At 42.5% G+C, this 90,083-nt stretch carries 78 protein-coding genes, 1 tRNA gene and 2 pseudogenes; 45 read left to right on the top strand and 36 right to left on the bottom strand.

The annotated features are described in order from the left end of the window. Positions 1–211: SH3 domain-containing protein (locus HXY43_RS15750; protein WP_290884401.1), on the top strand; the 211-nt coding region annotated here is incomplete at its 5' end. On the opposite strand, the gene HXY43_RS15745 is transcribed toward HXY43_RS15750, so the two are convergent. Next, positions 188–721: an SH3 domain-containing protein gene (locus HXY43_RS15745; protein WP_026731223.1), complete on the bottom strand. Its 534-nt coding sequence runs from the start codon at positions 719–721 to the stop codon at positions 188–190. The two genes, HXY43_RS15750 and HXY43_RS15745, sit on opposite strands and share 24 nt — an antisense overlap. A gap of 31 nt (positions 722–752) precedes the next feature. Here HXY43_RS15745 and HXY43_RS15740 point away from each other — a divergent pair, with 31 nt between their 5' ends. Beyond that, positions 753–1,199 (top strand): SDR family NAD(P)-dependent oxidoreductase, encoded by a 447-nt coding sequence (locus HXY43_RS15740; RefSeq protein WP_290884398.1) that lies wholly within the window; start codon positions 753–755, stop codon positions 1,197–1,199. A 43-nt stretch (positions 1,200–1,242) separates the two neighbouring features. Here HXY43_RS15740 and HXY43_RS15735 read toward each other — a convergent pair whose 3' ends face one another. Further along, positions 1,243–2,952 carry an RluA family pseudouridine synthase gene (locus tag HXY43_RS15735; protein WP_290884396.1) on the bottom strand — a complete coding sequence of 570 codons (1,710 nt, stop codon included), beginning with the start codon at positions 2,950–2,952 and terminating at the stop codon, positions 1,243–1,245. Positions 2,953–3,062: 110 nt separating this feature from the next. Between HXY43_RS15735 and HXY43_RS15730 the strand changes: the two genes are divergently transcribed. The 5 genes from HXY43_RS15730 (at position 3,063) to HXY43_RS15710 (ending at position 9,638) form a co-directional block, all read left to right on the top strand. Further along, on the top strand, positions 3,063–4,505 hold the full coding sequence (locus HXY43_RS15730; protein WP_290884394.1) for a TldD/PmbA family protein: 1,443 nt from the start codon (positions 3,063–3,065) through the stop codon (positions 4,503–4,505). A 94-nt stretch (positions 4,506–4,599) separates the two neighbouring features. Further along, entirely contained in the window at positions 4,600–5,946 is a 1,347-nt protein-coding gene (locus HXY43_RS15725; protein WP_290884392.1) for a TldD/PmbA family protein, read from the top strand. A 347-nt stretch (positions 5,947–6,293) separates the two neighbouring features. Next, on the top strand, positions 6,294–6,851 hold the full coding sequence (locus tag HXY43_RS15720) for a COP23 domain-containing protein (RefSeq protein ID WP_290884390.1): 558 nt from the start codon (positions 6,294–6,296) through the stop codon (positions 6,849–6,851). 49 nt (positions 6,852–6,900) lie between these two features. Beyond that, positions 6,901–8,310 carry a tetratricopeptide repeat-containing serine protease family protein gene (locus HXY43_RS15715; protein ID WP_290884389.1) on the top strand — a complete coding sequence of 470 codons (1,410 nt, stop codon included), beginning with the start codon at positions 6,901–6,903 and terminating at the stop codon, positions 8,308–8,310. A gap of 47 nt (positions 8,311–8,357) precedes the next feature. Further along, complete coding sequence (locus HXY43_RS15710; RefSeq protein ID WP_290884386.1) at positions 8,358–9,638, top strand: tetratricopeptide repeat-containing serine protease family protein; 1,281 nt, start codon at positions 8,358–8,360, stop codon at positions 9,636–9,638. Between the two features lie 374 nt (positions 9,639–10,012). Here HXY43_RS15710 and hisB read toward each other — a convergent pair whose 3' ends face one another. Then, on the bottom strand, positions 10,013–10,657 hold the full coding sequence (hisB, locus tag HXY43_RS15705) for an imidazoleglycerol-phosphate dehydratase HisB (RefSeq protein ID WP_290884384.1): 645 nt from the start codon (positions 10,655–10,657) through the stop codon (positions 10,013–10,015). Between the two features lie 127 nt (positions 10,658–10,784). Then, the gene (fabI, locus tag HXY43_RS15700; protein WP_290884383.1) at positions 10,785–11,561 is read right to left on the bottom strand and encodes an enoyl-ACP reductase FabI; all 777 of its coding nucleotides are present in this window, start codon (positions 11,559–11,561) and stop codon (positions 10,785–10,787) included. Positions 11,562–12,209: 648 nt separating this feature from the next. On the opposite strand from fabI, the gene ntcA reads away from it, so the two are divergent. The 3 genes from ntcA (at position 12,210) to HXY43_RS15685 (ending at position 15,227) form a co-directional block, all read left to right on the top strand. Continuing rightward, on the top strand, positions 12,210–12,881 hold the full coding sequence (gene ntcA, locus HXY43_RS15695; protein WP_026731232.1) for a global nitrogen regulator NtcA: 672 nt from the start codon (positions 12,210–12,212) through the stop codon (positions 12,879–12,881). A 259-nt stretch (positions 12,882–13,140) separates the two neighbouring features. Further along, positions 13,141–14,634 (top strand): DUF3084 domain-containing protein, encoded by a 1,494-nt coding sequence (locus HXY43_RS15690; protein WP_290884380.1) that lies wholly within the window; start codon positions 13,141–13,143, stop codon positions 14,632–14,634. A gap of 149 nt (positions 14,635–14,783) precedes the next feature. Next, positions 14,784–15,227, top strand: coding sequence for a pre-16S rRNA-processing nuclease YqgF (locus tag HXY43_RS15685; RefSeq protein ID WP_290884378.1), 444 nt, complete (start codon positions 14,784–14,786; stop codon positions 15,225–15,227). Between the two features lie 64 nt (positions 15,228–15,291). Here the strand turns inward: HXY43_RS15685 and HXY43_RS15680 are convergent, their stop codons facing one another. Both HXY43_RS15680 and HXY43_RS15675 read right to left on the bottom strand, forming a co-directional pair. Beyond that, positions 15,292–15,555, bottom strand: coding sequence for a DUF3146 family protein (locus HXY43_RS15680; protein WP_026731235.1), 264 nt, complete (start codon positions 15,553–15,555; stop codon positions 15,292–15,294). A gap of 290 nt (positions 15,556–15,845) precedes the next feature. Then, positions 15,846–16,022, bottom strand: coding sequence for a hypothetical protein (locus HXY43_RS15675; RefSeq protein ID WP_197035995.1), 177 nt, complete (start codon positions 16,020–16,022; stop codon positions 15,846–15,848). A gap of 174 nt (positions 16,023–16,196) precedes the next feature. On the opposite strand from HXY43_RS15675, the gene HXY43_RS15670 reads away from it, so the two are divergent. From HXY43_RS15670 to HXY43_RS15650, 5 genes are all read left to right on the top strand, one after another. Then, positions 16,197–16,538, top strand: a complete 342-nt coding sequence (locus HXY43_RS15670) for a DUF1269 domain-containing protein (RefSeq protein WP_290884375.1) — start codon at positions 16,197–16,199, stop codon at positions 16,536–16,538. Positions 16,539–16,633: 95 nt separating this feature from the next. Beyond that, a tRNA-Gly gene (locus HXY43_RS15665) sits at positions 16,634–16,705 on the top strand. Then, positions 16,676–16,846, top strand: coding sequence for a hypothetical protein (locus tag HXY43_RS15660; protein ID WP_290884373.1), 171 nt, complete (start codon positions 16,676–16,678; stop codon positions 16,844–16,846). The genes HXY43_RS15665 and HXY43_RS15660 overlap by 30 nt, the downstream gene beginning before the upstream one ends. Before the next feature lie 269 nt (positions 16,847–17,115). Beyond that, on the top strand, positions 17,116–17,523 hold the full coding sequence (locus tag HXY43_RS15655) for a hypothetical protein (RefSeq protein WP_026731237.1): 408 nt from the start codon (positions 17,116–17,118) through the stop codon (positions 17,521–17,523). 4 nt (positions 17,524–17,527) lie between these two features. Then, positions 17,528–18,793 carry a glutamate-5-semialdehyde dehydrogenase gene (locus HXY43_RS15650; RefSeq protein WP_290884371.1) on the top strand — a complete coding sequence of 422 codons (1,266 nt, stop codon included), beginning with the start codon at positions 17,528–17,530 and terminating at the stop codon, positions 18,791–18,793. 57 nt (positions 18,794–18,850) lie between these two features. On the opposite strand, the gene HXY43_RS15645 is transcribed toward HXY43_RS15650, so the two are convergent. Next, on the bottom strand, positions 18,851–19,669 hold the full coding sequence (locus HXY43_RS15645; protein WP_290884369.1) for an acyl-CoA desaturase: 819 nt from the start codon (positions 19,667–19,669) through the stop codon (positions 18,851–18,853). Between the two features lie 85 nt (positions 19,670–19,754). Between HXY43_RS15645 and HXY43_RS15640 the strand changes: the two genes are divergently transcribed. Together HXY43_RS15640 and HXY43_RS15635 are read left to right on the top strand one after the other, a co-directional pair. Next, positions 19,755–20,984 carry a methionine gamma-lyase family protein gene (locus HXY43_RS15640; RefSeq protein ID WP_290884367.1) on the top strand — a complete coding sequence of 410 codons (1,230 nt, stop codon included), beginning with the start codon at positions 19,755–19,757 and terminating at the stop codon, positions 20,982–20,984. A gap of 377 nt (positions 20,985–21,361) precedes the next feature. Further along, positions 21,362–21,610: a hypothetical protein gene (locus HXY43_RS15635; RefSeq protein ID WP_026731241.1), complete on the top strand. Its 249-nt coding sequence runs from the start codon at positions 21,362–21,364 to the stop codon at positions 21,608–21,610. Between the two features lie 80 nt (positions 21,611–21,690). On the opposite strand, the gene HXY43_RS15630 is transcribed toward HXY43_RS15635, so the two are convergent. From HXY43_RS15630 to xth, 3 genes are all read right to left on the bottom strand, one after another. Continuing rightward, a complete protein-coding gene (locus tag HXY43_RS15630; RefSeq protein ID WP_290884365.1) occupies positions 21,691–23,187 on the bottom strand; it encodes an HlyD family efflux transporter periplasmic adaptor subunit in 1,497 nt (498 codons plus the stop codon). 108 nt (positions 23,188–23,295) lie between these two features. Further along, complete coding sequence (locus HXY43_RS15625; RefSeq protein ID WP_026731243.1) at positions 23,296–24,171, bottom strand: SDR family oxidoreductase; 876 nt, start codon at positions 24,169–24,171, stop codon at positions 23,296–23,298. 761 nt (positions 24,172–24,932) lie between these two features. Continuing rightward, on the bottom strand, positions 24,933–25,721 hold the full coding sequence (xth, locus tag HXY43_RS15620) for an exodeoxyribonuclease III (RefSeq protein ID WP_290884362.1): 789 nt from the start codon (positions 25,719–25,721) through the stop codon (positions 24,933–24,935). A 425-nt stretch (positions 25,722–26,146) separates the two neighbouring features. On the opposite strand from xth, the gene HXY43_RS15615 reads away from it, so the two are divergent. From HXY43_RS15615 to HXY43_RS15600, 4 genes are all read left to right on the top strand, one after another. Further along, positions 26,147–27,214 (top strand): glycosyltransferase family 4 protein, encoded by a 1,068-nt coding sequence (locus tag HXY43_RS15615; protein WP_026731245.1) that lies wholly within the window; start codon positions 26,147–26,149, stop codon positions 27,212–27,214. Positions 27,215–27,273: 59 nt separating this feature from the next. Beyond that, complete coding sequence (locus HXY43_RS15610) at positions 27,274–27,462, top strand: hypothetical protein (protein ID WP_290884359.1); 189 nt, start codon at positions 27,274–27,276, stop codon at positions 27,460–27,462. A gap of 853 nt (positions 27,463–28,315) precedes the next feature. After that, positions 28,316–28,843, top strand: coding sequence for a hypothetical protein (locus tag HXY43_RS15605; RefSeq protein WP_290884357.1), 528 nt, complete (start codon positions 28,316–28,318; stop codon positions 28,841–28,843). A 479-nt stretch (positions 28,844–29,322) separates the two neighbouring features. Continuing rightward, positions 29,323–32,451: a plasmid replication protein, CyRepA1 family gene (locus HXY43_RS15600; RefSeq protein ID WP_290884355.1), complete on the top strand. Its 3,129-nt coding sequence runs from the start codon at positions 29,323–29,325 to the stop codon at positions 32,449–32,451. Positions 32,452–32,642: 191 nt separating this feature from the next. Here the strand turns inward: HXY43_RS15600 and HXY43_RS15595 are convergent, their stop codons facing one another. The 5 genes from HXY43_RS15595 to HXY43_RS15575 form a co-directional block, all read right to left on the bottom strand. Continuing rightward, a complete protein-coding gene (locus HXY43_RS15595; protein ID WP_026731248.1) occupies positions 32,643–34,832 on the bottom strand; it encodes a tetratricopeptide repeat protein in 2,190 nt (729 codons plus the stop codon). Between the two features lie 261 nt (positions 34,833–35,093). Then, positions 35,094–35,273, bottom strand: coding sequence for a ssl1498 family light-harvesting-like protein (locus tag HXY43_RS15590; RefSeq protein WP_026731249.1), 180 nt, complete (start codon positions 35,271–35,273; stop codon positions 35,094–35,096). A 162-nt stretch (positions 35,274–35,435) separates the two neighbouring features. Beyond that, positions 35,436–37,457, bottom strand: coding sequence for a glycine oxidase ThiO (gene thiO / locus HXY43_RS15585; RefSeq protein WP_290884351.1), 2,022 nt, complete (start codon positions 37,455–37,457; stop codon positions 35,436–35,438). 229 nt (positions 37,458–37,686) lie between these two features. After that, positions 37,687–38,076, bottom strand: coding sequence for a hypothetical protein (locus tag HXY43_RS15580; protein WP_290884349.1), 390 nt, complete (start codon positions 38,074–38,076; stop codon positions 37,687–37,689). Between the two features lie 15 nt (positions 38,077–38,091). Then, complete coding sequence (locus HXY43_RS15575) at positions 38,092–38,430, bottom strand: 2Fe-2S iron-sulfur cluster-binding protein (protein ID WP_026731252.1); 339 nt, start codon at positions 38,428–38,430, stop codon at positions 38,092–38,094. Positions 38,431–38,901: 471 nt separating this feature from the next. On the opposite strand from HXY43_RS15575, the gene cimA reads away from it, so the two are divergent. Next, positions 38,902–40,518, top strand: a complete 1,617-nt coding sequence (gene cimA / locus HXY43_RS15570) for a citramalate synthase (RefSeq protein WP_290884347.1) — start codon at positions 38,902–38,904, stop codon at positions 40,516–40,518. 529 nt (positions 40,519–41,047) lie between these two features. Here the strand turns inward: cimA and HXY43_RS15565 are convergent. Next, positions 41,048–41,281, bottom strand: coding sequence for a hypothetical protein (locus tag HXY43_RS15565; RefSeq protein ID WP_026731254.1), 234 nt, complete (start codon positions 41,279–41,281; stop codon positions 41,048–41,050). A 157-nt stretch (positions 41,282–41,438) separates the two neighbouring features. Here HXY43_RS15565 and HXY43_RS15560 point away from each other — a divergent pair, with 157 nt between their 5' ends. Further along, complete coding sequence (locus tag HXY43_RS15560) at positions 41,439–43,565, top strand: flavin-dependent dehydrogenase (protein WP_290884344.1); 2,127 nt, start codon at positions 41,439–41,441, stop codon at positions 43,563–43,565. Between the two features lie 51 nt (positions 43,566–43,616). On the opposite strand, the gene HXY43_RS15555 is transcribed toward HXY43_RS15560, so the two are convergent. The 10 genes from HXY43_RS15555 to HXY43_RS15510 form a co-directional block, all read right to left on the bottom strand. Next, positions 43,617–45,224 (bottom strand): hypothetical protein, encoded by a 1,608-nt coding sequence (locus HXY43_RS15555; RefSeq protein WP_290884342.1) that lies wholly within the window; start codon positions 45,222–45,224, stop codon positions 43,617–43,619. A gap of 255 nt (positions 45,225–45,479) precedes the next feature. Next, positions 45,480–47,033 (bottom strand): hypothetical protein, encoded by a 1,554-nt coding sequence (locus HXY43_RS15550; RefSeq protein WP_290884340.1) that lies wholly within the window; start codon positions 47,031–47,033, stop codon positions 45,480–45,482. A gap of 69 nt (positions 47,034–47,102) precedes the next feature. Then, entirely contained in the window at positions 47,103–47,876 is a 774-nt protein-coding gene (locus tag HXY43_RS15545) for a TIGR03943 family protein (protein ID WP_290884411.1), read from the bottom strand. Between the two features lie 83 nt (positions 47,877–47,959). Further along, entirely contained in the window at positions 47,960–49,012 is a 1,053-nt protein-coding gene (locus tag HXY43_RS15540) for a permease (protein ID WP_290884338.1), read from the bottom strand. A 674-nt stretch (positions 49,013–49,686) separates the two neighbouring features. After that, positions 49,687–50,385, bottom strand: a complete 699-nt coding sequence (locus HXY43_RS15535) for a Uma2 family endonuclease (protein WP_290884336.1) — start codon at positions 50,383–50,385, stop codon at positions 49,687–49,689. 197 nt (positions 50,386–50,582) lie between these two features. Further along, on the bottom strand, positions 50,583–50,945 hold the full coding sequence (locus HXY43_RS15530) for a hypothetical protein (RefSeq protein WP_290884334.1): 363 nt from the start codon (positions 50,943–50,945) through the stop codon (positions 50,583–50,585). 184 nt (positions 50,946–51,129) lie between these two features. Further along, positions 51,130–52,710, bottom strand: coding sequence for an NAD(P)H-quinone oxidoreductase subunit 4 (locus tag HXY43_RS15525; RefSeq protein ID WP_290884332.1), 1,581 nt, complete (start codon positions 52,708–52,710; stop codon positions 51,130–51,132). A 234-nt stretch (positions 52,711–52,944) separates the two neighbouring features. Further along, complete coding sequence (locus tag HXY43_RS15520) at positions 52,945–55,044, bottom strand: NAD(P)H-quinone oxidoreductase subunit 5 (protein ID WP_290884330.1); 2,100 nt, start codon at positions 55,042–55,044, stop codon at positions 52,945–52,947. 266 nt (positions 55,045–55,310) lie between these two features. Beyond that, positions 55,311–55,697 (bottom strand): thioredoxin domain-containing protein, encoded by a 387-nt coding sequence (locus HXY43_RS15515; protein ID WP_026731264.1) that lies wholly within the window; start codon positions 55,695–55,697, stop codon positions 55,311–55,313. Between the two features lie 421 nt (positions 55,698–56,118). Further along, positions 56,119–56,835 carry an NnrU family protein gene (locus tag HXY43_RS15510; RefSeq protein ID WP_290884407.1) on the bottom strand — a complete coding sequence of 239 codons (717 nt, stop codon included), beginning with the start codon at positions 56,833–56,835 and terminating at the stop codon, positions 56,119–56,121. 212 nt (positions 56,836–57,047) lie between these two features. Between HXY43_RS15510 and HXY43_RS15505 the strand changes: the two genes are divergently transcribed. The 5 genes from HXY43_RS15505 to HXY43_RS15485 all read left to right on the top strand — a co-directional run bounded on the left by HXY43_RS15505 (position 57,048) and on the right by HXY43_RS15485 (position 63,629). Next, positions 57,048–58,067: a LysR family transcriptional regulator gene (locus HXY43_RS15505; RefSeq protein ID WP_026731266.1), complete on the top strand. Its 1,020-nt coding sequence runs from the start codon at positions 57,048–57,050 to the stop codon at positions 58,065–58,067. A gap of 104 nt (positions 58,068–58,171) precedes the next feature. Beyond that, complete coding sequence (locus HXY43_RS15500) at positions 58,172–59,614, top strand: protein kinase (RefSeq protein WP_290884327.1); 1,443 nt, start codon at positions 58,172–58,174, stop codon at positions 59,612–59,614. A 132-nt stretch (positions 59,615–59,746) separates the two neighbouring features. Next, the gene (locus tag HXY43_RS15495; RefSeq protein WP_290884325.1) at positions 59,747–61,162 is read left to right on the top strand and encodes an ABC transporter substrate-binding protein; all 1,416 of its coding nucleotides are present in this window, start codon (positions 59,747–59,749) and stop codon (positions 61,160–61,162) included. 196 nt (positions 61,163–61,358) lie between these two features. Beyond that, complete coding sequence (locus HXY43_RS15490; RefSeq protein ID WP_290884323.1) at positions 61,359–62,396, top strand: PstS family phosphate ABC transporter substrate-binding protein; 1,038 nt, start codon at positions 61,359–61,361, stop codon at positions 62,394–62,396. Between the two features lie 180 nt (positions 62,397–62,576). Further along, positions 62,577–63,629 (top strand): PstS family phosphate ABC transporter substrate-binding protein, encoded by a 1,053-nt coding sequence (locus tag HXY43_RS15485; protein WP_290884321.1) that lies wholly within the window; start codon positions 62,577–62,579, stop codon positions 63,627–63,629. A gap of 167 nt (positions 63,630–63,796) precedes the next feature. On the opposite strand, the pseudogene HXY43_RS15480 reads toward HXY43_RS15485, so the two are convergent. Next, positions 63,797–64,556, bottom strand: a pseudogene (locus tag HXY43_RS15480) (Crp/Fnr family transcriptional regulator). 265 nt (positions 64,557–64,821) lie between these two features. Between HXY43_RS15480 and HXY43_RS15475 the strand changes: the two are divergent. Next, positions 64,822–65,691, top strand: coding sequence for a DALR anticodon-binding domain-containing protein (locus tag HXY43_RS15475; protein ID WP_290884318.1), 870 nt, complete (start codon positions 64,822–64,824; stop codon positions 65,689–65,691). Between the two features lie 301 nt (positions 65,692–65,992). Here the strand turns inward: HXY43_RS15475 and HXY43_RS15470 are convergent, their stop codons facing one another. Next, entirely contained in the window at positions 65,993–66,829 is an 837-nt protein-coding gene (locus HXY43_RS15470; RefSeq protein WP_290884316.1) for a Cof-type HAD-IIB family hydrolase, read from the bottom strand. A gap of 268 nt (positions 66,830–67,097) precedes the next feature. On the opposite strand from HXY43_RS15470, the gene polA reads away from it, so the two are divergent. Further along, a complete protein-coding gene (gene polA, locus HXY43_RS15465; protein ID WP_290884314.1) occupies positions 67,098–70,067 on the top strand; it encodes a DNA polymerase I in 2,970 nt (989 codons plus the stop codon). Positions 70,068–70,085: 18 nt separating this feature from the next. After that, positions 70,086–70,686: pseudogene (locus HXY43_RS15460) on the top strand (DUF4351 domain-containing protein). A gap of 58 nt (positions 70,687–70,744) precedes the next feature. On the opposite strand, the gene HXY43_RS15455 reads toward HXY43_RS15460, so the two are convergent. Beyond that, a complete protein-coding gene (locus HXY43_RS15455; RefSeq protein WP_290884312.1) occupies positions 70,745–71,023 on the bottom strand; it encodes a LapA family protein in 279 nt (92 codons plus the stop codon). A 526-nt stretch (positions 71,024–71,549) separates the two neighbouring features. Here HXY43_RS15455 and HXY43_RS15450 point away from each other — a divergent pair. The 3 genes from HXY43_RS15450 (at position 71,550) to HXY43_RS15440 (ending at position 73,321) form a co-directional block, all read left to right on the top strand. Beyond that, complete coding sequence (locus HXY43_RS15450; protein WP_290884310.1) at positions 71,550–72,386, top strand: PD-(D/E)XK nuclease family protein; 837 nt, start codon at positions 71,550–71,552, stop codon at positions 72,384–72,386. Between the two features lie 345 nt (positions 72,387–72,731). After that, entirely contained in the window at positions 72,732–72,878 is a 147-nt protein-coding gene (locus HXY43_RS15445) for a hypothetical protein (RefSeq protein ID WP_290884308.1), read from the top strand. A gap of 32 nt (positions 72,879–72,910) precedes the next feature. Further along, positions 72,911–73,321, top strand: coding sequence for a hypothetical protein (locus tag HXY43_RS15440; RefSeq protein ID WP_290884306.1), 411 nt, complete (start codon positions 72,911–72,913; stop codon positions 73,319–73,321). A gap of 71 nt (positions 73,322–73,392) precedes the next feature. Here the strand turns inward: HXY43_RS15440 and HXY43_RS15435 are convergent, their stop codons facing one another. Beyond that, a complete protein-coding gene (locus HXY43_RS15435) occupies positions 73,393–74,187 on the bottom strand; it encodes a DUF2993 domain-containing protein (RefSeq protein ID WP_290884304.1) in 795 nt (264 codons plus the stop codon). 92 nt (positions 74,188–74,279) lie between these two features. Between HXY43_RS15435 and HXY43_RS15430 the strand changes: the two genes are divergently transcribed. Together HXY43_RS15430 and HXY43_RS15425 are read left to right on the top strand one after the other, a co-directional pair. After that, entirely contained in the window at positions 74,280–74,585 is a 306-nt protein-coding gene (locus HXY43_RS15430; RefSeq protein WP_290884302.1) for a hypothetical protein, read from the top strand. 24 nt (positions 74,586–74,609) lie between these two features. Then, positions 74,610–74,762, top strand: coding sequence for a hypothetical protein (locus HXY43_RS15425; protein WP_290884300.1), 153 nt, complete (start codon positions 74,610–74,612; stop codon positions 74,760–74,762). Between the two features lie 49 nt (positions 74,763–74,811). Here the strand turns inward: HXY43_RS15425 and HXY43_RS15420 are convergent, their stop codons facing one another. Further along, entirely contained in the window at positions 74,812–76,110 is a 1,299-nt protein-coding gene (locus tag HXY43_RS15420) for a diguanylate cyclase (RefSeq protein ID WP_290884298.1), read from the bottom strand. Positions 76,111–76,601: 491 nt separating this feature from the next. Further along, positions 76,602–76,970 (bottom strand): dihydroneopterin aldolase, encoded by a 369-nt coding sequence (gene folB / locus HXY43_RS15415; RefSeq protein WP_026734204.1) that lies wholly within the window; start codon positions 76,968–76,970, stop codon positions 76,602–76,604. A 240-nt stretch (positions 76,971–77,210) separates the two neighbouring features. On the opposite strand from folB, the gene menD reads away from it, so the two are divergent. Continuing rightward, complete coding sequence (gene menD, locus HXY43_RS15410; protein ID WP_290884295.1) at positions 77,211–79,040, top strand: 2-succinyl-5-enolpyruvyl-6-hydroxy-3-cyclohexene-1-carboxylic-acid synthase; 1,830 nt, start codon at positions 77,211–77,213, stop codon at positions 79,038–79,040. Between the two features lie 850 nt (positions 79,041–79,890). Here menD and HXY43_RS15405 read toward each other — a convergent pair. Next, positions 79,891–80,016, bottom strand: a complete 126-nt coding sequence (locus HXY43_RS15405; protein ID WP_290884293.1) for a hypothetical protein — start codon at positions 80,014–80,016, stop codon at positions 79,891–79,893. A 5-nt stretch (positions 80,017–80,021) separates the two neighbouring features. Then, a complete protein-coding gene (locus HXY43_RS15400; RefSeq protein WP_290884291.1) occupies positions 80,022–80,534 on the bottom strand; it encodes a transposase family protein in 513 nt (170 codons plus the stop codon). Between the two features lie 232 nt (positions 80,535–80,766). Between HXY43_RS15400 and menB the strand changes: the two genes are divergently transcribed. Next, entirely contained in the window at positions 80,767–81,600 is an 834-nt protein-coding gene (gene menB, locus HXY43_RS15395; protein ID WP_290884289.1) for a 1,4-dihydroxy-2-naphthoyl-CoA synthase, read from the top strand. 436 nt (positions 81,601–82,036) lie between these two features. Here the strand turns inward: menB and HXY43_RS15390 are convergent, their stop codons facing one another. Then, the gene (locus tag HXY43_RS15390) at positions 82,037–82,336 is read right to left on the bottom strand and encodes a hypothetical protein (protein ID WP_290884287.1); all 300 of its coding nucleotides are present in this window, start codon (positions 82,334–82,336) and stop codon (positions 82,037–82,039) included. Between the two features lie 639 nt (positions 82,337–82,975). Further along, positions 82,976–83,533 carry a DUF721 domain-containing protein gene (locus tag HXY43_RS15385; RefSeq protein WP_290884405.1) on the bottom strand — a complete coding sequence of 186 codons (558 nt, stop codon included), beginning with the start codon at positions 83,531–83,533 and terminating at the stop codon, positions 82,976–82,978. Positions 83,534–83,718: 185 nt separating this feature from the next. Here HXY43_RS15385 and HXY43_RS15380 point away from each other — a divergent pair, with 185 nt between their 5' ends. From HXY43_RS15380 to HXY43_RS15350, 7 genes are all read left to right on the top strand, one after another. Beyond that, positions 83,719–84,996: a hypothetical protein gene (locus HXY43_RS15380; RefSeq protein WP_290884285.1), complete on the top strand. Its 1,278-nt coding sequence runs from the start codon at positions 83,719–83,721 to the stop codon at positions 84,994–84,996. Between the two features lie 84 nt (positions 84,997–85,080). After that, a complete protein-coding gene (locus HXY43_RS15375; protein ID WP_026734213.1) occupies positions 85,081–85,785 on the top strand; it encodes a PspA/IM30 family protein in 705 nt (234 codons plus the stop codon). 245 nt (positions 85,786–86,030) lie between these two features. After that, a complete protein-coding gene (locus tag HXY43_RS15370; RefSeq protein ID WP_290884282.1) occupies positions 86,031–86,807 on the top strand; it encodes a PspA/IM30 family protein in 777 nt (258 codons plus the stop codon). Positions 86,808–87,009: 202 nt separating this feature from the next. Beyond that, entirely contained in the window at positions 87,010–87,339 is a 330-nt protein-coding gene (locus tag HXY43_RS15365; protein WP_026734215.1) for a co-chaperone YbbN, read from the top strand. Positions 87,340–87,429: 90 nt separating this feature from the next. Then, positions 87,430–88,629: an LL-diaminopimelate aminotransferase gene (locus HXY43_RS15360; protein WP_290884403.1), complete on the top strand. Its 1,200-nt coding sequence runs from the start codon at positions 87,430–87,432 to the stop codon at positions 88,627–88,629. Positions 88,630–88,781: 152 nt separating this feature from the next. Beyond that, the gene (locus tag HXY43_RS15355; RefSeq protein ID WP_231510401.1) at positions 88,782–88,976 is read left to right on the top strand and encodes a hypothetical protein; all 195 of its coding nucleotides are present in this window, start codon (positions 88,782–88,784) and stop codon (positions 88,974–88,976) included. Positions 88,977–89,147: 171 nt separating this feature from the next. Then, the gene (locus HXY43_RS15350; protein WP_290884278.1) at positions 89,148–89,576 is read left to right on the top strand and encodes a hypothetical protein; all 429 of its coding nucleotides are present in this window, start codon (positions 89,148–89,150) and stop codon (positions 89,574–89,576) included. Positions 89,577–90,083 lie beyond the last annotated feature (507 nt).

Genomic DNA, 90,083 nt, shown 5'->3' with positions numbered 1-90,083 from the left:
TGAGTATCGCTCGACTTACGTTCTCAGACAGGGCGATCGCGTCGAAATCATCGAACGCAAGGGTGAGTGGTCAAAAATAGTTGGTGAACGCGGTGGTGAAGGTTGGGTATATGCTCGCTTGTTGATGTTGGCATTATTTCAACAGCAAAGGCAATGGGTAATAGGAAAGAAAAATGCCAATTACCAATCACCAATTACCAATCACCAGTAGATCCTTGTGTAAAAGGTAGTTATCATCCCTGATATCTGAGGAAGAAGGAGAACCTGGAGTGGGAGGAGAAGAGGTGTCAAGGTCTTTAATATCTTGGCTTGAAACCCAACCGATAGATCCTGATTTGTTAAACCGTACTCGATACCATGTGTATCTATCAGCACCATAAACCCGATCAATAATTTGGGCTTGCTCTCCAGATGAAGTTGTACCTATTTGTCGTGAGTTTGGTTCAGGAGACGCGTAATAAGGGATCTTAGTATTGGAACTACTAACCTTTGAATTACCATGATCACCTAGAGCGGTTTGAGAAGAAACTGTAGAATTTTTCGGTGAGGTTTCATTCTCCTGAGGAGAAGTTTGCGGAATAATTGGGGTGTTATTTGTTGCTGGAATGGGCTGTATAGGAAGTTCAGCTTGATTATTGTTGTTATGATTACAACCTAGAATTAATCCACAACTGAGGCTAATTAACAATGCATTGATCGAAGTTTTTGTTATCCATCTCATGGTTGATGCACTCTCTAAAGCATTGACTCCAATGAAAACTGGAATTGTGCAATGTTCACCCACATATCAAAGAATACAAAATCTTGAACCTATATATTTCTCCGTCATGGTAAATTTCAATAACAAAGTAGTTTGGATCACAGGAGCATCCTCTGGTATTGGTGAAGCACTGGCATATGCTTTTGCCAAACAAGGCAGTAAACTTGTGCTTTCTGCCAGACGTGAGGAGGAACTGCAAAGAGTCAAAAAAGCGACAAAATTACCTGTTCAACAGGTGTTCATATTACCAATGGATATGACAAAGTCCGAAGAATTTCCAGAAAAAGTAGCAACTGCGATCAATTATTTCGGACAGATTGATATTGTTGTTCACAATGCCGGAATTAGTCAGCGATCGCTAGTGAAAGATACGCCACTACTGGTTGACAGAATGTTGATGGAAGTGAATTTTTTTGGTGTAGTAGCGCTGACAAGATAGTTTGGATTTTTTCTCGCCAACTTGCTTACTTCCAGACTAATAATCAAAAAGGCGTCTTTGCCTTTAGATGAAAGCTTTCTCCTAACTGTGGATGCTCAAAGTAAAGTTCTCTCGCATGTAGATGTAATCGACTTGTGACTGCACGACATCCGTAAAGTTTATCTCCCAAAATGGGTATACCAAGTCCTCTCGCATCAGCAGCATGAACTCTCAATTGATGTGTGCGTCCTGTTAGTGGCATAAACTCTATACGAGTAGAGTCTTCTTCTCTTGCCAGCACTTGGAAGCGAGTTACACTTGGTTTTCCGTACTGCCAATTAACTTCCTGATAGGGACGATTCTGAGGATCTCCCCACAATGGCAGTTCAATTACACCTTGATTAATAGTCACACAACCACAAAGTAAAGCTTCATAAACTTTGCGAACTTGCCGTTGTTGAAACTGCCAACTAAGTTGGCGATAAGTTTGTCGATCGCGAGCTAGTAAGAGAATACCAGATGTTTCTTGATCTAACCGATGAACCGCTGCAAGCGCCATGCCATCAGGTAAAAGCTGACGTAAACGACTGAGGACACTATCTTGGCGATCGCGATCACGACCTGGAACCGATAATAAGCTTGGGGGTTTGTTCGCGACAATCAGCCATTCGTCTTCATAAAGAAGATCGAATCCCAGCGATCGCACATCATCACCTCCCCTCCCCTTACCTAGGGGAGGGGTTGGGGGTGGGGTGTCTATCTCTGCTGTCGGATTGCTTTGAGACAATCCTGACAGGAGAAATCCCATCAATGGTTGACAACGCTCCGCACAAGCTCCATAGAATTCTCCTTGGATTTTGTCTTGATTAGCAGAGGATGATCCCCACCAAAACTCTGCCATTGCCAATGGTTTGAAACCATGTGTTGCTGCATAATGAAGTAACTTTGGAGCACAACATTCTCCTGTGCCAGTAGGCAAACCTTGTGGCATCAATTGCTGTAGCGATCGCGATTTTCCGAAAAAATTCGTGAGGGAATAAACAGCGTGCATCTGCGCTTGCAGTTGGCGGGACAGTTCTTTACGGCGTTGTTTCAGTTCCCGCTTTTGTGCATCTGCTGCTGCAATCAACTGCTTGAGCGGTTGTAATGCCTCATCTCGTTGGCGTTTGAATTGCCGTCGTTCAATTCCATCCCGACGACTTTCGGCATCGAGTTGTTCAACAGCAGCAGCGAGTGCTTCCCCAGTCAGCGTTTCGCAAAGTATCTGACGTTGTTCGTGTCGTTGCTGTTTGCGATCTCGATGGCGATCGCTCATTTCTTGCAGACGTAGTTCAAACTCGCGAGACAGGATTTCGTATTGCTGCCGTTCGCTCAGTTGCTTCAGGTTAATTAACTCCTGCTTGATAGCGCCCAATTCCGCCAATGTCCGAGCTTCTTCTAACGTTACTTCGTCTCGTCCGGGGATCGGCGGCACCCAACCCTCAACCACACTACAACCATTGAGTAATCCAGAGAACGCTTTCAGTACCCATTGTTTACCATCAGGCAGTTCAACGAGTAATATTCCATACATCTTGCCTTCACAGGAATAACAGTCATCAGTGGCGAGGTATCGCATTAAACCATAGGCGATTTCCTCTGCCAAAGCAGTGCGGGGAAGTCTGAGTACTTCGCCAGTTTGCGGACAACGTCCTTCATAGTAATAGCTAACAGATGAGTTGGCGCTCCAAGAGTTACAGTTAATGAAATCTGAAAGCGGATGTAGGAATACCATAAAAGGTATGATTTTAAATCTGCTTGATTTGAGCAGGCTTGATTTCTTTCTAACACGTTAAGGTAAACATAATATATTTACACTTCTGCTCACTCCAGTGTCACGACAATATGTGGTCTGAACTCACAAAAGCGATCGCTAACATCAACATCCCCGCTGATTGGCTCGGGATCAGAGTAGTAAAAGAAACTTCTTCTCATCGTTATATTCGCGATGGTTTACCCCAAAGTAACGGTAAATCTTCCACCACCGGAGCGATGCTGGAAGTTATGGTTAATGGCTGTATAGGCTATGCTGCTACTAATTCTCTAGAACTTGTGAGCTTGCAAGACGCCGCTGAACAAGCATATAAACAAGCACTAGCAGCTAGTCAGTGGTGGATACATCCGTTCCAAGCCTCAAGTGAGCGTCCCAAAGTTCTTGGTCAATATGTTTCCCCTTTTCTCGAACCATTGGATGCTCTCAGTGCTGGGGAAATCAACGATTTACTAGTCCGCATCTGCCAAACCTTGAAAGTCTCCGATCAAATTGTCCGAACCACAGCCAGTGCTAACGCCAGGGAAAGAGAAACATGGTTTGTCAGCAGCAACGGCTCAGAAGTGTATCAAAAATTCATGTTTTTCAGCAGCAATTACGGAGCGATCGCCCAAGATGGAGCGATCGTCCAACAGCGCACTAATAATGGTTGGGAAGCAAACTATTACCAAGGTGGAATAGAACTATTCAAACAAGAAGACATATGGCAGCAGGTACAGCAAATTGGCGAACAGGCAGTAGAACTATTGACAGCAGACGAATGCCCAACCACACATACTAATCTGGTCTTGGCACCAGACCAAATGATGCTGCAAATTCATGAAAGTGTTGGACATCCCCTAGAAATTGACAGAATTTTGGGAGATGAGCGCAACTACGCCGGGGGTAGCTTTGTTAACAAAAGTGATTTTGGGGTTCTAGTATATGGTTCTCCCTTGATGAACATTACCTTTGACCCTACTGTACCTGGTGAATTAGCCAGCTATGGTTACGATGACACTGGTGCTGTAGCAACACGAGAATATCTAATCAAAGAGGGTGTGCTGCTGCGCGGTTTGGGCAGTTTGGAAAGTCAAAAAAGAGCTGGTGTAGCGGGAGTAGCTTGTGCGCGTGCTTGCTCTTGGAATCGACCCGCCATCGACCGGATGGCTAACTTAAATTTAGAACCAGGGAAAGGCTCCTTTGCAGAAATTATTGCCGACATAGAACACGGCGTCTATATGGAATCTAATCGTTCCTGGTCAATAGACGATCGCCGTTATAAATTTCAATTTGGTTGCGAGTACGCTAAATTGATTGAGAACGGTCAGTTAACCAAAACCCTCCGTAATCCCAACTATCGAGCCACTACCCCAGAATTTTGGCACAGCCTAATCAAAGTCGGAAACTCCTCTACTTGGGAAATGTACGGCACTCCTTACTGTGGCAAAGGAGAACCAAATCAAGCTATTTGGGTAGGGCATGGTTCACCCGTTTGTGTATTTGCCAACGTCGAAGTATTCGGTGGCGGCACGTAAATAATGATGAATGATGAATTATGAATTATGAAATAGAAATTCTCTTATTTTCATAATTCATAATTTATAATTCATAATTCACAAAGGAATTTAGATGAAACACGAGGAATTATCTACTTTAGAAGTCAGCTTTAACCAACTGATTGAAACTCTCTTGCTTAAAAAACAAGCAAGCGAGCAATTTACTGTGAAATTAAACAGCGAACGCAGTCAATTTACTCGTTTTAATCATGCCAAAGTCAGACAAACTGGTATTGTTGCTGATGGCTGGATTGAACTGACTTTAATGCAAAATCAGCGCAGCAATTTTCGACAGATTCCTTTTACTGGTAATTGGGAAATAGATTGGCAAGTAACATACAAAGCCTTGCAAGAATTACGCGAAGAAATTTCCTTGCTACCTTTAGATCCTTATTTGGTGTTGCCATCAGGAACTAACACCAGTCGAGAAGTACATACTGGTAATTTATTACCTGAAGAAGCAGTAGCACCGACAATTTTGGAATCAGTAAAAGAATTAGATTTTACAGGCTTCTACGCTGGAGGAGTTGTAATTAACGCTTATGCTGATTCCAGTGGTCAAAAACACTGGTTTACTACTGATTCTTTTACTTTGGATTACTCTATATTTAACCCTGAAGGACAAGCTGTTAAAGGTATTTTTGCAGGTAGTGATTGGCATCAACCAGCCTACACAGCCAAAATAAAAGAAGCTAAAAAACAACTAGAATTACTTTCTCGCTCGGTTAAAAAATTACCACCAGGACAGTATAAAACTTATTTTGCACCAGCAGCAGTAGCTGATTTATTGACCATGCTTTCTTGGGGAGGTGTAAGTGAAGCTGATTTACAACAAGGAAACAGTGCTTTAGCTCCTCTATCGCGTCAAGAAAAACAGCTTGCTTCTATATTTAACCTCAAAGAAAACTTTCAGCGGGGATCGGTACCGCGTTTTAATGAGTGGGGAGAAATGGCAGCACCAGAATTACCAATTATTACACAAGGCACACTAGTAAATACCCTGATTAATTCTCGCACCGCTAAAGAATATCAAAAAACTGCCAACGGCGCTAACGGTTCCGAATCCTTACGTGCGCCAGAAGTGAATCCGGGAAACTTAGCATTTGAAAATATCTTACCCAGATTGAATACAGGATTGTATGTATCAAACTTGCATTACCTAAATTGGAGCGATCGCCCCACGGGTAGAATCACAGGTATGACTCGTTATGCCTGTTTTTGGGTAGAAGGTGGCGAAATCGTCGCACCCATAGAGAATTTGCGCTTTGATGATAGCCTCTATCGCTTCTGGGGAGAAAATCTCCTAGATTTAACCAATTTTCAAGAATTTATCCCCGAAGTCGGAACCTACGAAAGTCGCCAACTTGGAGGAATTATGGTTCCTGGCATGTTGGTAAAAGACTTTACGTATACGCTGTAGTATTGCGATCGCCACGTAAAATTTCTAGTTTTGCCTATAATCAAGGCTATTTAGGGAGCGGTTACTCTGCCTAGCTCCCACCGAAAATTTTTGCTCTCAAAGCAGAGGAAGTTTTGCGTTATTAAAAAGTAAAATAATTAACCAATTGCCTTGATTTTCATTCAGAATTTTTACTTAAAAAACACTGTTTTAAGGTGATTGAACTTAATAATTCTTTTCAGAGAATTTCCTACTGATACTGGTATATATCAAAGTAAGTTGGAAAACACTGCGGCACAGTTTGGGAATTAGTATACATATTTCGCAACTACTCTGAGTTAACTTTTTAGACTAAATACACTTGTGTTATGAAACAAGGCTTATTCAGTCCACTTTTGGCAGAGTTAACAGGATTGTTTGGCATCATCATACTAGTTACATCTACTGTAACTGCATTGGTAAATCAGCCTACCTACGCTGTAGATACAATCTTTTTTTGCGGTAAAAGCAAACATCAAGGCAAAACCGTACCTGCAACTTATGTACGCACGCAAAGTGGCAGACAGATAATGATGCTACGTTGGGTTTCTGAAAATAGCTTTCCACCACCGTGGACACCACAAATACGCTGTAATGAGGTATCTCGCAGATTTCAGCGCAGCTACGATCATGGCACCCTCAGATATATTATTACTGGAATTATCAACAAACAATCAGTAGTGTGTGCTGTTGCACAACAGGGCGATGCGTGTACAAATAATAACGTGTTATTTACACTCAAACCCGGGACTAAGCCTAGTGCTGTATTAACTAGTTTGTTAGACACTCGTGGTTTGGCTGCTGGTAGAGTTTTAGATGAAGCTGGGGGCGACGATCTGGTAATTGATGTTGATGCTTATATACAAGGGATAGCATCACAAAAGTGAAACATTGTTTATCTTATGAATCAAAGCTGAAAGATATCTTTTTTAATACGTGACAAACACCGTTGTTGAGCAAGCGAAAAGCATTTTCGAGGTGTTTATGAAGTTTGATTATGTAATTTCATCGGCATTAATAGGTGTATCAATGGCGCTGGTGCAGGTACAAGAAGTATTGGCGTTATCTCCACAAGCAGTGAATGAAATTGCCAAACAAGTCACTGTCCGGATGGAAATTCCAGGGACTCCAGGTTCGGGTGTGCTAGTCAAACAGGAGGGGAATACTTACATTGTTCTAACTGCGGCTCACGTAGTCAAGAACCCCAAAGAGGTCTTAAAAAACCCTGATAAATATGAAATTATTACACCAGATGGACAACGTCATGCCGTTACTGAAGTAAAACCACTACCCAATAATCTTGATTTAGCAGTAGTAAAGTTTATAAGTAATCGCAAGTATAAATGCGTTAAGGTAGGGGATGCAAACGAAAGCTCCATCGGTGCTGCGGTTTATGTATACGGTTTTCCAAAGGTTCAAGATACAACCAAAAGCCGAACTGGAAAATTTACTCAAGGAAGAATTACTGGTAGCGCCGCCAAAGCAATTGAGCGAGGCTATGCAATAGCGTATGATAATTCGACGTTACAAGGTATGAGTGGTGGTGCAGTTCTCAACAGCAAAGGGGAGTTGATAGGCATTCACGGAAAAGGAGATAATTCTGGAGATAGTTCTGGAGAAGCAGCTAATAGCGGTCGTTCCCTCAAAAATCCACGCAATTTTGCTATACCCATCAATACTTTTGTACAGCATTCAGCAAGTGTTGGGATAAATTTGGGTATTTCTTTACCTGCACCAGTCGCCACAGCACCTAAAGGTGATGATTTCTATATCCGAGGCTTGAATAAGAGTGAGCAAGGTGATTTGCAAGGGGCAATTAATGACTTCAGTGAAGCGATTCGATTGAATCCTAAATATGCTTTTGCTTATCAACTACGAGGACATGCGCGACAACAACTCAAGGATTATCGGGCTGCAATTAGCGATTACAGTGAAGCGATTCGCCTTAGCCCCAATACGTATATATTCTATTTATCGCGGGGAATTGCTCGTGCCCAACTACGTGAAGACTTGCCGGGAGCAGTAGCTGATTTAACTAAGGTAATTGAGCTAGTCAATGAGAACGAGGATGAAGGTGACACTCTGTTTCACGCCTATTTGAGTAGGGGTATAGCTCATTTTTTCCAAAACGAACATCAGGATGCAGTAGCTGACTTAACTCAAGCGCTAAAAATTAATCCCAACTATAGCGAAGCGTATTACCTACGAGGTGCTGCCCGCTTGGGATTAGGAGACAGAAAAGGAGCTAAAGCTGATTTGCAAAAAGCTGCTGAGTTATTCCAACAAGCAGGTAGAAAAAATGAGTATTTGGAAACGCTGGCTTTGATTAAACAGTATCAACTGTAGCCGATTGAATTACGCAATCGATATCTGATGGGTGAGGTGAAAATTCCATGAAATTACGATTATGGCTTTACGGATTGACGACAACTGCAATTATATTCAGTGCAGTTGTGGATATTGATCGGTTTTTCCCAATACCTACACCAGTAAAGACACAAAAAGCGATCGCTGCTCTCGACCCTCGTATCATCAGTAATAACGCTAGCTCTATCACAGTACAAATTAATAGTGAAAACAGTCATGGTTGTGGTGTAATTATCAAACAGGAAGGAAATACATACACTGTCTTGACTGCTGCTAATGTTGTAGGAGAAAAATCAGGCAAATATAAAATTACTACTTCTGATGGAAAATCTTATGAAGCAAAGGATATTAAGCGACTTCCGGATAATATAGATTTAGCAGTAGCTAAATTTGTGAGCAATAAAACTTATAGAGTAGCCAAGCTAGGAAACTCCGATACCATCAAAAGTAACGATAAAGTTTACGTTTTTGGGTTTTCCAAAACAACAAGTACAACCAAAAAAAGCGTAGAACATTTTGCACCAGGAAAAACAACTGCTAATGCTTCCAATGCCTCAAAATCATTGCAGAATGGTTATGCGTTAATGTACGACAATCAAACATTAGCAGGAATGAATGGTAGTCCAGTATTGAACGAAAACGGTGACTTAATCGCCATTCACGCTGATAGTGACACAGCAGAGGAAGCCTCAGAAAATCCCAATGTTGCCGTACTCAAAACCACCCGAAATTTTGCTGTACCGATTAATACTTTTGTGCAACAGTCAAAAACTGTTGGAATTGACCTGCGTATTTCTTTACCTGCAACCGTTGCTACATCACCTAAAGGTGATGAGTATTATATTCAGGGTGGGCAAAAGGAGATTAAAGGTGATTTAAAAGGAGCGATCGCAGATTATAGTAAAGCAATTGAGGTTAATCCACAATATGCTGAAGCTTACAATGATAGAGGTATAGCTCGCTTTAAATTGGGTGACAAACAAGGAAGTATCGAGGATTTCAGTCAAGCACTGCGGATTATTTCCATCGGGACTAACGCCCGCTATAATCGCGCTTATGCTTACTTCCAATTGCAAAATTATCAATCGGCAATTGCTGATTTTAACGAAGTATTACGAATTAATCCCAACAATGCTGATTCCTATATTTACCGGGGTATTGCCCGTTTGGAATTAAAAGATAAGCAAGGAGGAAAAGCAGACTTGCAAAAAGCTGCGGAGTTATTTAAACAACAAGGAAGGATGGAAGCATATCAAAAAACACTTGTGATGATGCGCGAACTACAAAAATATCGATTGATAGACTAAGATAACAATCTTATAGGAGAAACCCAAGGAATTGATAGCACTCCAGAAGCAGTTAACGAACCTTATAAAAAAGCAGGAGAGGCAATAAGTCCTTTGCAACAATAAAGAATATTTGAGGCTTTAATATCCCATTGCGTACACATACAAAATCTGGATACGAAATTGTATGTAACAAAGTTGCATTACCTAAATTGAAGCGATCGCCCCTTTACGTATACACTATAGAGTGACGATGCACACCAGTGTACAACTTCACCAAGCGCAACATTACACAAGCTCCTAGCGAAACTCTCAGTTCAAAACTCTGCGAGCCTCTGCGCTTACCTCTGCGAGCCTTTGCGTTTCAACTCCCCCCTCTTTTACGCAAATTTTTTCTACAACACCCCCTTAGAACTGGGGATCGTCCCTGCACGCCGGGGATCGATCTCCACCGCCATTCGCATTGCCCTTGCAAACGCCTTAAACGTCGCCTCAATGATGTGATGGGAATTGATGCCATCTAACTGGCGAATGTGCAGCGTCATTTGGCTATTATTCGCTAGCGCTACAAAAAATTCGCGTACTAGTTGCGTATCATAGCTTCCCACCCGCTGGGTGGGAATTTGCAAGCCGTAGCTGAGATGGGGACGTCCAGAAAAGTCCAACGCCACTTGAATTAATGCCTCATCCAGAGGTGCGAGGAAATTACCAAAGCGGACAATACCTTTGCGATCGCCCAGTGCTTGGCTAATAACTTGTCCGAGGGTAATACCTACATCTTCGTTAGTGTGGTGGTCATCAATATGTAAGTCTCCCGTAGCTTGGATATCCAAGTCAATTAACCCATGAGATGCTATTTGATGCAGCATGTGATCTAAAAACGGAATGCCAGTAGCTGCATTGCAAACCCCTGTACCATCGAGATTAATCGTGACTTGTACATCCGTTTCCCCCGTAGTGCGGCGTAAAGAGGCAATACGCGGGGTTTTGGTGGACTGATTGTTGGATGAAGAAAGAGTTTGGCGATCGCTTATTTGCATAGGTATTAGGGATTAGGTATTGGGGATTGGGTATTGGGTATTGGGGTTTAGGGATGGAGTATTGGGTAGTGGGTATTGAAAATAATTTCCTAGTCCCTAGTCCCCAGTCCCTAATCCCCAGTCCCCCTTACATTCCCATGATTTCATATCCTGAGTCTACATACAGGACTTGCCCTGTAATTCCGCTTGCCAAGTCGCTACACAAGAAAGCTGCTGCGTTACCCACCTCTGTTTGAGTCACAGTACGTCGCAAAGGAGCTACTTTCTCCACATGATGAATCATATCTAGAATACCTCCAACGGCACTTGAAGCTAAAGTGCGGATCGGCCCTGCGGAAATGGCATTCACCCGGATATTTGAGGGGCCTAGTTCCGCAGCCAGGTAACGTACGCTAGCCTCCAGCCCAGCTTTGGCAACTCCCATGACGTTATAGTTGGGAATTGCTCTGACAGCACCCAAATAAGTGAGAGTGACTATGCTTGCTCCTTGTGTCATCAAAGGTTTAGCTGCACCCGCCAGCTGCGCCAAGGAGTAAGTGCTGACTTCTAAAGCTGTATGGAAACCCTCACGGGAGGTTTGGCTAAAGTCCCCACTCAGATCGTCTTTGTTGGCAAAAGCAAGGCAATGGATGAGGATGTCTAACTTGCCCCACTTATCGCGGATTGTCTCAAAAGCAGACTTAACCTGCTCGTCATTTTGGACGTTACAGGGCAGAAACAGGCTAGGGTTGAGGGGTTCTACCAGTTCTGCGACCTTTTTCTCCATTTTGCCTTTTTCATCTGGTAAATAGGTAATGCCGAGGTTAGCACCGGCTTTGTGCAGTTGTTGGGCAATACCCCAGGCAATCGAGCGGTTATTAGCAATGCCAGTAACCAAGGCATTTTTTCCAGTTAAATCCAGCATATAAATTGTTAGTGCGATGTTTCATTAGGAGCATACTAGAATCTGAGTCTAGTTTGTCTTTGTTTTGGACACGATTTACAAATTTGACACTTTCAACTTGAGAAGAGGTGAGGTTATAAAAGATTAAGACCTTTACTGGTTATGGTAAACAACCTCAAGATACTCGGCAAAACCCATTGTGCTTACTTTTCTTACCTATATTCCAGCAACTGTTGCAATGAGAGTTTTATAAAAATCTGTCACAAGTTTGGTATAAACTACATTTAATTATTTTTTTAAAAAATATATTAGGATGCACAAATTCACCTAAGCCTGCTTTGTGCTTCTTGGTTGATATGCTCACATGATGTTTTATGATTATTGACAAGGCTGTTTGCTGCCACAAAATCTGCACTAAAACTTTAAGAGAATCTCAATGAATCTTTCTTTTTTCTTAAAAAACTTATTGTCTACAATTTTGAAAGTACCTAATACAAAGTACTAGATCCCAGTAGGATAAATTTTGTATCATGTTGGACAAACATTTAAGAGGCAAAGAGGTTAAGTATAGGAAAGAACAGAAAGGTTAACAATGTTTTCTTGATTTTTCGGGTGTATTCTTAGGTAATCTATATTTAGTTTTTTCCGGCATTGGGTAGGGGAAGGGAGATGATCGTGACACAAGATAAAGCCCTAGCAAATGTTTTTCGTCAGATGGCGACTGGAGCGTTTCCGCCAGTTGTGGAAACGTTTGAACGCAACAAAACGATCTTTTTCCCCGGCGATCCTGCAGAACGAGTTTATTTTCTTTTAAAAGGTGCAGTGAAACTATCCAGGGTGTACGAGGCAGGAGAAGAAATTACCGTAGCGCTACTGCGGGAAAATAGCGTTTTTGGGGTTTTGTCCCTACTAACGGGAAACAAGTCCGATCGCTTTTATCATGCAGTTGCTTTTACACCTGTAGAATTGTTATCAGCTCCAATTGAACAGGTGGAACAAGCACTCAAAGACAACCCAGAATTGTCGATGTTAATGTTGCGAGGCTTGTCTTCGCGGATTCTCCAGACAGAGATGATGATTGAAACACTTGCTCACCGTGATATGGGTTCGAGGTTGATCAGTTTTCTATTAATTCTCTGTCGGGATTTTGGTGTTCCTTGTGCAGATGGAATCACAATTGACCTCAAGCTATCTCATCAGGCGATCGCTGAAGCAATTGGTTCTACTCGCGTCACCGTCACCAGGTTACTAGGCGATTTGCGCGAAAAGAAGTTGATTTCCATACACAAGAAAAAAATCACTGTTCATAAGCCTGTTACCTTAAGTCGGCAATTCACTTAAAAGCACTTGGGGATTGGGGATTAGGGACTAGGGACTAGGGATTGGGCATTGGGAATAGGTGAAAATGATGAATGCTGAATGCTGAAAATTTCATAATTCATAATTCATAATTCATAATTTTTATGCCCCTTGCCCCTTGCCCCTTGCCCTGATAAATTAACTTTTTCCCGACTTCTGCAAGAAGTCTTCCGATCCCCCACACAAAACGCCTGAAAGTAGTAGGCTGTATCTGGAAGGATTTCTTCGGTAAATATTAAAGATGGCCACCGGGTACATCCTCATCATTGCAATTTTAATTTTAGGAGGCGTTATTGCCACCGTGGGCGATCGCATAGGCACGCGGGTTGGCAAGAAACGGCTCTCACTATTTAACCTACGACCAAAAAACACGGCTGTATTAGTAACGATTTTGACAGGATTGGGCATTTCAGCATCAACCCTGGGAATTTTATTTTTAGCCGATGAAGGCTTGCGTAAAGGCGTATTTGAACTAGAGGACATTCAAAAAGACCTTAGGCGTAAGCGCGTACAGTTAGAGAATACAACTCAACAACTTGATACAACAAAACAAGAGTTAGACCAAGCCAGAAAAGAACAAACAAAAGCTCAACAAGACTTGCAGGAAATTAATAAATCCTTACAAGCCGCTAATGCCAAGCAACAGCAAACACAAACCCAACTCAACCGCACTATTGACCAAAAAGCGCGAACCCAAGCCCAACTCCAACGTACCCAAAAACAGCTAGATCAAGTAGCAACTCAGTACCAGCAAGCTATGGCTCAGTTGCAAAACGTTTATCAAGAGAGAAACAAGCAACTAGCCGAAATTAAAGGACTCCGGGCAGAACGCCAAAGACTTTACGAAGAAGCTAAACAAGCAATTGCCGAAGCCCAAGCGGCCATTGACAAACGCGATCGCGAACTTGCCAAGCGCCAGGAAGCTATTGAACAGCGCGATTTCAAAATCGCCGACCTGGATCGCCTGATGCAACAGCGCAATGTTGAAATCGCAGCGCGAGAGCAAATAATTGCCCAACGAGAAACTCGCCTGAAAGAATTAGAAAAACAACAGAATTATCTCGAACAGGAAGTCGCAAGGCTGGAGAAATATTACCAATCTTTTCGTGACTTACGCCTGGGGAAACTAGCATTAGCCCGCGGTCAAGTTCTTGCTGGTGGTGTAGTTCGCGTCCAACAGCCTTCTGCTGCTCGTCAGGCAGTTATCCAGTTATTGCAAGAAGCCAACAAAAGTGCCAGCATCGAATTAACCGAGCCTGGGATCAATCCTCCCCCAAATGTGCAGGTACTGCGTGTTACCGAGGAACAAATTGAGCAATTAAGCAAGCAAATTAAAGACGGTCGAGAATATGTAGTGCGAATTTTCTGTGCAGGCAATTATGTGAGAGGGGAAAAGCCGATAGAATTTTTCGCCGATGCATCACTAAATCAAGTCGTTTTTTCGGGAGGTGAAGTGCTGGCTGCAACTACGGCCGATCCCAAAAACATGACATCTTATCAACTGCGACAGCGGTTAGAATTGTTAATTTCTGCCTCGCAATTTCGTGCGCGCAATGCTGGAATTTTAGAAGATATTCAAATAGATGGTACCTTTATCCGCTTTATTGCTCAGTTACGGCAATCAGACCAACGACTAGATATCAAAGCAATTGCAGCACAAGACACTTATACTGCTGGGCCATTAAAAGTTAGATTGCTAGCAATTCAAAATGGACAAGTGATTTTTAGTACTTAAAATAGTGAAGATATTGTTAGTAGTTAGTAGTTAATAGTTAGTAGTTGATTACTACCTACTATCCACTAACCACTATCTACTATCCACTAACCACTAACCACTAACCACTAACAATTCCTAATATTAGAAACGTTTAATATTACTTTGATATGAATACTAGTGAATTTACACCAACTCAACCAGTGATTTTGGGCTTCGATCCGGGTAAAGATAAGTGTGGTCTAGCGGTCATGGGACTAGACCGAAAACTGCATTACCACGAGGTTGTACCATCAGGTGAAGCGATCGCCACTATTAAAACACTGCGGCAAAAATTTCCTATCTCCTTGATGGTCATGGGGGATCAAACCACAGCCAAGCGCTGGAAACAGCAATTGCAACAAGAACTATCAGATCAGTTGAATATCATGTTGGTCGATGAACGCTACACCAGCTTAGAAGCACGCGATCGCTATTGGCAAATGTACCCCCCCAAAGGAATCATGAAACTTTTACCACAAGGTATGCGAACACCTCCACGACCAATAGATGACATTGTTGCTATTCTTCTGATTGAAAGATATCTCAATCGCCTTACAGAATCAGCAAAATGAATGATGAATTATGAATTATGAATTATGAAATTTTTTTATCATTCATAATTCATAATTCATAATTTTATAGTTCCGCGCGAATTGTAAAAGCATAGTCTCCTCCTGGCTCGAGCTGGTAATCTCGTTGCTCCAAAAAGCGACCAAGGGGTTCTTTAATTAAGGCACGACCTTGAGATGGTTTCACAGACAACTCTCCCCGGCGAAAGTGCCATTGGAATTGCCACTCAAAATCTCCTGCTCTTACTTCACCTTCAAGTAAGCCGTATTGCCAGGATTGACGGATAATCCGGACATGGGCAGTAGTTTGTGGTAAACGTTTAGCACTCACGTTGCTTGATGTCAAAATGGATAAAAGCTAACCAGTTATAGCTTTACATTTACCCAAAATACATCAAATACACCTATGGAAGTAATTGAAATTTCTAACTTAATTGGGTTGAAAATCAATTTCTCTACAGAAGCGCCTAATAGCAATAAATATGGCTCATTCGAGTGCAATTAATTTGATCCTGCTTGCACATCAGATGAGCCGAACCTTTGTCTTGGTTATATTTGATTTCAACTGAAAATAGCCTTGGCAAGCGAACTAGAGCTTGCTTGTTGGCAAACCATAACATCTTACCAAGAGTTACTGCCAGCCGATTCTCCCTCGAAAGGTTGAACTCCTATATTGGGATACTCATCGTCATTTGGACCAAAAATTCTGATTGCAGCTTCGGCAACATAACGGATAATCTTAAGCGGCAAAGTCACAAGATAATAGACAAAATTTCGTGCTTGCTTGAGCGTAAACATAGTTTTTTCTCCAATTTTCCTGCTAAAAAGTTTTATTTTTCAGGCTGTTGCTTCTCATGTCATTATGAGTATTAAGATGACTACATGAGGTGTTTAACTAAGACCAATATCGAACTCATACTAATGATTAGCCTCGTCTCTATTTTCAAGTTATGAAAACAATGTGAGGAATTTGTGAGGAAAGACGAGTCTGCAATTTTATTCGGTCTAATATTTTTCAATCCATTACTGGGTTGGGCAGTAGGTACTGCTGCTGGTGCGATTTCAGGATTGGTAGCAGATATCGGGATTGATGACAATTTCATTAAAGAAATTGGCAATTCCCTAGAACCTGGAACTTCGGCTCTGTTCGTCTTGGTTCGGAAGGTCACTCCAGACAAAGTCCTGGAAGACCTCAGCCGCTTTGGAGGTAAAGTTCTGCGAACTTCGTTATCGAAAGAGGATGAGGCAAAGTTGCAAGAGGCTTTGAATCAAGGATCAAAAATTGCAAGCGTCGAAAATAATCCCACAGTTTGAACTTAAAGTTTGGGAAAGGGGTAGCAACAAATAATTTCTAGTTACCCCTTGACAAACACTGATACATCTGACATATTTGTATGTATGCGAGATTTGCGGGTATAGCTCAGTGGTAGAGCGTCACCTTGCCAAGGTGAATGTCGCGCGTTCGAATCGCGTTACCCGCTTCTGGATTTAATCCCCTTCGCTTAGGAGAAAGTCCCCGCCGTGTACGTGACGATTTACGGAGCGGTTTGTGGAGTACTATACGGAAGCATTACAGGGAGTGTAATGGTGAGGTGATTGCAGCGATCGCCGTAGACATCTGAAGAATTTAAACATTCCCAAGTCTAGCAAACAAGATTTGTGTAGGATGAACTACACTTGATTAAGAGAGACTTGTGTAAATGGCTTGATTGTCAGGTGCAAACCTTTTTTACCACTGAATGGAACCAAAATACATTCAGTGTGCAAGAAAAACACAAACTGGCTGAATTGTTATAAAAAAGCTTAAAGGAGAGTATCTAGCCTCAAGAACCTTGATCAGGAAATGATATTCTCTTGCTGTTGAACACACGCTCAAGTTACAAGACCGCTTGTGCAATCCCAAAAACCAGAAAAACTTGACTTCAATAGCGAATATCCCTGTCCCTGCCGTCGTCGGGGCCGGTTAATTCCGATTACCTTAACAGAAGCGTTTGGATGCGATCGCTGTCAGCAAATATTTGTGGCCGAAGAAAATGGTTATGTGCTAGAGCAGCTTTCCACTACTTATCCTTACAAACGTGCTTGGCGCTGGACAGGTTCTAGCTGGCAAGTTGTCCATCCACGCTTAGGAGAAAGCTATCTACCAGTAGCACTTGGCATTATTTTCGTGCTAGTGATTATATGGTTGCCATTAGCGCTACGCTTAGCAAGTGGTTCGAGCATAATTGCTTGGGCAATGGTAGCGGTGCTACTGGCGATTCTACCCGCACTGATGGTCTGGCTTACCTACAGACGTTAAGTAAATGACAGTGGATGCTTTTGATGATATCCCCGGAGCAATTGCTAGCGCCAAACGCGCCTATGGTGCTTCCTTAAAATTGGGAATGACCAAGGGTGCAGATCGCAGCCGTGCCGTTTTGGCAATGGCAGAAGCGCTACAACGCTCTTTTGACGACATTTTAGAAGCTAATACTTTAGATCTAGAAGCTAGTCGGGAAATGGCAGTACCAGATTTGATTCTGGACTGGCTGAAGCTGACACCAAAACGACTAGAAGCGACTTTAGAAATTTTGCAACGCTTAGGGGAATTATCAGATCCGCTGCGGCGCGTGCGTAGTGCTGACTACCAACTAGAAGATTCTCAGACTTATACGCAGTTAATGCCTTTGGGTGTAATTGCGTTTATCTACGAAGCGTTTCCTGAATTAGCTGCGATCGCCGCAGGTTTATGTATTAAAACAGGCAACACTCTGATTCTCAAAGGTGGTACAGAAGCTAGCCATTCTAACGCAGCGATCGCTGATGCATTGCAAAATGGTATTGCTGATGCTGGTCTACCACTTGGCTGTATAGAATTGATCCAAACAGAACATGGTGCTTCTATTCGCGATTTAGTCAGCCAAGACCAATATCTGAACTTAGTCATTCCCTACGGACGTTCTAGCTTGGTACAGCAGGTAGTGCGGCAGTCTACAGCGCCCGTATTAAGATCAGCGATGGGGAATTGTTATCTTTACTGGTCTTTGAATGGCAGTTTGGAAATGGTGCGGTGGATGATTGTAGATAGCCATTGCAGCGAACCCGATCCAGTAAATGCGATCGAAAAAGTTTTGATTCATCGGCAAGCCATGCCATCTTCCTTGATTACCTTGTGGAACAGCTTGCAGGAAAAAGGCTTTGAAATTAAAGGAGATGCGGAACTAGTAGAGGCCTTTCCGCAATTGCATCTAGCTAAAGAAGGAGAATGGGGAAGCGCTTATTTAACCAAGACAGTAGCTTTTAAACTAGTGGATAGCTTAGAGGCTGCGATCGCCTGGATTAACCAATACAGCAGCGGTCATGCCGACTGCATCGTTACAGAATCCTACCAGGAAAGTCGGCAATTTGCCCTAGGAGTCAATAGCGCCTCCGGTTACATTAACGCCTCCCCACGTTTCAGCCGTAATCCGGCACGGGGAGATAATGTATTTCTGGGTATGTCGAACCAGAGAGGTCATCGACGCGGATTAATTAGCTTAGAAAGCCTGACTACCGTCAAGCATATTGTGCAGGGAAACGGCAGATTTTAGTCAAGAGTCAAGAGTCAAGAGTCAAAAAGTTTGAACTATTGACTCTTGACTCTTGACTTATTGTTTCTTGTCTGCCAATTTTACATTCGTAGCCAGACCTAACGCTTGCAGCAACTGAATAGTCATCCAAGTCATGTCAATTTCCCACCATTTCAGCCCGTGACGAGCTGAGTACTGAAAGGCATGGTGGTTATTATGCCAACCTTCACCGTATGTAACCAAAGCCACCCACCAACAGTTTGTGGAGTTATCACCTGCATCATAGGTACGATAACCGAATTTGTGGGTAGCACTGTTGACAAACCAGGTGCAATGCCAGACGAGGATAAGACGAACAAAAACCCCCCAAACAACAAACGGCATACCACCCAGCGCTAACAATAGTAAACCCAAGGCAACTTGGAGCCAAACTAAATTGTTTTGAAAAAACTGATAAACTGGGTCATCGCCAATATCTTTCGTAAAGCGAGGGACTTCTGGCTGAAGTGGTGATTGATACATCATCCAACCCATGTGGCTCCACCAGAAGCCTTTATTGGAATCATGGGGGTCTAACTCCTTATCCGAATACAAATGGTGCATTCGATGCATACCTACCCATTCGATTGGCCCTCCTTGGCAGGCGAGAGTTCCGCACAAAACCAAGAAGTACTCCAGCCACTTAGGAGTTTGAAAACTACGGTGGGTGACTAGGCGGTGATAACCCAGAGTAATACCTAAGCCACCTGTTACCCAATGGAGAAACAAGCACACACCGACTGCTTTCCAGCTAAAGAAACTGGGAACTAGAGCAAGTAGAGCTCCAGCGTGCAAAATAGTCAAGAATGTGACGTGTACCAAATGGGTTCGGGATTTTGTTGATGTAGCAATTGTCATGCAGTAACCTGAATAGGAATTGTTCAGCCTAGTCTGCGCGATCCGTAAATCCGCATATTATGATTTTTTTGTGAAAGAGGGACTAATGAACAGCTTGGAACAGCTGCGGCAAGCAGAACAGGCACTGTTACAGATTTTTTCTGGAATTGACGCTCAGGTCAAGGGAAATCTTCATCGAGTTTTAAATGCCTTTCGCCATCATAGAGTCGGCGCACACCATTTTGCAGGTGTCACAGGATACGGTCACGATGATTTAGGCCGAGAAACTTTAGACAAAGTCTTTGCGGAACTTATGGGTGCTGAGGCAGCTGCTGTACGAGTGCAGTTCGTTTCTGGAACCCACGCGATCGCCTGTGCCTTATTTGGTGTCCTCCGTCCTGGTGACGAGATGCTCGCGGTGGCTGGTGCTCCCTATGACACATTAGAAGAAGTAATAGGTTTACGGGGTCATGATCAAGGCTCCCTTATAGAGTTTGGCATTCGCTATCGCCAATTGAATCTTACTCCAGAAGGAACAGTAGATTGGCAAGCTTTAAGCCGAGCGGTGGAGGATAACACTAGTTTAGTCTTAATTCAGCGCTCTTGTGGCTATTCCTGGCGTCCTAGTCTATCAATTGCCGATATAGAAAAAATTATTCACTTAGTCAAGCAGCAAAATCCTAACACGATTTGTTTTGTTGATAATTGCTACGGCGAATTTATCGAAACCCGTGAACCTACCCACGTCGGAGCCGATCTCATGGCGGGTTCCTTGATTAAAAACCCAGGCGGTACTATCGTTACCGCTGGCGGTTATGTCGCCGGTCGCGCTGATTTGGTAGAGGCGGCTGCGTGTCGGCTTACTGCGCCTGGTATCGGTAGTTACGGTGGTGCTACTTTTGACCAAAATCGCCTCCTCTTCCAAGGCTTATTTCTCGCACCTCAGATGGTAGGAGAAGCCATGAAAGGCACTCACCTAACTGGTTATGTTTTTGACAAGCTTGGTTATCCAGTTAATCCCGCACCCTTTGCTCCCCGGCGTGATGTGATCCAGGCAATTAAACTCGGTTCCGCTGAGAAGCTAATAGCTTTTTGTAAGGCGATACAACAAAATTCACCCATCGGTTCTTATCTTGACCCTATTCCTGATGAAATGCCAGGTTACGAAAGTAAAGTCGTTATGGCTGGCGGGACATTTATTGAGGGTAGCACATTAGAGTTCTCTGCTGACGGCCCGTTGCGAGAACCTTATGTGGTTTATTGCCAAGGCGGGACTCATTGGACTCATGTGGCGATCGCCCTAGAAGCCGCAATAGAAGTGGTGGGGCCAGCCTGAAGAAGATGGAGAGTGAAGGCAATTTTAGATCTTTAGATTGTTAACTGTGGTGGGGTAGGCATCTTGCCTGCCTTTATTGTTTATTAATGATTTCAGAAAACTACAAGCATAATCTACCTGCTAATGAAGAGGACACGGGGACACGGTAGACTTCTTGCAGAAGTCGGGTAGGGGCAAGGTGAAAACGAAAGATTTAGGCAAATTTATCTATTCAATCAACTTTAGTTAGAGGAAATCTATCTATTTCGTTGAGATGGAATGAGAGACGTTTTTCAGATGTCGATCTCTTATGAAATTTCTACGATCAAGTACACAAGTACAAGTAAATTCTGCTCAACTACTATTCAAAAATTTAATGTTTTTAAGGAGTTTGATATATGCACGGACAAATGTGTTGGCTTCCTAGGCTTGGCGGTAATGGAGAGAAAATTTTGCACTTGAGAACTGCACCTAATCAGCCCTGGCAACCATACAGAACTTTTCCAGAAGTTGTACCAGATTATGCAATACCTGGAGGTTCCAAAGGATGGGCAACCTATCAAAAATTGCTGCTAGCAGGCTGGACTTTAGTTTCTACTGCACAAGCGCAAGCCTCTTTAATTGTGCAGGAAAAGAAGACCGCCTAAAGCTATTAGGTGGGTGCATCTTGGGGGGGACGACCTCCAACTTAATACTGGTACTGCGTCATGGATTGCTAGCGACTCACCTACCTGACAGAAAATGCTTCGCTGAATCTGCGAGTCACTGGTTCTAAGATAAAAGTCAAAACCGACTTCTTACGGGTGACAATTTCACCATTAGCAGCCATACCAGGAGTAAATCCTACTTCTTTACCCCGAACTGCGATGGAGTGTTTGTTCAGTTTAATTCTGGTGGGAAATACTAAACCTAATTCCTTATCAACGATCGCGTTTGGACTGACTTGCACGACTTCACCATCAACAATGCCAAATTCCTGGAACGGGAAAGTCGCCATTTTTACCTTTGCTTTCATACCTTCACGAATAAAGCCGATATCACGGTTGAGGACTTTCACTTCTAAGAGTAGTTCTTCTCCATCCGGCAAAATCGACAGTAATTCTTCACCCGATTGCACTGGGCCTTTTGTGGCTTTGACTCTGTAAATTGTTCCAGACACAGGAGCTTGGATAGTTTCTAATTGTCGCTGCTTTTGGGCTTGGTCGAGTTGACCTTGAACGTTAGTTAATTCTTCTTTACGCTTGTTTGTTTGAGTTAATATTTCACTGAGACGTTCTGACTCTAAACGCTGTGCTTGATTTTTAGCCGCTTGATATGATGCTTGTGCTTGCAGAATTTCTTGCTTTTGGGCATCAATATCTTTTTCTAAAGATGTGACTTTATCTTGCGCTTCAGTAACTTTATTTTGGGCGTTTGTAATTTCATCGTTAGCCCTAGTGATTTCAGCATTGGCACGATTGAGTCTGTCTTGTGCTTCCAGGTAATCTATTCTTGGTATCGCACCAGAATTATTAAGCGTACGCAGGCCTTGCTCTCTTTTTTGAGCAATCTCTAGGTTGCTGGTAACTTTTTCCTGAATCTTTTCGGCGTTGACTAGGTTTGTTTTGGCGTTGGCAAGGCTGCTTTTAGCATTGATGAGGTTATCTTGCAACCGAGTCAGGCGGACTTTAGCTTGCTCGATTAGCGCCGCCTGACGATTTGCTTCTGCTTCCGCCGCAGCTTGACGCGCTTTGTAGTCTTTCAAGCGTGAGGTTAAAAGTTCATCTTGCAGTTGCGTACCTGTATTTTTAGCTCCCGTGCGTTCCGCATCCAAACGCCGCAAGTCTTCTTGAATCAGTCTGGCAGATTTAGCCAAGCGGATCACATCAGATTGCTGTAAATCTGGATCGCGTTCTATCAACGGCTGACCTTTAGTGACGCGATCGCCTTCTTTAACTCTCACCGCTAAAATCGAGCCATTCCCCAACGATGTTACCGGTCGTACTTGGGTAGAAGCGATTAACTCCCCCGATGCAGTCGCCACTTCATCTACTTGGGAAAAATGCGCCCAAGCGATCGCTCCTAAAACTACTACACTAATTGTTCCTGCTAATAATCTTGTGTATAAAGGCGGCAATTCCTGTACCGCCTTACCCAATTCATAAGAAAGTTGTTCGGTTGGTTTAGCAAATGCCTGTTTTGTTTGACGTGCTTGAGCAGCATTTGCAGCCAGGGAATATCTCATAGAATTTTCGATAGGGGATAGGGGATAGGGGATAGGGGATAGGGGATAGGGGATAAGGACTAAATATAAATTCTTCCCGATCCCCGATCCTTGATCCCCACTCCCTAATTAAACTGCTAAATAACGCCGCAAAAAATGTTCCAGTGTTTCCAACTTAAAACCGAAAATCGCTTCTAAGTTGTTAATCTCTTCAGTTGTACAGAAAAATTCATTTGCTAGCAATGTGCGGAAGGTTCCCAAATTTTTTTGTCCTTGGGGATTAATAAAACCCAAGGCACCACGTAACCCGTCAATCACAAACAGTGGCGGATTAATTATTATTGGCTCTTTGTTAAAGATGCGACCGAAAATTTTGGGAATATCCTCTCGCAATAAAATCTCCGGGCCACCGACTGATAAAATTTGATTGCGAGCGGCTGCAACTGTCACTGAATCGACTATCATCCTTGCCAAATCATCTGTACTTACAATCGAAGTCCGGTTTTTGGGGTCGCCAATCAGCAAATATATCCCCGTTTCCCGAAATCGTTCTGCCAATGGCAGCAAGTTAGATGCTAATCCAGCTGGACGTAAAATTGTGTAATTTAGACCACTGCTTTCCAGATATCTCTCAACTGCTCGTTTCGCCTTGAACACCGGAGCATCTTCATATCCCCGATCTGCTCCTAATACGGAAATGAAAACAAAGTGCTGTACGCCGTTGGCTTTTGCCTGGTCAATCAGTTCGATATTGGCACGGTAGTCTAAAGCTAATGGATCGCCATCGGAACCGTGGGTACTGATAATATACTGTACGCCTTGACAAGCTTTCTGAATATCTTTTTCTTGTCGTAAATCACCGATAAAGATGTCAGCACTTCGGTGTTCTAACTCACCATAGCGTGAGGTGAGGCGGACAAATGCCCGAACTGACATTTCCCGTTCGCGCAGGAGTCGCACGACACGACGACCAATTCCTCCCGATGCTCCAGTGACTAGAAACATAGCGATAGTGGATAGTGGTTAGTGGATAGTGGTTAGTGGTTAGTGGTTAGTGGTTAGTGGTAAAAAATCAACTACTAACTACTAACTACTAACTACTAACTCTTCCCTAGTATATGTAGGGTGTGTGGTGGGGCTGCGTTGATACTGCAAGTAAACAATCAATCAAAATGCCGCCACGCACCATCTGTTTTTGGTGCGTTACGCTTCGCTTTCACACACACTACTAATTTAATAATTATTTTATAAATGCTCTGTTATCCCTGGCGATTAGAAATCGCAGCTATATAAATGAAATCCACCTCCGCGGACTGATGGAAAATCAAAGGTTTTGAACGCACCGCTGATTAAGTTTGGTGCTGGAATGCAAAGTTATTATGCTTGGTGATTGTGAAGAGAGGCGATCGCCACAACTCGTCACTTCATCGAAACAATAAATAAAGTCAATTTCAATAAGCAAAAAGGCAGATTGCTTGCTCCTAAAGCCAAAATGCTTACTCAAAATGCCCGATCGCTTTCTCCTAAACGGTAGATTCAGCAAGCAAAAAGGCATATTACTTATTCAAAATGCTTGATCGCTTTCTCATTTCAGTAGATCGCGTATTCATTTTGGTGTTTTCCGCAAGCAAACAGCGGTTTACTTTCTCAAAATGCTTGAATGCTTTCTCATTTCAGTAATTCACGCACTCATAACAGCGATCGCTGTCTAGCAAAAGCCATTGGAGATTTGCTAGAACATCGATAAAAAGTTTTCCCAATCCCTCTCATATCTCAAGTTCCACAATTACTGGCACATGATCGCTAGGCTGAAGTAATTTTCTGGGAGCTATATCAATAGTGCAGCTTTTCGCACGCTCATATAAGCTTGGTGTGAGATAGTGATGATCAATTCGCCAACCCAAATTACGGGCAAAAGATGCGGCGCGATAGTCCCACCAAGTGTAGTGTTCGCCTTCGGATGTAAATTTGCGAAAAGCATCCGCAAATCCTAATGCGAGAACATCTCGTAAGGCTTGGCGCTCTGGCTCGGATGCCATAATATGATTTTCAGTCTTTACCTTTTCGTTGATATCTTTGCTTTCCAAGGCAATGTTGAAGTCGCCACACACACAAATGTCAGGTGTAAAGACTTGTAGAGTTTGCAAATATTCTCCCAACACAGCCAACCAACGCAGTTTGTATTCGTATTTCTCGCTACCCACCGCTGCACCGTTGGGTACGTAAAGATTTACGATGCGGATATCATCAATTACACCAGTTATGACCCGCTTTTGCTCATCCCATTCTGGCGGTAATTTCGTCAAAATAGGTGTAAAACCAGTGGTTACAGCTTGTAGGGGTTGCAAGCTCAGAATTGCAACTCCATTGTAAGATTTTTGACCTGAAAAATAGAGGTGATAGCCTAATTGCTCAAAAGGCGATCGCGGAAAATTTTCATCCACGACTTTGGTTTCTTGCATGCACAGCACATCAACCGGATTTTGAGTCAACCAATCAACAACGTGCTGCAAGCGAGTGCGAATCGAGTTGACGTTCCAAGTAGCAATTTTCATTAGTCAATAGTCAATAGTCATTAGTCATTAGTCATTGGTTAGTGGTTAGTAGTTAGTGGTTATTCTCCTACTCTCCCTATCTCCCCATCTCCCACTCTCCCACTCCCCCACTCCTTTCCACATTGATCCCATTGCAGAATTTAGTATTTTTGGCTACAAAATCTTTCATTATCTATGATCCCCAAGATAGATGCAAGCACAACACTATAGACCTTAAATTAAGGAGTGCAGTAGCTTGATGAGTCATGCTGATTGTCTGGTCTGATAGCTAAGTAGTTATCGCAAAGTTCGGTTAACCAGAATTGCACTCTCAGGAGTCAGTTAGGTTAATCTAAAATTCAGATGACTAAGTACAAATGCTCTATGATATTTGTATGTAAGTCCACTTTTAGAGGACAGTATCACCTGCTGAACCAAAACAACTTATGAAAATCGCTCAAGTAGCCCCCTTATGGGAACGAGTTCCGCCTCCAACATACGGAGGAATTGAACTAGTAGTGAGTCGCTTGACCGATGAACTAGTTCGTCGTGGTCACGAGGTCACTTTGTTCGCCTCTGGAGACTCTCAAACTTTGGCTAAGCTAGAAGCAGTGTATCCACGTGCGCTGCGCTTGGACTCTCAGGTCGAAGAGTACACAGTGTACGAAATGCTGGAACTCAGCCAAGTTTACCAACAGGCTGCGGAATTCGACTTAATTCATTCCCATGTAGGGATTTCGGCTTTACCTCTAGCGAGTTTGGTGCCAACACCCACAGTGCATACTCTGCACGGCAGGTTTACAACGGATACCCGTCATGTATACAGCCACCACCACCAGCAACCATACGTCAGCATAAGTAACGCGCAGAGACTGATAAACCTTAATTACGTTGACACGGTTTACAACGGGATTGATCCAGAAGATTATCCTTTTGTAGCTCAACCCCAAGATCCTCCATATTTGGCATTCCTAGGACGTTTCTCACCAGAAAAAGGCCCGCAACATGCGATCGCTATTGCTAAGCAAACAGGGTGGCGGTTGAAAATGGCTGGAAAAGTGGATGTAGTGGATTCTGAATTTTTTGAAAAAGAAATTGCCCCCCAAATCGATGGTCAGCAAATTCAATACCTTGGAGAAGTAAATCACGCGCAGAAAGCAGAACTTTTGGGTAATGCGGCAATTACACTCTTCCCGATTACCTGGCAAGAACCTTTTGGCTTGGTGATGATTGAATCGATGGCAACTGGTACACCAGTAATTGCCACTAATTTGGGTTCCGTACCGGAGGTGATTGCCCAAGGGGTGACAGGCTTTGTATGTCAAAGTTATGATGAAATGGCGGCAATGATTCCTAAAGCTTTGGAGTTAAACCGTCATACCTGCCGAGAATACGTAGAAAACAAATTTAGCGTTACCCAGATGGTCAATGGGTACGAAGCGGTTTATGAACAACTCATCAAAAACCGTATTAGTTTAAATGGGCGCATCCATTCTGCGAAAATCCTTTTTTAAACAACAGTTTTTTGAGTGCATCTAAAAAATCAACAATTTTTTACAAGGAGGACATTAATATGAACATGGGAAGCAACACTTGTCCCTGTTGCGGTGGTTCCCTCCTGCGCCATGTCCGTCAAAGTGAAGTTTATTGGTTTTGTCAGACCTGCCGGCAAGAAGTACCCTTATTGACTGTTAGTCGTCTTTCGAGTGTGGTTGAAGGGAGAAATACAGCAGTAGTTTCACAGTCAACGAGAAATTCCTAGAATTTCATAATTCAAGACTGATGTAGTTCTAACTAAGTTCCCAAAAAGTCTATTAATTAGGAAACTTGCTCTAGAGACTACAGTTTGGGGTCTATAGTCTATAAATTATGAGCTGAGTTAGTAGTGAGTGTGTCCATCGCTTACTAGGAATAGAATTCCCTCTATTCATTCAATAGACTTTTTGCAAAAATTGATTTTTTTGACACAACTATAGATGCACGCAGATAAATTATCTGCGTGCATCTGTGTTTATCTGTTCTTATTTCAGAGTTAAGTAGCCGTCATGAATTGCGTACACCAGAACCCATAAAAATTATTTTACTCTTTGTGTCTTAGTGTCTTGGTGTTTCAAGATTTTTTTAACCACCAAGGCACAAAGGCACAAAGTATTTTCAAATATAGTTATTTTACTGCGATCGCACAATTAAGCTTTTTCAAGAGATGTTTTGTCTTTCAGCTTGAGCGAACAGTTAGGTATTCTAACTCATGTGCTAACTGTATTACTAAAGTTTTAGTCAATTTATCTTATCTACCTTGGATATTCAGTTTGTACTGAAGCTTGTATTTTTCCAGCAATTACAGCAGGTAATTGTAACCATTCATACCAAATATATTTAATATCTTAGTTTGTTATATTGCCGCTAATTAATTACAGGTAATTATCAATCAAATATTCGCATTATCTATTCTCATTCTCCAAAAAAAATGAGTATTTATACTATTTTGAACTCCAATATCTATATTATCAAGACATCATAATATTAATATTCATCGCGCTTAAAAATAAAAACTATAATTAAATTTAATTCCAAATAAAAATACTTCCTCTAGACATTTTTTAGGAGAGTAAGTAATGACTCAAGATTATTCCACAAAGTGGTGGGCTGCTTTTTCATGCCTTGCTTTCATGGAAGGCATTTTACTAGTGATGTTATTTTCTGGACGTGGTTCTGTATTAATCATAGCAGCATTGATTTTCATTGCTATCTTAATGGTTTTTATCCCACGGGCAGAGGATGTTGTTGCGCTGACATTCGACCGGGATAAAATAGACAATAAAATTAATTCTCTCAACAAAAAACTAACTACCACAAAGAATAGAGTTGATAAGTTATTTGTTTTATCAATACCAGAATCAATGTATAAAACCTTGCAAAAAATTAACTCTGGTAACTATGGTAATTATGATCTAACAGCCAAATTAGAAAGAGAACTCTACTTCTTAAGGGATGTAGGTTATATTGAAGATATGGAAGAAATTCGTGATATCCCTTACAAGGGAAGTAACCTGTCTAATTACGTAAAAATTACAGGAACAGGTAAGCAGTTTATTGAACTGCGGAAAAGTATTGAGGAAGAAAATAATAAGGGGAAAAATTAGTTAAAGATCAATCATCTTGAATTACGTCTAAAAATATATCTAGAATTTGTCTTCCAGAATTTTTAAAGAGCGATCGCTTCTATTCGATACCTCAAGCAAATTATTGCATGAGTGTACCCCTGCTAATTTTTAGGTAGGGGTATGAATTTCGGATCTTAAGTAATACAAATGTATATGAAAATCTTGCTTAGTCTATTGTCTGGACTCGAAAGCATAACTTCTCATAGTTAAAACAGATCGACAATGTTGCAGAACTGATAAATATACGTAAAAATAAAATATATAGCTCAAAAAATATTACAATACAATTTTATTACTCTTGCAGTAAAAAAGGCTCCATAACTCGCCCAAGATTTTACCGTTGTATCTCCCGTAACATAGTTAAAAAAAGCAGCTGAAAATAGTTAAAATTACTTCTATCAAAATAAGCAGGGGCATGGTAAGTTTTAAATCCATTGTCCCCCATTCCGCTCCAGCCAATGCATTTGCACTATCTACACCCTCAACATCTTGAAGAGTTAGTCAAGAATAGTTGCATAGATTTACACTTGGCAGACTTAAATTTTAGGTCTGTTCAAGACAAAACTGCTTATGATTACCTGTTAATTTCAGAACGTGTACCTCGCACAAACACTGGAATGGTTAAGAGTAGCTGGCTACAACGCTACGATCATGTTAGTTCTGGTGGTTGGTGGTGTTCTGGACTCGATCCATTGAATAATTGGCAAGCGATGGAGTGGGGGTGTTTTAAGCCAAACCAGCCCCGACAGAATGAAAAAGGCAAGTGCATTAAGTACGAACATCCTCCCTGTACACCGACGCGAGTATTCTGTCTGCGCGTTAACTTGTGCGTTTGGCAGCAAATTGCCCAACGTTACAATCAAGCCATGCCCGAAAATGTTAGCCTCACGGACAAGGGAGAAGCAGTAGGCTTTTGGCAATGGATCGTGGAACGGAACATACCCGTAATTATCTGTGAGGGTGTAAAGAAAGCGGCGGCACTTTTAACACAAGGATATGCAGCCATAGGTATTCCCGGAATTACAAGTGGTTATCGCGTTACCAAAGATGAATTTGGCAAAGTCATAAGTCGCCAGTTAATATCCGACTTAGCGGCGATCGCTATGACGAGGCGCACCTTCTACATTTGCTTTGATTTTGAAACTGAACCTAAAAAAATCGCAGCGGTAAATAATGCTATCTCCCAACTTGGTTTTTTATTCCAAGCTAAAAATTGCCCTGTACAAGTCATTCAACTGCCAGGGATAGAAAAAGGGGTTGATGAGTTTATCGTCGCCAAAGGTGCGAATGCATTCGAGAAAATTTATCGCCAAAGTGTTGATTTAGAAGTTTACCTTGCCCAAACTAAACCTCACACTGAATTAACAATTTCTGCTGCACTCACGCTTAACAATCGCTATTTAGAGGAAATACCTTTTCCTACTTCTGGATTAGTAGGAGTGAAGTCAGCAAAAGGAACAGGTAAAACTACAGCACTACAAACCGTAGTTAAAAAAGCTCAAAGCAGAAATCAACCTGTTTTATTAATTACTCACAGAATTCAACTCGGTCGATTTTTATGTGAAAAAGTTGGCATAAATTGGGGAATAGGGTTAGGGGAATGGGGAATGGAAGAACAAAAACAATTCCTAGTTCCCAATAAGTATCTTGGTTTATGTGTTGATTCTATTTGGAAACTGAATCCAGAAGATTGGCAAGGAGCAATAATAATTTTAGATGAAGTTGAACAATCTTTGTGGCATCTTCTCAACAGTAATACTTGTAAAGAAAAGCGCGTTAAGATTTTAAATATATTTCAGCAATTAATTTCTAAAGTATTGACTACAGGTGGATTAGTTATTGCTCAAGATGCCGATTTATCAGATGTTTCTTTAGAATATTTACAGGCATTATCAGGAATTAACTTAACGCCTTGGGTGGTAGTTAATCAGTGGAAACCCCAGCGGGGTTGGGATGTAACTTACTATGATTCACCGAATCCAACACCGTTAATTCATCAACTTGAATTGGATTTACTGGCTGGGCGTAAATGCTACGTTACCACAGATAGTCGCTCTGGACGTTACAGTTGTGAAACAATAGCAGGTTACTTAAAAGAACGTTTGCAAAGATTGCTAACACAATTTCCTAAAACCTTGGTAGTTAGCAGTCTCACAACAAATACACCTGGTCATGAAGCAGCAGACTTTATTGCAACTATTAATCAAAAAGTAACTGAATATGATACTGTTTTCGTTACTCCTAGCTTAGGAACAGGAATTAGCATTGATGTACAACATTTTGACTGTGTTTACGGTATTTTTCAAGGAGTAATTCCTGATTCGGAAGCACGACAAGCATTAGCAAGAGTACGCGATGATGTACCGCGAATAGTTTGGTGTGCAAAGCGAGGCATTGGTTTAATTGGCAGTGGCAGTACAAATTATCGCTTGCTATCTTCTTGGTATCAGGAAAATCAAAAAGAAAACTTAGCTTTACTCAGTCCATTGCATAAAGTGGATGTAGATTTGCCATTAGTTTATGATCCTATTCACTTGCGAACTTGGTCTAAATTAGCTGCAAGGGTGAATGCTTCTATCAGCATCTATCGTCAATCGCTGAAAGATGGCTTGATCGGCGATGGTCATCAAATTCAGATGCGGAGTAATGCTGTTCAAAATAATATTATTCGCGATTTACGCCTTGCCTTTTTAGCAACTGATCCAAATGATTTGCCAACTCGCAGAAGATTGATTCTAGAAATTGTTAAAGTCCAAAAAGATTGGTCACAAAGACGCCAAAGAGCGAAAGAAATTAAACGTAAAATTAGAGAAATTAAGCAACAAAATCAATTAGCAGCAGCAAATGCTGTAGCTAATGCTAGAGATATTGATTACGTAGAATATGAGCAGTTCTTAGGCAAACATTCACTGACTGATGAAGAACGTAATCAAATCAAGAAATATATTCTTAGACAAAGATATGGTATACAAATTACTCCCCAACTAAAATTACGGGACGATCAAGGTTATTATTGGCAATTGTTAATTCACTATTATCTCACTCATGAAAGCGAGTATTTTCGGCTTAGAGATAAGCAAGAATGGCATCAACAATTATCGTGGGGAGAAGGTAAGGTTTTTCTACCAGATTTAAAAATATACACCCTTAAAGTTGAGGTAATGAGGGCATTAGGAATGCTTCAATTCCTTGAACCAGAACGAGTTTTTACCGAAAATGATGCTGATTTACTTTTACTGAAAAATACTGCTGTTCAATGTAGTAAACACATTAAAAGAACACTTGGTATTAATTTGGTGAGGGGAAAAGAGGACGTTTCGCCAATTAAAATACTCAGCCGATTGTTAAATTTGTTGGGTTTGAAGTTACAGCGCATCAATGAAGTTTATCAAATAGAATCAAAGACGCTCAATGATGGTAGGGATAAAATATTTGCAGTTTGGCATCAAAGAGATGAGTTGATGTTAGCTAATAGTAAGAACATTGGATGTGATATTGCTAGTTATTCTTCTGATTTTATAGATGCAGCAGGACATATATCTACAGGGACTAAACAAACAAAACATACCTATGCAGCCTACAAATAAGCTTTGAAACATTTAATTTACTCGTAGAAGCAGATAGGGAAGTAGGGAGAGGGTGGGGCTGTGCTAAGTATAGCTTTGTGTAAAAGAGTAGCGATTTTAAACGCAGAGGGGCGCGGAGGTAAACGCAAAGGATCGCAGAGCTTTGGTGCAAAAAGTTCGCTATGAATTTATGCAATTTTTTACTAAGTTGTTCACAACCTCGGTAGAATTTCTGGTAACAAATGACCGGGAACTTTGGATAATGCCAGATTTTGTCCCTGTATTCCTAATTCATCGTGGAAAGCACGAATTGTTTTGACCACATAATTGAATGTAGCTTGATATACCTCTGATTTTTGATTCAATCCATTTAAAGCTTGCAAATGGTTTTCTAATGCTGCTTCTAAATGTTGAGAACGAGAGGTTTTATCGCTACTAAAATGCTGGTCTGTTGCTAGCTGAAAATGGGCTAATCCTAAGTTATTGTGAGTAGCAAACACATCAAAGCTTAAAGTACCAACACCAAGGGAGTGAGCCAGGGTTAGAGATTCTTCATAGGCATTAACGCACTGTTCTAAGAACTTATGCCGTTCTTCTTTTGTAGTTTGTGATTGATTTGCTAGGTGCCAGTAGGCAGTACCAAGATTATTTTGTGTGGCAGCGCAGGCGGAGGGAACATGTCCTGGAGTGCGATATTTTAAAGCTTCTCTGTACGCATCAATTGCAAGCCGCAGATTTTCTGCCGTATTTTCGTACTGTGCTAAATTCCAATGAGCAGTACCGATGTTATTTTGAATCATGCCATATTTGAGCGATTCCTGTTCGGGACTATAGTGAACGAGAGCAAGGTTGTAAGCGGCGATCGCCTTCTTTAAATTCTCCGTCTGTTGATTGTGTTGGGCCAGATGCCAGTAAGCAGTACCCAAGTTATTCTGAGTCGCAGCATACTTTAACGGTTCCATCTCGGCGGTACGAAAATGGAGTGCTTCTTGATAAGCTGTAACAGCTTGCTGCCAGTTTTCTGCTGGGTTTGTAAAACGCGCTAAATCACCGTAAGCTGTCCCCAGATTGTTTTGCACGCGTGCGTAAGTTTCTGGATGTGTATCAGGTGCAATCAGTTTTAAAGCTAACTGATAAAATTCAATACCCTGTTGTATGTAAGATTGGCCTTCTTCAGAGTTAGCTGGTGTGCGGTACAGCATCCAGTAAAGTGTTCCCAAGTCATTCAAAATATCTGGTACTTGCGGCGAGGTTTCATCGTGGGTAATTGCCTCCTGATATGACAGAATTGCCACCATCAAGTTTTCTAAGGTAGTCTGTCCTTGTTCAATCCGCAGGCGATACAAGTTCCCCAAGCGATGGTATGCTACTGCCAGTAGCTCCCCAGAGGCTTGTTTTGAATGTAAATCCTCTATTTCCTCCAAAAGTTCTTGCACTTGCTTGCTTTCATCGCGATCGCTACCGACAGCAGTATTAATCGTTGCCAGTACTAATTCTGTTAACTCTTTGCTAATGTGCGACACACGCATCTGCAATGGAGTTTCATAGGCGGTGACTTGATCGCTAGCCTCTTCCTCCGTAGTAGCTCCTGGTATAAATAATTCCGACTTAATCGGCGAAGGTTCTTGGGGATTATGTCCGCGATTAACACTCGTCTGGAGCTGAAAATCAAAATCTTCTACGGCAAAATCATCATCAGAGACAGATTCTTCAAAAATCGCTTGCTCAAGATTTCCTAAATCCAAACCTCTGGAGCCAGAAAAGCGTTCTGGCGGGGCTTTTGCATGAGTTGCAGGTGTTGGTTCTCCAGCGAACATAAATACACCAGTACGACAACGCCAAAATTGCGGGGCCGACTGTTGAATAGCATACAACCAAGGACGCGGTGTCCATAATAGCAGGCTAGATTCTAAGAAATGGCTGGATTCTGGGCTTGAGAGATGCTGTTCAGTTAGACGCAGGTAGTGCAAAAATAAACGCTGTACTGCCACTGCTTGCTTAGTTAGCTGCTCAACGCCCACAATTTGAAATGCAGGTATTGGCAGTGGCCGTCCTGGAGAATCTTGTGATGCCCCAACGATGGGTGGTGGATAATTTACCAGCCATTGATTGATTTGTGATATGGGGTTAGGGTCGCTTAAATTTAACCGTAAGGTAACTAATCGTGGATAAGCTGGTGTGCTGGCTTCGTGTGTATCTGATGGTTGATATAGCACTTGCCCAACCGGATAAGCCAAAGTTGAATGCAAACGTGCTGCCACCTGATTTCTCAGGTTTAAATCATCACACACAGCTATATAGATTTGTCGCCGCAAACCTAGACTGAGGGCAAGTTTTAGGCGGTGGTATACTTGCCGATTCCACGCAAATTTATCCGAATGTGCAGTATCATTCACGCTCATGGCGGCTAAGGAGCCAAAACGCAGTGTACATCCCTTTTAAGGGCATATTCAAGCAGCCTGTAAATCTGACTTTGACTACGATTTTCAAGTACTTGTTACTCTGCTCAGGATAAATCAAAGTTTTAGGCTTTGAACAGACAAAATGTGTACTATTATACCTTAAATTAGGTGCGATTTTCACAAACAAAAAAACCAGGTTCCCATTAAGGTAGGAACCTGAAGAGGCATAAAAGTCAATTGATTTGTGAAGAAAATTCTTAATCAACTCAGATTGGAAACAGAGAAGGCAACAAAAATCAAACCGCTAACCAAAATTATCCCGGCAATTCCCAAGAAAACATAGTTGCGCTTTTGTTGTGGCGTGGGGGGTTCTGCTTGATATACTTTCGGTTCACGGGCAAAATTATTGAGACGACCGCCTTCTTCTGTAGTGTAGGGCATGAATCAATTCCTTAACTCTGCTTTTTTGTATTATGTTACATAAATGCAACATAACACTCTTACCATCATAAACAATTCGTTATAAAAGTTAGTAGTTAGTGGTTAGTAGTTAGTAGTTGGTTATTGACCACTAACCACTATCTGCTAACCAGCAACCAATTCCTAATTCGTAATCGTTCCAGTCAGCGGTGAAGAGGCATTGGCGTAGTTTTTGATCGGCATTCTGCCAGCCAGATATGCCAGACGCCCAGCTACTGCTGCCATGTTCATTGCACGTGCCATCAATGGTGGGTTTTGTGCTAGGGCGATCGCGCTATTAATCAACAAAGCATCTGCGCCCATTTCCATTGCTTGCGCCGCCTCGGATGGCGATCCAATGCCAGCATCTACGACCACAGGAACAGTGGCATTTTCAATGATGATTTGAATGTTAGCGATCGTTTTTAGCCCCTGGCCGGAACCAATGGGTGAAGCTAAAGGCATTACCGTTGCACAGCCTACTTCTTCCAAATGTTTGGCTAGCATGGGGTCAGCGTTGATATAGGGTAAAACAGCAAAGCCTTCTTTCACTAGCTGTTCGGCTGCTTGCAGAGTGCCAATGGGGTCTGGAAGTAAATATTTGGGGTCGGGAATTACTTCTAACTTGACGAAATTATTATCTTCCTGTCCTAGGAGTTTCGCCATTTCCCGTCCTAAACGTGCGACGCGAATAGCTTCTTCAGCTGTTTTGCATCCAGCAGTGTTGGGCAGCATCCAGATTTTTGTCCAGTCCAGCGCCTCAGCTAAACCTTCGTGTCCGGGGGCGTTGGTTTGCACTCGCCGCACTGCAACAGTAACAATTTGACAACCACTTTCCACCACACTTTGCTGCATTTCTTCAATGTTGCGATATTTGCCAGTTCCCGTCATCAAACGAGAAGTGAAAGTTTTACCAGCAATGACGAGTGGTGAATCTGGGATGGAGAGTTGGGAAATAGCAGAGAGAGTGTGTGGAGGGGGAGTAAGAGTAGCCGAGAAATTAGCAGGGTGAGTGAGCATTTGGTTAGGGGTAGATGACTTGGCCTGGAAGCGCGAGTAATGAAAATGAGAAAGTAGAGAATCAGATTTTTGCTCGCACATTAAATCAGCAATTAATTCTGCTGTTACGGGCGCGAGCAGAATACCATTACGGTAATGACCGACAGCAAAGGTTAAGTTTTTACAAGGACTAGTTCCTAGTATTGGTAATTCATCGGGCGTAGCAGGACGAAATCCCCACCATAATTCCTCAATGGGGTAATGCTGGATTTGGGGATATAGGCGAATAGCATGTTGGAGTAGAGTTTGAATGCCTGCGGGTGTGTTTTGCCCAGTAAAGCCAACATCCTCGCTAGTTGCACCAATAATAATTCGTCGGTCACGCCTCGGTACGATGTAAATATCCTGTCCAAACAAAATCCGTGCTAAGGGCAATTCTGCAACAAATTCCGGCACGCGCACGCTCAACATCTGCCCTTTGATTGGACGCACGGGTAGAGGAAACAATTGATTTGACCAAGCACCCGTGGCTAAAACATAGTGTTCGGCATGCAAGATACCAGCATTGGTTTGCACACCTACAACTTGTCCCTGTTGCTGTATAATGCCTTCTGTTGCAATTCCTTCTTTGAGTTCCACACCCAAAGATTGCACTGCACCCAACAGGGCTTTTGCTAGTGCCTGATTGTCTACTTGAGCGTCTTCAGGATACCACCAACCACCAACTACTTCTCCCAATCCTGGCTGATATTGATGAATGGCTTCTCTATCTAACCAGTAGGCAGATGGGGAAGAGTGGGGGAGTGGAGGAGTGAGAGAATAGTTGTGATAATTTCCCCCTTCTCCCTTTCTCCCTCTCTCCCCCTCTTCTTCAGAGAAGACTGGTGCTAAAATACCGCAGGGCCAGTAACCAGTATTCAAACCGGTGAGTTGTTCTAACTTTTGCGTCCAGTCAGCGTAAATAGAACGCGATCGCCAACACAATTCCTGCATAGCCTGGTTGGGGATGTTTTCAGCATCTGGTGCTAACATCCCAGCAGCAGCATGTGTAGCAGCAGCGTGGAAGTCACGACTCAACACAGTGACTTTTGTGCCGCGCAGTTTGAGTTCGATGGCGATCGCCAACCCAATAACGCCGCCACCAATAATTAAAACGTCGTTAGTCATTAGTCAGTTAGTCAGTTAGTCAACAGTCAAGAGCAAAACACTTGCCTGTTAGAAGTCTCCTTCACCTTGGCAAAGTGTTCCTTCAAAAATTTTGGTCAATAGCCAAGAGTCTATAGTCAATCGTCAAAAGCAATGACGATTGACTACAGACTGTTAACTACTAACTACTAACTACTAACTACTAACCCATAACTGGAACTCATAACTAGTAATCACTGACTCACAGGCACTACCACAAAGCTCGAATTGGTTCGTCGTTCTGACTTGGATTTGTATCATCATTTACTTGAGTGTCATCAGTAGTGCTGGTATCTGAGTTACTCTGAGCGGTTGTTGTCTCAGTTGTTTCGTCAATACTTGTATCAGTTGTTGTGTCATCAGCAGTGTTATTCTGGGCAACATTACTTTTGTTACTATCTGTGTTGCTCTCTGCGGGAGTTGTACTAGTCGCTGTACTATTGACATTGATATTAGCAGGAAGAACTCGCGATGTTTTACCTCCTCCGGGAGCCTGAGCGGTATTTTGTCCGCCGCCCATTGGAAAGCTGATACCCAGCAATGTACCCAATAAAATCGCCAAGCCTCCAGCCATCAAAATAAGTGGTGTCCATCTACCCATGTTTTTTTCTCCTTTTTAACCTTCTGGTGTCCAGACTACTTGAGAACCTTCTCCCCAAAATCCATCAAATTTTGTGACTTTTACATCTCCTAAAACCTGAATTTGACAAGCTAAACGCAGGTTTTTTGTCGGAGAATGAGGAGGTAGGGAGCGCCGCCCTCGATCGCGCCAATTTGCCTTTGAGACATCACCTTCTACTTGAACTGCACAAGTACCACAACTGCCAATTCCCCGACAGTTAATTACCTTAGCACCGCCATTGTAGAGGTCAATACCATTTTGCAGCAAAATCTTCCGCAGATTGGTTCCGCACACACACTCAATTGTCTTACCTTGAGCTTGTACCTTGGGCATCGCAGATTACTAAAGAGGATTTAGGTTGTATTGTAACAATTTATTTCTGATACCGAAAAACTCATAAATACTATATTGTAAAAGCCAGGTAAAAGAGAAATTTTGGCTCTCGACTTTGTTGAAAGTCTTCACAAGAAATTCACGAATCACTGAAAATTACTATATAATTAAGGTTTATAGAGCAACAAAAATTCATTAACAGATTAGGGATTTGTAACAGTTCGATTCAAAAGCCTTGAAAAATCCTTGGAAACGGTAAAATCTGTTGAGGATTTGAGAGATATCTAAATTTTACAAAATTTATAGAGTTATGAGAGCCTTTTAGCTTTAGTTTTGGAAGGGATGGCTCCTGTTGATACCTATATTTTTATTTACTTGAGTGATGGTCTAAAATTCACCAACAATAACTGAAGAAAATCTCAGTGGATCATCGCGCATTGCCTTGCAAATTGTCTGAACAGTCCCCATCTTATGACCGCTAATTCCTTACCCCAACTTTGGATCTATGACACCACACTTCGAGATGGAACTCAGCGCGAAGGATTATCGGTGTCTATAGAAGATAAGTTACGCATTGCTAGGAGACTCGACCAATTGGGTATTCCGTTTATTGAAGGCGGATGGCCAGGGGCAAATCCCAAAGACGTACAATTTTTCTGGCAGTTGCAAGAAGAACCACTCAAACAAGCTGAAATAGTTACTTTTTGTTCGACTCGACGCCCTCATACAACTGCGGCTTCTGAGCCGATGTTACAAGCGATTCTCGCTGCTGGCACCCGTTGGGTAACTATATTTGGCAAGTCTTGGGATTTACATGTCACAGAAGGACTCAAGACCACTTTAGCGGAAAATTTGGCGATGATCCGTGACACCATTGAATACCTAAGCGCTCAAGGACGTCGCGTTATTTACGATGCAGAACATTGGTTTGATGGCTACAAACACAATCCAGATTATGCTTTACAGACATTAGAGACGGCGATCGCTGCTGGTGCTGAATGGCTAGTATTATGTGATACTAATGGTGGTACTTTACCCCATGAAATTACTCAAAATATTACTGATATAGTTAAAGCTATTCCTAGCGCAACCCAGTTAGGTATTCACACGCACAACGATTGCGATACGGCAGTTGCCAACGCTCTTGCCGCAGTCGTGGGGGGTGCAAAAATGGTACAAGGTACAATTAACGGTTACGGCGAACGCTGCGGTAATGCCAATCTTTGTTCGTTAATCCCTAATTTGCAAATAAAGCTTGGTTTTAAATGTATAGAAGACAGCCAGCTTGAGCAACTCACGGAAACCAGTCGCTTTGTCAGCGAGGTAGTAAATCTTGCTCCTGACGAACACGCGCCATTTGTTGGCAGATCGGCTTTTGCTCACAAAGGCGGCATCCATGTATCGGCAGTGGAACGCAATCCCCTGACTTACGAACACATTCAACCAGAAAAAATCGGAAACCGTCGCCGGATTGTCATTTCCGAACAGTCTGGAGTCAGTAATGTTTTAGCAAAAGCCCGCTCATTTGGTATTGAATTAAACAAGCATGACTCTACAACGCGGCAAATTCTCGAAAGGCTTAAAGATTTGGAGAGTGAAGGATATCAATTTGAAGCAGCAGAAGCAAGTTTTGAATTGTTAATGCGCCAAGCATTGGGAAGTCGCCAAAAGTTTTTTGAAATTAAAGGTTTTCAAGTCCACTGCGACTTGGTACAGGGAGAAAAAACTACTAGCGCCCTTGCCACAGTGAAAGTAGTTGTGAATGGTAACGATATTTTGGAAGCAGCAGAAGGAAACGGGCCGGTTGCAGCTTTGGATGCGGCGTTACGCAAAGCCTTAGTGAATTTTTATCCCCACATTGCTGCTTTTGAACTGACAGACTACAAAGTACGGATTCTCAACGGACATACAGGTACAGCAGCCAAAACCCGCGTAATGGTAGAGTCAGGAAGTGGCCACCAGCGCTGGACAACCGTTGGGGTTTCTACAAATATTTTGGAGGCTTCTTATCAAGCGGTAGTAGAGGGATTGGAATATGGTTTGTTGCTGCACTCACAAGCTGAAGCAGCTGTGAGGACTTCGAGTTGAAGAGGACAAAGAAGAATTTCTCCCTTGCTTCCCCCTATCAAGGTGTGAGTCTTGGAAATGGATTTTTCTTGGTGTCTTTGTGTCTTTGTGGTGAAAAAAGAATTCTTGAAACACCAAGACACTAAGACACAAAGAGGAAACCTGGTCTTACCGCACCAAGAATTGATGAATACTGAATCAATACTCTAGGCATTTCTGTAGGCTTATGCAAGGAGTGGTGCGTAAGTCCTAAGACAGTTTAGAATCCTTGAGTCTGATGATGTAAACTTTTGAAAATCTTGAAGCGCAATCTTGAATTCCTCTACATCAAAATCTCGATAATTTCAGTAACTTGAGTATTGATTGTTCTAGTGCCAGAACTCTAGCTTAAATTTTCTCATTTCTGCGCTGTTTACGCTATTAACCCGCAAATTGCCAATCTTAGACCACACATTGATACTCTCACACCACACAAGGTGATTGGCAATTTGTTAGCTGCTTGTTAGTTGACCACTAACTACTAACCACTAACAATAAACCACTCAACAGTCTAAGAAAATTTTTCCCAAGCTTGGGCAACCACTTGGCTAAGCCAGCGTCGCTGCTGTTTATCTAGTAGGGTATCTTCAGCTAGCAATTGAGCGGTTAATTCTTCTAAGGATTGACCTTGAGCGCGGACAATTTTTATGACACCTGCGATCGCAGCAGCAACTAGTTCTTCATCAACTGGCTTTTGCCGCAAGGCTACGATTTCTTGAGGGTTGTCTGGAATGGGATAATTCATGGCGTGAGTTTACCGAAACAAAAATGAACAAAAAATTTGACAAACTTTTAAAATTTCTTTATCGAATTTTTAATCAAGCGATAGGGCGGATTTTACTGCAAATAACCCTTATTCTGAATCTGTCTTAGTGCATATATTTATTGGAGATTGGAAAAAAATGAGAGAGATACTTTACTTAGAAATTCCCACACCGGATACATCAGCAGTACGCAAATGGTTACAAGCTGATTTTGAACCAGGAATCGGTGAAAAAGTGCCGACAAAAGACGGCTTTCGCCTGAGAATGATTGAAAATACACCAAATAAACAAATTATTCCGGAAAATTTACCCACTGAACTTTCTGTTTTTGTTTGGTCACTACAGCGAACAACTTATTTGAAAGTGTTTCGTTGGTCAGAGCAACCGTTTCCGCGAGAAGGGCAAATTCTCAAAACACTCACTACTGGTATTAGAAGCCGCTTTCCCAATCAATATCCCGAACCACCAGCGATTGACTTATCCAAGCAATCGATTTTTGAAGCACTAGCTCCCTACTATCCCCTCACCGTCAAGTATTTTCAGAAAATGCCCAACGGAGAGTATGACCTCAAGCGGGTGTACTGGTGGGAGCAACGCTGGCGTCAAGGCGTGCGGAATCCCCAGAAGCCGCGTCAGGTGGTATTTTCTCACAAGGGAGATGGGGAGATAAGGGAAAATAGTCTCCCCACCACCCCACCACCTCACCACCCTACCTACGACTTAATCTATGTGGGCGGTGCACTTGGTGTCATTCACGCGGCTGTGATGGCAAAGCTGGGCTATAAAGTGCTGCTTGTGGAACGATTACCTTTTGGGCACATGAACCGGGAGTGGAATATTTCCCGCGATGAAATTCAATGCTTAATTAACCTTGGTTTGCTGACACCCGCAGAGGTAGAATCAATTATTGCACGCGAGTACAAAGACGGATTTAATAAATTTTTTGATGCTTATATTCCACAAAAGCTAAGAGCGCCTATTTTGCATACTCCAACAGTGCTAAATTTGGGGTTGGATTCTGAAAAATTGCTGCAACTATGCGGGCAAAAGCTACGAGCAGCAGGTGGTGAAATCTGGGATGAAACTGAGTTTATCAGAGCAGATATTTATACATCAGAAGTTGTCGTTACAGTTAAAGACTTAAGCAATCAAACTGACAAGCAAGCGAGTGGACGATTGCTGGTGGATGCGATGGGAACGGCCTCACCAATCGCATGGCAATTGAATGGTGGTCGTGCTTTTGACAGTGTCTGTCCGACAGTAGGAGCGGTGATTGAGCGTGGATTTGAGCCGGGAGTGTGGGATGCTCAGTATGGGGATGTTCTCAACAGTCACGGCGATATTTCTCGGGGACGGCAGTTAATTTGGGAATTGTTTCCTGGTGCGGATGAAGAACTGACAATTTATTTGTTTCATTACCACGAAGTTAATCCCCACAATCCTGGTTCATTGTTGGAAATGTACGAGGACTTTTTCACGATTTTGCCAGAGTATCGGCGCTGCAACATGGACAAGCTAGTCTGGAAAAAGCCGACATTTGGATATATACCTGGACATTTTAGCGTGGGAAGTAGCGATCGCACAGTAGCATTCGATCGATTAATTGCCATTGGTGATGCTGCATCACTCCAGTCTCCTCTGGTTTTCACGGGATTTGGTTCTCTAGTTCGCAACTTAGAACGCCTTACCACTCTTTTAGATATTGCTCTCAAACATGACTTGCTAACTTTGCGCCACTTAAACCGAATTCGTGCCTTCCAAAATAATATTGCCGTGACTTGGATGTTTTCCAAAGGCATGATGGTTCCCACTGGCAAATTTCTACCACCAGAACGCATCAACACTATGTTGAATAACTTCTTCGGGTTGTTGGTAGACGAACCCCCACAAGTAGCAGATGACTTTATTAAAGATAGATTCGATTTGGCGACTTTTAATCGGTTAGCACTGAAAGCAGCCAAGAAAAATCCAGCATTACTACTATGGATTTGGGAACTCGCTGGTGGTAAGGATTTGCTGCGTTGGTTAGGTAACTATTTTGACTTTATTCGCCATAGTACAGTCAGTGCTTTACTGAGTAGATGGTTGCCAAAATTTCTCCATCGGAATGGTCAGTGGTTGGAAAACCGCTATCCGGCATTGTACTTGCAGTTATTAGCAATTAACTACGCCTTGACCACCGGCAAAGGACGCTCAGAAATAAAAAAAGTCCACACTCAAGAGTCAAAAGTCCATAGTCAAAAGTCCATAGTCAAAAGTCCATAGTCAAAAGTTGCTTTTACTAATGACTAATGACCAATGACTATTGACCATTGACTATTGACTATTTGGGCGAAAATTCGGCAGTTCTACAGATGCCAAAGTTTTTCGCCTTTTGGGTGGACGTTCAGGATAGAGCAGTGGTGAAGGAGAGTTAGGTTTGGTAATGTTGTCATTTGATGAATTCTGAGGCGAAGCAGTCCCTGGTAATTGCTGGGGTGACAATGGTGAGGCTTCTAACCAGTAATCCCCATCTTCCTTAGAATCTGTGTCACGGCTGGGTAAAATGGCAGTTACTGGTTTCTCCTCATCGTTTTCAAGGGAGGTTGCAACAGTTTCCAAGACAGGCGCAACATTTTCATCGTCATCCTCTACATCTTCCAAGGAGGTTGCGACAGTTTCTAAGACAGGCATAACAGTTTCATCGTCATCTTCTACATCCTCTACATCCTCCACACCTTCTGTATCTTTTTCAGCAGGAGGTGGTGATGCAGATCTCGCTTGAGCAGCAAAAAACAATTGAATCAAGCCATCTACTTGTTCATCCAAGCTAGACGACTCTGAAAATGAAACTTTTTGTGATGTAATTGAGTCATCAATTTCTGACTTAGCAGGTGGTTGCTTTAAATTTGGTGTACTTTCTTGGGCTGAGAGATTAGCAGGAGATGATTGAGTCGGGGTGGGGTATTCTTGTCTAAAAATATTTGCATTATTCTCAAAGGATTCTTGTTCTACACACCAAGGTCGAATTGGTTGTGGATTAGGAAACACAGAACTTGTTCGGTTGGAATTTCTCAGTAGTCTGCTACCTGTGTCATTTGAATTAGCAGTATTATCTAGGGAATCATAGCTGGGTACTGGTGTTTCCAGACACTTTTCCAAAGCTGCTTTAAATTGCAAAGTCTGACGTTGTTGCCGCATTAGCCGAGTACGTAATTCTCGACAGGCATTTTCTGATTGCAATAGCTGATGGGACTGTTCGTTGTACTTGGTTTGAATTAAAGCACATTCCCGCTCTAACAAGGCAAGACGCTGTTGGTTAATTTCTAGCTGTGATTTATAGTTTTCAATAACAGTTTCCTGAGTTTGAACTGTAGAGAGTGCTGTTTCCAACTGCTGGAATAGTGATTTGATTTGCTCTTGAGCGGCAGTAAGTTCCTGAGCTTGTTGGTTGAGCATTGCTTCTGCGACAGTAGAGCGCTTTTTCTGCCACTGCAAAGCTCCTTCTGACTCACAGAGGGCAGCTCTTAACTCTTCTACTTGTTCATATAAATTATTGTTGGCAGAACGTAATTCTTCATTTAATGTCAGTAGTTTTTTAAATTCAGAGTCAATCAGTGCTTCTTTTTCGCTCTCAGGCTCAGCAACCCAATCTAATCCAGGTTTTGACTCATCTAGTTGCTGTTCATTTAACTCTAGTAAGCTTTCAGAGTTACTTGTTATCTCTGTTTCTCGATTAGTTTCGACCACTGAGTCTTGGTAAGATACATCCTCCTGACACTGCTTATCTGCTGCTGGTGCCAACAACGGTAATTGAGAAATTGCTCTGTTTTGCATAGGCACAACAGAATAAAAGGGACAACTTGTCTGTTGTGGTTGTGGCATATCAGCAGAATTTAGGGTTTCAATAAAAGGCCCGATATTTGGGGTGTCTGCTTCATTCATCACTTTTCACCCACCAGCTTAAACTTATTGATTGGAAACTGCGTTAGCATTACGTATCAATGCTGTCTTATCAAAATCTACTCTATAAGGCAAGTTTGTAACTTCCCCAACAAGAGTCATTGATGATTAATTAGTTATAACTTTTCACTACTAAAAAGTGGGAGAGTGGGGGAGTGAAAGAGTGGGGCAGTCGGGGATTGGGGGAGTTGTTTTAACATTTCCCCCCTCTCCCACTCCTATTTCTCCCACTCCTAGTTAAGGCAACCAACGGGGATGAAATCCAATTAAGGGAAGTTGCTCTGGCTTGAGATCTGCACTAACTTCAGGATCTGCAATTGGCAATAAAGGCATTAACCATAAGCTACTGGTTGCGATCGCTTCTCCATCATCAGTTGTCAAAATTTGTGTATTTGATGATGTAACTGGAGCAGCTTGTGTTTGTATCTGGTCAAATAACAACCCCAAGCCGTCAGGCGATAAACTCATTTGCACATTCCGCTGTTCAGGGGGTAGTACTAGCAATGGCTTCTGTTGCTTGGTTTTCAGGTCAATTGCGATTAGATATGGCTGTTCCTGATAATATTCCCCTGGTAATAGCTGTGTCAGTAAGCAGTAGAGAGTGGGAGAAGCGCTATCAAACTGACAATTAATAATCGAACCTGTGGTACTTAGCAGTTTTTTCTGAACGCCTTGGTTGGTGACTAAAAATAAGTCGCGCGTGTAATCTGTATTGAATTTGACCATTGCTGCTTGCGCTCCATCCTCAGAGAAAGCTTGTACCAAGCCAAACTGGGGGAAAAAATCCAAGGGTTTCGTGCCATCTGATTGCAGGGGCAAAATCGCAGTTCCCTGTCCTTGGGCAACTGCTACAGCTTTACTATCCGGTGTAATCATAAAATCCCCCCCTGGTTGACTTTGCAGGCGCACAGGGGTAGATTTTTGTTCAGAATTGTCGCTACTGATTGGGATAAACCATAATCCAAAGTCGTTGGGATTAGCTTTATTTCCCCGTTGCACAACAATGGTTTGCCCATCGGGCGATAAATCAAATTTTAAATTTTGATAGTCTTTATTATCTAAAATCAAATCAACTTTACCTGCTGCTTCAGCTTTTTGGCGATGAGGAGCAGTAAAACCAGTCGTGACTGTATATAACTGAGCCGAAAGTAAGTCTTGATTAGTTGTAGGGCGAGCAGAAAATAAAATTTTCTGACCATCAGGAAACGGCTGGAAGTCCGTGACAATCAGGTCTTTGGGAGTAAGTATTTTTTTTTGCTCCTGAGTCAAGTTGTAGAGAACTAACCGTCCTTGGTCTTCATTATTAGCTCCGATATAGAGAATAACGCGATCGCGTGTGCTAAAAGCAGTTTTGAAGGGCTGGATCGTCTTGTTATTTCTTTGTTTAGTAGCGAATTTATCCTTTCCTCCTTGTAACTCTACTTTATAAGTTGTGCCGTAGGGCGCTGGTGTCAAAAAGGTATAACCCATGCGTCTTCCTGCCCAACTAAAGGTACCTGCTAAAGGAGGGTCAATTTTCAAATTCTCCTCTATACTTTTTGTGTCCATAGGACGACTAAAGGTGAGGATGAATGTTCTGTATTCTGCGCCGATTTTTTGCTTTTGGGAGGTGAAATCAGTCAAAGATATATCTTTTTGTTCTAATTGTACGTGTTTCCACGTAAATTCTCTGACTCTAGCCCTGACTGCATCACCTTGGGATACGATCAGCCCTATCACCAAAATTAGCAGTAGCATCAGTGCGATCGCGATCCGATCTAGTGGTTGGAAGAATGCTTTTTTAGTAATCATTTGTAATTTGTTGGTCGTTGGTTGTTGGTTGTTGGTTGTTAAAAACAACAAACAACAAACAACAAACAACTAATAACTATAGGGATTTTTTGGTTGAGGAATTTTTTTCAAGGAGTTGGCAGCGATAGTAAGTTGGCGCTTACCTGTGATTGTTTCTGTAACCATTTGTCCTTCCACTTCCAGCCAGGTATCAGGTGGATACTGTTCGCGGCTTTCTTTTAATTTGACGGGTAATCCGACGGGATAGGCATCTGCGGCGCAGCAAGTGAGAACAAATCGCGCTAGAAATATATACTCTTTTCCTAGTTCCGGTGGGTGAATGACAAATCCCTGTACCTTAACTTTATTACCTTGATATCTATCTGGTTCTGGATAGACATTGAGCATACGTACCCAGTCTACGAGCGATCGCTCCTCAGGAACGACGGAAGCACGAAACGCTTGTGGTTTGACGCGCGTTGAACCCAATAACTCACTAAAATCACGTTGCAGTGCTTTATCACTCGCAAAAACTTGTGGTGTAAAAATGAATCCAAAAATTGCTGCCACTAAAAGCAAAGCACTACCCCATCCAGGAGGGAATAAACTTATATGTTGGATGTTTGCAGTCATATCGTAGCGACGCCGCTGCAAAAGTTCTTTGATTTTGAAGATACTGATAACTAGCAAGCCGAATGCAGCCACAATTACTAATCCAAAATAATTCGGATGAATTAACAAATTTAGCTCGTTAGTTAACCAGTATTTCAATAGCAAAATTCCCCAAGCTGTGATTGCCAAAATATCCAGCCAGGGAAGTAACAACTTTGAAATTTTCGATTTACGATTTGAAATTGTGGTCATTGTCAAGAGTCATTAGTCATTAGTCATTGGTCATTAGTCATTGGTCAAAAATCAAGAACAAAAGACAAATGACTAATCAAAAGTTAGAGAAAGTACAAGTTAACTATAAGGGTGAACAAGAAAGTCAATAACGCCGCTAAAGCAAATAAGTAAAATATAGCCCTGGGTTTAAATATTGTTAACATTAAACCAACACCTTTGAGGTCAATCATTGGTCCAAATATCAAAAATGCTAATAAAGAACCACTGGTAAAAGTTGAGGCAAAAGACAGAGCAAAAAAAGAATCAACAGTAGAACAAATTGACACCACTGCTGCTAATACCAACATGGCGGTGATGGAACTAATCGGGCCTGCACCTAAACTGAGAATCAACTCGCGGGGAGCTACAACTTGAATAGTCGCTGCGATCGCACTGCCAATTACCAGTATTGCCCCTAATTCTCGTAGTTCTTGCACAGTATTTTCGAGTGCTAACCGTAATTTAGCTCCTAAGGGTTTACTGGAACTGGGTATTGTAGTGTCGATATTAGTAGATTCCAAGCGCATGGTTTGTCCGGCTTGTCCTACTCCCAGTAAATAGGTTCCTGACTGCAATAAAGCAGGCATACCTGATTCCTGTTGGATTTGGGAACGTTTCGGGCGGCGTTTTGGTTGTAGCTCTGAGGGTGGGTTAAATTTCAAATAACGAGCGATCGTTGGGTGAACTACAGGAGTTAAATCTTTTTGAAAACTAAAGACAAAGCCAATAATAGTCGCGATTAAGAGGGAAAATACTACTCTTAATACTACTATTTCTGGCTGATCGCGAAATGCTATCCAAGTCGCCCAAATGACGATGGGATTAACTGTTGGTGCTGCTAGCAAAAAGCCAATTGCTACCGATGTAGGTACTTTTTGCATCAACAATCGCCGTGCAACTGGCACGTTACCACACTCGCACACAGGAAACAAAAATCCCACCATACTGCCTACTAAAGCACCCAGTAACGGGTTTTTAGGCATTTTTTCTACCAATTTGCGCTCATCTACAAAAAACAGCAGCAAACTGGAGAACAATACCCCCAGCAGCACAAAAGGCATCGCCTCGACCAGCAGACTCAAAAATAGAGTAAAACCATTGTTAAGTTTATTCATGGGCGTCGCTGTCAAAAGCGGTTTCGGGTTTTATAGTTATGCCAGGTCATTTTATCGAAATGTGTATCGCAAACAGGTAGAGACTGTTAAGCGTTAATCAAACGTTTAGTGAACAATTGGTTTGTATGATTGCTTTTGAAAGGTTTCAAACCATTACCGGTCATAGATAATTATTTCGATGTGCGTTTGTCTACTGGTGATAAATCTTATCTCTAGATAGCTGAGCTTCAAAAATAGTTCCGATCTTAGAATTTCATTACTTACTTACACAATTTTTGATTACATTTTTTTATAATTACACTAAGTTTGCTCGACATGATGCTATATTCTACGCTTTTTCATCAAGTGTTCATAGTTTTTTTACACTACCGGGATTACCTTTAGTGACCGCTCATCTGGGCAAGAGGATGTTTGTGTCAACTTATGATTTGAGTTTTTACTATAAAAATTTTAAAACCGCAAGACCATAAAGGAACAAATTAAATTAAGTCAGCATAAATAAACATATTTCTCGTAGTGGCTGCTAGGGTCGGCTTTAACTAGATTCTCAGTATTTTAGAGCCACGAATATCATGTCTAAACTCGCCAGTACAGTTGTTTGTGGTAACTACAACCAACAAACAAACAAATGCACCTGCTGAAAAAGCTTCTGCAACCAAAAGTGTTAGCAAATCTTAAGTTAGACTTTCTGGATCTATACCCAACGCCCTTAGCCGTTCCGCCAGCATTTGCGCCCGTTGTTCTGCTTCCAAACGGCGCTGTTCTGCCTCCTTGATACGTTCTTCTGGCGTAAGCAATCTTTGCCCTTTCTCGTCATACCAGTACAACCACTCTCGCGTAATGCCTTGATAAGTTCCCCGTTCTCTGCCTATTCCTAAGCCAATTTCGCTTAGCCAAACTGGGTTTCCTGGCTGCAAAATATATTCACCATTTACTAACCGATACACTTCCAGAGGTGGTTTCTTGCGACGACGAGGATTGTATATCACGTAGTATAAAATCTCTAATTCTGCGTAGAGTTCTTTTTTAGTGTTGTATTCTCCACGATGCTTCTGGGAAAGAACTTCCAGCACTAAAATTGGTGCTTTTTTCTCTTCCCACAGCACGTAACTCAAGCGCAAATCTTCATCTATAAAGCGCTGAACTCCCAAGCTAAGAAATCCATCAGGGACAATAGCAGGTTGATTGGGGTCGTAATAAATCCCCATGTCAACACCAAAGAACCAATCCCAACGATCTGACCACAGCAAAGCCAGTATTGCCTTTAATAAGCTAGGAATTAAATCTTGTAGTTCGTTATCCACAGGTGTGTCGTCAGAGTCGGGTAATTCCTCAGAAGACGGTAAGCAGTGCTGGAGGTTGTAGTCTAGCATGGGAGATTTGCAGAATTTAGATTCTACTATAGATTGTAGAGAAAGATTCCAGATGATTTGATATAAGTAGCGATCGCACAGTCGTCAAAAAAATACCCACCCTGGATAAGGTGGGGCTATACTACGTACACTTGCTAGAAAGATTGTTGTAAGAGTCACCTTTAGCGATCGGCGAATGCAGGCGGGTTACAACATAGTCAAAATGTCCATTCGTGTTTTGGATCGTTTAATGCGGCACGAACAGATGCTAAACTAGCAAGCTCTTTGAATGGGCTTGATTTAGCTATTTCTGTGATTGAATTCAAAGCAAGGGCTAGTTGCTCATTATTGCCGGATGCGATCGCGCTATCAACGACAGCAAACAAAGCGCGAAAGTTTTCTGCACGTTCATCAAACGAGCGATCAAGATATGCCATCAGCAACTCTCGCTGGACATTAATCTTAGTGATTATCTCTTTTTCCCAAACTTCGATTTCGCGTCGTTTTGTCTGTTCTTGTTCTGCAATCTTTAGGTAATCGGTGTAAGCTGTAACCATTTGTTGGAATAAGCAATGGTTCATCCTGAAACTCTGCGTTCCTCTGCGCTACCTTTGCGAGCCTCTGCGTTTCTAAATCCCTACTTTTTACGCTAAGCTATACTACTCCAAATCGTTTTTATTCGTGAGTTAGGAGACAAAAAAGGGCAGGTATAAAACCCACCCCTTGAACGATCGCTAAAGATAAAAGTCATCAATCTTTTTACTTTTACCTTGCTCCTTCACCAATTTCAGGCGCACTCAACGACACCGCAGGCATTTTTTGCTGTGCTAGTGTCGGCACTGCATCACGCAACCTTTCTGTTAGCTGTACAGTTGTCGCATCGTAAACTTGCGTCAAAACCTTGGGATACAAACCAATCCCAATCACCGGCACTAACAAACAAGCAATGATGAATATTTCGCGGGGTTCAGCATCAATGAGTTTTTGTTGAGAAACCAATTCTTTGTTTTCTTCACCGTAGAAAATTTCACGCAGCATTGACAGCAGATAAATCGGAGTTAAGATCACACCAACTGCCATCAATACCACCACAATAATTTTGAAGGTGGAGCTATAGGCATCACTGGTGGCAAAGCCAATAAATACCATTAACTCTGCCACAAAACCACTCATCCCTGGTAACGCCAAAGACGCCAAGGAACAAGTTGTCCACATGGCGAAAATCTTACCCATTTTCTTGCCAACACCACTCATTTCATCCAGCATGAGGGTGTGCGTGCGGTCATAAGTTGCCCCTACTAGGAAGAACAAACTCGCCCCAATCAACCCGTGGGACACCATTTGCAGCATTGCCCCATTCAAGCCCAAATCGGTGAAGGAAGCAATACCAATGGTGACAAAGCCCATGTGGGAAATTGAAGAGTAGGCGATTTTTCGCTTCAGGTTGCGCTGGGCAAAGGATGTGAGGGCAGCGTAGATGATATTAACTACCCCTAATATCACCAACACCGGCGCAAAATAAGCATGGGCGTCGGGAAGCATGCCGGCATTCATGCGAATTAAGGCGTAACCGCCCATTTTCAAGAGAATACCAGCCAGCAACATATGCACGGGGGCTGTAGCTTCACCGTGGGCATCTGGTAGCCAGGTGTGGAGTGGGAAGATCGGCAATTTGACGGCGTAAGCGATGAGGAAAGCGCCGTAAAGCCACAGTTGCAGATTGAGGGCATAGTTTTTGGCAGCGAGCGATCGCATGTCAAATGTAACCGTATCGCCATAAAATGCCATTGCCAAGCCAGCTACCAAAATAAACAGGGAACCGCCCGCAGTATACAAAATAAATTTAGTCGCTGCGTATTGCCGTTTCTTGCCTCCCCAAATTGCTAGCAGCAGGTAAACCGGAATTAATTCCAGTTCCCATACCAGGAAAAACAACAGCATATCCTGGACTGCGAACACAGCTACTTGTCCGCCGTACATCGCCAGCATCAAAAAGTAAAATAGTTTCGGTTTCAGCGTTACAGGCCAAGCCGCTAAAATTGCCAGCGTGGTAATGAATCCAGTCAAAATTATTAGGGGCATGGACAAACCATCTGCCCCTAACGACCAATTCAAATCTAGCTGTGGAACCCAGGGATAACTCTCAAACAATTGCAAATTGGGATTGGAGAAATCATACCCAGTATAAAAAGCAGTAACAATCAATGCAAAATCTATCAACCCAACAATCAGGGCATACCAACGTACAGTTTTGCCGTCTTTATCCGGCAGGATGGGAATTAGCAGTGATGCTGCTATGGGTAACAGGATTATTGTTGTCAGCCACGGAAAATTAGCTGTATTCATTGAACTCGCTCTAAAGGTTCGGCTATCTGCTACTAGCTATTAACTAGCAGTTTTTTCGCGATCTAGTTGTTATTTGTTAGGTTGATTTAACAAAAATCAAAAAATATGAAGGCAGGTAAATCGCTTGCCCTGCCTTCATCTACATAACACACACTTTTTGACGAATAACTCAGTCCTGAGATAGCAAAGTGATTACTCGCGTCTAATGAACAGACATAATATGTTACGTCTGAATTAGGTTACACCAAAGAAAATCACTAAGCCCAGTACAGCGGCAAACACAATCAAGGCGTAGAATTGAGCGCGGCCGTTTTCCAGGTATTTCAAACCTTCGCCGCTAATCAGGGTAAAAAAGCCTGTGAGGTTAACAGCACCATCGACAACGCGGTAGTCAACTTCCATGACTTGTCTAGCTAAACGACGTGAGCCGAGGACAAACACTTGATGGTAAATGTCATCAAAGTACCACTTGTTGAGAGATAGTTCGTAAAGCGGTTTGATTTTGGCTGCGATCGCCACCGGATTGATCTTACCCCACAAATACATCAAGCAAGCCACGGTAATCCCAATCAAGGAAATTCCTACCGAACCACCCGCCATGATGTAAAACTCATGCAGATCAACTTCAGCAGCTTTTGCTACCACTTCTTCGAGGGTTTCGTTGGGAGAGTAGATAAACTCCTCAAAGTAGTTAGCAAAGGGAGTCCCCACCAAACCAATCAACATTGAAGGAATTGCCAACAGTGCCAAAGGCAGGGTCATTGTCCAGGGCGACTCGTGGGGATATTCACTGTGACCGTGACCGTGGTCGTGGTCGTCGTGGTGATGTTCTGCGTGGGCTTCTAGTTCTCCCTTGGTCATCGCACCAGGCCCAAAAGCTGGAGTTCTTTCAAAACCCCCGACAATAGCCATCCCAATTGGAGACTTGAGTTTATCCCATAACTGCCTTTGATTGCCCCGGAATTTACCTTCAAAGGTGGTGAAATACATCCGGAACATGTAGAAGGCGGTAATCCCAGCTGTTAGCCAGCCAATACCCCACAGTAGTGGATTTGATGCAAATGCGGCACTGAGAATTTCATCCTTTGACCAGAAACCAGCAAAGGGCGGGATACCAGCAATTGCCACACAACCGATCAAGAAGGTAATCGCCGTAATTGGCATAAACTTCCGCAGTCCGCCCATCAAGCGCATATCCTGCGCCAAGTCTGGGTCGTGACCGACGACTGCTTCCATGCCGTGAATCACCGAACCAGAACCCAAAAATAGCATCGCCTTAAAGTAGGCGTGGGTCATTAGGTGGAAAAGTCCTGCACTGTATGCGCCTACTCCCATCGCCATCACCATGTAACCGAGTTGGGAAACGGTGGAGTAAGCTAAACCCTTTTTGATGTCGTTTTGGGTAATGGCAATTGTTGCACCCAAAAAAGCTGTGAATGCCCCAGTGTAGGCAATTGTGTTCATTGCCGCTGGGACGTCTTCAAACACTGGGTACATCCGGGCAACCAGGAAAACACCTGCTGCTACCATCGTTGCCGCGTGGATTAAGGCAGAGATGGGCGTAGGGCCTTCCATCGCGTCTGGTAGCCAAACATGGAGGGGAAATTGGGCAGATTTAGCTACCGGGCCTAAGAAAACTAAAATCGCAAACAGGGCTGCCAGAATATTGCTGAGAGAACCTGTATGAACCAATTCGGAAAGGCGATCGCCCATCACCTGGAAATCAAAGCTTCCCGTTGCCCAAAAAAGTCCCAGAATGCCTAACAAAAGACCAAAGTCGCCAACGCGGTTGACCACAAACGCTTTTTGGGCTGCATCTGCTGCTGACTTGCGATCGTACCAGAAACCGACCAGCAAGTAGGAACACATCCCTACTAGTTCCCAGAAGATATAAATCTGCACCAAGTTGGGGCTGACTACCAGACCTAGCATTGACGAGCCAAACAAGCTGAGATAGGCATAGAATCTGACATAGCCAGGGTCGTGTGCCATGTAGCCATCAGTGTAAACCATGACCAGGAAGGCTACCGTCGTTACAATCACCAGCATTAAGGCTGTCAAATGGTCAATAGTGTAGCCCATGCTCAGGTGAAAGGAGCCAGCTGCTGCCCATTCTAGGGTGCGAGTATAAGGGGCGTGTCCTTGCAGTTGGCTCCATAATATGGCAAACGACAGCCCCATCGCCGCTCCCATCAAGGAAATAATAAATGCGGCATTAAGCTGTCGTAGGCGGTTCGTCACCTGATTCATCGAGATTAATCCCAGCCCTACCAGCATTGCCCCCACAAGGGGTAATACCGGGATTAGCCAGGCATATTGATAGATTACTTCCATCACTGACGCCTACTTTTTTAGAATCTTGACTAACTTGTCGGATCTGTTAATAATTGTGACACACACCCTTTAGGATAAAATACCCCACCCGATACTGATTGGGTGGGGTAATTAAGCATGGTTTTAGATTTTGTCATTTGTCATTTGTCATTTGTCCTTTGTCATCTGTCATTTGTTGGTTGTTCATCACTAACCATTAACCACTAACTACTAACCACTAACCAATAACTAATGACCAATGACCAATGACCAATGACTAATGACTATTATGCTGAGCGGCACTCCAAATCTACTGTTTTAGAGTTATTGTAGACATTGGGAGATTTGCCATAGCTAAGTTTAATTTCTTCCAAAGCCTGTAACAAATCTTCGCGACTGCGAAATCCTTCTAGCCGCCGCCTAACAACACCATTTTCAATCAACAGCAAAGTTGGTAGTGACTTTAGTCGATATGTGTTAGACAATTTGAAATTGTCATCAGCATTTACATCCACTAATTTAATTTGTTCGCCACATTGAACTTTAAAATGCAATAGCAAAGGGTGTATGATGCGGCATAAACCACACCAAGGAGCTTCAAAATTTACTAAAACAGGAATTGGAGATTCTAAAACTTCTTGAGTAAATGTCCGCTCACTTACCGACAACACCATGATGCCTCTATAGTTATAAGGTTTTGATATCAAAATAGCTATCAGCAGGAAGGTAGGAAAAACCAGTAACTGCCGATAGATGCTTTCCAGGCATAACACAAGCTATGCAAAAGTTTCATCGTTGATTTGATTTTGGCGCTGACAAAAAAAGCCAACGCGGCTTTTACAGTGGCACTTTGGGGTTTTTAACTCCTATTTGCCGCTGCTGGAAAGGGAAATTGGATGTTCGGTGCCATTTACTCCCAAGGATGACAATTGACCAGCAACTACTAAGGTAAAATCTCAAATTGACTAAACCAAACCTCCACCGCTAACAGCTACTTCAATTCATCCTACATTGGTTTGGTAGTAGCAACCGATGAGCCGAAAAGGTCGTCTAGTTTTAGACGTACGCTGTTTCTAAATGGGGTTTTAGTCCAGATTACCATTGTACCCTACTAGTTGCCACCAACAATAGCGGATGAGACCACCACAGCAGCAGCACAAATACAGCCACCCCAATATAAGCAGGGCGAAGAAATTCGCGCCATTGGAGAGATTGCCGCCCATCAATAATTGCTGCAAAGGGAATAATACTCGTACGCTGCTTAACTGCTGCAAAGGCTTCGCCATAGCGCCAACCAAGACGGCGATCGCCATGCCAAACTCCAAACAAGTGGTGCAAAATCAATCCTAAAGAAGTGACAAGAGTAAATGTAGTACCCAGCCAGAGAGTGTGGGCAATGCACCAAACGACCTGTCCGACCATTTGCGGATGACGGGTAATGCGAATAATTCCTGTTTCGTAGAGGTGGACTTGGGGCTTTTGAATGGCAGCAATTTCTAGTAGATTGAAAGTAGCAGGATACAAGAATAAAAAAGATATAGCCGACAGCACCCAAACAAAAGACTTTACCCAGGGTACACTTTGGACTTGCCAAAGTTGTAAACCATCGTAGCGGTGGTTAAAAAAGTAAATAATCAATACTATAGCCAAAGGCAGGCTAACCAACGCAAAGATCACACGATAAAGTCGTGGTCCAATATATTTTTCAGCCCAGGGTCGCAGCGCTGCTCCGCCGCTGTGAGCGATTGCAAAACCGAATTGTAGTCCCAACATTATAAAATGACTGGGGGTCAACCAAGGTGGCAGCATCATATACATAGGTGAAGTAATTTAAAGAAAGCTTAATTCAGTACAATCAATACCACAAAGTATTCAAAGGGGGACTTTAGTCAAGATGTTGTGTTACTGTCTTTTTCGGATAAAGCCTCCGAGTCTTATATGCAATAAATTACGCATAGCCAGAACACTATGAATCGCTGGTTTATTGCCAATGCTGCTCCTTTCTTGTTTGTGGGTTGAGCCTTATGTCTGACCTTCCATTTACATTAGATCAGTTACGTATTCTCAAAGCGATCGCCGCAGAAGGGAGCTTCAAGCGTGCCGCTGATAGCCTCTACGTTTCCCAACCTGCCGTGAGCTTGCAAGTACAAAACCTAGAACGGCAATTAGATGTTCCCTTATTCGACCGTGGAGGACGTCGCGCCCAATTAACCGAAGCAGGACATTTACTGCTGAGCTACGGTGAAAAAATCCTTAGCTTGTGTCAGGAAACCTGCCGCGCCATTGAGGATCTACAAAATCTCCAAGGCGGTACGTTAATTGTCGGCGCTTCTCAAACTACCGGTACTTATCTTTTGCCCCGGATGATCGGGTTGTTCCGACAAAAATACCCAGATGTGGCGGTGCAATTGCACGTCCACTCTACCCGCCGTACCGCCTGGAGTGTCGTGAATGGGCAAGTGGATCTGGCTATCATCGGCGGTGAAATCCCTGCTGAGTTGGCAGAATCATTGGAAATTATTCCTTATTCAGATGATGAATTAGCACTGATTTTACCTGTACTCCATCCCTTTACCAAACTTGACACAATCCAAAAAGAAGACCTATATAAATTACAATTCATTGCCCTCGATTCCCAATCGACAATCCGCAAAGTTATTGACCAGGTATTAGCACGCCATGATATCGATACACGGCGTTTGAAAGTGGAAATGGAACTTAATTCTATAGAAGCTATTAAAAATGCTGTGCAATCCGGCTTGGGGGCAGCCTTTGTTTCCACCTCGGCGATCGCTAAAGAATTGCAAATGGGAGTACTGCACTGCACTCCCATTGAAGGTGTTATTGTCAAGCGGACGCTGTGGCTGATTTTTAATCCCAACCGTTATAGATCCAAGGCAGCCGAAGCTTTTAGCCGGGAAATCTTACCCCAATTTGCTGCCCCTGGATGGAATATGGATGTGTTAAAATCGTCACAATATCATAGGAGTTTAGCGATTAATACAACTGTGGAGACAGACGCATCCCACTCTGATGAAAGTTAAGATTTAGTCAAGAGTCAAAAGTCAAGAGTCAAGAGTCAAGAGTCAATTGTGAAGGGCTTTTGACTTTTGACATTGGACTAATGACTATTGACTAGTGATAAATCATGGAAATTTACTGCACTCGTCCTGGCTGTCCCCGCCCACTCAATCATTTTTCGGATTTAGACGACCATTCCACACTCAGAACAGTCCAGCAAAAATACTGCACTGCCTGTGGAATGCCGTTGATTTTGGTTGGGCGTTATTTGCCAATCAAGCTGCTGGGACGAGGTGGTTTTGGAGCAGCATTTTTAGCACGCGATCGCTATACTCCTGGAATGCGTCGGTGCGTGGTTAAACAATTCCAGCCTGCGGGCAATTTAACCACCACTCAACTGCAACTGGCGCAGGACTTGTTTGAGAGAGAAGCTGTAGTTTTAGAAGAGATAGGTAGTCAACACGAGCAAATTCCCGATCTATTTGCTTTCTTCCCGGTGATAGTTCCTAGCTTCTTGCATCGGGGACAGCAAGACCAATTTTTTTATCTCGTCCAAGAATATATTGATGGACAAAACCTAGAAGAGGAATTAGACCAAAAAGGCAAATTCTCAGAACAAGAAGTATTAGAAGTTCTGCGAGCAATTCTGCCGGTATTGCAGTTTGTCCACAACAAAAACATTATTCACAGAGATATCAAACCCTCCAACATCATGCGCCATCGGAACGGCAAACTTTACTTGCTGGATTTTGGCGCAGTTAAGCAAGTTGCTAATGCACCCTCTGGGGTAGGTAGTTCTTCTACTGGCATTTATTCTTTGGGATTCGCACCACCTGAGCAAATGTCCGGGGGACGAGTATTTCCACCCACAGACTTATATGCTTTGGCTGTTACTGCTGTGATGTTATTAACGGGTGAAAAAGATGCCACTGAGCTATTTGATGCTTATAGTAACCAGTGGAAATGGCACGAGCGTGTTTCCATCAGTCCCAAGCTGGCTAATATTCTTGACAAGATGCTTCTACCTGCTGCAAATCAACGCTTTCAGTCAGCCCAAGAGGTTTTGGAAGCCCTCGATTCACCTCCACGGCCGATAACTCCTACACAAGTCCATCCCCACCAACCCAAGCAATTACCGCAACCACAACCGCAACCACACGCCATACAAACTCAACCTCCACAGCAGCGGTCAGTGTCTCGAACTCCGCGTGTAGCACCACTGTCTACTTTTGAGTTGTTAATAGGAGCTGGGTTTAGTGGTTTTGAGGGTGGATTAATCGCGATCGCCCTGTTTAGTTTGCTTAATTCTTCAAGAATTACTTTCGCTGCTACTGCTGTGATTTTAGCAATATTGATTTTTGGTCAAAAGCAACGGTGGATTGAAAAAATAGAAATGCTGGTGATAGCAGTAGCTACCTTTGGGGCTATTTCGTATTTTCCCTTGTTGCGGGCAGGTCTGAGCATCGAGCAAGTGGCGATTATAACTGTTGGGGCTGGGTTAGTGGCGATCGCTGCGACAGCACTATTTCGTTTGATTTATAAATTATTATCTCTTCTTTTTTCACGATAGCTGTAAAACCGAAATGATGCAAATTTTATTTACATCAATTATTTAGGTAGCATTCTAATAGATATAATTTAATTTGATATTTTCTAAGATTTTTAATTTTCAATTTTTAAGTTTAATTGTTAACAACTGTCTATGTCCCAAAAAAACGAAACAGCTGTTCTCGTCTTGACTTTGTTAATTACTTTGGGATTAGTGGGCGGTGGAGCGTGGTTGTTAAAAGATAAGATATGGCCACAAAACTCTCAAGATGCTGGTAGTTTATTGCCATCCAGCAATCAACGGATTTCAGACCGCATCAGTTTTGGTGAAAAATTTTTAACTCCCGGCGAAGCTTCCCCAGCAAAAAAAGAAGGTGTAGCGGCGTTAGCATCTGGTAATTATAACAAAGCAGTTCCTAATTTGGAAGCAGCCCTAAAACTAAATAAAAACGATCCAGAGGCGCTGATATTTCTGAATAATGCCCGTATAGGCTCTGCCAAAAGCTATACAATTGTTGCTACTGTACCAATTGGCAGTGACCTAAATACCTCTTTGGAAATTCTACGCGGTGTTGCTCAAGCCCAAGATGAAATCAATTCCTCTAAAGTAATTAAAGGAATTCCTTTCAAGGTAGGTATAGCTAACGATGATGATAACCCAGAAATTGCTAAACAGATTGCTTCATCGTTAATAAAAAATCAACAAGTATTAGGTGTAATTGGCCCTGCTGCTAGCGATACTACCTTAGCCGCAGGCACTATCTATACTTCCGGACGACTTGTTGCTATTTCCCCTGTCAGCACTTCAGTCAAAATTTCTAACTTTAGCCGTTATATTTTTCGCACAGTTCCCAGTGATTTTATGGCGGCGAGGGCGATCGCCAAGTACATGGTGGAAAATTTGCAGAAAACAAAGGCAGCGGTTTTTTTCAATTCTCAAAGTAGTTATAGTCAGTCTTTAAAGTCTGAATTTGTTTCATCTGTCTCACTGGAAGGTGGACAGGTATTAAGCGAATTTGACTTATCCAAAACCAATTTTAATGCTGCTAAAAGTGTCGCACAAGCAATTAAGGAAGGTGCAGAAGTGTTGATGTTAGCAGCTAACACCGACACGTTAGATAAAGCGCTGCAAGTGGTGCTGGTGAACCAGAAACGGTTAAATGTGCTGGGCGGAGATGATGTTTATACGCCTAAAACTTTAGAAATTGGGCGAGAACAAGCAGTGGGAATGATCTTAGCAGTTCCTTGGCACATTGATAGCAATCCCAATTCCGATTTTCCCCAAAAGTCGTGGCAATTGTGGGGTGGTTATGTGAATTGGCGAACAGCTTTAGCTTATGATGCTACACGCGCTTTAATAGCAGCCATAGAACGCAATTCCACACGCGTCGGCGTACAACAAGCCCTTTCTTCGCCCGACTTTTCTGCCACAGGTGCTTCCGGCACGATTCGGTTTTTAGCATCAGGCGATCGCAACGCCCCAGTTCAGTTAGTGGAAATTATCCGTAGAAGTCCCTCTCGTTCTGGTACTGGCTATGATTTTGTGCCAGTGATACCATCAGGCAATTAAAAATTAAACGAAATTTAAACAATTAACCAATTCTTAACCTGAATAGATTACAAGATGGGAAATTGCATTATTAACATGATGTGCGACTTTCTATTAATTCCTCCCTTTTTTTAGGAGGATAGAGGAAGTGAATACCCTTGAAAAGGGGCTAAAAATTTGCACAAGCGGTGTTAGTAGAAATAATTAAAAAACAGTTATGTCCCAAAAAAATGAAACTACGGTTTTGCTTCTAGCCTTGTTGTTAACGCTGGGACTAGTAGGGGGTGTATTTTTGTGGTTAGCTAATACTTCAGGGATCAGATTATTCAATGCGAGAAATAACTTATCCCAACCAATTAAACAAGCCTATGCAGAAAGTTTTGCCCAATTTTCTGAGGTTCCCTCTGGATTATTTAGCTATGGTGGTAGCACTACTTGGGCACCGATTCGTAAAGAAGTTGATACAGCAATTCAAACAGTCTTTCCCCGATTTCAACTCCGCTATACCGATCCAACCACAGGTGCACCTGGATCTGGAAGTGGAATTAAGATGCTTTTAAATAACCAACTGGCTTTTTCTCAGTCTTCACGTTCGATTAAAGATGAGGAACATCAAAAAGCCCAACAGCGGGGCTTTACATTAAAAGAAATTCCCGTGGCCATTGATGGCATTGCGATCGCTGTTAATCCCAATCTCAACATCCCTGGTTTAACCGTTGCCCAACTACAAGATATCTATACGGGCAAGATTACCAACTGGCAACAGTTAAGCGGTCCAAATTTACCTATTACACCTTACTCTCGTCGTTTGGAAGAAGGAGGCACCGTAGAATTTTTTAATGAAAACGTCCTAGACGGAGAAAAGTTTGGTGTCAACGTTCAATTTATTCCCACAACGACAGAAGCTTTAAAAGAAGTGGCGAAAAATCCTGGGGGTCTTTACTACGCTTCTGCCCCAGAAGTAGTCGGACAATGTAGTGTAAAGCCTTTACCATTAGGGAGAACATCAGACAAACTGGTTCCTCCCCACAAAGAGCCATTTATTCCTCTTCAAGAGTGTCCGCAACGGCGTAACCAACTTAATGCCGCTGTCTTTCAGAACGGTGAATATCCCATCACCCGGCGATTATTTGTGATTGTCAAACAAAACGGTCAAAGCAGCGATCAGCAAGCAGGAGAAACCTATGCCAACTTGCTGCTTACAGAACAAGGTCAAGATTTAATCTCTAAAACTGGATTTGTCAGGATTCGATAATTAATTTTGGTTAGTGGATAGTGGTTAGTAGTTAGTGGTAATTGTTTACAACAAACTACTAACTACTGTACGGGCGAAGCATTTGTATAGGTATCTTTCCATGAAAACGAAATATATTCGTACAAATGCTTCGCTCCTACTAACTACCAACTACTAACTACTAACAATCGATAAATTACTATGTCACAAAAGAATGAAACACCAATTTTGATATTAACCGTATTAATAACTGCTGGGCTAATCGCTGGTGGCTTTTGGTGGTTTAACAACAAAATAAGTTTTAACTTCAATCAAGTCACCAAACCTCAACCCACAAATTCCAATCCTGATACCACCAAGCCAGAATCCAGTGGCAATACTTTTGCTTCCGTGCAAAATGTCCCCACGGGATTATTCAACTATGGAGGTAGCACTTCTTGGGCACCGCTTCGACTCACAGTCGATTCGGCAATTCAAGCAGCGCGACCAGAATTTCGGCTGCGTTATGTAGAACCCAGTAGTGGTACTCCTGGTTCTGGTACGGGCATTCAGGCGCTAATTGACGGTCAACTTGCATTTGCCCAATCATCCCGGCCAATCTTAGACGAGGAGTTAAATCGTGCCAAGCAGCGTGGGTTTACTTTGCAACAAATTCCTATAGCAATAGATGGTTTGGCGGTAGCAGTAAACCCCAATCTCAATATTTCAGGACTAACAGTAGATCAATTAAGGTCTATTTACACTGGCCAAATCAATAATTGGAGCGAACTGGGTGGGCCCAATATTCCAATTAAGACATACTCTCGCCGCATCAGTGATGGCGGCACTGTAGAACTATTTGTGCAAGACATCTTGGGTGGTCAAGCTTTTAGCTCAAATGTGGAGTTTGTTTCCACTACCACCCAAGCGCTACAAAAAGTGGCTGCTAGTCCTGGTGGCATATACTACGCTTCTGCCCCAGAAGTTGTTCCTCAATGTTCAATCAAGCCCTTGCCGTTGGGGCGAAGGCAAGGGCAATACATTCCTCCTTACCAAGAACCATTTGTCCTCCCTTCTGAATGTCCTGGTAAACGGAACAAGTTGAACATTGAGGCTTTCCAATCAGGAAAGTACCCGATTACCCGTAATCTGTTTGTGGTGGTCAAACAGAATAGTCAAACCGAGCAGCAAGCGGGTGTTGCTTATGCCAACTTACTGCTGACTGAACAGGGACAGGAATTGATTTCCCAAGCTGGGTTTGTCAAAATTCGCTGACTCCTATCACTAGCAAGCAAATAGACTGGCGATTGTCGCCACAGACACCCCTATAACCCTTTTGGGCGGCTTCTTTGCTTGGAGAGTAGCACCTCCCGTCAGGGTAGCGTGGTGGGCGCTATTCCTAGGGTAGGGCGACTTCTCGTTAGAGATTTGGCAACTGCGCTCTAGCTAGCTCTATTAATCGACTCTGCTGGTAAGCAAATCAAATTATCCCCTTGAGTGAGGATTAAACCACGTTGACGCAACTTGCCCATCAAGCGGGTGACTGTAACACGAGTCGAACCAATAGCACTGCCAATTTGGGCGTGAGTGAGAGGGAAGGGCAGACAATAACCGCGAATTACTTCTGGATCGGTTTCGCTCATTGCCGGCTCTCCATATTCCTCAATCAACAATGTCAGGAACCCTAAGAGTCGGTCAATTGTGCGTCGTTGTCCTAAAGCACTCAGCCACAGCAGTTTGCGCTGGTGCTGATATCTAAAGGCATCCATGACTTCCCGACGGAAATGAGGCCAGTTGTCTAAATCGTGCCAGTACATCCACAGCACCGCAGTTTGGTCAACGTGGGCGTAAGCTTGGAGCGTGAATGGTGACTGGGCAACAATTTCAAACGGCTGTCCTGCACCGACAAACCCTAAGAAAGCTTCTTCTGGGGTTCTGTTGATGCGTCGAGACGTTAACTGACTTGCTGTAGCACTCACTTGGGCAGTGCCTACCATTCGGATCGCACCCCTTTGCACCAAATACAGCAATCCAGGACGGGCTGGAATGCGCTCATCTTTGCTAAAGGTGCGGCAGCGGTAGTGTTCTTGAGCCCAATCAAGAATCCGTTGCCAAGTTAAAAAAGGCCGTGATGCTTCAGAAAAGGAGGATGGAGATTGCATAGGTAACTAAAGAGCGTTCGGCTGAAGACAAAGACGTCATAAAAAGGTGCAAGGAGTGTCTTCTTGTTGGCGAGTCAGGCTTACCACCCAACGATACCAGCTATGCAAAGAGTAGAAATTGAACTTCTACTCTTTTGTTATACTTCCTACTGTACAATGATGGTAGTAAAATTTACTCAGTTTCAAAAAAAATTTGCATAATTCTAATTTTTCTTTGCTGAGATTAAACTTATACCTAAAGATAGATGACATAAAATCAATGCTTTTGAAAAAGAGATCCGCTAACAGGAAAAAATGTGTATAAAATGCTACTAGCTAGTAAATATACAGCAATTAAACAGTTAACATACAGTTATTTAAAGGCTGCTTTAAGTATTTATGCCTGTCACCCAAAAACTGCGTGTATATTAGAAAAAAAAATTCCTCTGTCTAAAGGTAGAGATAAAAATAATATTTTTTATATCACAGGTATAGCACTACAACTATCGAAATATGAGAAACTTCCGGCGATGGAGGTGGCTGAGGCCATAACTTCTCATTTTTCGGAAGAGTCTGCTGACGTTTTTAGTGTCCAAATAGTTCCACCTGGTTGGATTTATTTAGAATTGACTCATTCTGTCTTGGCTGCCTGGTTGCAAAGCCTTGCTGCGGGAGGAGTAGGGAATTGGGCATGGGGCAAGGAGCAAGGGGCAAGGGACAAGGGACAAGGGAAAAATCAGTACTTCAATACCCAATACCCAATGCCCAATGCCCCATGCTCCCTGTCCCATTCCCTATTTACCGTTCAATACGCCCATGCACGCTGCTGTTCGCTATTACGAATGGCTGAGCGAGAAAGATTTATCATTTCTGCCAATGCCATACCTTGGCTTAACAATCAGCAAAAACTGCGCCTAAACCATCCTGTTGAGCTTTCTTTGGTTAGCGAATTGGTACAAGTAGTCGATGAAATAGGGTGTTCTGGTTCTGATGGTTCGGTGAAATGGGAAAAATTAGCGCTTTCTTTAAGTCAAGCTTTTGAAGAGTTTTGGCGCAGCTGCCGTATTTGGGGTGAGGTGAAAGCGATCTCACCAGAACTAGCACAAACCAGACTGGGATTGGTTATGGCTACTCAATCAGTTTTAAGATTTCTCCTAGAAGAAAAACTTGGTATTTTTGCTCCCTTGGAGTTGTGAGTCAATAAATAATGAATGTTGTTGGTTGTTTGTTAATCGTTGTTTGTTATTTGAAACAACCAACAACCAACAAACAACAAACTAAAATGAAAAAAGTCAAAACTTTTGTAACAAGTATTGACTGGTTAAATAGCTTGAGATATATTAGCTGGTGTGTGAGGAGCGAACCAGCAAGGGTACCGAGACGAAACACGGCCAGTCGTCGGTGCCCTTTCTGATTTTTTAGGAATTGTTAGGGGTTAGTAGTTAGTAGTTAGTGGTTGTTTGTTCAAAACAACAAGCAACGATCAACAAATAACTATTATGACATTAAGAATTTTTCAATTGCCACTGCCACTCCATTTTGCTCGACACTAGGAGCTACCCACTTAGCGATCGCTTGCACTTTTGATGGTGCATTGCCCATAGCCACACCAATGCCAGCATACTCTAGCATTTCTACATCATTAAAATTATCGCCTATAGTCATAACGTTGCTAGATTGTAGTCCCAGCATTTCTTCTGCTATGTAACGTACCGCAGCACCTTTATTTACAAATGGGTTAGTCGCTTCAAAGAAGGTGGCAACAGATTTAGTCAGATACAACTCAGCAGGTGTGTATTGACTGCGCAAAGAACCTAGCAAATTGTCAATAATATTTGTGTCGTTGCATAAAGCCAAAACTTTTGTGGGTTCGTTAGTACTTAAAACTTGACGCAAGTCACCCACAGGAATGGGGTTGATACCAGAACGTTCTGAATATATTTGAGTTTCTGTTGTGATTTCTCGGACGTAAAGTTGGTCATTGATATAAAAGTGGACAGATAAGAGCGATCGCAGTTCGGGTTGTTCAAAATAGTCCAATAGCTTCTGGGCAATTTCCCGAGGAACAGGTAAATGTTGATGAACGTGTTGGCAAATTGGATCTTGAATCCAAGCTCCCTGATAGGCTATTAATGGCAGAGTAGAGCCAATATCTTGATGGAAACGTAAAGCTGAACGATACATTCGGCCAGTGGCAATTGCTACTTGAATTCCTCGTGCTTGCGCCGCAGTAATTGCTTGCTTTACAGGTTCGCTGATTTTGTTAGATTCTCCGGCAATGGTTCCATCTATATCTACAACCAGCAGCTTAATCTCTTTTGCAGCTATAGTCATTAGTCATTAGTCATTAGTCCTTTGTCATTAGCTTAAAACAAATGACAAAGAACTAATAACGACCTTCACAAGTTAAATTTATTTGTACCGACCTAATTTATTACCCAACTAGGTGATTCAGTTGCTGAGGCGATCGCAACTCAAGCACCAGCACTAAACTAAAGGCTGTGGCTCCCATAAGTCAATAAGTCAATCAAATTAAACAAATTAGCTGAAATTCCCATGCTGGTCAGATTAGACGATGGAAACTGCTGGCTACAATAGGTATATGTCCCAAACAACACCTTCTCACCAGTTGACTTCCGATTCTTCCACCACAGCACGTCCCACGTTCATCTTAGTAGATGGGCACTCGCTGGCATTTCGTTCTTACTTCGCCTTCGCGAGAGGAAGAGACGGCGGATTGCGAACCAAGACAGGAATTCCGACTAGTGTATGTTTTGGCTTTTTAAAGTCTTTGCTGGAGGTAATGACAACTGAACAGCCACAAGCAATAGCGGTGGCGTTTGATTTAGGCTTGCCAACCTTCCGCCACGAAGCAGATGATACCTACAAAGCCGATCGCCCAGGCACGCCAGAAGATTTTATTCCCGACTTGAAAAATCTGCACGAGTTGCTGGATGCATTCAATATCAAGATTTTAACAGCTCCTGGTTACGAGGCTGATGATGTTTTGGGAACCTTAGCACAAAAGGCTGCTGCGGCTGGATATAAAGTCAAGATTCTCACAGGCGATCGCGATTTATTTCAACTTATCGACCCCGAAAAAGAAATTAGCGTTTTGTATTTTAGTCCAGATGCGCTGAAGCGTTCCACAAATGGACTCACCGAATTTGGGCCAGAACAAGTCAAAGAAAAACTTGGCGTTTTGCCAACACAAGTTGTTGATTTTAAAGCGCTTTGTGGTGATAAATCAGATAATATTCCTGGAGTGAAGGGAATCGGTGAAAAGACAGCCGTGCAGTTGCTAAATACCTATGGTTCCCTTGACCACATTTATGCAGCGTTAGGTGAAATCAAGGGCGCAACTCAGAAAAAACTTGAAGCTGGCAAAGAAGATGCTGAAAAATCCCGTTATTTAGCAGCTATTGTTCTGGATGTTCCCTTGGAAGTTGATTTAGAAGAGTGTAAATTAAGAGGCTTTGATACCAATATTATTACACCTATTTTAGAACACTTAGAATTCAAAACTTTTTTAGGCAGGATTAACCAACTCCAGCAAAAATTTGGTGGTAAAGTTGCGGAAAAATCAGCTACAGAAACAAATGAAGCAGGTGTTCAAAACCTTGCACTTCTACCCCATGCAGAGGATGATGATTTGTGGTTCTTCAGTGCAGATGATACAGCCACAGTTCAACAAAAACCACAATCTGAGTCTGCGATCAAACCACACATTGTTAACACAGAAGCCAAACTAACTAAGTTGGTTAACCAGTTACAAAAATTCACCAATCCGGATGTACCCGTGGCTTGGGACACTGAGACAAACGACTTAGAACCACGGGATGCTGAGTTAGTAGGAATTGGCTGTTGTTGGGGAACAAATCCAGATGAAGTAGCTTATATTCCCTTGGGTCATAAAACAGGGGAAAATTTGAATAAAGAAATTGCCCTACAAGCACTACGCCCAATTTTAGAAAGTGCAGATTATCCCAAAACGTTCCAAAACGCCAAATTTGATCGCTTAGTTTTCAAGTGTCAAGGAATTAACTTAGCAGGGGTGGTTTTTGACCCTATGCTAGCAAGTTATGTGCTTAATCCAGATAGCAGTCATAATTTGAGTGACTTGGCTCAAAAATTCTTAGGATTGACAATTCAAAATTATTTAGATTTAGTTCCTAAAGGCAAAACTATTGCTGATATAGATATTCCCTCCGTTGCAGATTACTGCGGCTTACAAGTTTTTGTCACATTCCAACTAGTATCAAAATTGCGGGCGGAACTAGAGAAAGTACCAGCCTTATATCAGCTATTAGTGGAAGTGGAACAGCCGCTAGAAGCTGTTTTGGCGGATATGGAATACCAAGGAATTCGCATCGATACAGCTTATTTAAAAGAACTTTCACAGCAGTTAGAAACAGATTTAGCTAAGTTAGAACAGCAAGCTTATGATATAGCTGGAGAAAAATTCAACTTGGGTTCGCCCAAACAATTGAGTCAGATATTATTTGAAAAATTAGGATTAAGCACTAAACATTCCCGAAAAATCCAAACGGGATATTCTACTGACGCAGCGACTCTGGAAAAATTACGAGAAGTAGATACAACAGGCATAATTGATGCCATCATTGAGTATCGTACTCTTGCAAAATTAAAGTCTACATATGTGGATGCACTGCCAGCATTAGTGCGTCCATATACTAAGCGAGTGCATACTGATTTTAACCAAACAGCAACCTCAACTGGTCGGTTGTCTTCTTCTAATCCAAATTTACAAAATATTCCCATTCGTACTGCTTTTAGTCGTCAAATTCGGAAGGCATTCTTACCAGAACCAGGTTGGTTAATGGTCGCTGCTGATTACTCACAAATTGAGTTAAGAATTTTGGCTCATTTGAGTCAAGAACCAGTGTTAGTCGAGGCTTATCAAAACAACAAAGATATTCACACTGTTACAGCGCGGCTGATGTTTGAAAAAGAAAACATAACATCAGATGAAAGACGAGTAGCTAAAACAATTAACTTTGGCGTCATTTATGGCATGGGTTCGCTAAAGTTTTCACGTTCAACAGGTGTGGATAAAACACTTGCTAACGAATTTATCAAGCGATTTAGCAAACGCTATTCCAAAGTGTTTGAATATTTAGAAGGATTGAAAAAAAATGCGATCGCTCAAGGTTATGTAGAAACAATTCTTGGTCGGCGTCGTTATTTTGATTTTACCAGCAATAGCTTACGTCAGCTAAAAGGCAGCAATCCAGAAGATATAGATTTGAGTAAATTTAAAAATTTGGGCGCTTACGATGCAGGTTTATTGCGTTCTGCTGCCAACGCCCCAATTCAAGGCTCTAGCGCTGATATTATCAAAATTGCGATGGTAAAACTGCATGATATTTTGCATAATTATCAGGCGCGGTTATTATTACAAGTTCACGATGAATTAGTGTTTGAAGTTCCCCCAGAGGAATGGGAAGAATTGCAAATACAAATCAAATCGGTGATGGAAAATGCAGTGCAGTTGCGCGTACCGCTAGTAGTGGATGTACGTGCGGGTGAAAATTGGATGGAAACGAAGTAAATTGAACTGCACTATCAAATGATCGACCATGACCGCTTGTTTAAGGAACTCCTCACAACATTTTTTGTGGAGTTTTTAGAGTTATTTTTGCCAGAGGTAGCGGCTTATATAGAACGCGAATCTCCGGAGTTCTTAGATAAGGAACTTTTTACAGATGTCACCGCTGGGGAACGTTATGAAACTGATTTAATAGTCAAAGCAAAGTTTCGCGAACAAGAATCTTTTTCTAGCAACATTGCGATTAGATCCAGCACGAATGCGGATAATTTCCGGATTTGTAGATACCTATCTGCGCTTGAGTGCTGAAGAGGAAAGGCTTTTACGCGCCGACATTGCTAGGATAGAGCCAAGGGAACAGGAGGTAGTTATGCAAATTGTAACTAGCTGGATGGAAGAAGGGATTGAACAGGGAAAGCAGCAAGCAACATTATCACTGATTATGCGCCTACTTCCTCGGCGAGTTGGTGCGCTTACCCCTGAGTTGCAAGAACGCGTTCAACAGTTATCGCTAACTCAGTTAGAAGATTTGGCAGTGGCGTTGCTTGATTTTTCTTCCGTGGCGGATTTGGAGGCTTGGTTACAACAGGTTTCAGGAGAAACGTCGAATCAAGGAGAATGAAAAATAGCAGAGTAGATTTTGTGGAACATTCTAAGTAGCTTGCAACTTAACTCCAACCTTAAAAATCTTCATCATCGACAAAAAACTCAGCGTCGTCTTCTCTTGTCGAACTACTTTGCTGAGAACCAGCCAAACCCCAGAGAGGTTGTAGCAGTGCCATGCCAATCATACCCACACCAGCAAAGAAAGCCAGCACTAGACCCACTGGGATTTGAATTGATTGGAAGGCAAGAAATCTTAAAGATACTGGAGTGGCATTTTGGACTGAGAGAAGGGCAACAGCCATCACCCAAAAAGCCAGAACTAGTGTTGTCAGGAGAATAGCAAAAGTTTTCATAGTATTTTCAACTTAACACAAGGCAGACAAAGCATTGATTTGCAGCCCTCGGAACTGCCATTTAGTTACGTCGGCATAAATAAAAAAACAACTCTGTTGCAAAACTTCATGCAGGCAACCGTAAGCAGTAGACGAGAAGTAGAATAGGGTACATCACATCTTTACCTACAACTGGGCACTCCCAATCTTCTCTACATCTGGCAGGATGTAGAAAAGTTGCTATTTAGTCTAGTTTGAGAGCAAAGGTGGAAATTTAGCCAATAGGACTGTTGGAGAGCATTTGCCAAAATAATATTCAGTAATTTCTGGAGTGGCAAGTCCAGCATAGTCAGGGATATATTTTTAATCCCACAGTTAGGCTGTTTCGAGGCAACGAGCGATCGCCAGTATAACTTTACCCTAATCTAGGAAAAGTAAAGTCACCAGCAATAATCTCTCGCATCCGTCAGTATCAAATTCTAACTTGTGACAAAGCTTGTGTAGCTAATATTACTCTCATAGTATTTTTTCTCACCCTTGTTGAGCAATGTCAACCCCTCTTGGACTTTTCGCCAGTTATCATCTTTGGTCTTTAGTTGCCCCAGCTACAGGGCAACAACGCTGGCATTGTCAAATGAGACGTGGGTATATTAAGGCACGCCAACACGAACCACAAGTCAAAGCACTGTTGACAAAAGTTACAGCTTCTCAGCGCATTGGCTTACTGGCGCAAAAAGGTATTTATGAGTTTCATCACAACAGACATCTGTTAAATCAATTAGATGGCGCGGAAAAAGTAGCAGAACTACTGAAATTAAGCAATTCATCTCATGAAGTTCAACAACGCGTACTGCTAATTTTGAAAAAATATCACGACGATCCATTACTTTCAGGTAAGCGCATTATCTTATTAACTCGTGGTGATGAAGGCTTTCCCAAACCAATTTTAATTGAACACAAACATTATTGCTTCCGCTTATATGCGGCTATGGACTGTATTTTCATAGAATCTTCAGGCAATTTACATATTGTAGATTTCAAAACAGGTAAATCTGCTTTTGACCGTCGGCAGGCTTTAGTGTATTTGTTGGCTGCTCGTTATCTTTACCCTAGATATAAAGCTGTAGCTTCCTTCTATAATTTGGAATTTTGTAAAAAATCTGAGTTAATTAGTGTTACTAAAGGTGAATTAGATTTTATTGAATTTGAGTTAGCTAGTATTGCTCAAAAACACCAACAAGATTTGCAAAGATATCATCAGCAAAGTAGGGATTTTAGCACAATATTTCCACCGAATCCGGGTTATCACTGCCGCTTTTGTCCATTTAATTCTATCTGCGAATTTTCTGCTTTTAAAACTGCACAAGAAGGGGTTAGAGGCTAGAAGCTAGTTAGTAGTTAGTGGTTAGTGGTTATTCTCCCACTCTCCCACTCTCCCACTCTCCCACTCTCCCATTCCCCATTCCCTAGTCCGTAAAACGGTGGTAATTCTCCCAGCTAGCTAGTAGCGACTGTCTTGATTGTCAAGCGATCGCTAAAAGAAGTTGACGCAACTGGGGAACTGCTTCGCTGATTGGGCGGTGCCAGGTAGGGGCAGCAAGACCTTGAGTTAGTAGCGTAGATAGTCGTGCCCCCACCTGGCACTCCGCTGTCGCCGCCCAATCTTCCCCAGTTGCTGAATCACTGGTGGGGGCAGCAAAACAATGGATAAAAAACCCAACTCCAGCGAGTGCAAATTAATGCTCAGATTCATGCCCTCCATCGCCAGATCGAAGCAGAAACCAACCGTATAAATCGGATGATCGCTGCTGCCAAAGCAGAACTGAGTAATCGTCGTCGAGACTATCAAGACAAACGAGCGATCGCTATCAGTTAATTGCGGATAGTAAAGCCATTTCTAAAAATCAATTGGAGGAAGCCCAACTCGAAGTTGCAGAGCAAGAACAAGCTGTTGAAGCTGCCCGAGCAAAACTGCAACGTGCCCAAACCACCCTGAATCCGATCGATGCTGAGGTGGCGATCGCCGCTGAGCGCATTGCTCAAGAGCAAGCCAGCGGTCAAGCCAATCTTGCCGAAGATACTACCAGGCCTCAAGCAAGTGGTACGGCGACAACTGACTTTGTTGCTGCAAATCACAATAGCAATGCAGCGATCGCCTTTTATGAGGTGATGATCGAGCCAGAAACTCAAACATTTGGTCAGGGCAATAACCAATGTGCACTTCAATCTGGGATGGAGGCTAGAGTCGATATCATTACCAGGGAAGAAACCGTGTTGCAATTCCTACTCAGGAAAGCAAGACTGATGACAGATGTATAGTCAGGGGTTTATGAAATAAGGACAGAAAAAGCGGTTAGCACCAGGTGGTGTCTTGGCAAGCTGAAGCATAATTAACCACTACGAGGTATACGCTCAATTTCCGCATAACCACTGAAAATTAATCGTTTCCCTTCAGTTTCCAAACGGTTAAGTCGCATTTTTACCCCATTTAGGTCAAAGCGATCCAAATCGACCATATTATCCAAAATTTCCGCTAATGCCAGACTCAAGGTTCTGGATATTTCCCGCTGCGCTTCTGGTACTTGATCGAGTTCAATCTCTGGATTTGTAAAAGAAATACGCCGCCGCCTTTCAACAGCGATAGTTAGAGTCATTTGTAGCGGTACAAGTTCACCATTGTTTAAATCAGCTTTTGCGAACATCCGCAGGCGATTTTCTGGCAATAGTTCTACTTGTACTTCGGTAAACGAGACTGGTTTACCACCAGATAACGCTGTCAAAGCAGGTAAAGATAGGTTCACCAGCCGCTTTCTGACTAGTTCTGCTTTAAAAGAGTCGTTGATGCCTGCTTCTGACAATACAACTTGAGCGATCGCTTGCGTAGGTTGCTTCAGACGCAGCTTGCCACTTACAACTGAACCAAAATCAATGGCAACAGCATCCGTTTCTATAGAAATTTCCTCGGCAGCAAAATCTCTACGGATAACCAAACCACGGCCTTTCATCTTGAAGCTGTCGATGCTGCCTTGCAAGAGTTTGCTGGAAGGATAGCAGCGGACAAAGACTTCTACTGACTCGCTTTTGGTGAACAGGTGGCGAATCGTTTGGGTAGCAACGGTATTTAGCATCCGTTCTCCCCAGTCTGTGCCTTTAGGATCTGTCAAACCAGTAAGTCCGCCTAACATTTGCGTTGAGGTCTCTAGAAGTTCTTTGTATTTTTGTAACAAATTGTGAATAAACCAGCAAGTGTCTGGCGATTGATTGTGCTGATAGTCAAGTGCGGATAATTCCCTTTGAAAAAGCTGAAAGCTGGGGTTTAATACAATGGGCACAACCTTTGATTGGTGTATTATTTGACGCCTCATCAGATATTTACGAGTACATCACCAATCAAATCATGGATAATCACGTCTTGCGCTTGCAATTCAAACTGGATCGGCAATTAACTGGCAAGCGTTTAAGCGATGACATTGATGACGTGAGTGAAGAAAATATCAATAATTTGATAGAAGCGGCAGAGGTTTATATTAATCAGCCGCAAGTGCAAGCAGCATTACAGGAATTTTTACGAATTAGTCATTAGTCATTTGTTAGTGGTTAGTGGTTAGTGGTTAGTGGTTATTCCCCCACTCTCCCACTCTCCTACTCTCCCACTCCCCTTCATGTAGTGGTGATGCGAGATTTTTTGAGTAAGAAAGCAGCGATCGCCATTGTTGCAACTAACTACAGAAATGTCACTACTACTAACACTACTCCATAACCAAAATCAAGGTATAAATAAAAATAAAAATATAAATATATAAATCTTTTTAAGTTAAAAATTTATTATCAAATACAATATAATTTGCTTTTCCTTGCTCCTTAGCGCGATACATAGCTGTATCTGCATCTCTCAGCAGGGTTCTTGGTTCATCATAACCACTGCAACTCAAGGCAATGCCAATGCTTGCTGTTGTAAATATCTCAACTCCGTTGAGGTGAAGAGGTAAGCCTAAGGTTTCTTGAATGCGTTTGGCAATGTTGATAGCGTCGCCAACATCTTTAATATCTTCTAAAAGAACGGCAAACTCGTCACCACCAAATCTGGCAACGGTGTCGCCACTACGCAAGCAAGACTCCAAACGTCGGGCGATCGCTATCAATAAATCATCACCCATCCCATGCCCAAAGCGATCGTTAATTTCCTTAAAGCCATCTAAATCTAAAAATAAAACAGCGAAATGATTGTTAACCCGTCTTTTACAACGTTCTAATGCTTGTTTGAGTCGATCCAGGAATAAAACTCTGTTGGGTAGTGCTGTTAGTCCATCATAAAAAGCATTGCGAATCAATTGCGCTTCTGTTTGCTTGCGTTGAGTAATGTCTTGAAAAACTACAACAGCACCTGTAATATTACCCAAACTATCGCGAATTGGTGCCACAGTATCTCCAATCGGTATTTCTGTTCCATTCTTGGCAATTAGCCTACAGTTATCTGGTAGTCTCAAAACTACACCTGCTTGCATTGCTTGCGTAGCTAAATTAGCAATCCTTTCTCCGGTATCTTGATCGACTAAATTTAAAACTTCTACTAAATATTTCCCCAAAGCTTCTGTTTGCTGCCAACCTGTGAGCATTTCTGCCAGTGGATTCATCATTTCGATCCGAACATTAACATCTGTGACTAATACCGCACAGCCCATACTATTAATAATTGACAGTAACCTTTGCTTTTCTGTTTGCAATTGCTTTTGGATTTTGTGCTTATAAAGAGCTATTTCGACGGCAATATGTAGGTCTTTTTCGGTAAATGGCTTAAGAATATAGCTAAAAGGATCTTGTAACTTATTTTCTAGTATGTTTTTATACAAAAAACTATCTGTTAAATATAATACTGGTATTTGAAAAATGTTCTGAATGATATCTACAACTTGTAAACCGTCTAATTCCATAGCTAAACAGATATCAATCAATACTAAATTGGGATTGATATCTGCTATTTTTTTTACTACTACTTCAGCATAATCAGTGGTTTCGGTAACTGTATATCCTAACTTTATTAAACTATTTTTAATATCTACAGCTTGGATTTTTTCATCTTCTACAACTAGGATTTTCGGAGCGACCATGCTAAAATTACCAGTTTTCTCAGGTTCAGATTTTTTATCAATGTTAGCTGAGTTTGGAAGACAGTAATCCTATCATAATAAATCTCTAATCTTGCTGTGTATTACTTGACTGAAATACTGACTAATTCTGAAATGTAATTGGCGATCGCTGTTTAAAAAGTTTTAATAAAGTCAAGAAAAATAACTTGATACAGTTAATATCAAGTTGTTATTGTGATAATAAAGGCACGTTTTCTAGATTATATTTACAACTATTTGTAGTATTTACATAACAAAATAAAAGTGAAGATAAGCCATTAAGAAATTTACTAAAATAATGTATCTGATTAGCGAAACAAAAATCAGTATGACTCGGGAAGTGGGAATGGGGAACTCAATATTCCCCACCTAGTAAGGATTAGAAGCATTGAGAATTGAGAATGGGCAATAGCGAGAACTGAGAAATCAGAATGTTCTTCCAGCATCGCTGCCTTTGTTCAAGCCAGCCTACTTTAACCATTGGGTTTAATTCTGGTGACTTCGATGCTAATTTTGCCGCCAAAGTCTGGAATGGGTGCAGCAGGCTTGCTGAGAATGACTTGAACTTGGGTAAGGCGATCGCACTCTTGTAGAATAGAATCTGCAATGGTAGCTACTAAGCGTTCCACCAAAGCAAACTTTGATGTCTTTATCAGATGTTGCACCAAGTTGATGACTCGACGGTAGTCCACTGTATCTGCAATCGCGTCAGATTTAGCTGCTGAGTCGATATCCAACCATAACTTCAAATCCACCTCAAACCATTGGCCTAGCACCTGTTCCTCTGGTAAAAAGCCAGTGTAGCCATAGGCGCGAATTCCCGTTACATGAATGCAGTCCATAAGAAATTAGCAATAAAATTATTGATGGGTCATCAGCCAATTACCAATGACCTATTACTTATTACCAGCCTAAGCGACAGTATAAGTATTCAAACGAACATGATATAAACCGACCACTAGCAGCGATCGCCACTAGCAACAAATGAAAAAAACACCTTTTTCCCTGTTAAGAGTTCCCCGTTAAGAGTTCCCTGTTCCCTGTGTTTCTTGAGAGATTGTCTTTTTGCTAAATCAAATTTCATGCCAATTGGTTTTAGAAATACTAATGAACTTTGGGCTTCTATATTGACGCAGACATTGAAGCATCTAGGGTTAACAACCGCTGTAATTTGTCCAGGTTCGCGATCCACACCTTTAGCAGTCGCTTTTGCCCAATCAGCACCCGAAATAGAAGCAATTTCCATTTTAGATGAGCGTTCTGCTGCTTTTTTTGCCTTGGGAAGGGCAAAAGCAACAGGATGTCCTACAGCTATTGTTTGCACCTCTGGCACGGCGGGGGCAAACTTTTACCCAGCAGTAATTGAAGCCAGAGAAAGTCGTGTACCGCTATTGTTGTTAACTGCCGATAGACCACCAGAATTGCGAAATTGCCACTCTGGACAAACTATAGATCAGTTGAAATTATACGCCAATTACCCAAACTGGCAAGCAGAATTAGCTTTACCTGCAACAGATATGGGGATGCTGGCTTATTTACGGCAAACGGTCATGTATGCTTGGGAGCGATCGCTTTACCCAGTACCCGGCCCAGTACATCTGAATATACCCTTTCGCGACCCCCTCGCACCCATTCCTGATGAAAATGTAAAGACGTTGCATGCAACGTCTCTACAGTTTCACCCAGAAGAATTCTTTGCTAACATCACAACTCTATCTCCCTCTCCCCCCCTCTCCCACTCTCCCACTCCTCAGGAATGGCTAACCTCTTACCGAGGCATCATCATCGCTGGAATTGCCCAACCACAACAACCATATAAATATTGTCAGGCGATCGCCCAACTTGCCCAAACTTTAAAATTCCCTGTCTTGGCAGAAGGACTTTCTCCTGTCAGAAATCATGCCGATCTCAACCCTCATATTATTTCTACCTATGACCTGATTTTGCGGAATCAGCAACTGGCGAAACAGCTAGCGCCAGAAATAGTAATTCAAATTGGTGAAATGCCTACCAGTCCAGTATTGCGTCACTGGCTAAAAACCACCACCGCCAAACGCTGGTTAATTGATCCCAGCGATCAAAACCTCGATCCCCTCCACGGTAGGACAATTCATCTGCGGGTGAGTGTAGAACAGCTAGTTGGGGAAGAGTGGGGGAGTCGAACAGATGTAGAGACGCGCCATGGCGCGTCTGGGAGAGGGAGAGAGGGAGAGGGGAGGAAATTCTCCTCATCCCCCCATCCTCCCATCTCCCCATCCTCTTATCTCCACCAATGGTGTACGGCAGAAGCAAAAGTCAGAGTAGCTGTTGACCAAACCTTAACGGAAATAAAAGACTTAGTTGAAAGTAAAATCGCTTGGTTACTGTCCCAGACTCTACCACCAGAAACCCCTATATTTATCGCCAACAGTATGCCTGTGCGGGATGTGGAATTTTTCTGGAAACCGAGTAACTTAGGTGTACGAACCTTTTTCAACCGGGGTGCAAATGGCATTGATGGCACTTTATCCACTGCTTTGGGAATCGCCCATCATCATCAAAGCAGCGTCATGTTGACGGGAGATTTAGCACTATTGCACGATACTAATGGCTTTTTAATTAAAAATAAATTTGTTGGGCATTTGACGATTGTATTAATTAACAACAATGGTGGTGGAATTTTTGAAATGTTACCCATTGCCAAGTTCGATCCGCCATTTGAAGAGTTTTTTGCTATTCCTCAGGACATTGATTTTGCTCAATTGTGTGCCACTTACGGCGTGCAGCATGAATTGATTACTTCTTGGGAACGCTTGCAGACTCAGTTAAATCCATTACCTTCTAGGGGTATTAGGGTTTTGGAGTTGCAAACAAATCGCAAAGCCGATACCAAATGGCGTCAAGAGAATTTGGGTAGGTTTGCACTAATGTAGTTTCTGCAACACAACCCAAATAAAAAGCCCCCAACTCTTTGGGGGTAACAGCCATGAACTCAATAAACATTTACACTTGAAATAAGCCAGATAAAGTCTACACCCTAGCTTGCAGGTATTGCTGGCTAGGGCTTTCTTAATGTTTACAGTAGTATTGATTTACTACTCCAAACATTTTGTAGTGATTAACCTCAAAAATTGTAGCATCATTCAGCATTTGCATGTTTTGCTTTACTAATGCGAACATTTAGCCTTAATCAGAGAAAATTTCCAGAACTCTAAGGTTTAACAGTACCTCAAATCAAAATGAGGTACGGCAAAAACGCGATAAAAACTGGCGATCGCCCTACCTCCAACAATGCTCCCACCTAAATGCTGTCGCAGGTGTGGCATTGAAGTGTCAAGAGTCCCAAAAAAGCACTAGCAGATGCTGGGCTATCAAACTATAGTTAACAAATTCACACGATATTCTTCCCAAGGAAGAAGTAGTTGCCAAATTGCCAGATCAAAGGGGCAATTTTACACGAATTTCTAGACCAGCATTTACACCCATAAACCGGAGCTACGGATAAACTAGAACATGATTCGCTTACTATCAAGCAAACAGAATCACCTCATCTTGTATTGGGTGAGAATATTTTTATTGAACATATTTTAATCATAAACAGTTAGATTTTCTAATCAAAACTCTGCTGTATTTTGTAATAAAAACTTGTGCTTTGTGGGTGCTTTTACGTGGCACTAATACTGTCACTAAATAAGTCTTAAAAAGACAGATACCCGAATTCTCACCAGAAGTCGGGGATCTTACAGGGTACAAAATATAAGGTTTGCTAAATCTATTTTAGGGTTATTCGGGTGGGTACGTTTGCGATCGCGCCCCCTTAAAAACTATCTCGCCAACGTCTTTGTTCTTACCAGAGAAAAGCCGAGCCACCATCTCGGCGCGAGATGAAACTTCTAACTTTCGGAACATCCGCTTTAAAGCTTGCTTGACAGAATTCTATTAAATACACAAAGTACTTGTAAAGTTTCCAGGTCAATCACAAATTGAGACTTCAGTGTATGTCGTTTTTGTTTACCACTAAAAAAACGTTTCTGACCATATTTAGGACGTTCTATGGGACTTTCAGTCACATCCATTGCTACTGTTTTCGGTTTTTTTGATGGTGTCAACAATGACTTTTTTCCTCCCAACCGAAACCTCCCAGAACTGACTAAAACATTTTCTACCCAATGAACAGTACGACAAATTGTTGCTTCTGACACTTGCCAATCACTGGCGATATGGAAATAAGTTCGATATTCACGCCAATACGTTAAACATACTAACGCCTGGTCTTCCAAACACAGTTTTTTAGAACAACCCCGTGTTTGTCTGTGACTTGCCGCATCTTGTAGTACGTTGACTATCTCATTAAATGTGTGTCTTTGTACCCCAACCAGACGTTTAAATTCTCGATTGGACAGTCGTTTTGTTTGTTCGTATTGCATTGGCAGAGCAAATTCATGTCAAAATTCTCCATCTTACCATAAAATAATCCTGCAAGAGGTCTAGTCTGTCTCTTTCAGGATTGCTCAGAGGATTGCCATCTGATTGATTATGAATTTCGTCCTGTGCCATAAGAAACTTCTGCTACTCGTAATGCGATCGTGGCACAGTAAGTAGGTAAGGCATTGCCTACCCTAAGATACAATTTTCAACTTGAAGTAGCATTCCACGGTCATGGAAATCAACTGGCAAACCGCCAAAACCTACGAAGACATCCTTTATCACAAAGCTGATGGCATTGTCAAAATTACCATCAACCGCCCACACAAACGCAATGCCTTCCGTCCCAAAACCATCTTTGAACTGTATGACGCCTTCTGCGATGCCCGCGAAGATACTACCATAGGCGTCGTACTATTTACTGGTGCTGGGCCACACACTGATGGTAAATATGCCTTTTGTGCGGGAGGCGACCAAAGTGTACGCGGGCATGCAGGTTATCTGGACGACAGCGGTATCCCTCGCTTGAACGTGTTGGATTTGCAACGCCTGATCCGTTCAATGCCGAAAGTAGTAATTGCTCTAGTAGCTGGGTATGCGATCGGTGGCGGACACGTTCTCCACTTAATTTGTGACCTCACCATCGCTGCTGACAACGCAATTTTTGGGCAGACTGGCCCGAAGGTAGGCAGTTTTGACGGCGGTTTTGGTGCCAGCTATCTGGCCCGTGTCGTCGGACAAAAAAAGGCGCGAGAAATTTGGTTTCTCTGTCGCCAGTACAGTGCCCAACAAGCGCTAGAAATGGGCTTGGTTAACTGCATTGTGCCAGTGGAACAATTAGAAGTAGAAGGCATCCAGTGGGCAAGGGAAGTTTTAGAAAAAAGTCCCATTGCCATTCGTTGTTTGAAAGCAGCATTCAACGCCGACTGTGACGGACAAGCTGGTTTACAAGAACTCGCAGGTAATGCCACCTTACTTTATTACATGACGGAAGAAGGAGCCGAAGGAAAACAAGCGTTTTTGGAAAAACGTCCGCCGAATTTTCGCCAATATCCTTGGCTTCCGTAGACTATCTGTTTGTGTCTTAGTGACTTAGTGGTGAAAAATTTTTTTAAACCACTAAGACACAAAGACACCAAGAATTATTTAGCAAAGCGAATAAGCTTTATTCTTAGTTGAGCTAAATACAAGTGCAAAATCTGACTTTCCACATAACGTGAAAAGTCAGCCACTCGTCTTGGTTAGAAATGCAAAAATCGCTCCTCTTTTCAAGGAGCGATTTTTGACATATCAAGGTTATTTCTAGACCCATAATTGTTAAAAACAAATTTTATTTGGAAATTACTAGAGATTCACTTTTTACTGCCCACTTTCTCAGCGCCACACTCTGAAAACCTTACTGTAAAAGGGTCTTGTATTCATTTGACCTTGACGAGTTTACTCAAAATTATACTTGACTTGAGTTGAACTCACACCAAAATTTTCTCAATCTAATATCAAAAGACTAATTTACCATTATCTTAGTTTTTAGCTGTTCAGAAGATGTGCAGCTAACTGTTTCTTCAATAGGAGAAATAACTGTTATATTCATATCTGAAGTTATGACTAGTGTAGCATCTGGCAAACTCCAAGCATCTTCCAATCTTTCCCAAGAAGGAGCAAATGGAGGAAGTGCCAAAGAGCAAGCTTTCCAAGCTGCTTGAACTGGTGCTCCTAACTGCTGGCACATGCCTCCACGACGTCCCTCTGGCTGATAATAACGACAATATCTACAAGCAGAAGTCAAGTCTTTAATGCTTTTCATAATATATAGTGCCTTTGAAAGCTTATTTACATATCTAATTTCGCATATAGATATAAAAGCTGTTTTATACCAAAAAGTATATTTTGATGGACGTTATAGCGATCCCCGGGATAGAATTTGCTTTAGAATCTCTTTAGCTTTGTGTTATATATTTCAATTATTTTGTTAACAATGTGATACAAGCATGTCAAAATATTACGCACATTTGTTTTTGGCTAAAAATAACTAGGGATCAAGGCTAAAAATAAACTTTTTGATGCGTAGCGGTTTTTAGTTTATCAGGAAGTTGCACAGTTAGCGATTATGCAAGCTGTATATTTTTGCATGGTTTAGATCTGAAAAACGTATTTTATGTAACGTTTGAAGAGATCATTTGAATAAGTCAAAAGTTTCCATCCAAGGGTAGAAGAAATAACAAAAGATAAGGAGCATTTGGAAAAAAGCCTGAACTCAAGCGATTTGCCAGTTTGTAAAAGGGACTGGGGATTGGGGATTGGGTAAAAATAAGTCAAAAGTTAAAAGCTAAAAGTAAAAAGAAAGAATTTTTTCTTTTACCTTTTTACTTTTTACTTTTCCAGTTCCTTTGCCCCTTGCCCTATGCCCTCTACTTAGCTGTTGCAGTTGCGATCGCCGTTATCTTCAAAAATTATTGGAGAAGCCTTTAGCAGCACACAAAGAACAAACACCCCAACGCTGGAGTTCGCCACCGGGTGTGGGACATTGGCACTCAGGACAAAGGGGTAAGTGATGCGATCGCTCTTGCATTGCTTCTGCCCAATTTTCAAAAGCTGCATTGGCACTCTTGGCAGTGGATTCAACATCATGGTGTCTGTTTATTTCCTCACCAAGATAACTTGGATGGTGGCGCGGTAGAAGCGTTTGTGGCTGATTGTTAGTTTCTTTAGCAGCGTACCATTCAGCAGTGGAAAAACGAATATCTACCAAAGGAGTAGGTAACACTGTATTTAACTTGACAAGTAAGCGCCGACGCTCAAAAGTTAAGTTCTGTGCCCAAGCAGCACTAGAAGTTGCTACTCGCAAAACATCGCGCTGAATCGACAAAGGGCGAGTATGAGCAGCAATTACTTTTCCGACAACTTCAGGCCAGCACTTGAGCAAACGTTGAAATGGCTGCTCTTGCAGCTTCGCCTGTAGTTGGAGAACACCTAAAATATCATTAACAGAATTAAACGACATCCTAGTAAAGGGGTGCCACAATTGCATTTGGATTATGCAATGAATCTATGCTAACTTTCGATAGCATCAGCACAAATGTATCTTTAAATAAAGCAATTGGCGATCGCTATTTAGCCAAAAGATGAAAAGCTGTTAGCTTTTAACTTGAGAATAATCCGGCAGTCTAAGTTTGAGGCAGATAGACAATGAATCAAAACCCTCTGGTAGATTCGAGTGTAAAATCCTCCAAAACACCCGAGTTAAAGCCAGCACTTGCAGCAGCACTCTCCAGTTTAGAAGTAGAACTAGATCAAGAACTAGCCCGTTATCGACGCACCCGATTTACACATAAAACATCATTACAACCCCGTCTGGGTATTTCGATGAGCGGTAAACTCCAACAGTTAACTGCGATCGCCACAACAGAGGTAAAAACTCAGCACGCAGCAACTGCGAACAATAGTGAAAAAATTTCTTTGCCACTATTCCCAAGCACGACACCACCAATATCTGAATCGGAATCAAACACCCAAGAGCAAGTGCCAACAACAGTGAAGGAAAACTCTTCACAACAGCACACTCTTGAAATGCCCTCAACCTCTGCTGTAGAGAAAAAACAAACCACACCTATCCCTAATTCCGCCAGTATTGTGCCTGCAACGATTGGGGAAAATAAAAGTCAAAATCTTGTCTCGCCAAATAGCACCCCCAAGCCGCCTGATGATTATTTGGAATCATCAGAAGCACTGCTACGAAGTCTAGCAGAAGAACAACCCCCAACAAACAAGCGTAGTAATTCCAGCGACAGTCTGTTATCACCTTTAGGTATCGGCTCAATGCTGCTGCTATTGATGTCAAGTCTTACTCTTGGCTATGTAGTGTTTAATCCGAAAAGCTTACCGCATTTGAGTCTAAATGGTTTGTTTAAGAAAAACACTCTTGACTCAGCCACAAATACTGAAGGTACAGGCGCAGACAGCAATATCAAAACTGTAGCGGAACCAGAACTTACACCCATACCCAAGAATCCCAATCTAGCTGCTAGCGAATTTCCAGAGGTAAAAAACCCCAATGATGTAGTTGGTTTGCAACCCAAACCCAAACTAACGCCAATAGCGACATCTACACCCAGCCCAATTCCTGCCACAACTACTATTGCCCAGCAGGTACAGCCAACCTCAGCCCCGATGCCGCCAATTGCTACAACTACAACCCCCACCAAGCCAACTCCTACTCCTGCACCTAGTCCACAAAATTTAGATGATGCAGAAATAAAACCCTTGGCGGATGGATTTTATCATGTCGTTATAGACAATCAGAGTGTAGAATTGTTTGCCAAAATACGGCAGGTAATTCCTGATGCTTATTTAGCATCTGACAACAAATTAATTTATCTAGGAGCTTTTAAGACCAAACAGCAAGTCAAACAACACATGCAAATGCTACAGGCAAAGGGAATTAATGCCAAGGTGCAGCAGCCTTAAGGGGCAAAACAATACGATACGATGAGGTCAGAAACTTACGCTTGGCTTGGTTGCTGACTGGCGAAAAGTAAATGGAGGGCCGATATGGGACTGATCGAACGGATCGGGCGGGTAATTCGTGCTAATATTAACAGTTTAATTGGGGCAGCAGAAGATCCAGAAAAGGTTTTAGAAAAAACCGTGATGGAAATGCAGGACGATCTGGTGCAGTTGCGCCAGGGGGTAGCGGCAGCGATCGCTAGCCAAAAACGCACAGAACGGCAGGCAGCGCAAGCCGAGTCTGCCTCAGAAGAATGGTATCGTCGTGCCCAATTAGCCTTACAACAAGGCAACGAACTTTTGGCAAGGGAAGCTCTTAGTAAACGCCGTGCCTACCAAGAAACTGCTAAAGCCCTCTCTAGCCAGATTGAGGAACAAACCGACGTCGTGGCTAGGCTGAAAAAGGATATGCGCTCCCTAGAGCTAAAAATTACTGAACTAAGAACTAAAAAAGATATGTATATTGCTCGCGCCCGTTCAGCAGAAGCTGCCGTGCGCCTTCAAGAAATGCTGGAAGGTGTTTCTGGAACAAGTAGTCTAAATGCCTTTGAGCGCATGGAAGAAAAAGTTGAACAACTAGAAGCCCAAAAAGAAGCAATAGCAGTTACTGGTACAGATGAATTGGAAAAACGGTTTGCAACATTAGAGGCTAGTGTTGATGCCGAACTGTTACAAATGAAAGCACAGCTACCTAGTGGTACGGAAAATACGCAATCAATACCACAGCAATTACCCAAGACAGAGGATTAAGCCGGATTGGTCAATTACTAAGTTGAAAGAATATCTTAAGAATAAGGGTCATTGGTCATTTGTCATTGGTCATTGGTCATTGATTAGTAGTTTTAACTACTACCTCCCATATCCTGTCTTCATTTACTAATGAACAGCAGGACTGAAACAGTCCGGAAGGATTACATTGAAATAAGTAGCTGTAAAACAGTAAAAAAGCTAACTGCCAAACCAAGCGCGTAAATCTCAAAAGGAAAAACAAAGTTATGGGATTATTTGATCGCATTCGGCGAGTAGTCAGCGCCAACCTCAACGACATGGTCAGTAAAGCCGAAGACCCTGAAAAAATGCTGGAACAAGCCATCCTGGAAATGCAGGAAGACTTGGTACAGCTACGCCAGGGAGTAGCTCAGGCGATCGCTGCCCAAAAACGCACTGAAAAACAATACAATGATGCGCAAAATGAAATCAACAAGTGGCAACGCAATGCCCAACTTGCCCTGCAAAAAGGTGATGAAAATTTAGCACGCCAAGCGCTGGAGCGCAAGAAAACTTTTACAGAGACGGGTACTGCCCTCAAAGCCAGCCTAGAGCAGCAAACCGCTCAAGTTGAGAACCTCAAGCGCAATTTAATCCAGCTGGAAAGCAAAATTTCTGAGGCTAAAACCAAGAAAGAAATGCTCAAAGCCAGGATCACTGCTGCCAAAGCCCAAGAGCAACTCCAAGGCATGGTGCGGGGTATGAATACCTCCTCGGCAATGGCAGCGTTCGAGCGCATGGAAGAAAAAGTCTTGATGCAAGAAGCCCGTGCCCAATCAGCAGGCGAATTGGCTGGTGCAGATTTGGAACACCAATTTGCAGCTTTAGAAGCTAGTAGTGATGTTGACGATGAATTGGCAGCACTGAAAGCCCAGATGTCCCTACCCGGTGGTACATCAAATCAACCCCAACTGCCACCCGAACAAAGAACCACTCCTAAAGCCAATAATGAAGTGGTTGATGCTGAGTTGGACTCGCTACGCAAGCAATTGGATCAAATGTAATACTTTGATAACACCTTTGGAAACTAATCCCACACCTGTTGGTTGTGGGATTTTGCGTCATTTGTCAATAGTTAATTATTAATTATTACTAATGGTTAATAGTGAAAAATAACTATTGATCGCTTGCTATGGACGATTGACTACTTTGGGATAGAGTAATTTGTGTGTCAACCGAAAACGATACCACCTGATGGAGACTGAAATGAATAAGGGTGTAAAAGTTATAACTGATGCTGAGTTTGAAACCGAAGTATTAAAAGCTGAGGTGCCAGTATTGGTTTACTTTTGGGCTTCTTGGTGCGGTCCTTGTACATTAATGTCCCCAATGGTAAACTTTGCTGCCAATACCTACAGCGATCGCCTAAAAGTGGTGAAAATGGAAATCGATCCGAATCCAGTCACCGTCAAACAATACCAGGTAGAAGGAGTACCTGCCCTCAGGCTCATTCAAGGAGACAAAATATTAGCATCCACTGAAGGAGTCATTGGTAAAGACAAATTAGTTAACCTCTTAGATACTCACTTAAACTAGTCAATAGTCCAGAGTCCAGAGTCAAAAGTCCAAAGTCAAACACTTTTTGACCCTTGACCCTTGACTATTGACTATTGACCATTGACTAAAATGCAATTTGCCAAACGTTTACAACCCCTACAATCAAATGTATTTGCTGATATGGACAGAGCCAAGGCAAAAGCTTTGGCTGCTGGACAGCAATTGATAGATTTATCGCTGGGATCTTCGGATTTGCCAGCCGCAGCACACGCGATCGAAGCGATCGCTCAGTCTCTCTACGATCCGAGTACCCACGGCTACTTACTGTTTCACGGTACGCAAGCATTTCGCAAAGCAGCAGCCCAATGGTACGAGCAAAAATTCGGCATTTCCGTAGATCCAGAAACAGAGGTGCTACCGCTAATCGGCTCTCAAGAAGGCACTGCCCATTTACCACTAGCAGTTCTTAACCCAGGAGATTTTGCCCTGTTACTCGATCCGGGTTATCCCTCCCATGCAGGCGGAGTTTACTTAGCTAGTGGTCAAATTTACCCAATGCCACTACTAGCGGAAAACGATTTTTTACCAGTTTTTGCTGATATTCCCGTACATGTCTTGGCACAAGCGCGGATGATGGTGTTAAGCTACCCACACAATCCTACCAGCGCGATCGCACCATTATCTTTCTTCCAAGCTGCTGTTGCATTTTGTCAGCAACACAATCTCGTGCTGGTTCACGATTTCCCCTACGTTGATTTAGTATTCGAGCAAATCGAGGACTGGGGTAAAAATCTTCCCAATCCCCAATCCCTTGCCCCTTCAATTCTCCAAGCCGATCCAGATAAAACCGTTTCAATTGAATTTTTTACTCTTTCCAAGTCCTATAATATGGGTGGCTTCCGCATCGGTTATGCTATTGGTAATGCTGAGTTGATTCGTGCTTTGCGTCAAGTCAAAGCAGCAGTTGATTTTAATCAGTATCGCGGAATTTTAAATGGGGCGATCGCTGCCCTCAGCGGGCCGCAAGATGGCGTCAAAACAGCTGTCAATACCTTCCGCCAACGCCGGGATGTCTTTGTTAATGCTTTACATCGCATTGGTTGGCAGGTTCCTAAACCTAAAGCCACAATGTACGTTTGGGCAAAGTTACCAAAACCTTGGAGCCAAGATTCTGTAGAATTCTGTACTCAACTAGTCGAAAAAACAGGAGTAGCAGCGTCACCTGGTGCTGGTTTTGGCAAATTCGGAGAAGGCTATGTCCGCTTTGCCTTAGTGCATGAGCCACCCGTATTAGAAACTGCTGTACGGAGAATTGCGGAGTTTTTGTAGCTATGGGATGGCTATGTAGCCGCACGCGATCGCCTTCTGAGTTTTCTAGACCAGCGTAAACCCTCTAATTCAACGTGAGTTCGACGGGTTGAAAAATGTACAAAAAAAGCTGAGACTGTATTTGGATCAAAAATACGCATGATGTCTCAGCAATGGAAAATATTGTATCTCGGTTGGATGTGACACAGATTTTTTGCGATGTAGATGATTTTTGCTCCTCATGGGAGAAGATGTGGCAACAAGTACCTCAGCTACCGTTAATGAGCGGTGAACGCCGCAGTAGCTCCAGGATGCACATCAGCGAGGTCATAACTATCGCTCCGCGCATTTCATGGCAGTGGTTATAAGACTTTCAAGGAGTTCTATACGTTGCATGTACTGCCTGGTTGGCGTGGAGCTTTTCCAAACTTGGTTAGCTACAGTAGATTTGTTGCATTCATGCCGTGGTGTTTGATGCTGTTGTGTTGTTAACGTGAGTTCGACGGATAGGAAGGGGCAAAAAGCTTGCTATGTAAGAATTGCTCAACTGGCATTCACGGCAGCGATCGCCCACAGTGGCGCAGACGAGCACACTGTATAAACTATTGAGTCGGGAACAAGAAGGATTTGTAATTGAATCTTCCACACATCAGGCATTGAAAACTAAAAACATAGTTATTGGCTTACCTCTAGACTATCCCCATTTCTGGAATGAACAATCAGAAGATGACATCCGCCAACAGGTATTAGAAGATCCGCAAGCTTGGAGAAGTGCGCTAGGACGCTCCCTAACTCCTCAAGGCTTAATCATACCCGTAGTACCTCACTACCGAACATTTCCTTGGGTAGCTGTGGCAGGTAGACGGATTTTTACACAATTAGAAATAGTTTTTAGCGATCGCTACTTTATGGCATCCAGTGAATTGAATTTTCTCAATACTATTCTGCTTGAAAACGAAGCAGAGTAAAAATCACACATTCAGACACAATCACATGACGGATGACTACCGCTTTGTACGAATACAAAGAATTTTTTCGTTTAAATTTGTATTAAACTTCAGGTGCTTCTGGGCAAAAGTCAAGCGAAACATTTATATCAAAATTTTTGTAATTTGTGCTATTTTTATTTTTTAATGAATTAGGTAATGATAAAAAGTGTAAACTAACTTTAATTTGAAGTTTACCTTTTTGTCTGCAATTATTACCTATCGTTAGAAGCTCAGAGGTCATTTATAAAGTAAAAATAAAATTACTGTAGGGGAGGCTGTCATCGGTGTGGATTTTCCTCCCGCTTTATTGCCATTGTGTTAGGCGCATATTTTGAGATGATTTGTCACGAAAAACACGATCAAAGCGCCTAACGCACTGCTATATAACATGGTGCGTCAGGCTAAAGCCGTGACACAACGCCAGGTGACGCCACGTGCTACAACGGGGGGAACCCCCGCAACGCACTGGCTCCCCTACTTAAGATT

This window comes from Fischerella sp., assembly GCF_013388695.1.
In the GTDB taxonomy this organism is placed as follows: Bacteria; Cyanobacteriota; Cyanobacteriia; order Cyanobacteriales; family Nostocaceae; genus PCC9605.
Note: the sequence above shows the minus strand (reverse complement) of the source record. Positions and strands in the feature narration are given on the sequence as shown.

Coding starts and splice junctions, on each gene's coding strand:
- HXY43_RS15495 (WP_290884325.1), top strand. CDS start 59,747: ATGTCCCAAAAAAACGAAACAGCTGTTCTCGTCTTGACTTTGTTAATT.
- HXY43_RS15575 (WP_026731252.1), bottom strand. CDS start 38,430: ATGCCCAAGGTACAAGCTCAAGGTAAGACAATTGAGTGTGTGTGCGGA.
- thiO (WP_290884351.1), bottom strand. CDS start 37,457: ATGACTAACGACGTTTTAATTATTGGTGGCGGCGTTATTGGGTTGGCG.
- HXY43_RS15360 (WP_290884403.1), top strand. CDS start 87,430: ATGCAATTTGCCAAACGTTTACAACCCCTACAATCAAATGTATTTGCT.
- HXY43_RS15710 (WP_290884386.1), top strand. CDS start 8,358: ATGAAATTACGATTATGGCTTTACGGATTGACGACAACTGCAATTATA.
- HXY43_RS15590 (WP_026731249.1), bottom strand. CDS start 35,273: ATGCCCTACACTACAGAAGAAGGCGGTCGTCTCAATAATTTTGCCCGT.
- HXY43_RS15675 (WP_197035995.1), bottom strand. CDS start 16,022: ATGTTTACGCTCAAGCAAGCACGAAATTTTGTCTATTATCTTGTGACT.
- polA (WP_290884314.1), top strand. CDS start 67,098: ATGTCCCAAACAACACCTTCTCACCAGTTGACTTCCGATTCTTCCACC.
- HXY43_RS15645 (WP_290884369.1), bottom strand. CDS start 19,669: ATGACAATTGCTACATCAACAAAATCCCGAACCCATTTGGTACACGTC.
- HXY43_RS15485 (WP_290884321.1), top strand. CDS start 62,577: ATGTCACAAAAGAATGAAACACCAATTTTGATATTAACCGTATTAATA.
- HXY43_RS15515 (WP_026731264.1), bottom strand. CDS start 55,697: ATGGTGTTGTCGGTAAGTGAGCGGACATTTACTCAAGAAGTTTTAGAA.
- HXY43_RS15740 (WP_290884398.1), top strand. CDS start 753: ATGAAAACTGGAATTGTGCAATGTTCACCCACATATCAAAGAATACAA.
- HXY43_RS15380 (WP_290884285.1), top strand. CDS start 83,719: ATGAATCAAAACCCTCTGGTAGATTCGAGTGTAAAATCCTCCAAAACA.
- HXY43_RS15540 (WP_290884338.1), bottom strand. CDS start 49,012: ATGAATAAACTTAACAATGGTTTTACTCTATTTTTGAGTCTGCTGGTC.
- HXY43_RS15505 (WP_026731266.1), top strand. CDS start 57,048: ATGTCTGACCTTCCATTTACATTAGATCAGTTACGTATTCTCAAAGCG.
- HXY43_RS15450 (WP_290884310.1), top strand. CDS start 71,550: ATGTCAACCCCTCTTGGACTTTTCGCCAGTTATCATCTTTGGTCTTTA.
- HXY43_RS15630 (WP_290884365.1), bottom strand. CDS start 23,187: ATGAGATATTCCCTGGCTGCAAATGCTGCTCAAGCACGTCAAACAAAA.
- cimA (WP_290884347.1), top strand. CDS start 38,902: ATGACCGCTAATTCCTTACCCCAACTTTGGATCTATGACACCACACTT.
- HXY43_RS15745 (WP_026731223.1), bottom strand. CDS start 721: ATGAGATGGATAACAAAAACTTCGATCAATGCATTGTTAATTAGCCTC.
- HXY43_RS15595 (WP_026731248.1), bottom strand. CDS start 34,832: ATGAGCGTGAATGATACTGCACATTCGGATAAATTTGCGTGGAATCGG.
- HXY43_RS15650 (WP_290884371.1), top strand. CDS start 17,528: ATGACAGTGGATGCTTTTGATGATATCCCCGGAGCAATTGCTAGCGCC.
- HXY43_RS15550 (WP_290884340.1), bottom strand. CDS start 47,033: ATGATTACTAAAAAAGCATTCTTCCAACCACTAGATCGGATCGCGATC.
- HXY43_RS15525 (WP_290884332.1), bottom strand. CDS start 52,710: ATGAATACAGCTAATTTTCCGTGGCTGACAACAATAATCCTGTTACCC.
- HXY43_RS15660 (WP_290884373.1), top strand. CDS start 16,676: ATGTCGCGCGTTCGAATCGCGTTACCCGCTTCTGGATTTAATCCCCTT.
- HXY43_RS15475 (WP_290884318.1), top strand. CDS start 64,822: ATGCTACTAGCTAGTAAATATACAGCAATTAAACAGTTAACATACAGT.
- fabI (WP_290884383.1), bottom strand. CDS start 11,561: ATGCTGGATTTAACTGGAAAAAATGCCTTGGTTACTGGCATTGCTAAT.
- HXY43_RS15640 (WP_290884367.1), top strand. CDS start 19,755: ATGAACAGCTTGGAACAGCTGCGGCAAGCAGAACAGGCACTGTTACAG.
- HXY43_RS15615 (WP_026731245.1), top strand. CDS start 26,147: ATGAAAATCGCTCAAGTAGCCCCCTTATGGGAACGAGTTCCGCCTCCA.
- HXY43_RS15685 (WP_290884378.1), top strand. CDS start 14,784: ATGAATACTAGTGAATTTACACCAACTCAACCAGTGATTTTGGGCTTC.
- HXY43_RS15635 (WP_026731241.1), top strand. CDS start 21,362: ATGCACGGACAAATGTGTTGGCTTCCTAGGCTTGGCGGTAATGGAGAG.
- HXY43_RS15535 (WP_290884336.1), bottom strand. CDS start 50,385: ATGCTAGACTACAACCTCCAGCACTGCTTACCGTCTTCTGAGGAATTA.
- HXY43_RS15490 (WP_290884323.1), top strand. CDS start 61,359: ATGTCCCAAAAAAATGAAACTACGGTTTTGCTTCTAGCCTTGTTGTTA.
- HXY43_RS15730 (WP_290884394.1), top strand. CDS start 3,063: ATGTGGTCTGAACTCACAAAAGCGATCGCTAACATCAACATCCCCGCT.
- HXY43_RS15470 (WP_290884316.1), bottom strand. CDS start 66,829: ATGACTATAGCTGCAAAAGAGATTAAGCTGCTGGTTGTAGATATAGAT.
- HXY43_RS15510 (WP_290884407.1), bottom strand. CDS start 56,835: ATGATGCTGCCACCTTGGTTGACCCCCAGTCATTTTATAATGTTGGGA.
- HXY43_RS15690 (WP_290884380.1), top strand. CDS start 13,141: ATGGCCACCGGGTACATCCTCATCATTGCAATTTTAATTTTAGGAGGC.
- ntcA (WP_026731232.1), top strand. CDS start 12,210: ATGATCGTGACACAAGATAAAGCCCTAGCAAATGTTTTTCGTCAGATG.
- HXY43_RS15355 (WP_231510401.1), top strand. CDS start 88,782: ATGGAAAATATTGTATCTCGGTTGGATGTGACACAGATTTTTTGCGAT.
- HXY43_RS15520 (WP_290884330.1), bottom strand. CDS start 55,044: ATGGAAGTAATCTATCAATATGCCTGGCTAATCCCGGTATTACCCCTT.
- HXY43_RS15600 (WP_290884355.1), top strand. CDS start 29,323: ATGCATTTGCACTATCTACACCCTCAACATCTTGAAGAGTTAGTCAAG.
- menB (WP_290884289.1), top strand. CDS start 80,767: ATGGAAATCAACTGGCAAACCGCCAAAACCTACGAAGACATCCTTTAT.
- folB (WP_026734204.1), bottom strand. CDS start 76,970: ATGGACTGCATTCATGTAACGGGAATTCGCGCCTATGGCTACACTGGC.
- HXY43_RS15610 (WP_290884359.1), top strand. CDS start 27,274: ATGAACATGGGAAGCAACACTTGTCCCTGTTGCGGTGGTTCCCTCCTG.
- HXY43_RS15435 (WP_290884304.1), bottom strand. CDS start 74,187: ATGTTAGGCGGACTTACTGGTTTGACAGATCCTAAAGGCACAGACTGG.
- HXY43_RS15530 (WP_290884334.1), bottom strand. CDS start 50,945: ATGAACCATTGCTTATTCCAACAAATGGTTACAGCTTACACCGATTAC.
- HXY43_RS15735 (WP_290884396.1), bottom strand. CDS start 2,952: ATGGTATTCCTACATCCGCTTTCAGATTTCATTAACTGTAACTCTTGG.
- HXY43_RS15720 (WP_290884390.1), top strand. CDS start 6,294: ATGAAACAAGGCTTATTCAGTCCACTTTTGGCAGAGTTAACAGGATTG.
- HXY43_RS15365 (WP_026734215.1), top strand. CDS start 87,010: ATGAATAAGGGTGTAAAAGTTATAACTGATGCTGAGTTTGAAACCGAA.
- HXY43_RS15605 (WP_290884357.1), top strand. CDS start 28,316: ATGACTCAAGATTATTCCACAAAGTGGTGGGCTGCTTTTTCATGCCTT.
- HXY43_RS15370 (WP_290884282.1), top strand. CDS start 86,031: ATGGGATTATTTGATCGCATTCGGCGAGTAGTCAGCGCCAACCTCAAC.
- HXY43_RS15580 (WP_290884349.1), bottom strand. CDS start 38,076: ATGGGTAGATGGACACCACTTATTTTGATGGCTGGAGGCTTGGCGATT.
- xth (WP_290884362.1), bottom strand. CDS start 25,721: ATGAAAATTGCTACTTGGAACGTCAACTCGATTCGCACTCGCTTGCAG.
- HXY43_RS15385 (WP_290884405.1), bottom strand. CDS start 83,533: ATGTCGTTTAATTCTGTTAATGATATTTTAGGTGTTCTCCAACTACAG.
- HXY43_RS15400 (WP_290884291.1), bottom strand. CDS start 80,534: ATGCAATACGAACAAACAAAACGACTGTCCAATCGAGAATTTAAACGT.
- HXY43_RS15555 (WP_290884342.1), bottom strand. CDS start 45,224: ATGAATGAAGCAGACACCCCAAATATCGGGCCTTTTATTGAAACCCTA.
- HXY43_RS15565 (WP_026731254.1), bottom strand. CDS start 41,281: ATGAATTATCCCATTCCAGACAACCCTCAAGAAATCGTAGCCTTGCGG.
- HXY43_RS15405 (WP_290884293.1), bottom strand. CDS start 80,016: ATGTTCCGAAAGTTAGAAGTTTCATCTCGCGCCGAGATGGTGGCTCGG.
- HXY43_RS15455 (WP_290884312.1), bottom strand. CDS start 71,023: ATGAAAACTTTTGCTATTCTCCTGACAACACTAGTTCTGGCTTTTTGG.
- HXY43_RS15545 (WP_290884411.1), bottom strand. CDS start 47,876: ATGACCACAATTTCAAATCGTAAATCGAAAATTTCAAAGTTGTTACTT.
- hisB (WP_290884384.1), bottom strand. CDS start 10,657: ATGCAAATAAGCGATCGCCAAACTCTTTCTTCATCCAACAATCAGTCC.
- HXY43_RS15560 (WP_290884344.1), top strand. CDS start 41,439: ATGAGAGAGATACTTTACTTAGAAATTCCCACACCGGATACATCAGCA.
- HXY43_RS15500 (WP_290884327.1), top strand. CDS start 58,172: ATGGAAATTTACTGCACTCGTCCTGGCTGTCCCCGCCCACTCAATCAT.
- HXY43_RS15420 (WP_290884298.1), bottom strand. CDS start 76,110: ATGGTCGCTCCGAAAATCCTAGTTGTAGAAGATGAAAAAATCCAAGCT.
- HXY43_RS15390 (WP_290884287.1), bottom strand. CDS start 82,336: ATGAAAAGCATTAAAGACTTGACTTCTGCTTGTAGATATTGTCGTTAT.
- menD (WP_290884295.1), top strand. CDS start 77,211: ATGCCAATTGGTTTTAGAAATACTAATGAACTTTGGGCTTCTATATTG.
- HXY43_RS15625 (WP_026731243.1), bottom strand. CDS start 24,171: ATGTTTCTAGTCACTGGAGCATCGGGAGGAATTGGTCGTCGTGTCGTG.
- HXY43_RS15725 (WP_290884392.1), top strand. CDS start 4,600: ATGAAACACGAGGAATTATCTACTTTAGAAGTCAGCTTTAACCAACTG.
- HXY43_RS15375 (WP_026734213.1), top strand. CDS start 85,081: ATGGGACTGATCGAACGGATCGGGCGGGTAATTCGTGCTAATATTAAC.